Origin of the sequence: Bacillus safensis FO-36b, from assembly GCF_000691165.1 — a bacterium.
In the GTDB taxonomy this organism is placed as follows: Bacteria; Bacillota; Bacilli; order Bacillales; family Bacillaceae; genus Bacillus; species Bacillus safensis.
This window is the reverse complement of sequence record NZ_ASJD01000010.1, coordinates 1-100639: the sequence shown is the minus strand read 5'-3', so window position 1 is coordinate 100639 and position 100639 is coordinate 1. Positions and strand designations below refer to the sequence as shown.

Here is a 100639-nt window from a genome sequence, read left to right as displayed (position 1 = left end):
TTTCAATCCACGCACTCATGTAGAGTGCGACCAGATCGCTCAATTAGGGGAAAATGGCTGGCGAATTTCAATCCACGCACTCATGTAGAGTGCGACTGCGATTTCTGCCCTAATTATAACATTTTTTAGGGAATGATAGCCAAAACCCTTAATTTTCTATATGGAATTTTGTTTTCACCTCTAAATAATATACATTTTTTCTCAGTTTTGTCGAATAAAAAGGTGCGAATGCCTCAGGAATTTTATGTTCACCTCACATTCGCACCGAATCTCTCTTAATCCTATTTAATTAAAAACTATTATTGATGATAATCATACTTATTTCGCTGTTTCATCAACAGCTTTGAATTCATTAATAAAATGGGTGAGACAGAGTTATGTTTTTCACACCTATTTCAAGCGCAATGTCAATAAATCTTTCAAGCTACCTACTGACAAGAATTTTATTCCTCACATTCATATAGAGTGCGACAAATATAAGACCTGTAATTAATACGGCTACTGTATTTCAATCCACGCACTCATATAGAGTGCGACGAGGATACGCCTATGCAGGTACAGGAAACATAATGATTTCAATCCACGCACTCATGTAGAGTGCGACGAGGATACGCCTATGCAGGTACAGGAAACATAATGATTTCAATCCACGCACTCATGTAGAGTGCGACTGCGATTTCTGCCCTAATTGTAACATTTTTTAGGAAATGATAGGTAAAATCCTCAACTTTCAATAAAGAATTTTGTTTTCTCCTTCATGAAATATACATTTTTTCTCATTTTTGTCGAATAAAAAGGTGCGAATGCCTCAGGAATTTTATGTTCACCTCACATTCGCACCGAATCTCTCTTAATCCTATTTAATTAAAAACTATTACTGATGATAATCATACTTATTTCGCTGCTTCATCAACATCTTTGAATTCATTAATAAAATGGCTGAGACAGAGTTATGTTTTTCACACCTATTTCAAGCGCAATGTCAATAAATCTTTCAAGCTACCTACTGACAAGAATTTTATTCCTCACATTCATATAGAGTGCGACAAATATAAGACCTGTAATTAATACGGCTACTGTATTTCAATCCACGCACTCATATAGAGTGCGACGAGGATACGCCTATGCAGGATCGGGCAATATTATATTTCAATCCACGCACTCATGTAGAGTGCGACGAGGATACGCCTATGCAGGTACAGGAAACATAATGATTTCAATCCACGCACTCATGTAGAGTGCGACTAAAGCAAAACAGACTAGAAGTGTTGCTTTCAAATTTCAATCCACGCACTCATGTAGAGTGCGACTGCGATTTCTGCCCTAATTGTAACATTTTTTAGGAAATGATAGGTAAAATCCTCAACTTTCAATAAAGAATTTTGTTTTCTCCTTCATGAAATATACATTTTTACCCAGTTTTGTCGAATAAAAAGGTGCGAATGTTCCAGGGATTTTATGTTCACCTGACATTCGCACCATCAGTTCCTCTTACAACTTCGTCATATATTCCACAATAAACTCCCAAAATCCAGGTCCTTCTTGGTAAATCAGCCGGTCTATTTTTTCGATGAGTTTGATATAGAGTTCTTGTTCGAGGTCTTCTCTTTCTTGATATGCCGTGTTTTGTAGTTTCTTTTTGATCATGGGTGTGAAGGTTTCAATGAGTTCTTCCATTTCTCCATTGGTCATTTTGTCTTCGTGCACGGACATCTCCCCCTGTTTCTTCTTTTAGTTTGTTGAGCGCTTTTTTGTGTATGTTTGAGATGTTTTGTCTTGTTTCGCCTAACTGATCGGCTATTTCCTTCATTGTCTGTCCTTCGACATAAATTTGTGTTAAGACCATTTTTTGTTTGTCTGTCAGCTGATGGTAGGCCTTGTACAATGTTTGATCTTGCAGGTGCTCTCCTAGGTCTTGCTGGTTGAAGAGCACGGCTTCATACGTATCTGTTTGAACAGGGTCTTTCACTTCTTGCGTATCAGGATGATCGAGTATGAGCGGAAAACGCTGCTGCTTCTTTTTCACTCGTTTGTCAAAGTCGACTGAAAAGATGCGGATCATTGTGGAGATATACTTGATGATGCGGATTTTCTAATAGAACTGTTTGAACTCGGAATCTAGTTTTTTGGCATTTTCCTCGTTTGGCTCTTCCATGACTTGCCGGAGCAGCTGCTCGTTTTTCGGGTTGCTTAAAAACTGCTGAATGAGCGGGTGATCAATGATCTCTTTCCATTTTGCTTTCAATAACAGCCGATAATCCATGTGCATCCTCCCCTTTGTTCCCTCTACTAGCATTAAGTGGACAAAAGTTAAAAAAAGTAAACTTCGTGAAACGGGTCTAATGGTTCATTTTATCCCCCTCTACTTTCCTTTTTCTCCTTTCATACCACTTATATAGAAGACGAGCATCCACTGGGAGGTGAGACAAATGGAGACCTTTTTTTCAGAGGAATGGCTGAAGCAGCTCGGTCAGGCTGGCTTCCCTGCCATTTTGACGGTGTACTTGCTGACACGCTTTGAACGAAAATTTGATGAATTAAGCAAGCTCATCCAACGATTAGTCGCTGCTCAAAAAAATGATGAATCAGATTGACATCTGCTTGATTCGTTTCACCTTATGAAAACGAGGGCGAAATGAAAGGCCTTTTGTCACCTCACACAATACGATGTTGAAAGGGGATTTTATCATGAGTGAAAAGCAAAATGGTGTACCACAGCCGATTCGAGGAGAAAAAGGAGCAACGGTCAAAATTCCACGTAATCTCGAGCGGGACAGACAAAATCCAGATATGCTCACGCCGCCAGAAACCGATCATGGAACGGTCTCCAATCTGAAATATTCTTTTTCTGATACACACAACCGTTTAGAAAAAGGCGGCTACGCCCGCGAGGTAACAGTCCGCGAACTGCCGATCTCTAAAAGTCTTGCATCTGTCAATATGCGGCTAAAGCCTGGTGCGATTCGCGAGCTGCACTGGCATAAGGAAGCGGAATGGGCGTACATGATTTATGGGGAAGCCCGGATCACATCGGTTGATGCAGAGGGGCGCAATTTTACAGAGGATGTGACTGAGGGTGATTTGTGGTACTTCCCTTCTGGCCTGCCGCACTCTATCCAAGCACTTGAACCGGGAGCTGAATTCTTGCTTGTATTTGATGATGGGTCATTCTCAGAAAATAGTACGTTCCAAGTAACTGATTGGCTTGCCCACACGCCAGAGGAAGTCGTGCTTAAGAACTTCGGTATGACAAAAGAGCAGTTTGACAAGCTGCCAGAGAAAGAAAAGTATATTTTCCAAAAAGGAATTCCTGGTTCCCTTGAATGTGACAAGGTGAAAACAGAGCAAGGGGAAGTCCCGAATTCATTTAAATATGAGCTGTTAAAACAGGAGCCGATTACGTCAAGCGGCGGACAAGTGTGGATTGCGGACTCTACCAATTTCAAAGCGTCTAAAACGATTGCATCCGCTCTTGTGAAAGTTGATCCAGGTGCTATCCGAGAGCTGCACTGGCATCCAAATACGGATGAATGGCAATATTTTATTTCTGGAAAAGCACGAATGACGGTCTTTGCTTCTGATGGACATGCGAGAACCTTCAACTATCAGGCGGGAGACGTTGGCTATGTGCCATTTGCGATGGGGCATTATGTAGAAAATACAGGAGACGAACCGCTTTATTTCTTAGAAATCTTTAAGAGCGATCATTATGCAGACATTTCACTCAATCAGTGGCTTGCGGTCACACCGAAACAGCTTGTTTTGGATCATTTAGATCAAGGCGAAGATTTCTTAAAACTGCTTGATACTGAAAAACACCCTGTGATCGCTGCGCCTAAAAAAGAGGATTAACGTATGACTTCCTGCAAAAAGGCTGTCCTTTTTGCAGGTATCTTCATGTAAAGGAGTGTTGTTTACCCATGCAGCAATCTGTTCACGCTTTATGGCAAGGGCTGAAATGGCTCATGGCGGCGTCGGCTGTCTGTTACATATTTTTGTTGTTTTGTGTGCTGTTCTTTCATTTGACGGGTGCTTTTTATCATTCGATTTTATCGCTGCTTCTGTTTATGGGCATCTATGTTGTACTTGGTATCTCTTTTGAACATCTGGAACACGTGCTCATGCGGTTTGTTCGTAAGTGCCGGTCCAAAAAACGATCCATCGTTTTCTATGCCGTTTTACTTCACCTTTTGTTTATTTGGGGTGCTGTCTATGTATCAGACGAATTGGTTGACGGCATTTTGCTGACTACTTCTGAAGAAATTCTATTTGCGCTTAGTCTTTGGCTATTTCATTTTTTGTTTGATTATGCGACGTTTTCGTTTGATAAGGAAGCTTCGTGAGGCGCTATCGTCTTTTTGTGGAGAGCGCTTGTTTGACCTGCTCCATATGATGGAGATCATGCTTAATCAAACCTTGAAAATAACTTGATAACGTCAGCTCGGTTTGACCGATCAGAAAGGGTGTAGTCCAGCGAGATGCTTCGATTTTCTTCATTTCTTGAAGCAATTTTGTTCTAACAGCAATAAATCGCCCAATCGTCTCGCTTCTCTCTTCCTTTCTTGCTCTTTCGGCTGACTGCTGATTCATTTCATGCACATCAGGTGCCTGAGGTAACGCTTTATTGTTCCAAAATTCCTTTAGGCGATCGTGTAAAATAAATTCATCCCATGGAACGAAATGTGCGATGATCTCAGCAATACTCCACTTTCCATCAGCAATAGTGCGGCGCCATTCTTCGTCTGTTACATCCGCTAGTGACAGTACCCATTCAAGGGTGTGTTCGTAGTGTTTTATCACGGTGTCTTTGTTCATATTTTGTTATCCCCTTCATGTTTTCAAAAGAAATTGGTTAGTTTCATTCTTGCGAAATCATTTATAACATATTATCATATACTTTAATTACCAAATGAAAAGGGGGAATTGTCATACGCTGTCCTACATGAAAAAGCCTATTTTTTGTACTAAAATAAACCGACCGGTCTGTTTATATGGAAGGAGGAAAAATGATGAAATCTCAAAATGTGATCATTATTGGCAGTGGTGTAGCAGGATTGGCTACTTCTTTATTTTTAAAAAAGGCTGGAATGGAAAGTACGATTTATGAAAGCAGGTCAGATGAAGAATTAGAAACAGGCGCAGGTTTTTTACTGTCTCCAAATGGGGTAAAGATTTTGGATGAAATCGGGTGTAAAAATGAAGTGATAGCAAATGCAGCAGTGATAAAGAGGATCCAGCAAATAAACAGTGAAAATGAAGTGGAAGCAATCTTTAACAATCATAGCGAAAAATATCATCATGCCCCTTTGATCAACGTCATGAGAGCACAAATCATAACCATCCTTTTAAAGGAAGTTGAGCGACAAGGAATCGAAGTGAAATACAACAAAAAGTTAACCTCGATCAAACAGCAGCCTCATTCCGTTCAGGTTCTTTTTGAAGATGAAACTGTGATAACAGGTGATATTGTAATAGGAGCAGATGGGACTTTTTCGAAAACAAGAGAAGCGGTTGCATTTAATGCTAAATTAGACTATAGCGGTTTTTGGGGACTTCAAGGGGTATCCTATGTGAAGGATTTTGTCTTAGAGGAGGCAACGAGTTATTTTTACAATGATGAACACTTTCAATTCATTTTTGGAAAAGCGCATCCGACAAATCAATTGAATATTTTATGGCAGGCTTTCTCGCAACGTCCTGAAAAATTACCTGCAAAACATTTTGAGAAAGCCAGCAAAGAAACCATTCGACAGTTATTATATCAACAAATGGAAGGCTGGAATATTCCGAAGCACCTTTTTGACATGATCGATCATACAGAGATGTTTTTCCCAAGAAGTATTTATGAAATCAAGGACCTCTCTGTGTGGTCAAAAGGACGTGTTGTTCTTGTAGGTGATGCTGTACATACGGCTAATCCTTTTGTTGGTCAAGGAGCATCATATAGTCTAGAAGATGCGATGGTCATAGCAAAGATGCTGAGGGATCATGATTATCGAGATGCGTTCTATTATTATGAACAGGATCGAAGAACGAGGACAGAAGAGTTAAATGCGTTATTTCAGCATATGAATATTCAACACGATATTGATCGAAAGATGAACGAATACCATATTAAATGGGAAGAAGAAACATATGTATGAGATGAAAGATAAAAAAACACCACTTATGATGAAAAGTGGTGTTTCTTGTGTTTTCTTCGTGCATATAAGATCGCACCAATCAAACTGACGAGTGAAATCAACGCGAGAATTCTGATATAAGGCGGATAGTAGGTTAACACAATCTCGTTTTTGCCTTTTTCTATTGGAAAACCGATAAAGGCGTAATTGGCTTGTTCAATATCGGTCTGCTTTCCGTTCACCGTGAGCTCCCAGCCTTTTTCATATGGTACTGGCAGAACCATATAATCATTGCCACGTTTGTTATCATATGAAATCGTAAAGCGGTTGTTTTCGAGCTTTACCTGCTGGCTGCCATGATCCTGTTTTTCTTTTTCATATGCCTTTTCTAGGATGCGGTAAGGCTCTTGATACAGCCTCAGTTGATTGAGTTCATACGTCCCTTTTGGTACTCGAATGGAAAGGATTTTTTCCGCAGGGACTCGAATCGTCACTTCATTGACACCTGTTTTGTAGATGGATGTATTGCTTTTTCGTGAGGTGACGTAGTGATCAACAGATAACTGAAATCCTTCGTTACGGTCTGTCCGCTTCACATAAAAGCTCACATACACATCCCCAGCGCGGGCCATATCATCTGGCAGCGTGATATTCAGGCCGCCTGTTTCTCCGTATACATCAAGCACGCCATGTTCGTATATGGCTTGTATCGTATGAATATTTGTATCCTTGACTCGATCTGGCGCGTGCTCAATTTCAGCGTTTCCTTTTTTGTCTAAAACCACACCTTGCAGCATCGCATGCTCCCTATCAAGTGCTGAGGCATCCTTTAAGGATTCTTCTGAATAAACGGTGCTTGTTGTTCTTGCAAATGGCAGCGGCCGTGTATTTTCATACACTTTATAATGCTCGCTTTCCAATATAGGCTTAAAATAAGCTGGCGGTGAGTAAGGCATCGCGCTCGTTCTCATATAATACTTTCCATAGGTCAGGCTGTATAAATTCGCCCTGTCCCCCATTGTTGCATAACGGCTGACACTTTCCCGTCCCATATCGATTTGCAGGTCATTCCAGTAGAAATTGAGTAAATGCTGATTCAATATACTTGAATACGCACTCATGCCTTGAAAGCCTTCAAATAACGGGGTGTTGTTGCGCACGCCGTTCATCCAGTCAATCCGGGCAAGCGGATCTTTTGAAGAGCGGCTTTGAATCTGCTGAATGAGCTTCATTTGCTCATGTCCAGCATAAGCCTCACTATTCAGATACGTATCTGATACGCTCTTAATATTGCTTCTTTCAGATAAGTAGCCCTGCTGATACACGCCTGCTGTCAGTAAGCTGACAACGATGAGCACAGCTGAAAAGAGACGAAGGTGCTGGCGTTTTTCCGCATGAGTCACAAGGAAAAACAAGCTGATCACAAGCAGTCCTATGCCTGTAAATACAACAACATCCATATTTCCCTTTGCTCGTTCTGATAAGATGACTGCGAGAAGAAACACGATCCAAGCGCCTAATACCGCACGCTTTTTCCACTTCCACTCGATTTGCGAGAAATGCTTGATGGTGATGGCTGCGACCGCTCCAACTGTAAAGGCAAGAATGTACTCAAATCTGTACTGCGGTGCTGAGAAACCATTAAACACGCTCGCCATCTTTGGACTGTAGTGAAAAACAATGAGCAGAACGCTGATCGATATAAACATGAAAAACCACCTGTTCCGATAAAGCGGAACGAGGAACATACAAATGAGAAAAATCACAGGTAATAAATACACCCTGCTTGTAAACAGCAGATGATCATGCAGATCAAACCAAGGTATGGATTGATCATATGGCGGCCTTATATTATTAAGAAAGCCATAGACAGACGGGACAAAAAAGGCGGCACTGATTCCAAAGGATAACAGCGTAGAGACCGCCAGCGTCCAGAACACCTTCCACCCGTTCTCCTCACTTCGAAGCTTGATGATATATCTGAAGACAAGATAGATCGCTAAAAAGATAAAATGAATATAAGCAAAGTAAAAATTGTTGATAAGCATCAGGCTGCACGCCGCAATAAACCAAGCCGGCTTACCTGTTTTGAAAATCCGTTCAACCCCAAGTACAAGCAGCGGGAGCCACATCATACTGTCGGTGAAAAACTCCCAAAATGTTTGATGCCGAAAATACACAATAGACAATCCGTAAATTGCGGCTCCTGTTAATGCGCTCAGCCTATGCTGAACCATTGAAAGAAGCACACGGTAAGCGATGAAAAGAATAAGCGTCAGCTTGATCACACTCAGCCAAATGACGGCATTTGCCCAGAAATGAATGTCCGTTGACTGGATGAAATGAAGCGCATTCATCAGCCAGACGACAGCGACTGTGACCATAAAGACAGTCGACGTTGTGAAATAATAACCTAATTGCGTATATGTACCGCCGCCTAGACCGAATTGATAGGAATAAAAGAAGTTCCCTTTGACGTATTCATCGTAAAGCAGCTTTTTAAATGGGAGCATTTGTGAGATTCCGTCTCCATCTCCTGTCATATACCGGCCTTGCGTATATTCATATAAGAAAAAGGAGTGTCCTAATAAAGCGAGAATGAGGCACATTCCTATCATTATCCATCTACGTTTCATCATCTAAATCCTTTCCACAAAAGATCCACTTTTCTTTGAAACAAAACAACCCAGCAAGCGATTCGTGCTTGCCGGTTATTTGACTCCACGTTATTTAAATAACTGTGTTAACACTCGGTCTTGTTCCTTTGAGCTTGTCTCTTGTTCCATCACATTTGATTCCTGGATTAAATAATGCGGCCTCTTTTTCGTTTCATAATAGATACGGCCAATATATTCTCCAATCACACCTAGACTCAAAAGCTGGACACCTCCGAGGAACAGCACAGCCGATATTAAAGTAAAATAACCCGGCACCATAATGCCCGTTCTGACGATTTGAATAAAGGTGGCCACGATGTAAATCAATGAGAGAAATAAGATCAGTATGCCAGTATAAAAACAAATTCGCAGCGGGCGGTTGTTAAAGGAAATGACGCCATCTATGCCATAGTTAAATAATTTCTTCAGTGACCATTTTGTATCACCATGCTGTCTTTCTACATTTTCATAATAGATGACCTTTTCTTCAAACCCAATCCAGCAAAAAAGCCCTTTCGAAAAACGATTCCCCTCTTTCAGCTGAAGCAATGCATCGATGGCTTGGCGTGAAATTAAACGGAAATCCCCGACGCCATCACGCAAGTCCACTTCTACTACCTTGTTCATCACCTTATAGTACATGGATGACAGGTAAGAGCGCAGCTTGCTGTCACCTTTACGATTCCGTTTGGCAATGACTTGATGATAGCCTTCTTCATATCCCCTGACAAAGTCCTGAATTAAATACGTCGGGTGCTGCAGATCGGCGTCCATAATAATCGCAGCTGCTCCTTTTGCATGTTCAAGACCTGCCAAAATAGCGGCTTCCTTTCCAAAGTTACGCGAAAAGGAAATATATTTAACCTTTGCACTTTTTCGAGAGAGCTCTCTCATGTATTGAAGCGTGTTGTCTTTGCTTCCATCATTCACAAAGATGATTTCAAAGTCATAATGAAAATCGCGAAACTCTTCCTCGAGTGCCTCAAAGATTCGTCTGATGTTTTCACCTTCATTGTAAGAAGGAATTATAACAGAGAGCAGTTCCCGTTCCATATCGCACCTTCTCTTCACTTTTTTCACATAGTCTGATATGTTCATTATTCCTTTTTTGTCAGAAAACGAAACCCTTTTTTATTATCCATAAATTACATGTCTCTTTAATCGTTTCATTATATCAGAGTTTTATTTCCATTGATTTTCAGCAGGATGAATTTAATGTAATTTTAAGTTTAATCATTGTAAAAAGCCTGTAATTTTGATCACAGACTGGGTATTGTTTCATAAAATTGTTTGTTCATTTATATATTTTCCTATTTATTGAAAAAGATGAATGGAAGTGAAAGGGCAGCCTTTTTAGTGAAGCAGCCCTCGATTGTTTTGTTGCAGATGCTCGTTTGCCTTTGATTGTTTATTTTGAAATAAATGCAGCTGCGCTCCGTAGCTCTCGATCCACTCTTGGACAATTCGTTCTGTTGTTTCCTGTCCTTTATACTTACGGCCAGCCTTTGCATAGGTCGTTTCAAAATCACTCCAAAGCAGCTCTACCCATGTACGTGCTTCGTCATATGTCAGCATATTGTTTTTTTCCATAAGTTGTTCTGTTAGTCGCTCAAAGTATTGTTCCATGCCTGTTCCTCCTTCATCTAGCAGAAAGTGCCTTTTTAAAAAAACTTCTTTTTTCATATACTACCCTTACGTCTTCAAAAGACGCAAATGATTTGTATTGTTTGGAGGGAATCGGTATGCGTAATAAAGCAAAAGGCTTTCCAAATCAGGTAAATCACAAGTTTGAAGGCGAACCAGGCGCTACAGATGCTTATGCGTCTAAACGGCCGAATGGTGAAACAAATACACGTCCACAGGAACGTATGAGGGCATCAGGGAAACGCTAATTTTTCCAAAGGGAGTGCTTGAGATATGAGTTCAAATGGGAAATCGTATATGGCAGACTTTGTTCAATTAAGGACAACCGCTTACCCTCAACCATGGGCAAATGCAAAGCATTCTGCCTCTCAGGTCAATGGAGAAACGCAGCAAACGCAGCACGACATCGTACTTCAGAACAACGTCCGTAAACAGCGTTCGAAGTAAAGAAAAGGACTGATCCTAAGATCAGTCCTTTTGCGTCAGCATTGAAATCGGCAGAGCATCTTCTTTATTTGGAGCCGATACTCTGTATCCCCACGCAAAAACGCCATTTAGATATTCTACATAAAACTCTTCGTCTGTGTCTTTGATTTGATAAGTCGTTTTCGTTTGAATCAAGGCTGGATCTAATAAATAGGCTTTCGCCATATCGATTTTCCGTTCTAAAACTGCGTATTCATTCACAATGCCAAGCTGCTCAGCCTTTCGTGCTTTTTCAGAAAGGGCGGCAATCTCCTGCTTCAATTCATATTCTGTCATCTCACTATAGCGTTTTTCCATCTGTCATTCCCCTTTGTCTAAAACGTGATCAATTGTATCGAGATCAAAGCCTTTTCTGAATAAAAATTGCTTCACTTTCATCTTCTTTTCAAATGATCCGTCATATCCTACCTTGCGTTTTGCCTTCTCCAGCATATAAAGGAGGGCTTCTTCTTCCTTTTCCTCTTCTTGTCCATCATAGGCTTCTTGAAGGGCTTTATCAATGATCTCAAACGAAAATCCCTTTCGCTGCAGCTGCAGCTTGATGCGCTGCTCGATCTCTTTTGCAGAACGATTTTTTTCTTTTTTGACAAGCTTGAGAACCTGCTTTACGGCTTCCTCCAGCTGTAAATCATCAGGGTATTGAGACAGCGCCTGTTCAATCGTGTCATCGTCTATCCCCTTGAGCTTCAATTCTTTTTTTAGGACGGACGGTCCTTTGCTGTTCGTTTTCCGGTGGGTGCTGACATAGGCTTCTGCAAATTCAAGATCATTTACATACTTATAATGCTTTAATTTGTGTATAATTTCACTAATAGCAGGTGCAGGGATTTCTTTTTTCGTTAAATAATCGGTGACTTCTTTCACTGATCTCATGCGGTAGGATAAATAATCAACGGCCTGCTGAAATCCTTTTTTCACTGAATCACCGAATTGAATCTCAATGATATCTGCTTCGTCAAGCTCTTTTCCTTTTTTCAAATCGTGCTGGACGAGCACATCTAAATCAACGCTAAAGGCGTACTTTTCATCAAGAAAGATGTTGACCCGCTCGGTATTGTTTTTCTGAGCAGAAATTTTTGTAATATAAGGCATCCTGTGATCACTCCTTTTCCAAAACAGTCAGGATGTTTCTTCTGATTCAAAATCGTGAAAGATATAGGTATGTATATGAGAGGAGAGATGTCAATTGAATATCGCCATTACCGGAGGAACCGGTTTTATCGGCCAGCATGTCACAAAAGTGCTCGCTGCTGAGGGACATCATCTATATATTTTAACAAGAAATCCAAAGGAATCCGAACAAAATCATTTACATTATGTGCAGTGGCTGACCGAAGGTGCTGCGCCTGAGCATGAATTGCCTGCCATCGATGTATGGATTAACCTTGCTGGAAAATCCATTTTTACACGCTGGACAGACAAGGCAAAAGAAGACATCCTCTCCAGCCGTCTCAAATCAACACAAGAGGTAAAACGCATTATAGAAGCGCAGGAAACAAAACCATCTGTACTGATTCAAGCAAGTGCTGTCGGGATTTATGGCACTTCTCAAACAGGAGATTTTACGGAGGAATCACCTCCTGCGGATTCTGATTTCTTAAGTCATACATCATGGCTTTGGGAGGCTGAGGGACAAAAGATTGAAGCCCTCGGCATTCGTACGGTCTACACACGCTTTGGCGTCGTGTTGGGCGAAAAAGGCACACTGCCGCTGATGACACTTCCTTACAAGCTGTTTGCCGGCGGGACAATTGGCTCTGGCTCGCAATGGGTTTCATGGGTTCATGTTGAGGATGTGGCACATCTCATTGCTTATGCGATTCATCATGACGACCTGTCAGGTCCGCTCAATGCGACATCACCGAATCCTGTTCAAATGAAACAGCTTGGACAAACCATTGCTACTGCCCTACGCCGCCCCCATTGGCTGAAGGTGCCATCTTTTGTGATCAAAACGGCACTTGGTGAAATGTCATTACTTGTTTTAGAAGGCCAGCGTGCTCTGCCAAAAAAAGCACTGCTCTCTTCTTATGACTTTTTGCACCCTGAACTAAAAGAAGCGATTTTGCATTCTGGGGAATAAATGTTGTCAAAAACACCCATCCTATTAAAAATGAGATGAGGGGGCGATTTTGATGAAGAAAAAAGAACACCAGCCAACTTCGAAGCTGAAGAAAACCCAGGAAGTCCTGTATCAGCAGGAATTCAAAAAAGCGGAAAGAGCAGCAGAAAAAAGAAACAAATAAGGCGGATATTCCCCTCCAACAAGCACATAACTAAAGTGATCTTGTAAAGGAGGGAAAGGCTTTGAAAAAAGAACAACACAAAAAATCCAACCACGAGCTCGCGGCACAAGAGACGGATGGCGAATATGTTGAATTTTCCAAAGAACTTGCAGATCCGAATGACGTAAAAGCAATGGCACGTATGAAAGCAGCCGATCAGCGCGCCAAAAAACAATAAGTAAAAAAGCAGACCTTATTCAGCGGTCTGCTTTTCTTTTATTTGATTTCAGTAAGAAGACTTGATGCTTTCTGGCGTGATTTTTCCTCAGGCACCTCTTCTGGATAACCTATATGAAGGATCGCAGCAAACCGTTCATTTTCCTTTAATCCCATGTCTTGTTGAAAGCCTTTGTCGTATAAAATACGTCCGCTCTTCCATACCATACCGATCCCTTGATCCCACGCAAGCAGCTGAAGATTTTGAATGAGCGCGCTGACAGCGGCAAAATCATCATTTCTCACAACAGGGTTCTCGTCTTCTTTTAGCACGACAAGTAAAAGCGCCGGAACCTTAGAAAAGTAATCTCTGTATTGATTGATTTTTTCTTCTTTTGCATCTGGGTTGTTGCGCTGAAAGAAAGCAATGAAGCGCTCTACAAAAGCCGCTTTGGCTTCATCCGCCACCGCATATAAAAAGCGCCACGGCTCCGTGATTTTATGATTAGGTGCATAGACTGCATCCTCTAATAGCGGCTGAAGCTGCTCAATCGTCACCGGTGTGTCTTTGAATTTTCGAATCGATCGTCTATATCTGACAGCGTCTCGAACCGTTAACGCTTCTGTTTGTTGTTTCATTTCTGGCATAAATGTCATCCTTTCAATCAACTTAATTGAAATTGATTCTCATTCACATTATAAACGTCATCGTGTGCAGTTGCAAATCAAGTATCTCTTCTCCCCGTCTGCTAAATAGTTGTTTGACTTTTTCAAGTAATGTTACAATCATATTACGTTTTAAACAAATTTTGAGAAAAAAGCCAAGATGATGAAATGATTTTCAAGTATTCCCATTTTGTCTGATCTTGTTTTTTTGTCAAAAGGCTTTCAACCATGATTGGAAGGGAGGCTTCTGGATGGAATGAAAATCAATATTGGACAAATCATTAAACTCTACCGTTATAAACAAAATATGACCCAATCTGAATTGGCAGAAGGAATTTGTTCTGTCTCTCATTTAAGTAAAATTGAAAATGGCTCAAAGGAGGCCAATCAAGATACGATCAATCTGCTGCTTGAACGGCTTGGCATCAGCCAAGAAAAGCTGTCACAAAAGGCGCGTCATCTGCTGTCACTTTTGGATGAGTTTCAAATGAATATGTATTTCTATGCTCTCGATCAGGCTGAACAAAATGCAGAAATGATCATTCAGCACGAGGAGCAGTTCTTTTCGCTCGATTTAGGCATTCAGTATCATTTGTCCTTATTTCAATTTTATTTACTAACGGATAAACAGCCGCTTGCCTTAAAAACACACCGCGTGCTCAAAAAATTCGAAAAAACCTTTATTGAAACGGAAAAAGAAATTTTTGAATATCTTGACGGCATTCATCAAATTAAAATTGGTCAGCTTGAAGATGGACTGAAAAAGCTTGAAAGCTGCTTTTCCTACGCTTCAGTTGAACAAAGTGATTTGTATTATCACTATGCAAAAGCACTTGGAAACTTGGGACAGCTGGGTGATGCGCTTGAAGCGACACATCAAGCGATGGATTTATATAGACAAAAGAACAATTTCAAGCGGATTATTCACTGTACACTTATTCACGGCGTGATCTCACTTGAACTAAAAGCCTATCAAACTGCGAAGAAATATATAAAGGAAGTGATTTTGCACACGTCCCTTCACCCTGATGCCTTTATTAAAATGTCCGCTTATTTTTATTACGGGGTGCTCTTAAAACGTGAAGGTGATTTCTCTTCAGCTGTGCCTTATTTACTAGATTCACTCAATTACTTTAATCAAGAACAGATAGAAGATCGTTACTGTGAAACGCTATATGAAATTGCGACACTATATGCTGAATATGACCGCAAAAAAGCACTTCCCTACATACACGAGCTGTTAAAACAGCCTCGTATTCAGCCAAACTGTTTATATATGATCAAAATCTATAAATTGATGATTGAGGAAAACCCTCTTGATTTGAAAACCTATTTGGTCGAAGCAGCCCTTCCTTACTTTGAACACAATGAGCTGCACAGTGAATATTTGTTTGCTCTTAGAACCTTACTTACCTATGCAGGTGCTGAGCTTGATGAGCAGACGTATCAGTCCTATACAAAAAAGCTTCTTGATCATTTAGCGGGATATCTTCCCTATTACAAAAAAGCATGACCTTCTGCCGATCGAAGGTCATGCTTTTTCTATTTATTAAATGGTCTCTTGTTGATCTGTGTCATGATGGTTCACCGGTTTGACAGAATGAATATACCGTCTTTTTGCAAAGAAATCGTACGCATGCTGTCCAAAGCCAAGCCAAATACTGAGCAAGATGAATGGGACCGTTCCCCATAAAGCAGGGATATGGCAGGCCATACGCAGCCAAGTATAAATCCCTGAATTCTTTTGATTTTTGGCTAGGGAAATAGACACGATTCGTTTTTCCGCCTTCTCTTCACTGATTTTATTCAGCCTGAGCAGCTGCGAGTGTCTAAAGGATTCAAAGTGAATCCGATTTTTCCAATCGAGTGATCTTAATAAATCAATCATTTTTGCACATGCAGGACTTTGTCCGTCATAAAACACAAGCAGCCTCAGTGATTTAATGGAACGCTGTTCTCTTTTTTTCGATTCAGCGAGCTTCTTTTTTTCTTGATCGAGATAAATGATTTTTTTCATAAATTGATCGCCTGTCCTTTTCCGTCATTTTTTTAGTTCGTTCAAAGGAGATTACAACTAGATTACTATAGTTGCTGGGCCTCTTGTATTGGGAAAAAGCCAACCGTTGTGCGTTATATGAGCCTTTGGATAAGGGCAAAATCATTGATTTCATGGCATATATGAGGTTTTTCAACTAAAAGTGGTTGGGAAAATCGTGGTGCTTTGCGGTTTTCTGCGGTATTTGATAGAATTCTGCGGTTTTCTACATCTTTATGCGGTGGTTTTGTAGGTAAAACGCAAAAACAAGATAAAAAAAGACTACTTCCCATTGCGGCGAAGTAGTCTTTTGGTTTATATTTTTGCCAAAACTTCTACTATTTCTTTCTCAATATCTTTCCATAAGTAACGGTCGGTCGTATAGTGATGTGCGGCTTCTTTCGCAAATACTTGAAAAGCTTCTTCAAAATCAGGTGCATCTTTGTCCGGTTTTTTCTCATCGACAAAGCGCTGTGCTTCTGCTGAGCGAGGTCCCCATTTGCCCACTTCATTCCCGTCCTGATCAATGATGACGATAATCGGAATCGATCTTGCGGTCCCGTTCGTTAAATACTGATCCATCAGGTCTAGATTCTCATCCCGAATGAAATAGCGCACATCAATGAGTGCTTCATTTGCAATACGCATGAAAATCGGAACATTGACCATCGCATCTCCGCACCAATCCGCTGTGATGACAAGCGCTCGGAGCTTTTTCTTTTGCAGCTTTTGAAGCAGCTCTTTTTCTTTTTGATGAATTGCATACTGGTTGTACACCGTGAGCAGATTTTCCCGGTTTTTCTCCATGTTGTGTACATATGTACGTTCAGCTAATCCCTTTGTAAACCATTCATTTAATGTCATATGAACATCCCCCTTACCCTTCAACTTTACCACTTTTGCTATTCTTTTGTCTAAAAAAACCTTCACCTAGTGAAAGGTAAAGGTCTTTTGGTTTATGGACGCCGCTTTCGATTTGGGTCCATCCCGATCAGCTTGGTGACTAGCACCATTGTGACAGGCAGTGACGTATTCTTTTTATATGCTAAATATTTCCCGCGCCATTCAGGCTTATATTTCTGTTTAAATGACCGTAAACCGCTGAAGCTGTACATGTATCTGACATTGTTGAAAATAACACTCGCCAAACGCTCCGTGAGAAAGGACTGATGGAACGTCCCCACATTCGATAAAGGTGCCATTCCCATGTTAAACGATTTGTAGCCTCTTTCTTTCGCCCATTGAAACAGGTGGATAAACAGCGCATCCATCATCCCGTTCGGTGCATCATGCATATGACGCATTAAATCGATGGAAATCTCCCCTTCTTGATACATCGGCATCAATGATACAAAGGAAATGATCTGCCCTTGCTCATCCTTTAGAATCGCAATCGGTGCTTTTTGAAGATAGTCTTCTTGAAAATAACCGAGCGAAAATCCTTTTTCTTTTTTCTTTCCGAGCCAGCTGTCAGAGATCTGTTTTAAGGTGGAGATCAACTCATTTGAAAAGGGAGGTTCCAGCATTTCAAAGGTGTAGCCTTCTCGTTCAAATTTATTCGCCACAGCTCGTAAATTTGATTTTTTCTTACCTGACAGAGTAAACGTTTCTAAATCGACCATGGCTTCTTCCCCAAGCTTAAAGAAGTGAAAGCCTAAGTCATGATAAAGAGCCATCCCTTCTCGTTCTACTTGATAAAAAGCGACGCGGTAGCCGGCTTTTTCTGTCTCCTGTAAAAACTCTTCAAGTACAAGCGGATAAGACGCCTCACGTCCAGATGGATCTCCGAGCACAATGACGCAGCGGCCAATTCGCCCAAACTGAAGCATTGCTTCTCCATCACTTGAGAAAAATAGTTTTTTGTCGCCTAAAAAGCCAAGATGACTGAGGGCATTTCCGCCCTTTTCTTCTAAAAACGTTTTTAATTTTTCATCATCTGCTTTTTCTCCAATCGGAAAGGCTTTCTTATTAAAAATCAATTTACTAATGAAGAAGAAAAGCGGTACACCGATGAGAGCGATCATGCTTGTCATCGTGATATGCCGTTCATTATGCACCAAGTAATCCTTACTCAAGAAATGCCCGATTTTTGTCCAAATAAAGTTGCCAATCACATTATAGTTAAAGAGCACGAATAAATAACCAGCGGCAGCCGTCACAAACTGATTTAAGGAGTAAGGTGCCTGCTGCTTCACAAATTGATTTCGAAGAGAGAAAAACACAGCCATGATGACTGGCAAAATAAAGATCAGACTGAGGTTAAACCCCTTTAACAAAGTAAACACAAAACCGCCTGCTAAGGAGATCATTGTCAGCACGTACGATCTTTTCGTTCTTTTATACACTTCAATGGACAAAATCATCAGAATGATTCCGAACATTAAAGAAAGACCATTAAATCCTGATAACAGAAAGCGCGGAATGCTGGTAATCACACCTAATCGATCAACTGGAAGCACAACAGATGCCATGATAAGCAAGCCGCTTCCAAAGGTTAAAATCGATAAAGATCCGTACAATAAACGGATTAATAAAGCACGGTGCAAAACAATTAAAACGTTCGTTGTTTCAATGGCAGGTGCCATTTTCGGATTGCCTTCAAGACGTCTAAGCGTCGTTCCCGTTAAATCGTAAGCAGCTAGACAAAGCCCTAAAATAAACGGGAAAATCGAGTACACGAAACGGTACAAGACGAGCGCCGTCAGCACCATCTCTTTATCAAAACCAATGTATTGCATGCTCAGTAAAAAGATAAGGTCAAACGAACCAAAGCCGCCCGGAACCATACTGATTAAACCGCCGATTGACGCAATCGCAAATACACCTAATACAATTCGGACATCGACATTCATCCCCATAGAGACAACAGCCATGTACATGACAAGTCCAGCTGCCAGCCATTCTAAAAACGATGCCCCGATATAAGCGTAAATTGGATGCTTCAGTCCATTTTCACCGCTCTCAATCGAGCTTTTTCGAATGGATGCCATGACGATATATATCGGTACAATACAGGCAAAGATAATGACAAATGCCCATAGCCACGGCTCCTGGCTGATAATACTTTCAACTGGAAGCACCCTGACCAAGATCAAATCACTGAAAATAGATAAGCCCAAAAGGACAGAGGAAGTCAAAAGGGCAATGCCTTTCAGCAATTTTTTCGTATCTGTTATGTACTCCTTATAGAGAAGCGTTCTAAGCCCTGCTCCTGATAGACCGCCAAATCCAAGAACACTGTTAAAGGAGTTCGCAATCCATGAAATGCGTATCGTTTTCCAGCCGCTGATCGGCATATTCAGGCTTTTTCGTAAAATAAAATCATATAAGGACATCGATAAAACCGCGACAAGTCCAAGAAAGACAAGAATAAACAAGTCCATTCGGTTCAAGCTGTCAATAATATAAAACGTCTTTTTAATGGAAAGTCCGCTCAGCTCCTGCTTTGCAACGAAGATTAAGACAAGGATAATGACGATCGGAAAAAGCATTTTTAAGATGGTCATACCCGTTTTTTTGTTCCACATGTTTTTCCCAACTTTCTAGGTTGCTTCATTATTTCAACTGAACATTATTATACAACAAATACCACTTGATTCATGCAGTTTAACATTTAAAAGCTTGACGAACCTTTCAATTAGAAGTAAAAATCAGTAATATAAAGAAAAAGAGCCGCTTAAAGGAAGTGAACAAGCGTGGAATATAATATTCATGACACCACCGTATTAAAAGAAGAGATTCTATCTCCAGAAGAAAAAAAGACATGGGTTCTTTATATGAAAGTGCTCACAGCTGCAGGTCTTGGAGATGTTTCTGAATGGATGAAGCTTGATATGAGTATGCCTCAAATGAAGGTGCTCATGCTGCTCAATAACCATGGCTCTCTCAAAGTATCCGAAATCGCTGAAAAAATGGGCGCTTCTTTGTCCAATATGACAGGCCTGCTTGACCGGTTAGAACAATCTAACTTTGTCGTGCGAAAGCACTCTGAGCGTGACCGGAGAATCATTGTCGTAGAGCTGACAGAGGAAGCGAAAAATATTTTCAGAAGTATTTATCAAAAAGGACACGAAAAAATCAAAAATTCCCTGCAGCGGCTCAATGACGAGGAAAAAGAAAAAGTCAATGAAGGCCTTGCTATCTTAGAAAAAGCACTGCGTCCTGAACGCGGCTAAATATGAAAAGGAAAAAAGACGGTCACTTGAGGTCCGTCTTTTTTATTTCTTCTACTTGTTTATCTGAGAGGACGAAATTTTTTTGAAGAACTTCCCTGTCATCCCATAAAAGATAGGCTAAGCCAATGATGAGAAAAAAGATGCTAATCCACGTACCGCCAGGAAGCAGCTGTTCAAGTTCCTCAATCGTTCTTTCTGAGCCTAAGCTGTTACTATAACGTATCTCAAAAAGAACATATTTCGCTATATAAAACAATCCCGCCATACAGATAAACATGGCGCCGACAATTCTTCTACCAGACATGCGTTTACTCCTTTAATTCCACTGATTTCTTTTGATTAATTCCGTGATATGGGCAAGGTGATGCTTTGAATGCCAGACATACATTCCTGCTGCATTATATAAGGACACCGTTTGTTGATCGGCAGGGTGATAATAAGAAGCGTTGAAGTCATCCTCTGACATTCCCCGCAGTAAAGACACCCACCTGCGATGCAGACTGCTGATCAAAGGCAGGGATAAACTAATGGGCGCCTTGCTGTCAGGAAGTGAGGCAAATCCCTCCTGATCATATGGACGTATGTCCGGTGTATCTTCTGTCAAAGCAAGTTTGAATCGTAAGTATGCATTCAGATGGCTGTCTGCTACGTGGTGAATGAGCTGACGAACAGTCCATCCTCCCGGCCGATAAGGTGTATCAAGCTGAGCATCTGTAAGCGGTGCGGTCACCGCTTCATACTCTTCGGGGATTGCAGCCAGCTGATCAATCCATGCTTCAAGCTGTGCTTTCGTTTTTGTTTCAACCGGTTCATATAAGCCAATCGGATATTGTAATGACGTCATACGTTCTCCCCTTTCTCAAATCCTTCAAGTACAAATTTGCCAATCATCTTTCCTTGCTCAAGCGTTTGATGTGCCTGCTTCAAGTTAGCAGCATTGATCGGACTGAGAACCTTTGTTAAAGTATGCGTTATTTTTCCCTGCTCAAATAACTCACCCGCCTCTGTCAAAAGCTCATGCTGTTTGATCATGTCCGCTGTTTCAAACATAGGGCGTGTGAACATGAATTCCCATACAAATGCCGCACTTTTATTTTTGAGTAATTGAATGTCTAGCTTGTGCTGGTTTTCGACAATGGTACAGATCGTTCCTTGCGGTTTGATGGCTTCTGCCATGCCTTTGAAATGTCCATCTGTATCATTTAAGCATAAAATAAAATCCACTTCGCCGATTCCTTTTTCCTCTAGCTGCGCTAAAAGGGGCTGATGATGATCAATGATATGATCGGCACCTAATGACAGACACCACTCTTTTGTTTCTGGTCTTGATGCGGTAGCGATCACAGTTGCCTTCGCTAATTTAGCTAGTTGAATGGCGATAGAACCAACACCGCCTGCACCACCAATGATCAGCAAGGTTGAGCCTTCAGCATTCCGCTTCATATGCATCCGGTCAAATAAAGCCTCATAAGCCGTAATTGTTGTAAGAGGCATTGCGGCTGCTTCTGCAAAGGATAAATTGGCAGGCTTTTTCGCCACAATACGTTCATCCACAAGCTGGTATTCACTATTCGAGCCTTGACGCGTAATATCTCCCGCATAGTATACGTGATCACCTGGCTGAAACAATGTACACGATTCACCCACTTCAACAACCGTACCGCTTGCATCATAGCCTAGTATTTTCAGTTTTTCTTCCTTCTGATCCTTCGGTGATCTCACCTTTGTATCAACTGGATTCACGGACACAGCTTCTACCTTCACCAGTACATCTCTGCCAGACGCTTTAGGCTTTTCGACCTCCTGATCCATCAGGCTTTGCTCATGCTCAATCGGCAAATACTCCAATAGTCCAACTGCTTTCACTCGTTCGCACTCCCCTTCTCCATTCTTTCTTTCCACATTTTATCATAATTTTCTGATGTTTATGGCTGGATCAAACGAATGACGGCACATTTATGACCTTTTCAGGGCGTTTCGCTCCCTCGCCATGTATGAAGGACGTGCCTTTTGCAAAGAAGGAACATAAGTGAACCAGCTGCTCGTTTTAAAAAATAGCTGAACGTAATAAAACTGGACGTGCTGGAGAAAAACAACGGTCAATAGAAAAAGAGTGAATGAGAGTGTAGATAGATCCGCCCTTCCTTGTATCCATTCATTGATCAAAAGAATCACAAAACCGAGGATGATGAGCTGTTCAACTCTTTGCACGAGCTGGCTAAGGAGCTGCCCTCGTTTTAATAAATCACCAGATTGGTGCTTTCTAATTTTTCTCGATTTGTAGAACCAAATGATACTTTCTGCTAAGTTATGAGTTATAAATAGTGCAATAAGCGCTATCGATAAAGGAGATGGGTGATAAAAAATTGGGACTGCAAATGGGATCACAAGAAAATAAATGGCAATCAATGCGTGTCTGACTGATAAAAGAAATAGGTCTTTTTCTATAGATGTTTTCATGTGTTTCACCTCCGTATGTACTACGTTTCAATTGCCAAAATGTTCCCCTTCGCTATCAAAAAAGAATGCCCCAAGAAGGCATCCTTTTCATGAATCAAGCTTAAAAAGCAGCGCTTAGTACGACAGGGCCTTGCGGGAGCTTGTTATCCTTTTTCGGTTCAAGTGTAACAGCCACGGTATCCCATGATTCGCCTGCTTCTTTTTCAGATAACGCATAGGTGACGGTTCCTTCCCCCTTGTTATCTGTTTTAAAGGCACCGGCTGGCACCGGCTGATCTCCTTTAATGAGCCACACTTGATAAACAGCAGATGAATCAAGCTGACCCTTTAATCCGTCTGCACTCACCACAAGTTCTTTTTTACCGTTATGCTCTATTACTGAAAAAGCACCTGTCGTTTTTGGTGATGCGGCCGATGCCAATGATTTTGTGGCAACAACCCTGACAGGTTCTTCCGCCTGTTCTTTTCCATTCGATAAGAAATACACATTTCCAGCTGCTGATATGAGAAGCAGTGCCGCAACGAGCGGTAAGAGCCACTGGTTTCGTTTCTTTTGCAGCGGTTTGATTTCGTTTGGCTCAGGTGCAGCCTTGAGCTCTTTTTTATGGCTGTTCTTTTCTTCGACTGTCTCTTCTTCAAACACCTGGGATAAAATACGGTCTTTCATCCCTGCCGGAGGTGTTTGGTCACCTGCTAGAAATGGAATGTCAGACATGAGCGATGTTAATTCTTCAAGCTCTTCTTTGCAAGCTGAGCAGTGCTTGATGTGCTCTTCAAATTGCGTTTTTTCTTCTCCTTGTAAATGCCCGTTGAAATAATCAATCACTTGATGTTTACACTGAGTCATGCCTCTTCCTCCTTTCCTCCGCGAGACAGTTTCGATCGCAAATGCTTCAATGACAATCGAACCCTTCCTTTTACCGTACCAATAGGGATGCCCAGCTTGTCCGCGATGCTCTTTTGTGTCATCCCTTTAAAATAGACATCTTCTATGATGGTTTGCTGTTCTTTTGACAATGTAGATACTGCTTCACGTATGATTTGTTTTTCCTCGTTCCATTCTACTTCTTTTGATATATCTTCTTGATGATCAGCTAAATATTCAATCTGCTCATCTTCCAAAGCCGTTTCATTCCGGTTCTTTCTTATGAGATCAATGGCCGTGTTGCGTGACATCATAAATAACCACGAGGAGAATTTCCCTTTATCCGTATGATATTCTCCTATGCCGCGCCAGAGCTTGATGAAGACCTCTTGAAGCACTTCCTCCGCGAGCTCACGGTTGCCAGTCATTTTATAAATAAACGAATATAACACACGTTCATAGCGATCGTACAGCACTTCAAGCGAGGGCTTGTGACGATCATATTTGATCTTTTGATACAGCTCAAAATCTTGCAATGTGTCCATGGTCATCTCCTTCCTTTTTCATGAGAAAGAGCATGCGTATTCATCATGAAATCCTTCACGTATTGCTTATCACTCGATTTACTGAAATAAGCCTACCTTGTACTTTACTCTTTTTTCAAGGAGAAAAAAAGAGCGCTGAAAAAGGGAAGTGTGCTCCTCATGAGAATGTACTTACTTTACGACATAACAGACCATTTGGATCACTCGTGGTACAAAAGTCAAGAATCCATGTGTGACCACTCTCTGATCAGCTGATTTTAGCAAACTCTCGTCTCCCTCTCAATTCAATTGAGGTAGAACGCATTCTTTCCTCATGTCATAATAGGGTGTAAATTGGAGAAATTGGAGTGTCCGTATATGATGGTGACGATTGTTCTTTTTTTATTAGCAGGTTTAGCAGAAATTGGCGGCGGCTATTTGGTATGGCTTTGGCTGCGTGAAGCAAAGCCTGTCAGCTTCGGAATCGCCGGCAGCCTCATCTTGGTTGCATATGGCATCATTCCAACCTTCCAGCAGTTCCCGACTTTCGGACGGGTTTATGCTGCCTATGGCGGTGTTTTTGTCATTCTTGCTGTATTCTGGGGCTGGTGGGTCGATCGAAAAACACCTGATCTATATGACTGGATGGGTGCTTTGATTTGTTTGGCTGGAGTCAGTGTGATGTTATTTGCGCCTCGCAGTTAATGGACCCATATAAAAAGTGCTGCCACATGCGATGCGGGCAGCACTTTTGCTATGTTATTTGAATGATTTAACGAGCTCCAGCCGTTTGTAATTCTTTGTTTTTCTCTTTAAAGCGTTCGTTATGAGAGGAAACGTACGCCACTTTTTCAGCTTCTGGTTCGATGTAAAGCTTCGCGCTATTCAGTGCATTGACTCCATCAACAAACGTGCCGGCAATTAAGCGGACCTTGCTTTTATGTGTACACAAGTCGCCTACCGCATAGACCCCCGGTAAATTGGTTTCCATTTTTTCATTGACCTCGATCAGTCCCCATTCACCTTGCTTAAGACCCCATTCCGATAGAACGCTTAAATCGCCTTTCATCCCGTGATTGACGATCACAGCATCTGTTTCGATTCGTTCTTTTTCACCTGTCTCTATGTTTTGAATGGTGACCGCAGCAATTTTGTCGCCTTGACCATGCAGCTCTGTTAGTTCATGCGGGGTTAAAATTCGTTTGCAAGTTGCCTTCATGTTGGCGACGTTTTTCTCATGTCCGCCAAACATGTCTCGGCGATGCACGACGGTGACACTTTCAGCAATCGGTGCAAGAGCATTGGCCCAGTCAACCGCTGAGTCGCCGCCTCCAGAAATCACAACCCGCTTCCCTGCAAATGTCTTAAGCTCCTGGACAGTGTAATAAAGGTTTGTCACTTCATAGCGGTCTGCATCCTCGATTTCAAGTTTCCGCTGAACTGGAATGCCGTGACCCATCGCTAATATGAGGGTCTTTGTCAAATGACGATCACCATTTTCAGCCGTCAGCAGGATATGATTATGTTCATCTCGCTCAAATGACGTGATTTTTTGATTCAGTGCAATCTCTGGTTCAAATGTTTTCGCCTGTGTTTCCAGCTGCTGTATCAGCTGTTCTCCTCTTGTTGGCGGCAAACCGCCGACATCCCAAATGACCTTTTCAGGATAAAGAAGGATTTTCCCGCCAAGGCTTTCGTTGTACTCAAGTACCTTCGTCTTTAAGTCCCGCATCCCACTATAAAAGGCGGTGTACATGCCTGCTGGACCGCCGCCAATAATGGTGACGTCAAACAATTCAAGCTGATCTGTCATTTGAGTCCCTCCAGTTTTCCATCGAATGATCTATTTTTCAGTGATATTGATTCTCATTATCATATGTGTCTATTGTAGTCTACTCTAGTGAAGGGAATCAATAGCTTTCTTCAAAAAAAGAACAGGACGAGCGCTCACTCGTCCTGTCATCCATCACACAATGGTTAAACCAAGGTCTTTTAATTCAAGAGAAACAAGTCTTGCAATCGCATCTGCGCCTTCTTTTGTAAAATGCGTGCGGTCCTCAATTCCTGTTGACAGCATAAAGTAAGAAGTCGTTTTCTCTATACCGGAAATTTGATAAAACTGAAGGCTTGCCGTATTTAAATCAACAAGAAGGACTTCTTCTTCATCAGCTAGTTCTTTCATAGCGGCACAGTAATCAGGAAAATCATTGATAAATTCTCCGTCTTTTTCATGAAAACGGCCGACTGGCGTGAGTAAAAGTGGTGTTGCCCCCTTTGCTCTTGCTCCATGAATATATTGAGACAGGTAGCTTTTATACGTCGTGAAAGGATCTGTATGCCGCTCAGGCTTTTCCTTGGAAGCATCATTGTGCCCCATTTGTGTGAAAAGCCAGTCTCCTGGCTGAATGTCAGCCAATATGTCATCAAGGCGTCCTTCTTCAATGAATGTTTTTGAGCTTCTTCCACCAATGGCACGGTTCTCGACGTTCACCCCTTGCGCTGTATAGCGGTGTAAAAACTCTCCCCATCCTCCTTGAACAGGACGATCTGGATATGATGAAACGGTCGAATCACCAGCTAAATAGATGGTTGTCATGTTCATACGCCTCCCTTTTTCATTGAGCCACTTCACCCGAGCGATACGGGCATCCTAGTGGCTGCTGAAAAGATATGAAACAATCAGCATCGCTATTTCAATTATTCTCTTTTTAATGATCAAAACCCTGCTTACCGGTAGATGTGAATGTGTTAAATATGCGGCGGAAGTTCTATTTTTGATTCCACTGCTTGATGTAACGCCTGAAGCATGTAGCCAATTCCTTTATATGGAGCCAGCGGATAATTTGCTTTTTGATGAGGCTGTAATAAAGGGTGGATCACTTTTCGATATTTCTTTCCACCTAGTACCACCAATTCATCATATGCGAAAAGATTTTTTTGATGAAATTGCTGGCTCAGTTCTTCTCGTGTGATCTGCTTAGCATGGGGTGTACCAAAAGCAACATCATAATTTTCATGTATGATATCATCTGCCTTTAAGAACCCGTGCTTCGCTGATAAGATCATCCAGTCTGAAAAAAAAGTTTGGGCATAGCTTTTCGTACGCTGATGCAGCGGACTTAAATAAACGAGGTTCGCCGGCTGGCTCCCTGCTTCTGGATCGACGTCCCAAATTTTCTTCGCGCCACATGGAATGATACAAACTCGCTTCACTCAGGTTTTCTCCTTCCTTTTTCGATAGATCTGATACACGATACAGCCTAGCGCTGTGCCAAGTGTATTTAAAAGAATATCATCAATATCGCTGCTTCTTGTAATGATACCAGATTGTGAGAACATCCATTGGAGCAATTCGATCATGGTTGACAGGAGAAAGCCACCAAGAACCGCCTTTTGCCAGCGCATGGTTCGAAAGGCTTGATATAGAAAAAAACCGAGTGGTACAAATAACAATATGTTGCCTGCTAAATTTAAAAAGACAAGATTTGGATAGCCGTGATGGTAGGCGTGAAGATTTTGATAAATGGACTGCAAAGGCAAGAGATTAACACTCACCTGATCTCTTGGGGCGGAAAAACGATTTGGAAAGACCGTCAAATATAATAAAACATTCGTATAAATAAACAGACTGGCAAGAACCAATTCTGTCCGCAAATAAATAAAACGATTGTGCTTTTTTGCCTGTCTGTATCTCATATGTAAATAGAGCGGGACGAGCAGGAGAAAATAAGCAATGGAAAACATAGCACTGGATGTCATACAGAAAGCTGCCCCTTTCTCACATGATGATGCTTGACCATATTTACAGCTTATTCAGGCTTGCCCGCATCTATTCATCACTTATTCTCACATTCAATGAAGAGAAAACCATATTGACAAATCGTCATTTTCTCGCTAAACTGAATGACATTCAGTCAGTTAAGGCCGGTGATGATATGTCGAAACGAGAAAAGATTATGCTTGCTGCGATTGACGCGTTTAAAGAAAAAGGAATCGAAAAGACGACCATTTCGGATATTGTGAAAGCAGCAGGAGTAGCGCAAGGAACGTTTTATTTATATTTTCCTTCAAAGCTTTCCGTCATGCCTGCTATCGCTGAACATTTGATCGCACAGATGGTGCCTGCGATCGAAAAGGAATTAACTCAGCATGCAGATGTCCTCGATCAAGCAGATGCGCTTGTTGAATTCATTTTCGCTTTTACAAGGCAATACCGTGATGTCCTTGCCTTGACCTACTCAGGCTTAGCCGCCACCGAGCATTTAAAGGAATGGGAAGATATTTATGAGCCAATTTACAAATGGGTCGCTGCTTTTTTAGAAAAAGCAAAGCTGGACAAAAGGGTCCGTGCGAATTTGAACTGTCAATATGCAGCCAAATTCATTATCGGTTTACTTGAATCTTCTGCTGAGCAAATGTATTTATTTACGGAAACAGATACAGAAGAGGTTCTGATTCAAAAGCGAGAGGTGAAGCAATTTCTTCTTTACGCACTTGGCTTAGAGACACCTTAACTTAGTACAGCACTTGCTGTACGCTCTTTTTTGGTTTCAAAATGACGATTCGTCATTTTTTAAGTTTTAGGAGGAAATACGATGAAAAAAAGCTGGATGTATGTTGCACTCACTTGTTTATTCGAATTACTTTGGGTGTTTGGTTTAAATAGAGCTGATGCTGTGTGGGAGTGGGCGGTCATTATCTGCCTGATCCCGGTTGATTTTTATTTTTTAATGAAGGCCTGCGAGAAGCTGCCGACAGGGACTGTGTACGCCGTGTTTGCCGGAGTTGGAACGATTGGTACGTCATTGATGGATTATGCGCTGTTCGGCGGTTCGTTTTCATTAGAGAAGCTCTTATTTATGGGCATTTTAATTCTCGGAATTATCGGACTGAAAGTGTCTGATGGAGATGCACATGAGCAGAAAGGAGAAGCGGTATAAATGGGCTGGTTTTTTGTACTGTTAGCCTCTGCCTGCGAAATCGGCGGAACCATTGGCCTCAATATGTTTAGTAAGAAAAAGCAATTCACGACAGGCATTTTATTTGTCGGCGGGTTTGCCTTATCCTTTTTGTTTTTATACGCCTCGTTCTCATCCGTTCAAGTATCCGTCGCCTATACGGTCTGGATTGGACTTGGAACGGCGGGCTCTGTCTTGTTTAATATGATTCTATTTAAAGAGCCGAAAAACATGATTCGTATACTCAGCTTGCTGCTGATTGTGATTGGTGTGGTTGGGCTGAAGCTGTTTGCGTAATTGAGTCACAAGAAAGAAAAAGTTTATGATGGTATTAGCCATTACAGTAGCAATAGAAAAAGCAATGGAGTTGATTTTCCATTGCTTTTTAAGTTAATTTATATACTTTTCTTGGTACGCTTTAAATTGTTCTTCGTATTTTTGCAGCTTTGCCCCATCAACTTTTGAATTTAATTTCGGTTTTCGCTTTCCAATCACCATCACATCTTTATCTACAATAGGACTTGATAAAAAGATGTATGGCGCAAAACGATCACACTTCGTATTTGGGAGGGTTACGGATAACCTGGCATATTCTTCTGTCGGGAATTGGTTCGAAATTTCAAGTTCCTTGAGTCCCACTAATTCCGATATCGGCTCTAAAGACTCGTCCTTCACTTTTATATTTGATAAACACAGATATGTTAAATTCTTGAGGTATCTTAAAGGTTGAAGAGTATTTAAGTTTAATGAATTAAAAAGACCGCCTGACAATTCTAACCATTCTAAATCAGTTTTTTTCTGCAAAGGGGCTATGTCATTCAACTTTGAAAAATCTGTTATGGATAAAGTTTTTAAAAAAGTGTTTTTTGATAAATCCCATAAACTTTGTGCCTTTGTATTCCATTCAAGTGCCAATACCTCAACATCTTTAAGAGAACTGATGATTGATAAATCTTCTACTCTCAGTTCACGCATATAGAGCATTTTGGGATTAACTAAGCTCAAGATCGTATTGAATTCCTTTTGGTTCACTTTGTAAATCCACAATTTCGTCAGATTAGAAAAAGATTTCAACCTTTCAATATTTTTTGTTTTTCCTGTGATTAACAACTCAGTGGAATTTTCATCTACATTGGCTAAATCATGAGCAACTTCTGGTCGTTTATCATGATGAAAAATATATTGGGGGTCTTCTTTTAGCATTCTTCTACCTCCACACCTATAATTAGGGAATATCTAAATAAATTTTATCAGTATTTTGGAGTCAACACATTATTATCTTTAGCACTTTCTGATATTTCTTCTGAAGAAACAGGGGAAGGGATAAAAACTAGATGATCTTCTTTGGTCGTCAATCGTGATTATGACCTCTGTTTTCTATCCATTTTATAAAATCTTTATCATCTAAAATATGGAGCAGTCATTGGAGACTATCTGCTAGGCAGCGGACTTCTACCAATTGATATGCTAATTTTAGTAGATAATAAAGTTAGTAAAATGCCTATATATAAATAAAAGAACTCTAATTCTTATCCGAATTAGAGTCCTCATGATATGACTGATTTTATTTTTCTACCTTAAAATCGAACCCGTTCATCAAAGCCTCTTTTTTTATTTCTCGTTTAATGGGTATCTTGCTGCTCAAGCAAGAAATCCATTGCGTAAATCGATTCGCCTTTCTCATCCAATAAAAAGTACACAATCAAAGGCTCTCCAAAAGCTGCTGTCTGCTGCGCGAACAAAACACAGGTGAATTTTTCAATACCAACTGGCAGCTTTCTTTTTAATAAAGGGTGGAGAATAGGCGAAGCCCGAATTGTATCTACATCAACATCCCAACGTTCGTTTTTTAAAGTTGGATAATGCTCTGATAACAATTGGTGTAACATGCTGGTCGTGAGCGCTGCTTTTCCATCGTATCCATCATTTATTATGTTGGTGTTATACATCCGATGGCTGCTCACCCTTTGAAGCGTTGATTCGTATTCCTTTTAAGACAAATCGTTTCTGACCATCAAGTGTACAAGTGATCAATGTCAGTTCATTTTTCCCGCGATCCTTTAGTACATCCACATCCGTCGGTTCAATCGTAGCTGAGCTGACAATTTTATATTCGTATGTTTCAGCTTGATGATGTAAGACGACTTTTTCTCCTTTCGGCACCTCTGGCAGCTGACGGAAAAGACGATCGCCTCTATACCCTCTATGCCCTGCAATCGTGAAATTCCCTTCACCTGGCATTTGATGAGATTTAATTTGAGTCAGTGCTATACCTAAATTTTCTTTTGTTGTAACAGGAAGCACTTTTTCGTTTAAATCAATTGACGGGATCTCTAGCTCCATCACATCTCGCAGGTCTTCTTCTGACACAGTTAGATGTGGGATAGTAGAAAGAGCATCACTGTCATTTTCTTCAATCATCTTTAATGCCTGTTCCATTGCCGCTGTCTCTTGAGAAGTTCGCCACTCATATAGAAAAGGAACGGAGGTGAGCATTAGCCCTGCGACCACCAAAAAGCTGCCTAATAAGGTTCTTTTTTTCATCAATACACTCCTTCCTTTTACTGAATGGTTCTTCTTCTAAGAACAAGGAGAACAGTTCCAGACACTACTAGTAAAATCCCTGCATACATCATATAACGCAGCCATTCTTCTCCAGTCTTTGGCAGCTCACCGTTTGAGTCATGAGGCGGATGCTGATCCCCTTGATCTGAAGCTGGAGGATTCGTGTGATCCTCTTCATTCTTCACTGGTGCATTTTTCACAATCATTGTCTTGATCTCCACTTCGCCCATTTGAATTGTAAAAGCGAGCGGCTTCTTTAAAGCTACATAACCATCTGGTGCTTTCGTCTCTGTGAGTATATATTCTCCAGGTGTAAGCCCTTTGACAATCGCTTCTCCGTCTTTTCCTGTTGTCACAGATTTTATGGTTTTCCCGGCTTTTGTACGAATGTCAAAGGCTGCCCCTTTTAAGGTTCTATCTGTCTGCTGGTCTACCTTTATGATACGCAGACTTCCTAAGATCAAGTGATTCTTCGCTGTTAATTGAAGCGGCTTCTGTTGATTTTTCTCAATTGTGAATAGGATCGGCTGATGATCCAATTGATAGCCATGAGGTGCTTTCGTTTCAACGAATTGATATTGTCCCGGTTTTAAATCGTTGATGTGAAGCTTGCCTTTTTGGTCCGTTACAAGTGATTTCTTCAACGTTTTTCCTTCTTTACTCAGAAGAGCAAACTCTGCATTTTCCAGCGTATGTCCCTCATCATCCACTTTGGTCAGTTCCACTGCTCCCGGCGTCAGCTTGTTAATCATTTCTACTTTTGCTGGTTTGTCTTGACCTAATCGAATCGTAAAGGTGACAGGTGTCTGATCCAATTCATAGCCGGCAATGCTTGCTGTTTCGACAAATCGATAGGTGCCTGGCTTCAGTTGATCGACTGTTAGTTGACCGTTTTTATCTGTCTTTAAGTCTTTCTTTATACGTTGATCGTGCTCATCAAGCAGATCGAAGGTCACTCCATTGAGCAACTGACCATCTTCTCCTTTTTTCTGAAGCTGCACAGCACTTGTCGTCCGAATATTTTCTTTTGTCACTTTCACCAGTTGTTGAGGATTGAAATCAATCTTAAAGTCTACTGGTTCTGCATCAAGTTTATGTCCAAAAGGAGCCTTCGTTTCAACCAATTGGTAAGCGCCTGGTTTCAAATCGTTGACACTGATAATGCCTTTCTCATTGGTTGTTAAACCTGACATCAATTCTTTACCATCGTCATTGAAAAGGGTAAATTCTGCGCCTTTCAGTCTCTCTTTTTCTTCCCCTATTTTGGTGAGTTCTACAGAACCTTTCTTGAGCTGATTGATGGCCTCCACTTGAATCAATTCTTTTTGACCTAATTCAACTTGAAAGGCAAGTGGTTTCTTACTCAATTCATAGCCTTCAAGACTCTTTCTTTCAACAAATTGATAGGTTCCAGGTTTTAAACCTGTGAAGGTGATCTTTCCATCCTGATTGGTTGTAATCCCTTCTCCTCCTGCCACTATCTTTCCTTTGGCATCAGATAGGTCAAAGACAACTCCTTCTAATGATTTCCCATCTTCTCCTTTTTTGTGTAACAGCACTCCGCCTGTAGTGCGGCTATTTTCTTTTGTCACACTGACCAGTTTCTCAGGGTTAAATGGAATAGCAAAAGTGACAGGTGTTTCGTCAAGCTCATGACCGAATGGAGCCTTCGTTTCAACAAACTGATAGGTTCCAGGTTTCAGATCGTTGACGATGATCTTCCCGTTCTGATCAGTGACGAGACCTGTTTTTATCTCTTTTCCATTTGCATCTACAAGCTTAAATTCGGCTCCTTCAAGCACATCATCCTTTTCACCGAGCTTTGTGAGCTGGACAGCTCCAGTTTTAAGATCATTGATCACTTTGATCTCTGCTGGTGTTTTTTGTGCGACTTCGATGGTAAACGGATAAGGTTTATTTTTCTTTTCGTAACCATCAATACTCTCTGTCTCTACGAGCTGATATTTGCCCGGTTTGAGGTTATCGACAAAAAGCTTCCCATCTTCATCTGTTGTCAAATCTTTACGCACAACTTCGTCATTTTGATCCCTGACTTCAAAGCGAACACCTTGAAGTTTCTCGCCATCTTCCCCTTCTTTCATCACTTCTAATGCACTTGTTTCATATAGGTTCTTTTGCGAAATGACGACTGGTTCCTTTGGATCAAGTGGTACTTCAAATTTGATTGGTGTTTCATCTAACACATAACCATCTGGTGCTTTTGTTTCAATGAGCTGATACGTACCCGGTCTTAGTTCGTTTATCGTGATCTTGCCATTTTCTCCTGTGACAAGCGAACCTTTTAACTCATGCCCGTCTTGATCTAATAGCTTGAACTGTGCACCTTCTAGTCTCTCTCCGCCTTCACCTATTTTGCTCAATTCTGCAGAGCCTTTGATGATGTCATTTACGGCGGTTACAGTTGTTGTTTCTGTTTGATTTTCTTTAATGGTGAACGGCCATTTTTGCTGATTTAATTGATAGCCTTTCGGTGAGTTTGTCTCCACAAAATAATAGGAACCTGGCTCAAGATGTTTGAAAAGAATTTCTCCTTTTTCATCCGTTTTCAAATGGGTTTGGACGGTCTCTCCAGATTCATTTTTCAGTTCAAATTCTGCATTCTCTAATGCAGCACCTGTCTCTTTGTCTTTTTTCATTAATTTGACATGCTGGCGTATTTCTTGGTTCTGCACCGTCATGCTATTTCCTGTTTTCGCTTGATCTCCTGATTCGTAAGGCTGATCAATCGTTACATGGATCGGTTCCTTCGTCTTAATATAACCATCAGGTGCTTTCTCTTCTGTCACGATATAGTCACCATACAGAAGACGATCAAATCGAAGAGCTCCTTCTTCATCTGTTGCCTTTGTTCCAATGACGATACCACTCGCAGCATCTGTCAGAGAAAAGCTTGCTCCTTTTAGCGCTTTTCCAGTACTTGCATCTACCTTTTTAATGGTTAAAGCACCAATCGCTCCTGTGCCATCTCCCATGCCAGCTGTGCGTTTGACCACAATTGAGGCTTCGGATTCCTTTTTGATTTCTTTTACATTTTCACCTCTAAACGTTACTTCGTTTTGAAGTGTACTTCCCACTTTATCTAAAATGAGAGATTGGTATTCTAAAATATATGGTCTCGTGATTTCTTCTTTAAATTTAATTTGAAAAGAATCTGGATCGAATTCAAGGTCTAGCTCATAATCCTTCCCTTTTTCCAGCTCTTCTCCTTTTGCCACTTGCCCCTTTTCATCTATTGTCGTCGAATAGAGATGAAATGAGTTTTCTATTATGGCTTGGTTACTGCTTGGATGATCTATGATCGTCGCATCTTGGACGGTTGATTGACCAAAGTTGATATTCAGTTTCCAATCAATGACTTTCCCTTGTTGATTTCCTGATTTGCTCGTGTATTTCCCTCCATTTGGAATGGACACTACAGCATTCACGTCTGATTCTTTTGTCTGTCCATCATAAAGGGTCGCCTTATTATCGTAGGTTTTCTGTACTAAATCCATTCCTTCAACACTTGTTTGATACGTGATTTTGTATGGGGAATCAATGGCTTTTTTGAAAATGACTTCGAAGCCTGTTTCTCCCTTTTCATTTTCAAGGAATTTGATGTCATAATGTTCTTTCGCTAATACCTCTTTTTCTTCTGCTCCATTTTCCCCGCCTTGTAAATCAAGCGAGTAAACGGTGATTGAATCTTTAAGCAAACGCTGATTTCCTTGAATGAAATCCTCGATTTTCGCCTCTTCTAAATGTTTCAAGTTATAGTTCACACCGATATTCCATGTGATCTCTTTTTTCTTTGCATCATAAGTTCCGTTCTTGAATCCATTTGACTGCGTGTATGTGTCAGGCGTGAAGACAGATTGATTTTCCTTCGTCAAATCCTTGCCATCTTCATTTACCCATTCAAGCTTTACGTGATTACGAAGGTTCTTTTGATCCTTATCTGCTCTTTTTTCATAATCAAAAGCCGTTGTATATGTGACGGTATGTTCTGTGTTTATTTCTTTCATAAATTGAATATCAAATCCATTTGCATGTTCAACGATTAGATAGTCTGTGCCTTCTTCAAGCACTGAATTGCCTGTCGTTACTTTTAAACTATCTTTTTGCAGCGTCAATCCTTCGTTTGTAAACGTATCTTTTAATATTAGATTGTTCATCGTTTGTTGATCTTTGTTGAAGGTGATACGCCATGGAATGGTCTTGTTCTTGTAATTCGGTGTTCCATGACTTTTCGTTAGGATTTGCTGGTCAATTCTTTGCTTCCCTTGTTTGCTCTCTTTGCCAGCTGTTACAGTATTGATAATCTCTTCAGCTTCAAAAATCCGCTCGGCTGCTTTCGTTTGATAGGTGATGAGATAAGCTGATTGAATATCTTGATTGAATTGCAAGGTAAACCCGTTTTGTTCATCCTTTTTTTGAGGTTGAACTACATAATTTTCAAACGCTTTAGTCCCTGCTTCGTTGCCATTTTGATCAATTGTGACTTCTTTGACTTGAAATGAATCAGAAATCAGCGCCTGTGTGCCGTTAAAGTAGTCTTCTAACAAAGCGTCCTTTTGAGCCAGCTTTTTTTCGTTATAGTTATATCGAATTTCCCATGTAATTGTTTGTGTGACTGGATCGTAGTGAGCGGCTTTTTTATTTAAAGGACTGCCTCTTGTCACATTCACTGTTCCTTCTGCTGAACTGATCACTTTATCACCAGAAACAAGGGACGCTTTATTACGAAATGCAGATTGATCCTGATTCGTAATATCCGTTTCATACATTAAACGGTAAGCTAGATGAACGTCATCTTTAAATTCAATCGTGAAATCTTGACCATCTGCTGTTTGGCCAATTGTGTAGTGGTTTTCGTCAAGCAGCTGACCAATCGATGTTTCGCCATTTAGCTTTGTATCAATACGATAAAGCTTAATTGAATCTTTTTTCAACGCCTGACCTTCTTGAATCGGATCTAACAGTTTCGCTTGTTTCACATCTTCTAAATCCATATTAAAATCTACTGTCCATTGAATGGTTTCAGCATTGTAAGTTCGATTTGGTTCTCCCTTTTTAGAGACATTTGGGCCATTTGGAATGTATTTAATCGGGATGGATATTTTATCCTTTCCTTCAATCGGGGTAATGACCACTTCTTTTTCTTCAGTAATGACAGTTTTTTTATCTAATTGCGTCCACACTTGAAGTGTTCCATGAATATTTGAATATTGTTTAATAAAATCAGTGAACTCGATGGAGGCATTTCCGCTTTCATCTACAGAAAAATAACCAATGGTTGCCTGATTAAATTTCATCTCAAGACGATCGATTTTTTCATAAATCACTAATTCCTCTGGAACCTTGAAATGGAATTCATCCCCGCCATTATAGCTATGACCGTTCGGGATGGCCCACTCATAGTTAATGGAAATCAGTGAGTTGATATCAGGCTTTTCAACTGAATTTCCTTCCTGATCTTCAAATATTAATTTCGCATCAGTGAGGAGATTTTCTTGTATCAGCATTTGTTTTGAAACACTTTGCAGCCCTGCACGCTTGGACACGCTCACTTTGTTTTTTAGTAATTCATCTTCATCGTTTTGTTTCGTTTGAGCGGCTTCTTGATTGTTAGAAGCTTTATCTTTCTCAGATGAGATTAAGTCATCTTTTGGAAGACTTTCTTCACCCTTATTTTGCTTTGTTTTCTCTTCTTGCTGAGTAGTACTGGTGACATCGATGTCAATTGATCCTTCTAAATTTGGATCGATCTCAACATCTTCTTTAAATGTCACCGTCACTTCATTTTCTTTTGAAACGGTATACTCGCCAACAGTTATGTCACCCACAGTAATGGGTTCCTTCTGCTCCTTCTCTACCTGGATGGCTGAAGGAAGAGTGAGAACATACGGATATTGTTTTTTTAGATCAATTCCTTTTATAGACCAATGTACAGTGGCCTTTCTTACTTGCTGATCTTCCATGCTTGATAACTTATTGCCTTCGCTATCAGCAAACTCAATATCCCCATAAATGTTTTCATGAATTTCTTTTGCTTGTGCCCCTGCTAAAGGCAAGATTCCTAATATACTAGACTGTATGACTAGCACTGTAATGAGTGCCAGCGACAATATTCTTTTCAATACATCCACCCTTTTCTAAAATTAATTTTCAACAACGATAAAAAATCATTCGTATACTGTCAGATCAATCACTCCGCTTCTGATCAATATTTTCTAAAAATTGCACCTTAAGACCCTATGAATAAAATGAGTTGATCAATCATGAGCTTGAAAGGTCATCATGAGTAGTGGTTAGAGTAACTGGATTGGGGTCTATAGAAATGGGGAATAGTGAGAGGATCGTGAAAAGATTAAATGTGAATTTTATATTTATACTGGAATGAACAATAAACGATGTGTACATGCATATATAAGCATGTATTCACATATGGTTCGTTCATATGAAGAAACAAGCATGTATCATATCGTATGTAAGGTGAGTCAGTTCAGCATTATATAAATCGCATTCCTTTCTACTCCCTTTCATATGGTAATCAAAAAGCTGCTGCGTTTTATTCTTACATTTACCGTTTCAACAGCAAAAAAATAAACAAAATGATCCATTTTTATAGGATTCATGGATCACTTATAACCTTTTAAAAGAAAAATATGGAGAATCAACGAATAACATTTGTTTTTGTCTAATTTTTTTCTCTTTTATCATTAAAAGTGAAGACAAAACACTTTAGCCTAAACATTACAATCATTTCATGCTATATTGAGAACAAAACGTTCTTTATGGTGACTTCATCATATAGAGGCAAGCCAAGGGAAGGAGTTAGTTGTTTAATGGAGCTTATTGATAATAAATCAAAGAGATGGATAAACATTTTAAAACTGCTTGTATCAAAAGATAAGTGGTGGAGCCTACAAGAGATATCGAATGAACAAATCGGTTCGGTTCGTGCCATTCAAAGCGATTTAGAACAAATGAAGTCGTTCCAAACAGAGAATGGAGAGCCGTTAATCCACATAAAGCCAAGACAAGGCATATCCATTTGTTATACACAGACGATACGAGTCGACTACTATATCAAAGAAATTCTAAAAGATACGATTGAAATTCGATTGATTGACGGCGTTTTCTTTGAACAAAACAGGTCTTTCTATGAATGGATGGACACGCTGAATATCAGTAGATCAACATTGTATAACACCATTCATAAAATCAATTCGCTCCTTATCTCGTATGACATTGAGTTACGACCAGATAGTATGCAGTTCCATGGAAATGAGAAGGAGATTCGTCAATTTTTTGTGGAATTTTTGTTTGAAGTCTATGGAAGCAGGCTTTGGCCATTCGATGATATTCAAAAGCAAGATGCAGTTGATTTTTTACAAAAACTATTTCAGGTGCTCGAAGTCAATCTACCTGATGTGGCTATAGATAAATTTTGCCTATGGCTCGCCGTTTCCATACACCGAGTGAGGAAAAATTTTTCAATACGACGCAATTATAGGTACTCAATGGATAAGGAAAAACAAACAGCTACAGCTAAAGGTATCTATAATCAAATCAAAAACTTGGAAGAACACGTTTGCCAAATGACAAAGGACACTTTTGGTGTTACGTTGGATCGTCACGAATTTGTCTTTTTACTGTTGATTGAACCAGCTATTGGCCATTATAAATCAATTGAAACTGTCGAAGAAAAATTGACGTTCTTTCAATCGCATACACCACACCTCTTCGAAGCTATTCATTCCTTTATCAATCAATTGGAGTTGATTTTTCATCAAGAGATAGCTAATCGCAAGGTGATGACACTGATTCTTCTCCAATATTATGTGTATTCTAGGGAAATTACCGTAAGAGATGGATTCCTTTTCAAAAAGAAATCGAGGTATTTATCAGAGGTAAAAAAACAGCTTCCTTACTTCTATTCGAGGATTACTCATATCATTCAAGAGTTAAAAACAGACGATATACTTGCTTCTTTTGTGAAAAATGAACGAGAATTGATTCGTATCATTACTTCTAACTGGAGGGGGCTTGTTCATTTGGAAATGGATCGGAGAAACGTGTTGAACATTTTTGTCATTTCAACATTAGGTTATAATCATAGTTTGTTGATTGCAGATTTAATTAAATTAAGATTGCCTCCTCTCATTCATATTTTCACAAGTCCAGAAAATACATTAAATGAACTGACAATGGATCGACTTGGGATTGATATGATTGTGACCGATACTGAGCTTCCTAATCAATTAGGACGGTCTACACTGCTGATCAGCTCTTTTCCAACAAAGAAAGAATTGGACAACTTGCACTCAAGATTGGTTGATATGACAAACTAATATTCACAAGAAAAGCTGCTGAGGAGCTCTCAAGCAGCTTTTTTGCTTCTGTATTAATGAAGCGCTATTTGTTCATTCATCAAATCAATGGCGTAAAGCGATTGCTCATATTCATCTAATAAAAGGTAAACTTTGAGCGGTGCAGCGGTTTGATCTGTCTGCTGCGTGAATAGGACACAAGTGAATTTTTCGATTCCTTCTGGCAGCTTGCTTTTCAGAAAAGGATGAAGAATAGGAGAGATTCGAAGGGTATCAACATCTTTCAGCCAAAGCTCATCTTGTAACGCAGGATAATGGTCAACCAAAAACTGACGAAACACTTCCAATGTACTCAAGGTAGATATCCTCACTTTCTTCTATTTATGGCTTTAAGCTTACCTAAAAACAAACATGTTCAACTCATCCTATGATCTTAGTCCGCCTAGTTTCGCTTACTACTAGAGACATGATTTCATTTTTTCTTCTAAAAGATTTGTAGATCAACTTTACTGCAATGGGTTTTCAATATGTATGACGTTTACTATATGAAATACGAATTCCAACCGATGGACCTATGATCATATTCTTATCTGTTTCTTTCGTGATGAAACGACAACTTCCTTCTACAAAATTCCATTTTTATTCTAAAAAGAGGAAAATAGGCAAAAAAGAACAGCTGCTCACTGTTCTTTTAGAAGTTATGAAAGGTCTGTCAAAGAGAACACTTCACCGCTCACTGCATCAACGCCTTCATGACAGTCGAGCTTTCCGCATAAAACATATTGTTTTTGCACATCGTCATAGACGTAGATGGGTGTAAGTTCGAGGCGTTCTCTCAATGTTTCAAAGGCTTCTTTCTGAGATATGGTGATTTCACTAGCTGTCTGAGATGGATTGAGTATCCCGCATACTTGAAACATCTCTTTTTTATCTATGTAATTAATGGCTTCAAAAGTGCTGGCATCAATGAAGACCTTGATCTTATCCATAAAACCACAGCCTTCTTGCTCATTCGTTTTTAATATCGCTTGGATGTAGCCATGATCACGGTGGAGTGTTTTTAGCACCCACTTCCCTGTATCCTTTGAATATTTTTGCGCCAAAAAGGTTCGAACCGCTTTGATACACGCAGCTTGCTCTTCTTTTGAGATTGGGAAGGTATCTGGTGAAGGCTCCAGTGACAAGGCTTGTTCAGCAGTAATGTCCTCGTTTATATCGATTTCCTTTTTTTCAAAGCCTTTGTTTAACGGTTCATTCCACTCCATGACCTGATGCACGTGTATACAATGCGTTTCTTCACGTCCAATTTCAAACGGTATCGTTCCTGTTCCATCGTTCTTGACATAAATTTCTTCTAACGCATATATAGGGCGGATTCGATTCTGCTCGAAGAATGGCCAATCAAACCGCTGCACTTGCTGCTGAGCTAAATCCTCGATCCTATCAATGGAAAGCACATATTCTTCAGTTTTTAGTCGTTTTTTTGCCATAAATGGCCCTCGATGTATATAGTGAATGAGCTGCCCATGTTCATCCCATTTCACTTCGATTCTGCCTGAAGGCGTCACTTTCACACCATCTATTGCTTCTTCGAAAAAAAGTTCTCCTTTCTCCTTTTGATGCATGTGAAAATGCTCACCATAGACCAATCCTGTTTCTTGTTCGATCCATTGAATGACATGAGCTGGATAAGGCCTCTTAAATGTGACACCATTCTTCGCGAAGGTTTTGTCCATGACAAAAATGACCGTTTCAATCTGGCCTGTATTTAAGTTCACGTCAATCACAGCTGTGCCGTCCGGGTTTAGATCATCGTCCTCGAGTTCAGCTTCATGAGAGGGAAACCATTCCATATTCAATGTATAAACCGTTTCATTGAACATATTGACGTAGCGATGAAAACTGTGTCTTTTTAAATAGTAAAGATCTAAACCAAATTTCGCCTTTGTCTGATCGATCAGTTGTTGAATGTTTGCATTCATTTGTTTCACCTCAACATTCTGTTTTATGGAAGAAAAAAGATGACGATAAATCCGAATATGACAATCACTGATAATAATCCTAAAGCCATTGCCATCATGTTTGATTCCTTTGTAAAGCCTTTTAATCCATGCGCTTCCGTCGATCGGTCGATTTTTCTAAAGCGAAAGAGCATGCTTATATTGATAATGGCTAGAGCCATAACAAATAAGAAAATGAGAAACTTAGGTTCTATATGAAAAAATGGATCTTGCATCGTTTGAAAACTAAATGACTGGAAGAACATTAGTCCGCTCAATATCAATTTCCAAATGTTTTCCACTCTTTGTTCTTTCTCCCACTCTTTTCCCAATTTCTCTTTTTCATAAATGGCTACCTGCTCAAATATGGGAATGATAGACTTTGTTGATCCTTTTTTGATCAAGCCGTAAATGCCTTGAAGGAGCATGAAGATTCCTAAACAAAGAAAGAAATATGTAAATTGAATCTCAACTTTTTGAATCAAAACAAAAAAAATCAAGATCATCATGCCAAATAGCAAATTAGAGGTAACTACTTGTTTAGTCCTCATTTTTTTCAGTGCAGCTTGTTCCATGTAATACTCCTCTCCGTTTTAAATGTTTCTGTTGAACGCTCTATCTTTATTACGATTTTACCGAAAAAATGTTTCAATATTTTCCCTTTCCATTGCAGATTCCGTTTTTCTGCGGATCTTAAATTCTTTCATAAATAAAAAATAAGAATTAAACATTCATTTCCCATCAGTTCAACGAATGTCTAATTCTTAGAAAACCTACATTTACTTAATTAATTCTATTGTTTTAAATAAAATATCTCGTCATTTCACTTGGGCTGTATTCAATTTGATACGCAGGAGATAATTCACGTTTCACTTCTTTCGTGATACGCTCTCCTTCTTGATTGAACTTCCTTTCCATGTCTACGCCATTTGGCAGCAAATCATCGGTTTCTTCGTCAAACCAGCGACCATACTGTATATTCCAATTCCAAATCTTTGAGAAAAGGGTATCGCTTACTGGTACATCATCTCTTTCTAAATGACATTGACAATGCCCGCAATGAAAGGGTTCACTACCGTAATCTCCTTCAATTTTCACAAAAGGATGATCCACAAACTCTCGACAGCACACCCACTTTTTGAAGTTCTGTCCAAACTCTGTCAGTTTAATCGAGTAATAACGCATGGAAGTTCGTTTTCCTTTCATGTCAAAAATCCCTTGATCAATTAATATCTTAAGTCGATACTCAATAAAATCATCCCCGATATACTGATCTAAATGACCAATGACTTCCCCTATCAGGCGTGGAGTTACGATGTACTCCTCTTCTGGCGCGGACTGATGAAGCCGCTTAGCCATTTTCACTAAATAAGCATCAAATTCATCTTCTGGTACGCTGATCGTTTGTCCTTTTTGCCATATCCGCAGCGTATGATTTTCTTTAACAAATGAAAGCCATTCGTTTTGTAATCTTTCTCTTTCTTCTTTTGTCACTGTGTGAATAAGCTCTTTACTCTCGTACAAAATTTTAAATTTTCCAGATGCAATTTCTCCGGAATGTCGAATATCCATTCTTCTTGTATTTGTATTGAACAGCTGATCAAATGCTGTCGTTATATTGATTACAGACAATTCAACCCTTTTTTCTTTTAATAAATAGACGGCATATCGCAAGCCAATTTGCTCATGGGCATTACTGCCTGTCCAGATGAGAATACGACTGCCTGCTTTTATCTCCTTTATTTGTTGAAGCATTTTATGCTGATCGTTGACCAAGTCATCAAAATAGCCAAATTCATTTGACATCACATTACGCAGCCATTCTATACGGTTCGCTTGTCCTTTATGTTCGTGTAAATGTAGAAGTGGTCCAATCGAATAAATATCATCAAAAGCGATGATATCATCTATTTGATCTTGCTTCATTTCACGTACTGCTTGTTTTAAACTACCGGCAGCTGCCGCCCCAAATATGATATGTATCATCATCCGTCTCCCTTTATCTTACAGTTTATTTCATCTTCACCTATTCATGGTTCTTACGTCAATTCTATTGAGTCAATTTCATTCAAAAGTATGAGGATGAGATAATAAGATATAAAAAAATGCAGAATCGAGGAGACAATTATTTCTAGACTTTTTATTTAAGCAGAAAAAATGCCTGCTTAGTTGCATAGAAGAGTGAACGAGACCGTTCGTTCAAAACACTCAGTCAAGTTAAAATCATAAATGCCAGTTAGCGAGAACAGCATATTAAGCAAACTTCGTCTAAACAAAATTCAGAGAACACTCTATACCATGAATACCAATCCGCTGTGTCCAATAAGTGCGTTTACAAATGGTAAAAGGTAAGGGAGCGTTCCCTTACCTTATTTCATGATTATATGGTATTGCCTTTTTGAGTTTATACTAGTAATAAACGTATTGGATAATTCACTTTGTAGCCAATTTCCGCTTACGAGCACAATTTTATCACGATTGTTAAATAATTTTTCACGCATCTTTAAAAAAAGCTCTTTATCACTGAATTTCAACAATAACTTATATTTTTCATCTTTCCTTGGTGTACATAACGTTATAGTTTGGTTATTGGTATCATAAAAGTATCCGGATACTTTCGCTTCAATAAGTTTATATCCAAAGATTCCTTTTGGATACATATATAAACTTCTATCATCTAAAAGCATGCGCCCAATTTGTAACCCGTTATATGTATCGGAGCATTTATGTGCTTTACACATGTCATAGATTTGACGTATTGTTCTTAGTACTGTTTTGTTCGGTGTTCCAGCTTTATGTAAATTCGTTTTTTTAGATTTCTTAATTTGTTTAGTCGGTTCCAATAGAGCCTGCATAGCTTTTTCAAAATCAAAAGAAGTTTCGTCGTGCCTTTCTGAATTAAAATTATTTGAAACACGAAAAGAGCACCCTTCTATATGGCCGTGTTCTTTATGAGTAGCTCTGAAATAGGCTGATGATGAGCCATCTATGCCGCAAATAAACATGTATGCTTCACAAATAGGATTAGGACAATAAAATCTAGTAGATTTATCTTCTTTATTTACGTTATTTGCATATAATACATTTTTTCTTTCTTCATCTCTAAAAACATAATTTGCCACATTATCACCTCTCGAACATTTTAAATAGTATAACATGAACAATTTAATCTATAAAAATCTCTATGAATACAAAGGAAATTCAACGATTTTAAAAGAAATGGACTAAGGTTTTAGTCTTGACTTAACCACAAGTGTTCCATATAAAGAAGCTATCTCAATCGAATTCTCAAGGTTTTTACGGTCTACGGAATTGAAAATATATAAATTCTTTACCATCCGTATACATTTTCACATAGTCTTGTACGCACAATTCTTTATAATTGATGCAACATTGGCTCAAACTGTTCCACAATTCGAGCTTTTTCTGGTGAAGATACCATTGTATATACCTTTGCATCAATCCATTTTGCCAACTGAATAGTGACATTCCCTGCACCACCGTGAATTAAAATCTAGTATCTCCCTGCATTTATTCTGCTAAAGCACTACTCGTATCTTTAACAAAACTTGCAAAACCGTATTATATACTTCATCACCAACTTCAAAATCAGTAACTCCTTCTCCGATTTTTGTAATAATACCAGCTACATCGCCATGTAAAACAGCTGGAAATTCAGAGAGCAAATTTAGCACAAACTCCACGGCGTATTGTTTTATCAAAGGGATTTAAACTTGCAGCCTTTACCTGAATTAAAACATGCATGGGTTTCACTTCAGGAATAGGAATCTCTTCTAATTGAAAAACAGGTGCGTCTCCAAAGAACAAATAACTTGTACCTTCAAATAAATCATTTCTTAATGATTCAACATAATAAATATACAATTTTAAATTATATAACTATTTATACTAAATATATTATTGCAATAACCTACTTGGTAATTCAATAAGCTAAGCTACAAAATTATTTATAAATATAAGTATCTATTATGCACTTCCTCTCTGACTAATTATTTATAATGACTAATAAAACTGCTGCCGGAACATACATCATTTAAATGCCAAAAACAATTCTTCATATCACCATTTCCTTGAGCTAAAATATGGACAATAGATTTGTTTGTATTTTTTGAATAGTTTGTCTATTATCCCATAGTAATTTGCAAAATGTCATCAAGTTGATGCTGTCCCAAAGTGAAGGTAAAAAGAGCCTAGGAATGTATCTCCTCGACTCTTATAATCAAACATATTCTGTTTTTATACACAATAGATAAAAGTAAAACTATATTACCTACCTTGCTCCATCACCTTCAAACTCTTCTGCTGAGAGATTCTGTCAAACGCCACCATCAAGATGGTCATGAGTAAAGCGAGAAGAACCGTTCCAGCACTAATCCAGCTCAGGTGCAATATAGATGTCCTGCTCAATACAAGCCCTCCTAACCCCGAGCCTAAAGCAAATCCGAATTGAATAAATGATGTATTGACACTTAATGCGATATCAGGAGATTTGGGTACAAGTGTGACGAGATACAGCTGCTGAGCTGGCGATGTGCTCCATGTAGCAATCATCCATATCATGATCACCACCACCATGACCACGAGATTCCCTGTCACAAATGCCAGCAGCATAAGCATGATGATTTGTAGAATAATTCCGGAGAAAATCGTGAATGTTGGGCCTTTTTTATCTGCTGCAACCCCTCCAAGACTGGAGCCCAAAAAGCTGCATATTCCCGCTAGTAATAAAATGCCGCTGATTTCTGTTATGCTAAGGTTTGCTGATTCTTGCAGGAAGGGCGTTAAATAGGTAAATAAAGTGGAATATCCGCCTACATAAAAGAGTGTAACTGCCACCGCAAGCAAAATTCTCTTATCTTTTAATATCGATAATTGCATACCTAGCGTCACCGGTTCTTGTTCTTTCATAGAAGGGATGCGCCTATACACAACAATCAGCGGAATGAGCGTGATCAATCCAATAGCTGCGAATAATGCTTTCCATCCAATCATGCTGCTTAGAAATGTCCCGATTGGAACACCTAAAACTAAGGAGCTGCTTAATCCCATTAAAATGATGCCAATCGCTGTTCCTCTTTTTTCTCGTTCGACAAGGCGAGTAGCCACAGCCATTGCCACCACAATGGCCGTCCCCCCACTAATTCCTTGTAAAACCCTAGTCATCAGCACCATTTCAAACGAATGGCTGACACTTGTGATGATATTACTTAAAGTAAAAATGATCAGCATCCATGATAATATTTTTCTGCGGTCGATATTGATGGTCAGTGCAATGACAATCGGCGCGCCGATTGCTGCTGAGAGCGCTAATGATGTGACCAATAAACCAGCAGCTGACGTCGTGACCTGTAAATCATCTGCGACCATTTGGATAATGCCTGTAATGATATATTCGATTGTTCCGATTAAAAAGGCTGCTAAAGCAAGTAAATAGACAACGGCTTTATTTTTCATAATCGCTTTTCTCCTTTGGACAATGTAGACGATTTATACTTGAATGGGAATTTGAATTTCAATGAGTCTTCCTTCTTCATTTTCAGCCAACGGGTAATAAATCTCTCGGCCCGGCTGATCTTCTTTCACGCGGTATCCGTTATGTTCGATCCATGTCGCCAGGTCAACACAAGCAGTTTGTGCAAATGGAGAATCTGAATGAAATAAGAGCGTCGCCATGGTTTCTTCAGCTGGTAATGTGCGTATTGTGATGCCCTGAGGCAGAGAGCCTCTTATCGCTTTCGCGGAATACCCAACCTCAAATTCGAACTCACTTTCTTTAGCAATTGATTCCCTCCACAGCACGATTTGCGGCTCAGAGTTCAATTCTTGCGGATGTAACAAATGATGAAACGTTTGAAAGAAGGAAGGGATTTCGTCAACAGTTCCGTTGGATTGAAAAGACATGAAACGTTTGCTTTCAACCGATTTGATGATAACCTCCTGCTCTTTTTCCACACACCCCTCTCGTTTGATGAGGTGCATCCGCTCCTTAATACGCGCTAATTTCTGCTGTTCTCTCTCGATCAATTGCTGAATCTCACTCTCTTTCAAGAGAAACATGCCCTGAATCTGCTCAACAGAAATATCTTCACGAAGAAGCTGACCCATTTGCTTTAACGTAAAACCTAATTCCTTGTATATAAAAATTCGATTGACCTCAAGCAGCTGCTCAGCTGAATAATACCGATAACCAGAATCTTGATCGATCTGTTTAGGCTTTAATAAATCGATTTGGTCATAATACCTTAAGGTTTTGACAGGGACTTTACTTAACATAGAAAAATCGCCAATCTTGAACATCCTGATCTCCTCCGTTTTGTTGATCTGATCAAAGTATAAACCTTTCAGTAAAGGGGAAAGTCAACAGAAGAATTTAATATTCATTCGTATTATCATTAGATTAAGTTGAAGAATGCAGACTCCAACTTCGCATTCATTATCTATTAAGCATTCAGTCACCATGAAATAACTGCTGTTACGCAAAAAAACCTAGATTTCTTAAAATCTAGGTTTTGCTAATTTTTTGATTCTGATTACATGCACACAATTCGAGTTACTTTGTAAATTTACATCTATTATCGATTAAAGTTTTTCTAACAATCCCATCTGTTCAACAATCTTTATATCATTCATAAATCGTTGTAAACTTACTTTATGCTCTTTTTTTGTAAATCTGTTGAATAACCTAAGCATATATTAAAAATACTATCTAACCTTTCTCCATTTCCACTATAAAAATAATTCGTCAATACTCCATTATTTTCACTTGCAAGAACCACAACTGTAGCCATCTCTAATACATATTCTATATCTTCTTTAGAAATCGTTCGATCTTTTTTCTTAGCACTCATGAATTCATGACTATGAATAGAACGAATCCTACCTTCAAGTAAATTGAGTATAGACTTCTTATAAATGACATACACACTGTGAATATGACTTTTATCAGGACAATAGGGATCTTGTAAAATGAACTTTATACGTTCATCTTCTTTTTCAATTTTTATTGCATCAAGTTCATATAATAAAATTTGATCAATTTCTTCTATTTTCATAGGAGGAAAAGTATCGGCTACATCGGTTTTATTTTTCATTTGATCACTCCAACAATTGAAATAAACCGCCCACCGCTCTTACTCCAAACAATCCAATCTTTCAAGACACTTCAACATGTTTCCACTTTTAAAGAAATTGAATATGGCTCCCTCACTAAATCGCTCAGCTCTCACAACCCCCATGATGAGTGCAAGAACACACTGCGCATTTAAATGTGAGAGGTCCCCATTCTCGATACCGTTCAATCCACCTTCAATGCCATTTTCTTTGAGGATTTCTCTGTAGCGGATAAGCTCCAGCTCTTGATGTTGTTCCGCAAAGGTATAGACACCTTCGATAAAGTGACGGACCGTTTCGGAATAATTCACAAATGGCATCTGGATTGGGCGTTCAGCTGTTCCATCATTTTCTTGATCGATCACCCATTCTCCGATATGGTCCTCGCGGAGCATCGGTATGTATTTTGTTAGACTCTCGAATTGGCTCATTTCCATCCTCCTCTACCTCATTCATATGGTTTACTCTGATCGACACCTATGAATCAGTATATAAAAAAATCCGTGATCATCCTACCAGCTAGACACCAGTATTCAAATCACGGACAGTTTTATTTACTTCACTTTTTTACACTCTTACCATTGATACAACGGTCTCCACATGCGCCGTATGCGGAAACATATCAACTGGCTGCATGTATTCGATTTTGTAGTCTTTTGACATGTATTCAAGGTCTTTTGCTAGTGTGGATGGGTTGCAAGAGACGTAGACAAAGCGTTTTGGTTTGACTTGTTTGACGGTGTCTAAGAAGGTGCGCTCGCAGCCTGTTCTTGGCGGGTCGACGACGATGACGTCAGGGCGGAAGCCTTCTTTGACCCATTTTGGCAGCCAATGTTCAGCTGTTCCTGTTACATAGGTCGCGTTTTTCATGCCGTGTTTTTTGGCATTTTTCTTGGCATCATCAATCGATTCTTTGATGACATCCATTCCTCGTACTTCTTTGGCGCCATCTGAGAGCCACATCCCAATGGTCCCAACACCGCAATACGCATCGACAACCTTTTCTTTGCCTGTCAGTTTGGCCGCTTTTTTCGCTTCATCGTAAAGCTTTAGCGTCTGCTTCGGATTCAATTGGAAGAAAGCACGTGCACTCAATTCAAATGAGACGTCTCCTAAAAATTCTTGAATGACCATATTGCCAGCTAGGTGAGATGTTTTATGGCCGAAGATGACCGACGTTTTTTCACCATTAATATTGTGCATAATGGACGTCACTTCAGGCAGACGTTTTTGAATGGCTTCGGCTATTTCTTTTTTCTTTGGAAATTCAGGTTTTGATGTGACAAGAACGACCTGCACTTCCCCTGTTTCAAAACCGACACGCACGACAATCGAGCGTACGTCGCCTTTTCTTGTCCGTTCATTGTAGACCGATACGCCGAATTTCTCTAAAATTTTGCGGACAACGCCTGTTGTTTTGTTCGTTTTTGGATGCTGTACGATACATTCCTTGATCGGTACAAGCTTATGGGAATTTAGTCCATAAAGTCCTGCAATGATGTCTCCGCTATGAGAACGTCCTACTTGGAACTGACTTTTGTTTCGGTAGTGCCACGGATCTTCCATGCCGATCGTTGGCCGAATATCAAGCTTTTCAACCGATAGCTTTGTATGACGCTCCATTGATTGAATGACAATATCACGCTTTTCATTTAGCTGCTGCTCATACGCCAAATGCTGAAGCTGACAGCCACCGCACTGTTCGTATACTGGGCAAGGCGGTTTGACTCGATGCTCGGAGCGCTTTCGCACTTTTCTCACTGTGCCTTCTGCATATTTTGCTTGGACATTCGTTGCTTCAACCACCACTTCCTCACCTGGAAGCGCGCCTGGGACAAAGACCACTTGCTTTTTAAAATAACCGACCCCTTCACCATTAATGCCAAGGCGTTTAATGGTAAGCGGGAACTGCTGTCCCTTTTGCAAAAGGGCACCTTGCTGTTTTTCTTTCACTTTATTCTCTCCGTTCTATTTGAACCCTTAATAGGTTGTCTTCATTTTATTCCATCTCATTAGTATACCACGTCTTAGACAAAGAGAGAAAATGCCTTTCATTTATTTATCTGTCTCAATGCTTCTCCATAAATATAAAGAAGCGTAGCTTAAATATGGGGTCCATTCCTTGCTTAGCGCTGCCATTTCATCTTTTGTCGGTTTTTCAGGCAGGTTAAAATGACGTTTCATTGCGTTTTGAATGCCGATATCTGCCATCGGAAAAAGATTTGGTCTTCCAAGCCCATTCATGAGCACATTTTGAACCGTCCAAGGGCCAATCCCTCTAATCGGAAGCAGACGCTCTTCTACCTCCAGATCAGATAAATCGTGTAATTCCTCTAAACAAAGTGAGCCGCTGACAATTCGTTTCGATACATCGATGACATATTCTGCTTTTCGCTGACTAAATTGAAGCTTTCTCAAATCATCTGTTTCAAGAGAGGCAATGGTTTCTGGTAAAGGATCAAACCATACACCTTCTATTTGCTCGCCGTACGTATGGACAAATCGTTTCGTGAGCTCGTAAGCAAACGAAAGATTAAGCTGCTGATGAATGATGCATTTCATTAAACAATGATATAAATGAAAATCCAGCATGAGCGGCGTTCCAATATGCTGCTCAAAAATGGGCGCTAGATTGGTTTGAGAAAAATGGTCTTGAATCATGTGTAATTGATGCTCCATGCCAAATATCCGTTTCACCTCAGAAAGAAGGGGTTCCTCTGGGCCGTTTGATCGCACACGGAACATAGGCGCATCTTTTGTTCCAGTAGCTTGAACGATGACCACGTACGGTTTTTGCTCTAATCTGATCGGCACTTTGATTTCTCTTTGACTCAAATCAACTGCTTTTAATGGATCACTTGATAAGCGTCTAAGCACTTGATCGAAATGATACGGCGGCTCTACCGCAAGCTGTTTTTCCCACATACATGTCCTCTTCCTTTCTGCAAACATACGCAGATGTGATTGTTTCATTTTGCATGAATGATTCTCTAGATTGAATACTTTTAAACATAAAGAGTACAAGAATTTATCAGTTATATCTTCCTTATTTGTGGTCATTCTCCTTTTGGATAGATCAAAGTTTTTAGTCGAATTCAGCTAAAATTCGACAGCATCCTTCAACATTTTAGGCTCATTTTCCTTAAATTAGAAATAGAACCTCTGGGTGATATCTTCCATTCAAAAAATATTTGTATAATTATGACATATCAAGGAGGTGAACAAAGAAATTAGCGGATTAGGCAATCATTTGTTTTATCTTGCAGGAACATATTTACCTCATTGATGACCGGCTTCACTTAGTTTCACATTTTACAAAAAAGAAGACCCAAAATTTAAAAACAAAGGAGATCCGACCAATGAAAAAAACAATTCTTTCTGTTGCCCTTGCCACTGCTGTTTCTTCGACACTGCCAGTATTCGCTGACGCTGCTGAGCCAAAAACTTCAGCACCTGTTTCTACTACACTTCAGCAAACTGTCTTAAACAAAGCTGCTGAAGGTAAGGCATCTACAACTGCAGGAAACGTTAATATTAACTTTGATGTACTTGGTATTGCAAATGCATTAATCAATGCTGCAAATGCTAACACAAACCGTGAAGGCTTTGTCAAAGGATTAATGGAGTCTGCTTTCTATGCTGCCGGCGCAAAATACAATGTCATGGTATTTAACTTAAGTCAAGGTTATGAGACTCGTTTCAACGGCGTCAAAACGTTTGCTACTGTGAAATACGGAAGTATTACGTACGGAGTCTGGGTATTTGAAAATGGATCTTTCACAAACAAAGGTGACGGCGGCTACATCAACTGGGCATTTAGAGGCTGGTTCGACCGTAATGGTGGTTTCGTCAACTTCCGTCGCCCTTAATTCTCGGTTTTATCCATCAATCATACACGCACATTGAACCGATCTCAAAAATGAGATCGGCTTTTTTTATGAAGAAAACGTATAAGTTCACCGGCGCTGCTTCATGATATAATGCAAGTCTGGAGGGGTGCACATGCTGAGAAAACTTGCAGTGACAAAAAACGGCGACTTGATTGAACATGCAACATTGCAGCAGCTTTCAAGCCCCGATATCGCCTGGTATTGGATTGATTTTCATGCGCCAACGGAAAAGGAAGCAGCGCTTTTAAAGGAATATTTTCATTTCCATCCACTCGCGATTGAAGATTGTTTTCATTATTTACAGCGGCCCAAGCTTGATTTTTATGAAGGATATTTGTTTTTCGTGCTGCATGCCCTTAATCAAAAAACGCTTCGTTCTGAGGAAGTCGATCTGTTTGTTGGTGAAAACTATATCGTGACCTTTCATTTGAAAGAAGCGCCGTACGTTGAACGTGTGATTCGAAAGCTTAAAGGGTCTGATAAAGCGAGAAACAGCGGACCTGAGCATATTGCCTACATGCTGATTGATGAGCTTGTTGATGATTATTTCCCTATTATTTATCAAATTGAAGACAGGCTGAATGAAATTGAAGATGAAGAAGGGCATAAAACGTATGGCACGCTGATGAACGAAGTATTTGGGATTCGATCCGATTTGCTCAAACTGCGAAGAACGATTATCCCGATGAGGGACCTTTTATATCGTATTGTGAACACGAATATGATGAAAAGCGATCCAAACCGCCATGCTTATTTTAATGATATTTATGATCATCTTTTGAAACTCACAGAGATCGTTGAGTCAAACCGTGATATGACAGCCGATTTACGAGACAGCTATCAGACGCTGAATTCCAACCGGATGAATGCGATCATGATGACATTGACCATTGTATCGACCATTTTTATTCCGCTAACCTTTATTGTTGGGGTGTACGGAATGAACTTTGACAACATGCCTGAATTACACTGGAAATATGGCTATTTTGGCGTGCTGATTTTTATGGGTCTCCTCGTCTCGGGGATGCTTTTGTGGTTTAAACATAAAGGGTGGTTTAGGATTTTTAAATAGTGTTTGACTCTTTTTTCACCTCATCATCCTCTTTAGTTTCAGCGTAAAATCAGAGAGGGAAAATCAAAAAGCCTGCAGGTCTTCTGCAGGCTTCTTTCTATAGCTGTGGCAGATGCCATACTTTTTCAAGCATGAGATCGTCTAGACTTTTAAAGGAATATCCTTGTTTTTTCAGAGCGGTGATGGCATCATCCAGCGCTTCTGCATTGTCTCTTGAGACGGTATGAAGTAAGTAAATGGCACCTGGGTGTGCCTGCTTCATCATTTGATCGTATGCATACTGTTTTCCTTTTTGATGATGGATATGCCAGTCCACAAACGCCACTGACCAGAAAATGGTTTGGTAGCCGAGCTGTTTTGTTTCTTTTAATACCCTTTCACTGAACACACCGCGCGGCGGACGAAGATAGAGGTTATCCTGTTTTCCTGTGATTTTGTACACATCTTCATTGACACGGTCCAGTTCTTCTTTGATTTCTTTTGTACTCTTTGTTGTTAAATCAGGATGGTGATAAGAATGGTTGCCAATGATATGACCTTCCTCTGCCATACGTTTGACAAGCCCCGGCTGGTCCTTTACAAAATGACCTGTCACAAAAAAGGTGCCTGGTACTTGATGTTTTTTCAGCACGTCTAAGATCTTGGGTGTGTACCCATTTTCATAGCCATTGTCAAAGGTAAAATAAATCTCTTTCTTTTTCGTGTTGCCTAAATAGAACGCATCATACTTTTTTAAGAGTGCCGTCAATTCTTTGCCCGCATCCGGCGGCCTGTGCTCTTTACTTTTCGCAAATCCCCAGTTAATGGGCTTATTAGACACGGCTTCCGCTTCTGAGAGAGGCATGGAAACAAAAAGCGCACATAAACAGATCAGCATGAATTTTTTCATTTACGTCACTTCCCGGTTTTTCTTCTATTGTGCAGAATAAGACCGAGACTCATACACCGATTCACCTGCCAATTTAAAGAAAAAAGCCCGCACCGCGCGAGCTATTCTTCCTTCCAATCATTTTTAAACCGTTCATATTTCGCTTCTAGGTCGTCAATCATCTGGATCAGTCTGTCTATATCCTCAACGTCTGTTGATTCAGGATCTAATGAATCAATCACATTCATAAACATATCTAATCGGTTCTTTAAATAATCAACCTGCTGCTCTTTGCTGTCTGCTGCCTTACCCATCGATACACTCCCTTTAGCGTTTGTTTATAGCTTATCTTTTTTTCCCTTGCAAATCAATTGTGTCCCTCTTGCGTATAACCGTGATGAGGCTTAAAATTAACTGTTGGCGGGTCTACGTTTGCCCGAATGAAAAGGAGATAGATACCATGAACCAAAAAACAGCACTTCGTCCGATCACACCTGCATACGACCCTTGGGAAGCCTATCTCGATGTGCAGGATTACGGAGAAATGAAGCTGACTAATATTGAATTTACGACAACAACGCTGTGTAACATGAGATGTGAGCATTGTGCGGTCGGCTATACCTTACAGCCTAAAGACCCGAATGCGCTACCGATAGATTTACTGCTTCGCCGTTTAGATGAAGTTCCGCTCCTGCGCTCACTCAGTATTACAGGCGGAGAGCCCATGCTTTCTCTTAAATCTGTACGGGAATATGTCGTCCCTTTATTAAAGTATGCCCATGAACGCGGCGTCCGTACACAGATCAATTCAAATTTAACCCTTGATTTGGCGCGGTATGAAGAAATTATTCCTTACTTAGATGTCCTTCACATTTCACATAACTGGGGCACTGTCGAAGAGTTTGCAACGGTCGGTTTTGCCATGATGGATCGAAAACCAACCTTTGAGCAGCGCGAGAAATTATTTAACCGCATGATTGAAAATAGTCAGGCACTTGTCAAAGCGGGCGTAACCGTATCCGCTGAAACCATGCTGAATAAGCGCACGCTTCCATATATCGAACACATCCACCGGCAAATCGTCGAGGAAATGAAATGCCAGCGCCACGAAGTTCACCCGATGTACCCAAGTGATTTCGCCAGCGCCCTTGAATCATTGACGCTTCCGCAAATGCGGGATGCGATTCATCAGCTGCTTGATATTCGTGATCAAAACACCTGGATGCTGTTTGGCACCCTGCCGTTTTATTCATGCAGCACAGATGAAGAAGACCAGCGACTCCTCAACCGATTGCGCCAGGAGAAAAATGTCACGGTACGAAATGACCCTGATGGACGCTCACGGTTGAATGTGAATATTTTTGATGGGAATATTATTGTGACAGACTTTGGCGATACTCCGCCGCTTGGAAACATTGCAACTGATACATTGCAATCAGCCTATACACGCTGGATGAACACAAAATTAGCAAAAGAACTGAATTGTCATTGCCCAAGCGTGCAGTGCCTCGGTCCGAATGTTTTAGTGAAAAACAGCTATTATCAAGATGTTGATTTTACTTCTCGTACAGCCAGGGGGTAACCGGTAGATGGACGATACATTTCTGACAGTGGTCAAAAACAAATACATTGAAATTCTCCTTGTTGGACTCATTCTTTGGCTTGCTGTCTTTATGATTAACAAAGCCCTTCAAATTTTCTTTAAACGAACTGAGTTTATAGAGGACAAGAAGAAGAAAACGATCGAGAGCTTGGTCAAATCGGTCACGCAATACACCGCTTCGATTTGCTTTGTGCTCTATGTCATTTCTCTGTTCTTTCATGACTTTGGGAAAATCCTTGCGGGTGCTGGTGTTGCTGGGATCGTCATCGGTTTTGGCGCCCAGACGCTGATTCGTGATATTTTAGCAGGCGTTTTTCTTATCTATGAACGTCAGATTCATAAAGGGGATTATGTGACGGTGAATAACCTCTTTAATGGAACCATTGAAGAGATTGGTCTCCGCTCTCTGCAAATTAGAGAATGGAGCGGCAAGCTGTTAACCATTTCTAACGGAGATATCCGTCAAATCCAAAACTATAACATGCACTACATGCGGATTACGGAATCTGTGTTAATTAGCGCGAATCAAAACCCAGATATCGCCTTTCAAGCACTTGAAACAGCATGTGACAATTTAAATCAAATGCATCATGATTTTCTTAAAAAAGACGAATTTCAAAACGCCATTGAACCCTTTCAAGTTCATGGAATTATGGGTCTGAATAAGCTGAATCGCGGGATTGAAATCACAGTAAAGGGAATGGTCGAAGACGAAAAATACTTCGACGCCGCCCTCGCTGTGCGAAAAGAAATGATCAAACAACTTCATCAGCATGATGTCAAATTGCTTGAGGATCTCGCTTATCCCCAGCCTGCAAAATAACCTCATATATGATGGGGTTATTTTTTTATTTGTTTTTGTTAACCAGTTAATTATAATGTTATTTAGTTAATCAGTTAACAAAAGAGAGGATGTATGAAATGACAAAAACAGAAGCAATTTCTTTCATCAAGGAGATGTATCAAGAGGTGTTAACCAAGTTCGATGTAAAAAAGGTGGAGACTTATTTTTCACCTGACTATCAGCAAGTGACCGATGGGAAGGTTTCCACGCTTGATGAATTTAAAAAGCATCTATCCACATTAAAAGAAATGACAACACAGCTTGTGATCCCCACCTTTCATGATGTGTTATTTGATGAAGAAACGCAGCAGGCGTGTTTTCGTTACACGGTACATGTTGAACTCGCAAGCGGAGACGGGGGTTTAATAGATGTCACAGCTCTTTTCACCTTATTAGATGGCAGGATCATTCGATGTGACGAGCTGACTCGGGCTCACGAAAAACATGAAATGCTTGAAACGCTTGGGCACATTTGCTAACAATTTTCTTCACTTCAGCCCTCTAACTTCTATCCTCTTGACTGATTCATGTATAATAGATAGCAGAATGATTTCATGCAGCATGGGGACCCTCATACTGTGTATTTTCTAAGTGAAAGAGAGTGAATAAGATGGGTCGTAAGTGGAACAACATTAAAGAAAAGAAAGCATCAAAGGATGCCAGTACAAGTCGTATTTACGCAAAATTCGGGCGTGAAATCTATGTGGCTGCCAAACAAGGTGAGCCAAACCCAGAATCAAACCAAGCACTTCGTTTTGTCCTAGAACGTGCAAAAACATATAGTGTCCCAAAACATATTGTGGACCGTGCCATTGAAAAAGCCAAAGGCGGTGCGGAAGAGAACTTCGATGAGCTGCGCTACGAAGGATTTGGTCCAAACGGATCAATGGTCATCGTTGATGCCCTCACCAATAACGTGAACCGTACAGCTTCAGATGTTCGAGCAGCATTTGGGAAAAACGGTGGAAACATGGGCGTAAGCGGCTCTGTTGCCTACATGTTTGACGAAACAGCTGTCATCGGTGTCGAAGGGAAAAGCGAAGAAGAAACGCTTGAGCTTTTAATGGAAGCAGACATTGATGTACGTGACATCATGGAAGAAGATGAAACGGTGATTGTGTACGCTGAACCAGATCAATTCCATCAAGTACAAGAAGCATTCAAACAAGCCGGCGTAGAAGAATTCACTGTCGCTGAAATCACAATGCTCCCGCAAAACGAAGTGACATTAGATGATGAATCGAAAGCACAATTTGAAAAGCTGATCGATGTATTAGAAGAGCTTGAAGACGTGCAGCAGGTTTATCATAATGTGGATTTAGGGGAATAAACTTAAGCCATAGTAGTCGTTGAGTTCATTCAACTTCTACTATGGCTTTTTTTCTCAAAAAAATGTAATATATGTATAAAGATGTTAATGTCTACAATTTTCAAGGAGATGAGTTTCATCTTTAAAACATGGTGGTTTTCTTATTATGGATTTATGATCATCCCTTATTTTGGCCTATGTCTTATTTTCAACAACTTACCGATATTGACTAAAGTTATCTTCTTTCTTTTTATCATTTGGTATTTATATAACGCCTTTGACTTTTACAAGAATGAACTAAAAAGAAAAAAAGAGAAAACCTCTTAGAAAAAAACAGTCATCTCCTCTTTTGATAAGAGGAGATGACTGTTTTAATTCATCCCTTGAAACCCAAACGTCAAGTGATCCTGAACAGGAATCCAAGCGCCGATTCCTTGTGAGGTCACGTTTTTTACGACGAGTTTTCGTTTATTTCCTTTTAGCACAAGGTACACTTCTCCGTATGTGACCTTACCTTTTTCGTTAATCGCTGGTGCATAGGCATGAAGCGATGCTGCTTTTTTCGGAGAGACGTGGTATGACTGATCTCGTTTTGTTCCTGCACCAATCACGGTGTCAAAAGCGAGGGGCAGCTTTGTTTTTTGAATCGCTTTTTGCATCATCAATGTTTTCACATCTTCTGGGTTCGGCACTTTTGCTGTGAGCCCGCCGCTTACTTTCACCTGCTGCTTTTGAACGTATTTTCCAATGGCTGTTTTATTGCCGCCTCTGTTATCAATGTGATTCGTATTCACTTTTTTGTATTCCCAGTTGGCGACCGTTTCGTTTGAATCGTAGCTCAGCGCCCATCTCCCGAGGAAAATGGTCGCACGGTATCCAACAGCTAATGGCGTCCCTGAAATGCTGGATTCATTCAGCATTTTAATCAAATGAGTATTCTCAATCGGTACACTTGTTGTTTTGAACAATTCAGCCGTCAGCTCGCTCGGCTGGAGCAGCGGCTGATCCTGTGACGCGTTTGGATACGTATTCTCCTTGGAGATACTGGCGACAGAGGATGGCACTTTAAATGGCTTTGCCGCCTCCGCTGAAAAGCTGTATAGAAAACTTAAGGATAAGAGAACAACAAACATGATGCGGAGCATCTTTTTCATATCATCACTCTTTCTCATTCATTTTTCCATAGTATTTTCCGCAAAGACGTCCCTTATCCACAAAAGATTATAAAAGGAAAAATCCAATCGCCATAATAAAATAGGCAGCGAGTAATGTGGCGCCTTCAAACCAGTTTGTATCCCCATCATTTGATAAAATCACCGTGAGCAGCACAGAGGATGCCATCGCAATGAGCTCAGGCAAGGAGAAAATGAGCGGCATCTGCTTATCAAAAAATAGCGAGCTGATGACTAGGATTGGCGCGACCATCATGGCAACCTGAAGTGTGGAGCCAAAGGCAATTTCCACTGCTACATCCATTTTGTTTTTATACGCCATGATGACAGCTGAGGCATGTTCTGCGGCGTTGCCGACGATGGCCACAATAATGACACCGATAAACAGCTCACTCCAGCCAAACTGTTCTCCTACCGTATCAAAAGTATGAACAAGACGCTCTGAAATGTACGCAACTGCGATCGTCGAAAGCAGCAAAATGACAGTGGCAAACTTTCCAGACCATTCAGGTGTTTCTTCTTCCGTCTCCGCTTCACCTTGCATACTGTCCTGCTTAGCAACATAGACTCCACGGTGGCTGACCAGTTTGAAATAGAGCGCCGCGACATAAAGCAAAATCATCACAATGCTGATCCCAATGCTTAAAACAAACTGCTTATTCTCTGCCATCTCCATCGAAAACACTTCTGGAATGACAAACGCTACAATGATGGCAAACATGAGCAAGCCTGAATTGTGCCTTGCATCATGGACATTGAACACTTGGCGCTTATATTTTAATCCGCCAACAAAAAAAGACAGCCCCGCCACAAGCAGTAAATTTCCGATGACTGATCCAGTTAATGAAGCAAGTACGATGGCCGTCAGTCCTTGCTTCAAGGCAAAAAACGATATGATTAATTCCACTGCATTTCCGAATGTGGCGTTTAAAAGTCCGCCAATTCTAGGTCCCGCAATGATGGCAAGACTTTCTGTGGCTCTTCCCATAAAACTAGCAAGACCAATAATGGCGATACAATAAACGGTAAACATGATGACCTGCGGGAAATGAAGAAAACTGCCAATCACCGATAGCGGAACACCGATTGCGACAATCACAAGAAATAAACGATTCATACAGCCATTCTCCTTTACATGTGTCTGACTGTTATTCTTTCGTGAGTGCCGTCATCGTATACATTTTAGATTCGCGCGTGTGAGAAGGTGATATCAATACTCTCTTTCACGGACTGCACCATAGAGCAGTGCTTCAATGCAAGAGTGATCATTTTATCGATTTGTTCATCAGATGTATTGATGTCTTCAAATAAGATATGTAAATGAATGCAGGAAATTTTGTTTACAGCTCCTGCCCTTGTCGTTTCAGGTGTGATCGTCATCCCTTCATAGGATATTCGCTTTTTACGGCATACATGAATGAGCATTTCTCCAAAGCAGCCTGCAATGGCTGAGGTGAGCAATTGAGATGGGCGGTACCCCAGTTCTTCTGTTCCTGAAATAGGCAGCTGCCTGTCCTCAATAAGTGCGATCCAATGATCCTTTTCGTATGTCAGCTTCATTCCTTTTCCACCTTTCTATTGAAACCCCTCTGGTTCCATTGTACGATGAAAGCATGAAGTTGTAAGGAGCATCTTATGTCGAGAATTCACTTTATGATTTTAATTTTACTGGTATCCGTATCCGGTTTTTCACAGGGTGCATTACTTCCTGTCATTTCCATTATCTTTGAACATGCCGGCACTTCTCCTACGTTAAACGGCCTGCATGCCACAGGCTTATATCTCGGTGTGCTGCTTGCGTCTCCTTTTATGGAAGCACCGCTTCGCCGGTTTGGATTTAAGCCGTTAATCGTCATTGGAGGCGCTGCTGTATTTTTAAGCTTGTTTAGCTTTGTGTTTTTTGAATCTTATGTCGTCTGGTTTTTCCTCCGGCTCATGATCGGGATTGGTGACCATATGCTGCATTTCTCTACACAGACGTGGGTGACCTATGCTTCATCATCAAGAAATCGCGGACGAAATATTTCATTGTATGGATTATCATTTGGACTCGGTTTTGCCGCCGGCCCTTTTTTAACGCCGCTCATTGAGATCAATCCAGCCTTGCCTTTTATTGTTTCTGGTGCCGTTAGTTTATGTATTTGGCTGCTTGTGTTTGTTTTAAAAAATACATATCCAGATACAGGCGAAGTGCAAACGTCAGAGCAGACAAACAGTTTGAAGCGCTTTAAAAAGGCCTTTCAATTTGGCTGGGTCGCCTTTATGATGCCATTTTGCTACGGCTTTTTAGAAACGACGCTTAATAGTAACTTCCCTGTGTATGCACTCAGGAGCGGTGTGACAGTAGATGCAGTTGCGTTTATTTTACCTGCGTTTGCCATTGGGAGCATTGTCTTTCAGCTTCCTCTTGGGATGCTTAGTGACCGGTTTGGCAGGCGCCGCATCATTTTATGTGTGACACTCGCTGGATCATTCTTTTTCCTTTTGGCAGGGATTTTCATTCAATCCGTTTTGGCTGTGGCCATCTGTTTCTTTATCGCTGGAATGGCTGTAGGCTCTACCTTCTCGCTTGGCATCAGTTTTATGACCGACTTATTGCCAAAGCATCTTCTTCCCGCCGGGAATTTGATGTGCGGGATGGCGTTTAGTGCAGGCAGTATTCTCGGGCCGGTACTCGGAGGATTCTTTGTGCAAACGTTTGAAGGAATGAATTTACTTTACCTTGTCAGCATCGTCATATTATTTGTGTTTTGCTGCGTTCGATTTGGGAGAACGACGGCAGTGCTGGAGAGTCACTAAAATGGAGGGTCAAAATCGTTGTTTACATATCACATCACAAATGAATTGACTTTGGCATCTCTACAATTAGATGATGCGGACTCACTATTTAGCCTTATTCAAAAGAATAAGGCCCATTTAGGGGAGTGGCTGCCTTGGGTTCATCACTGCAATAGCATAGAAGCGGTCAAAACGTTTATTCAATCAACTCAAACCACTTACGATGAACAAAAAGGGTTGGAAGCTGGCATTCAGCTGAACGAGCAATTAATCGGTGTGTTCCGTCTGACATTTGATCAACAATTAGGCAATATCGGTTATTGGTTTGATGAAGACGCGCAAGGACAGGGCATTGTGACAACCATCGTCAAAGCTATGACAGAAACCTTTGCTCCTAAAGTCGATGGATTTGAAATTTTTTGCCCTATTGGTCATGTCAGAAGTGAACGTGTAGCGATAAACGCAGGGTTTCAGCATGATCCTCATTACCAGTCAAAACCTGATACAGCTTTTATTCTTAAGCGATATATACGATTGTCGAAATAAAAAACTCCCCTGCATCTATGCAGAGGAGTTTTTTTCATTTAATGATAACCATTTTGCCCGTTTGCACTGCCGCTTGTTTTGTGCTTTGGCTGATGGCCTTTGTTTTGTTTCGTGTTGCTTCCGCCTTTTTTCGATTGTTTGGACATATGTGATTCCCCCATCCATCAAGATTGAACATGTTCGTTCTTCTTTAGGATGCCCGGATTTCTTCACACCTTGCCTGGTACGATTTTACGCTTATGTAAAAGCGCATTGAGCTCGCCGCCAAGAATGATCATGATGCCGGTTAAATAAAACCAGATCATTAAAATAATAATTCCCCCAATACTTCCGTACATCGCACTGTAATTAGCAAACTCGCCTACGTAAAATGAGAACAGCATGCTCACCAAAATCCATCCAATCGAGGCAAAAATAGCGCCTGGCAGAACAAATTTCAATTTCAATCTAATGTTTGGGGCGAAATAGTACAAGGCTGTAAACACAATCAATAAAATCAGCGGGCTAATGATCCACCTCATGGCCGTCCACATGGTGAGAAAGGCATCTGACTGCCCGACTAATTCAGCGAGAAATAAGCCAAGTTCTTTTCCAAAGACAGGCAGCATTAAGGCAAAAATAATCGTAAGAACCATCGCTATCGTTAAGATGATGGATGTCAAACGTACGAGAATGAAAGAACGATTTTCCTCAACTTCGTAAGCATGGTTAAATGCTCTGACGACGGCATTAATCCCGTTAGATGCAGACCAAAGGGCGGCAATAATCCCGAATGACAGCAATCCGCCGTTACGGCTGTTCAGTGTCTCTTCGGCAATGGATTCAATCATCGAAAGCGCTCCTTCTGGCGCATAACCAGAGATGACGCTTAGGACATCCTTCGACGTCAGCGGCAAATATCCAACGAGCGTCAGCACGAAGATGAGAAACGGAAATAATGAAAGCAAAAAGAAGTAAGCAAGCTCAGCAGATTTTGCCGGTCCTTCATGCAGCAAAAAGCGTTCAATTAACGCTTTAATAAAACCCATACGCCTCATCTCCAATGATCAATCTTTCTATTTCGATCGAAAGTGATCCTTTGTTTCTTCAATAATCTCTAATACTTTTGGGGTTGTTTCCTTTAACTGATTGACTTGTTCATTTAAAAATGACAAATCATCTGAGACTGTTCGCATCAGCTGCTTCGTTTCTTCCATTTTTTCTTTCATGCAAGCAGAAATTCTGGCTGGCTCCTGACGGTATTCCGCCAGCTTTTCCTGACAGTCATCCCATTTGTCTTTAAGCGCGATTCTCGTTGGCCGATGAAATAATGTCAGCAGTGCGCCGCAAACTGCTCCTATCACAGCTCCTCGAAGCATGATTTGATTTTTTTCTTCCATCTCGTCTGATCTCCTTTCAGTTAAAGGTGTTTCTCTTTTTTTACATACGTCAAAAAACGATCAATTCCTTTTTCAATTAAATCATGTACTTCCTCAAAGTTTCCAGTGTAATAAGGGTCTGGCACATCATCTCGATCGTCGTCTTCAACAAAGTCAAGAAGACGGCCAATAAAGTGATGTTTCCCATAGCCGGCTATACTGCGAAGTGCCCCAACATTTTCAGCATCCATCGCAATGATATAGTCGTATGCTGTGATGTCCTCATCTATGATTTGTCTTGCGGACATTCCTTCATAGCTGATCCCTTTTTCATCAAGCAGCTTTCGTGTTCCTTCATGCGGAGGGCTGCCTTGATGCCAGCCGCCAATGCCTGCTGAATCAATGACAAAGTGCTCGCTTAGCCCCTCATCTTCTACTCGTTTTCTAAACATGGCCTCTGCCATCGGTGATCTGCAAATATTGCCAAGACATACGAATAATACATGAATCATCCTTCATTCTCCTCCTATCTTTTCCCTAAGAACTGCTTTCGGAAACCTTTTCTCTATCATATCAAGCCCTTTTTCTTTTGAAAACTTTGCAAGAAAAACTCCCATCGGCATTGACACATTATACAAAAAAAGGTGACACTTTAGGAGAAATAAACAAATAAAGGGGGATACATATGGGATGGGTAGAACAGATTGTCAGCAGTATCAATGATGTATTATGGGGACCGCCGCTTTTGTTTTTGATCGTGGGGACAGGGATTTACCTTACCTTTCGCGTGCTCTTCATTCAAATTAGGCTGCTCCCCTATTCGCTTAAGCTGGCATTTTCAAAGCAAGATAAGACATCAGAAGGTGATATTTCTCACTTCCAAGCATTAATGACAGCCCTTGCTGCAACGGTTGGAACGGGAAATATTGTAGGGGTCGCCTCTGCTGTCATTGCCGGCGGACCAGGCGCTGTGTTTTGGATGTGGTTTGCAGCGTTCTTTGGAATGGCGACAAAATATGCTGAAGCTGTTCTCGCAGTGAAATACCGTGTCAAAAATGAAAAAGGGGAAATGTCTGGCGGGCCGATGTACTATTTGGAGCATGGCTTGAAGCAAAAATGGCTAGGGGTGCTGTTTGCTATTTTTGGCGCTACGGCTGCCTTTGGGATTGGGAATCTCGTGCAGTCAAATTCGATTTCTGGTGTCATGAATTCAACCTTTCAAATTCCAACATGGATCACCGGCATTATTATTACGGCCTTTACTGCCCTCGTGATTTTAGGCGGGATTAAAAGCATTGGCCGTGTGACGGCTATTTTTGTACCGGTCATGGCTTTATTCTACGTCATTTGCGGACTGATCATTCTTGTCATGAATGCGGATCTTGTCCCAAGTGCCGTCGGGCTCATTTTTACGGATGCATTTACAGGTCAAGCCGTTGCAGGCGGTGCAATCGGTACCGTAATCCGCTGGGGTGTGGCGAGAGGGGTATTTTCCAATGAAGCGGGTCTCGGTTCTGCACCAATCGCTGCAGCTGCTGCCAAAACAGATATGCCTGCTCGTCAAGCGCTTGTGTCAATGACGCAAGTCTTTATTGATACGATGATTGTTTGTTCCATTACAGGGATCACAATTGTCATGGCCGATATGTACGTCACAGAAAAAAGTGATGCACTCACCTCGTTATCCTTTGCTCATTTCCTTGGTCCAATCGGCTCAATCATTGTTGCAATCGGCTTACTTTTATTCGCCTATTCCACCATTATTGGCTGGTCCTATTATGGCGAAAAATGCTTTACATATTTGGCGAAAGATTCATATGTGATGTATTATCGTGTTGTGTTTGTTATTGCTGTCTTTTTCGGTGCCGTGTTTAAGAATGATTTCGTCTGGGGCGTGGCTGATATGCTAAACGGACTGATGGCTGTTCCTAACTTAATCGGCCTCATCGGTTTATCTGGGGTTGTCGTGTTTGAATCTAAACGAATCATTGATAAGATCAAGCAGGAGAAAAAGGAGAAAAACATCTCGGTGTCGTCTTAATAGCCCTTTTATTCTTTTGCATTTCTGTTAAAATAGACATATTATTCAACACATATGCAGGAAAGGACGTGCCGCCCTTGTCAGAGCAAAAAGCGGCTGAAGTCAATCAGCTGATTGAAGACATTTCGCAAAAGTTAAATATGCTGAACATTGGAGTCATCAAAGCCGAGGACTTCAGTCCAGACAAGTACGAAGATATTGAATTTCTACACCAAATGGTGATGAAAAAATCTTCATTCAGCCCAAGTGAAATGCAAGCCATCGCAAGCGAGCTAAAAAACTTAAGAAAATAATCGTGCAAAGGAAACTGGATTGCGGTTTACGCCGCTTTCTTCCATCCATGCGCAGAAAAAGCCAGCACCCCGCAAGGTGCTGGCTTTGTTTATCCTGTCAAAACTGCTTATTTTGCGAGCAGTTTTAATGATTCACGGTTAAATGCTGGAATGTCATCAGGTGTACGGCTTGTCACAAGCTGATCCTGACAAACGACAACTTCTTCATCTTTGAATTTTGCGCCTGCGTTTTCCATATCTACTTGAATGGATGTATAGCCAGTCGCGCCTCTGCCTTCCAGCGTCTTCGCTGTAATGAGCAATTGCGGTCCGTGACAAATCGCAAATACTGGTTTTTTCTCGTCCATAAATGCTCTTGTGAATTGGACATAGCGATCATCTGCACGCAGAATGTCTGGGGAGAACCCGCCAGGAATCAGAAGTGCATCGAAGTCTTCAGGCTTCACGTTATCAATGGACGCATCCACTCTCACTTCTGCTTCTCCTTGCTTCCCTTTCACTGTTTTTCCTTTTTCGTTTTCAATCACTGTGACCTCATGGCCTGCATCTTTAAAGGCTTTTGCAGGCTCGGTGAATTCAACATCCTCAAAGTAATCTGTTAATACAACTGCAATTTTCTTACCCATGTAGAAACCCTCCTGCTTGATTATCGTTACACTACACACTATACCCGGGTACATTGAAATCAAACATCCTATCCCGATCAGAAAACCCCTTATGATGAAAATAAGCATTTAGACTTATTTATATTCCCTCAACAAGGTAATTCGTATGATTTATGTTATCTTTACAATAATCTGCAAAAAATAACTACAAAAGTTAACGAAACATTTCTACAATAGGTATTGTGGTCAAAAAAATTTGAAAGGCGGAGATCAGGTGAAGAAGCAAGCACATAGGTCTAAACGAAGGAAAAACCTGTCTATTCTGCTCACTTCCATTATGATGATTAGTCTCATTCTCCCAGCAGTACCTACTCATGCAGCAATAGAAAACGGCGATGCCGTAAAAGTCAGCATCTTAGCCACAACGGATGTTCATGCGAACATGATGAATTATGATTATTACAGTGACAAAGAAACAAATGAGTTTGGCTTAGCAAAAACAGCCGAGCTGATTGAAAAGCACCGGTCACAAAATCCAAATACACTCCTTGTTGATAACGGAGACCTGATTCAAGGAACCCCTCTTGGAGAATACGTTTACAAAAATGAGAAAGACAGTATCATCAATCAAACAAAGGTTCACCCCATTATTCATACACTCAACAAACTAAAATACGATGCAGGAACACTTGGCAATCATGAATTTAACTACGGATTATCATTTCTTGATGGTACCATTGCCGGCGCTAACTTCCCGATTGTCAATGCGAACGTCAAAAAGTTAAATGGAGAACACCGTTTTACGCCTTATGTGATCCAAGATAAAACCTTTAAAGATGCAAACGGAGCTTCACAAACTGTAAAAGTCGGTTACATAGGATTCGTTCCACCGCAAATTATGACGTGGGATAAGAAACATTTAGATGGACAAGTTCAAGTGCAGGATATCGTCGAATCTGCCAATGAAACCATTCCTGAAATGAAGGAAAAAGGGGCAGATATCATCGTCGCTCTTGCCCATACAGGAATTGAAAAAACCGCTTCGCCTAAAGGGTCAGAAAATATGATCTTTGATCTTGCCACGAAAACAAAAGGCATCGATGCGATCGTGTCCGGCCACCAGCACGGCACATTCCCAAGCGCTGAATATAGCGGCGTCGACAAATTCGATGTCTCAAAAGGAACCATCAACGGTATTCCAGTCGTCATGTCAAAAAACTGGGGAAGCTACCTCGGAGTCATTGATTTAACATTAGAGCCTGACGGCAGCAAATGGAAGGTCACAGACGGAACAGGAAAGATTGAACCTGTTGCAGGAGTCACTTCTCAAAACAGCACTGTGAAAGATGCCATTCAAACAACGCATCAAAACACACTTGATTATGTGAGAAAACCTGTCGGTAAAACAGAAGCAGACATTAACAGCTTTTTTGCTCAAGTGATGGATGACCCTTCTATTCAAATTGTGACAGATGCACAAAAATGGTATGCACAAGAAAAAATGAAGGATACCGCGTACAAAAACTTACCGATTTTATCTGCAGGCGCCCCGTTTAAAGCCGGCGGTCGAAACGGTGTGAATTATTATACGAATATCGCAAAAGGTGATTTAGCGATTAAAAATATCGGCGATCTCTACCTTTACGATAACACCGTGCAGATTGTTAAACTCAAAGGCAGTGAAGTAAAAGACTGGCTCGAGATGTCTGCCGGACAGTTTAATCAAATCAAACCAAACGAATCAAATGAACAGCCTATTTTAAACGAAGAATACCGCTCGTATAACTTTGATGTGATCGATGGTATCACCTATCAAGTCGATGTGACGCAGCCTGCTAAGTACAGTACAACAGGCACCCTTGTCAATGCAAATGCAAACCGCATTAAAAACCTGTCCTACAACGGGAAACCAGTCTCTGACAATCAAGAATTTTTAGTCGTGACGAACAACTATCGAGCTTCTGGCGGCGGAGGCTTCCCGCATCTGACGCAAGATAAAGTGGTGCTTGCCTCAGCTGATGAGAACCGCCAAGTACTGATGGATTATATTATCGAACAAAAAACCATCAACCCAAGTGCGGATCAAAACTGGTCCATTGCACCAATCAAAGGCGCAACAGTCACATTCGAATCTTCTCTTATGGCTAAGCCGTTTGCTGAAAAATCAAGCAGCATAGACTTTGTTCGTAACGCCAGCACAGATGGTCTTGGCGTGTACAAGCTAGCCTTTAAAGAGGATGGCACAACAGAACCGCCTGCATCAGACAACTGGAATTTAACGGTGATGCATACAAACGATACACATGCCCACCTTGATGATGCAGCAAGACGTGCAACAAAGATTAAAGAAGTTCGAGCCGAAAGCAAAAACAACATTTTATTAGATGCTGGAGACGTCTTCTCTGGTGACCTATATTTCACAAAATGGCAAGGACTTGCCGACCTAAAACTAATGAACTTAATGAAATATGATGCCATGACGTTTGGTAATCATGAATTTGACAAAGGTCCTTCTGTTCTTCGTCAATTCCTGACGGGTGATGCTTCAGATGTAGATGCGAAAAACCGTCACCAATTTGAAAAGCCTGCATTCCCAATTGTGTCATCAAACGTTGATGTCTCTAAGGAAAAACAATTGAGCGGCTTAGTGAAAAAGCCAGCGACATTTAAAGCTGGTGAGAAAAAAGAAGCTGGGATATACCCATACATCCTGCTTGATGTAAACGGTGAAAAGGTGGCTGTATTCGGCTTAACCACTGAAGACACGGCCATTACATCCAGCAGCGGTCCCAACATTCAATTCAAGGATGCATACAAGAAAGCAAAAGAAACAGTTAACACGATTCAAACAGAAGAAAAAATCAACAAAATCATTGCTTTAACACACATTGGCTATAACCGTGACCTTGAGCTTGCTCAAAAAGTAGATGGTATTGATTTAATCATTGGCGGTCACACGCACACCCTTGTTGAAAAATTAAAGGTCGTCAATAAGAAAGAACCAACGATTGTCGCACAGGTAAAAGACTACGGACAATTTTTAGGAAAAGTAGACGTGGCCTTTAATCAAAAAGGAGTCGTACAGCCAAAGGAATCTTCTTTTGATCTCATCACCATCGATGACTCTGTCAAAGAAGATGCTGATGCAAAAGCGATCCTCGATCAGTACAAGGCAGATATTCAAGATTTAAAAACGGAAAAAGTCGGGTCTGCTGATGTCCTCTTAGATGGACAACGCGAGCATGTCCGTGCAAAGGAAACGAACCTTGGGAACTTTATTGCTGACGGCATGCTGAAGAAAGCGCAAGAATCTGCTGGTGCTGATCTTGCCATCACAAACGGCGGCGGAATTCGAGGCAGCATTGAAAAAGGAGATATCACTTTAGGTGATATTTTAACGGTCATGCCATTTGGAAACACACTCTATGTCGCAGATCTAAAAGGCAGCCAAATTAAGAAAGCACTCGAACAAGGGCTTTCAGGCATTGAGGAAGGCGGCGGCGCATTCCCTCATGTAGCCGGCATTGAATATACGTTTACACTGAGTAAACCAGCTGGCAGCAGACTCATTGATGTCAAACTGAAAGACGAAAACGGCAAACTAACAGACATTGATGATAAGAAAACATACCGCGTGGCAACAAACGCATTTGTTGGCACAGGCGGAGATGGCTACAGTGTCTTTACAGAAGCCTCTCACGGCGAAGACTTAGGCTATGTTGACTATGAAATCTTCAAAGAGCAAATTGAACAGGCAGACGGCGGGCATATTTCTCCTGTCATCGATCACAGGGTGAAAGAAGTGTTCCTTCCGCGTGCGAAAGGAAAAGGCACCTATGACATTCAAGATGATGAGAAATTCCAAACGTATGTGCAGCATACAAACAAAGCATTGCTCTATTTAGACAAAGCGAGCGAAGCGAAAAACGTTCAATTGTCTCTATCAAAAGCGCAGGTAGCCGAGCTGAAGAAAAGAGAGCAAGATCCAAACGTCACCATCTATCATGACAAAGTGGGACTCGCATTACCGCTCTCTAACTTGTCCGAGAAAAGCGCAGATATATGGATGACAAAGACGGATAAGGTGAAAAATGCATTAACGGATACGTATGATTTCCAAATCAAACAAGATCAGAAAAAGGTTTCTACCTTTAAAGATTCTGTCACACTATCCTTTACATTAGATGAGCCTCAAAAGGCGAAGAAACCTGGTGTATATTATGTAGACCGCAAGAAAAACCGTTATGCAAAAACAAGTAACGGATCGTTCGAAAATGGTGTCGTATCAGGTCAAACTGAACACTTCAGCGAATATACCGTACTCAACCAAAGCGGGGCAGCTGGAACAACGCCAGATCAAACTGGCGGAGACGGCGGTACATCAGCGCCAGGCGGAGGTACAGGTACAGATCCAAACCAAGATGGAACCGGACTCCCAGGCGGCACACTCCCGAATACAGCAACAATGATGTATACAGCTGTATTGATTGGCGTACTCATGCTTGCCTCAGGCGGTATCCTATATTACTACCAGCGCAAGCGTACAAGAAAAAATGTATCATCCTAAAAGAAAAGGACAGAGCCTATGCTCTGTCTTTTCTCATCTCAATCTTGGGATAAATAAATCCAATTGCGTTTATCAAATTGTTTCACCTCATCTGATCCTATATGACGCAGCATTCTATTGAAGAACGTGATGTCATCTTCATCATCGACGGCATATAAATCCTCTTGAACATAATTTCTTATAATAAAATTCGTTAAGTTTGTATTATTCACAAAGTCTGCAAAATAATCTTCTACAAGAGTTAAATCCTCTTCACTTAATTTTTCATCATTGATAATGGAAATATGAAAAACATTCAAATACGCTTGTATATCTTCTTCATCCATATAACATAAAGGTTCCAGCTTTCTGTCTTCTGCCGTAAACGGTTTTCGCGTATCTTCAATGATGACATAACATAAAATCTGCTGATCTTTCATCACACTGAATATTTCTAAATCTCTTAATTTTAATGGTCTATTTACTCTCATCATCTTTCCCCCAGAAAGTAGTGATCTATTCGTCATCTACTTTTCCCATAACCTGAAAAGGACAGAGCCTAGGCTCTGTCCATTTTTTCTCTTCTAGCAAAATCGACGAATCTGAAGCGGTCTAATCGGTGACGGCTTTCTGTGTATTGAAATAGACTCGTATCCTCTAAGAACACATAATTCTTTACCACAACGACATGGTCAAATCCCTTCAAATCAAGGTACTTGGCGTCCTCTTCTGTACATGGCTCTACCACAAATTCTTTTTGAGCATAGCTGATCGATACACCGAGTTCTCCCTCAATATACTCGTAGATTGATCCTTCGCATATGTCTTTAGACAATACTTCGACATGCTTTTGCAAAAAGTAGTCCTTGTCTAAAATCACCTCTTCCCCGCTAATATTGCGAGATCGAATGACTTTCCAGACGTCTGTCTGTTCATCAATTTTCAGCTGAGACTGAATATACTGATCCGGTTTGATTAAACCAAATTCATGAACTGTTGTGACCGTCTTTCGGCCAAGCGTTTGGGAAAGCTCTTTAAAGCTGACAAGACCTGATACAGGAAACTGCATTTTCTCCCGATTCAGCAATACAGAGCCTTTCCCGCGGATTTTTTGAATATAGCCATTTTGCACAAGAATATTTAATGCCTTTCTCACCGTCTCCCGGGACGTGTCGTACATGATAGAAAGTTCATGCTCTGATGGAAGGATGCCTTTATCCTGCCATTCACCTTGCTCAATTCGTCTTGCGAGCTGATCATAAATCACTCGAAACTTATTCTCTTTCATTTTCCCTCCGCCCCATTTTCTAGCGTTTGGTTAAATGATAAACGATTGACTCATATGGGCGCAACGTAAATCCCTTGATATGTGCCGGCACATCCTCATAATTGGATAACAGGACTTGCCCCTCCATCTCATCTACAGCCTGCACAAGCTCATCAGGAAGCGTAAAGTCCGCCTCCCCTGCATAAAAGTGGTTGATCACGAGGAGCTTCTCATTCTTGCTTTCTCTAACATAAGCAAAAATCTTTGGATCTTCTGCTAAAAGTAAGGAGAAGCTGCCATATGTGATCACATCAAGTTCTTTACGCAGTCTGCAAAGGGCTTGGTAATGATAGAAAATGGACGTCCGGTCTTTTAACGCAGCTTCGACCGAAATGTCGTTATCGGCTGGCTCAATCCAAGGCGTTCCTGTTGTGAAGCCTGCATTCTTCTCTGAGGTCCACTGCATTGGAGTTCTCGCATTATCTCTTGACTTGACCTGTAAAATGGCGAGTGCTTCTTCCTTTGATTTTCCCTTTTCAAGCATGACTTCGTACATATTGAGTGATTCGATATCACGGTAAGACGAAATGTCCTCAAAGCGAGGATTCTTCATGCCAATTTCCTCACCTTGATAAATATAAGGAGTCCCCTGCATCAGATGAATCGTGGTCGCCAGCATCTTCGCTGATTGCTGATGATACGTGTCATCATCACCATATCTTGAGACGATACGCGGCTGATCATGATTGCACCAGAACAGCGCATTCCAGCCGCCGCCCTCATGCATTTTCGTCTGCCATTCAGACAGAATCGACTTTAATTCTTGAAAATCAAATGGTGCGATCGCCCACTTTTCGCCGTTTGGATAATCCACCTTTAAATGATGGAAGTTAAACGTCATATCCAGCTCCTGCCGATCAGGTCTTGTATACCGAATGCAGTCTGCGATATTCGTTGAAGACATTTCTCCAACTGTCATGCTATCGTATTTCGAAAAAACCTCCTGGTTCATTTCATGCAGAAATTCATGAATTCTCGGCCCGTCCGTATAGTACATGCGGCCGTCGCCTTGCACAGATTGTCCGGCATCATCTAAGAAGCGCTGATCCTTTGAAATGTTGTTGATGACATCCAGCCTGAACCCATCAATTCCTTTTTCAAACCAAAAGTGCATGATGTCATATACTTTCCTGCGCACCTCATCCTTCTCCCAATTGAGATCCGCCTGAGTGACATCATATAAATGGAGATAATAATCTCCTGTTACTTCGTCTAGCTCCCAGGCTGGGCCGCCAAATTTCGACTGCCAATCATTCGGAGGAGATCCGTCCGCTTTTGGCTCCTTCCAAATATAATAATCTCGGTAAGGGTTATCCTTTGACTCACGCGAGGCTTGAAACCACTCATGGAAAATGGATGTATGGTTAACGGCTAGATCCATGATGACTCGTATTCCTCTCTCATGCGCTTCCTTCAGCATGCGTTCAAAATCTGTCATTGTGCCGTACATGTCATGGATTTTTGTATAATCACTAATATCATAGCCGTTGTCATGCTGCGGGGACTCATACATTGGCGTGAGCCAAATACAATCCGCCCCAAGCTCTTTGATGTAATCAAGCTTTTTCGTCACGCCATTGATATCCCCTGTACCAGAGCCCGTTGTATCTAAAAAGCTCTTCGGATAAATTTGATAGACCACCGCTTTTTTCCACCATGGTTCATTTGATTGCTGATTCAATTTCCTTCACCACCACTAGTTAAGTTCTTCTGAAAAATCCTTCTTCTTTTTTAGTTTTGCATATAAAAGAGTACCGATGAATGGGAGGATGAGTACAATCACCATTCCAATTGCAAATGCCCCCCAATATTTCGGGATAATGGAGAAGATTCCTGGAATGCCTCCAACACCAACTGAGCTTGCCAGCACCCCTTGAGAGGCGATAAACATACCGGCTAATCCTGAGCTGATCAGTGCAAAAATAAATGGGAATCGATAACGCAGGTTGACCCCAAACATCGCCGGTTCGGTAATTCCTAAATAAGCAGAAATACTTGATGTCAGCGAAAGTCCTTTTTGTTTTTCATCTTTTAAGACAAACATCATTGCCAGTGCAGCTGATCCTTGTGCGATATTGGACAGTGCAAGCATTGGCCATAGGAACGTGCCGTGCAGCTTTGAGTTAATCAATTGAATATCCACAGCGAGGAACGTATGGTGCATTCCTGTAATGACTAATGCTGCATACAGTCCGCCGTATAATAGACCGCCAAGTGCTGCGAATTGCTGGAATACAGCTACAAGTCCAGATGTTAAAACATTACCGATTGCAAAGGTAACAGGTCCAATGACGATAAATGACAAAAATCCAATGACTAATAACGTAATCGGTGCAACAACTAAAAGCTGAATACTTTCAGGTGTCCGTTTTGTAATAAATAATTCGAGCTTTGCAAGTAAATAAGAGGCAACGAGTATCGGAAGAACCTGTCCTTGATAGCCTACCTTCTGCACTTCAAGTCCAAACAAGTTCCAAACAGGAATGTCACCGGTCTTCTCAGCCGCTCCATAGCCCCATGCGTTTAACAAGTCTGGATGTACAAGCATTAGTCCAAGGACCATTCCTAAAAGCGGATTCCCCCCAAACCGCTTCACAGCTGACCAGCCAATTAATGCTGGCAGGAAGGTGAAGGCAGTGCCTGCAATTAAGTTGATCATATTCGCTAAGTCAGCCCATGCCGGATACACATCTACTATCGATTTTTGATCAAAGAAAATATCAGGGGCTGTTAAAATATTGTTAATCCCCATTAATAAACCGGCTGTGACGATGGCAGGAAGAATCGGTATAAAGATATCCGCAAGCGTTTTCACAGCACGCTGCAATGGATTTAGTTTTTGATCAGAGGCACGCTTGACGTCCTCTTTTGTGGCTTCCCCAATCCCCGTCTGTTTCACCATTTCGGCATATACTCGATTGACGATCCCTTGACCGATCACCACTTGGTATTGACCGTTCGCTGAGAAAGATCCCTTCACTTCATCAATTTGTTCAAGTGCTTTCTCATCCACCCTGCCTTCATCTTTCAGCACAAAGCGCAGTCTTGTTACACAATGTGTCGCTTGATCAATATTTTCTTTGCCGCCGATGGCTTTCACAATCTGATCTGCTGCTGCCTGATAATCAGCCATACTATCCCCTCCGAGATCGTTTTTTTATATAAGAAAAAAGAACCAAAAAACTTGTATATACATGTTTGATTCTTATTTTATATTTGTATATACATGTAGTCAACAACAAAATGTAGCGCTTACATAAAAAAAGCCCCCTCAATGTGCTCAGGGAGAGGCAGCGTGTCATCATCTTTTTTTATGCTCCGTTAATTTCTCGTAGACCTTATTTTTATAAAAGGAGGAAGCTGGACGGGCAAAAGTTTGGCGCTTAGATGTAAGTTCATCCAGACGTTTTTGTTTTTCTTCACATATGAGAGACAGCTTTTTTCTCTCCTCTCCGTCTATACTGGAGTGAAGCAGCTCTTTGACAGTCATGAGTTCTTTTTTCAGCGCTGTTTCTTCCCCAGCAAATCCGGCATTTTTCATGATGCGGTAGCCCATTCTAAGTTCTTCTGGTACATGAGCAGCATCATCTTTTGGCAGAGGCTTCCCAAAGCCAGATAATCCTTCAAAAGCCCCGTTATCCATCGCTTTTTTGATCCGTTCTTCTGATAATCTCTGCGCAAAATCCATAGCGTTTCTCCTTTCGCCGCAAGTATTTGATTAAGCATAGCAAAAAAGCTGGCTCTCTCACAAGAGCCAGCTTCAGCATCTAGACAACCCCTCGCATTCGGTGTCTATCCTGCGTTCAGGTGCTCGTCCCTTCTTCGCTGAAAAGAGAAAAAGGGCTAAAATATTTTAGCCCTTTCTCGTTATTTATTGTCGACTTTGAAGGTTGAGACCATTTGTGCTAAGTCATCCGACATATCAGAGAGCTGTTCAATCGCACTTGAAATTTGCTGCATACCAGCACTTTGCTGTTCTGTTGCTGCCGCTACTTCTTGAGAGCTGGCTGCATGTTCTTCCGATACAACAGAAATTTGCTCAATCGATGTAGAAATCGTTTGATATGCTTTCTCAACTTGCTTAATAGAAGCAAGCAAATTGTTCGTTCTTCTTGAAAACTGGGACACACCGTCGTAAATCAAAGCGAAGTTTTGTGACGTGCCTTCCATTTGCTCACGTCCTTCTTCCACTGCTTTACTGCTTTCCTCTACGCTTTCAAGAACGCGCTGACTGTTTTCCTGTGTACCGATGACAAGGTCTGAAACGGTTTTAGCCGCATCCGCTGATTGCTCAGCTAACTTGCGCACCTCATCTGCCACAACAGCAAAGCCTTTTCCTTCTTCTCCAACACGTGCCGCTTCAATGGAAGCATTCAGTGCAAGCAGATTCGTTTGTGCTGAAATGTCTGTAATAATCGAGATGACACTTTCAATCTCCGTTGAATGAGATTGTAATTCTTCTGCTGCCTGCTTTGAGTTGGTCATCTTGTCATGTAGCATATTCAGATGATCAAGCACATGGTTCACTAATTTTTGACCAGATTCTGACTGCTCTTGTACGTTAGATGAAACAGATTTCATTTCATCAACTTCTTTTGTGACACCTTCGATTTGCGTATCGATCTCAGCAACGGATGTCGTACAATCCGTAATATTTGCGACAGAATCATTGATTCCTTCACTCATATTCGTCATGGCTTCTGATACTTGCTGCGCACTTTGACTCGATTCGTTCGTCACCGTACGAAGCTGTGAAGACATTTTCGACACTTCACTAGATGAGTGTGAGATTTTCGAAATGAGCTCTTTGATCCGCCCCTGCATCTTTTGGAAGGATGCGGCAAGCTGGCCGATCTCGTCTTTACTTTCAACTTCTACCATTCCAGTTAAATCACCGTCAGCAATTCGGTTCGCTGATTCCATCAATGAACGTGCTGGTTTCGCAATTCTTCTTCCCATGATAAAGGAGAAGAGCAATCCACCGATGAGCACAATAGCAGATGCCACTGTGATATAGATCGTCAGCTTCTGCGTTGTTTGAGGCACGACAGACGCATCTAAATCAATGCCTAAAATCCCTGTCAGTTCACCGCCTGAATCCTTGATTGGCAAAAAGACTGATTTATGTGTACCAAATGAATCTTTGTAAATATCACTTTTGACCATTTTATCTTCAGAAAGAGCTTGTTTCATCTCATCTGAGAATGCATAATCCTGGTCAAAATCATTGTCTTCTCCAGTTAATACGATAATTCTTTCTTTACCGCCTTTATTAGATAACACGTATAAGTTCTCAAGCGTATGATCTTTTTGAAGCTCTGTGAATTTCGTTTTAATCTCGGCATAAATGGGGTCATCCTTCCCGCTAATGCTGAGCACGTTTCCATCGATGTTATCGATTTCTTTTTTGGCAGTATCAATATCTGTTGTTAATCGATAATCAAATTGCTTTAATAACTGGGATGATAAATCCTGGCTCACTAGATAAAAGGTTAGAACGAATAATGCAACGGTTGCGAGTAATGTTACGGTAACGACTGACATGATTTTAGAGGATATCGTGTATCCTCCAAATTTCCTTTGTTTCGCCATTTTTTCCTACATCTCCACTCTCAGATTTGATTTAAGCATGTACATTTTCAAATTGTCCACAAACAGATGCAATCACATCTTTTAAATAAGATACGATATGAGGGATATGCTCTGGTAACGTATAAGGTGAGATGACAAAAAACTTACTAACACTTAGATAGAATTCTTGGCCTTCTTTCGAGTTGACAAGTAAAAACTTCGTTGTATCGCCAAAGAACATCTCATCTCTTTTCTCTCCAAGCTTTTCAAACAGCATTTTGTTCAATTCATTGTTCCGCTCAATTTCGATTGAAGTCGCTTCGCCAGAAATCTCTTCTTGAAAACGCGGTGAGCCGTCTAGGTAAATTCTAAATAATGTAGCCATTCCGACGTTGTCATCATTCACGACTTCTGCTTGCGGAATTTCCCGACTAAGTGCTTCTCTGAAGGCAAGGTTCACTTCTAAGAATTGACCAAGCAAGCGCTGATAGCCTTCAATCCCAAACGTTAACAGCACACTCAGCATACTGATCGAGCTTCCCATTCTTGAGCATTCCAGTGTATAACCCGTATGGTATTCCCCGTAGCCTCTATGGCCAACATATGGTGTCTCCTGTTCTTCCAGGTCCAAACGCTTTAAGTCAGCAGCGTTTTTCACTAGGAATAAACTGGATGTGTAAGGTGTTTGGCCAAGCTTTTGAAAATCAAAGCACATCGAGTCTGCAAGAGACAGATGCTGGAATTTCGCTTTGATTTCTTTTAGCATACGAAGAACACCGTCTGAGAATTGCAGCGGGTTTTCCGATACATCATACTCATTAAAGAAAGCAAAGAATCCACCCAGCGCCGAATCTGCATGAATATGCGGCACCTTCAGATCATACTTTTCAGCAATCGTTTCTGCTGTTTCACGTACCCCTTTTACATCATCAATTGCAATGGCATCTGTTGTTCCGGTTGTTGCAACAATATAAACGGGAATCCCGCCACCCTGTGCAACACGTTCCATTTGACAACGCAAATCTTCCATATCCATTGAATGATCTTTATTCGTCTTAATTCTGATTAAGTTGTTTGTGCCAAGTCCTGTTGCTTCCATTGACTTAAATAGGCTGTAATGTGCAGCATCAGAACAAAACGCATAAAGATTTTGCGGAACTCCTTTTCGCAGTGACTCCGGCGCAGCTTTTGCGATCGCTAAACGAAGTCCTGAAAAAATCGCTCCTTGACCTCCCCATGTTGTGTATCCCCCGCTCACATTTGGATCATATCCGATGAGCTTAGACATCATTGAGACCACTCTGACCTCAGCTTCCGCACCTGCTGGTCCATAAACATCCCATAGGTTGTTTCCGTTTACCAGCATCGCTGTCAGCATGCCTAAAATTCCTGGTGTACTTGCCATTGGCAAAATGTTCGTGAAGAAATACTTGGTGTGGTATGGATGGTTATGTAAAAGCTTCAGTAATTCTTCATTCACAAGTTCCGCTTGCTGGCCGTTCATCGGAATTTGACTTGTTTCAGTGAGCTTTTTGTAAAAGTCCTCCCCACGATTCTTTTCACCTTTAAGGTGTGCACGGTTGGGATCTTTCAGGTCATCGAACCCTGAAATGATCTGCTCCATCAATTTGATGAGTTCTTTACGCTCTCCTGCATTTCCGTCCTCACTCGGAAACCAGTTCTGAACGAGGTTCTCTGCTCGTACAGTCATATACTATCAATCCTTTCAATGGAAGATTTCCTGTCACTGTCTATATCGACCCCAATTCAGAAGTTTATAGTCTCAATATGTTCACTTAAGTATATTTAGATAATTTGTTCACTTATTAAAATAAATAAAACCCTTAAAAAACACATGAAAACCATTATTTTCGTGAAACACAAAAATATATTGATATATTGTTCGAGAGGGATTTTTATCCATCGCTTTGTTCCATTCCATGGCTCATTTTTTTTGCTTAACCTGCATAAACATTAAGAAACAATGGAAATACTCTCTAAATGACCATTGTAGAAATCAAATTAATTCTTTAGACTTGTGTCTTTTTACCTGTTTTATTGATATAGCAACTGGAAAATTACTGAATTTTCTGTCAATAATAGGTCGATTTTCATAAAAAGTTTTTCGATGGGCGAATATTTTCATTTTCTCTCCTTTTATTGCTCGGACAGGCTTCCAAAGGCTCTTCACTGGTTATGACTTTTCTATTTGTGCATTTCGTGGTATATTCTAATGGTTCGTTTTCTTTCGTTCCGCCTCTTCCGTTTAACGGAGAAAAGGAGTGTTTATATGAAAACATTTATTCAAAAAAGAGGTCTCGGCTTCTTTCTGATTGCAGCCGTCTTACTATGGCTCAAAACGTATTCAGCGTATTTAATCGAATTTAAACTTGGTATATCAAATGTGCTTCAGCATATTTTGCTTTTCGTGAATCCTATTAGCTCCAGCTTGTTCTTTCTTGGCTTTGCTTTATTGTTCAAGAAAAAATGGCAGCCTGCCGCTATCATTGTGATTCACTTTTTCATGTCTTTTTTACTATACGCAAACATCGTGTACTATCGATTCTTCAATGACTTTATCACGCTGCCTACAGTGATGCAGGCAGGAACGAATGGCGGACAATTAGGTGATAGTGCATTTTCACTCATGCGTTGGACTGATGTGTTTTACTTTATTGATACAATCATTTTGATCGTACTTGCAGTCCGCATGAAAAGGCAGCAGCAAACAAGTACAGCCACTGTACCTGTTCAAAAGTCAAAATCGTTTAGACTCGTCCTTGTGTCCTCTGTTGTGATCTTTGTTTTAAACTTAGTGGCTGCAGAGATCGATCGTCCAGAGCTTTTATCAAGATCGTTCGACCGCAATTATTTAGTTAAATATTTAGGCGCTTATAACTTTACTGTGTTTGATGCCATTCAAAATGTAAAATCAAACAGCCAGCGTGCTCTGGCAAATTCAAATGACGTGACAGATGTAGAGAACTATTTAAAAGCGAACAGCGCTGATCCTAACCCTGCTTATTACGGGAAAGCGAAAGGCATGAACGTCATTACAATTTCTCTTGAATCTCTGCAAAACTTTGTCATTGATTATAAGGTCAATGGAAAAGAAGTAACGCCATTCCTTAATTCATTGGCACACGACAATAAAACGTTTTACTTTGATAACTTCTTCCATCAAACAGGACAGGGAAAAACGTCTGATGCTGAATTTATGATGGATACTGGGTTATTCCCATTATCACAGGGCTCTGTTTTTATTAACAAGGCGCAAAACACATATCAAGCACTTCCTGGTATTTTGAAGAAGGATCAATATACGTCAGCAGAATTCCATGGAAATACGAAAACCTTCTGGAACCGTAATGAAATGTTTAAATCCTTTGGATATGACAGATTTTACGATTCTGAGTACTACGATATGAACGAGCAGGATACGAAGAACTATGGACTGAAAGACAAACCGTTCTTCAAAGAATCGATGCCAATTCTTAAAAACATGAAGCAGCCGTTTTATTCGAAATTCATTACCTTATCGAACCATTTCCCATTTGGAATGGATGAAGGTGATACTGATTTCGAGCCTGGTGATTTCGGTGACTCTGTCGTCGATAACTACTTCCAATCGGCTCATTATTTAGATGAAGCGATTGAACAGTTCTTCAACGATTTGAAAAAGTCAGGTCTCTATGACAATACCGTCGTTATTATGTACGGAGATCATTACGGTATTTCTGAAAACCATAATGAAGCGATGGAAAAAGTGACAGGGCAAAAAATTGGAGATTATGAAAATGCGCAGCTCATGCGTGTGCCGCTCTTTATCCATGTTCCTGGCGTAAAAGGCGGACAGATTCATAAATACTCTGGTGAAGTCGATGTCGCACCAACTCTTCTGCACCTGCTTGGCGATGATACGAAGAACTATTTAATGTCTGGTTCTGATATCTTATCGAAGAACTTTAAAGAGCTTGTGCCATTTAGAAACGGTGACTTCGTGTCTAAGGACTACACGAAAGTAGGCAATAACTATTACAGCAACAAAACAGGCGAGAAAATCGAGCCAACTGACAAGGCATCGCAAGAAAATGAAACGGTGAAAAAGATGCTGGAGACATCTGATAAGATTGTCACCGAAGATTTACTCCGTTTCTACAAGCCTAAAGGCTTTACACCGATTGACCGCAACGATTATGACTATACAAAGAAAGTACAGGATGAAAAGGATTCCTCTTCCGCCAAAGATGAATCCAACTCTTCTTCAAAATAACGTTCTCATGCTAAGAACCAGCCGATCCTTGATCAGCTGGTTCTTTTCACGTTTGATCATGATGGCCCCGGGTATAGGAGAAGAAGGAGGGATTTATCATGAAGAAAACAGCAGCTTTTGTCGTAACTGCCTCACTTGCTTCATCGGCCCTATTCGGTTTCAGCCCTGCGGTCTCAGCACACGCCATGATTAAACCAGCAGCAGAGCAATCCGTTCCTCAAGGTCCAAAAGCCGCGCTTAACAGCATTTATAAGCTGGCACATAAAGGACAAATGCCCTACTATGCGAAGGGACTGAAAATAGGCGTTCAAACAAAAAAAGACGTTCATCATCAGCTCGGACATCCATATCCAGAAACAGGTCAAAGCAGCTTTGATTTGTATCATGCTGAAATGGGGAATCCTGGATTTGCTTTTCACTATGATGCGAAAGGCAAAATTGATGAAATCCGTTATTTCGGTACAAATGTAGAAAAAGAAACAAATATCGGCGGTATGACCCCTTCGTTACTAAAGAAACAGCTTGGACCAGCGGATTCAGTGAGTACCATTCCTCAGACAAAAGAGAAAAAATATGTGTATCGAACCGGTGATTATGAACTCGAATTTATCGTAGGCCATGATCCAGATATGAGTCAGCATGAGCTCACCGTCCTGCATATCAACCTCATTAAAGCCGATTCTTAAATAAAAAAGCATCCTGAGCTTGTGCTCAGGATGCTTTTCTTTATTATGATGCCACTTCTAACTGCGGCTTTCTTTTCATTGTTCTTTTGAGGACTGGACCTGCGACATAATCAAGTCCAAATTTGCCTGCATTCCCTTTCGCTGCCATGATAATGATGGCTATGAGCAGAAGCAGCGGGTTCACAGAGACAGTTCCAGCTAGTAAGAAAGAGACATTCATCACGCTTCCAAAAAAGGCTGCCGTTGTTGTAAACAATCCAACAATTAATCCTAGGCCTACTAAGATTTCTCCCCACATGACCATGGCACTGAATAGTCCGGCATTTGGCAAAGCGACATTTTCTAAAAACCATACATAGAACGGATACACTAGATGACCATCTTTGACGACAGGTTCAGATATTGCAAATTGCAAATAGCCTGACGCATCAAATCCACCTGTTAGTTTTCCAATACCAGATGTCAGCCAAGTCCATCCGATATAAAGTCTTGCTGCCAAAAGGATAACGGCTGCCCATACATTCGTTTGTAAGAATTTTGTAAACATGATGATGCCTCCTTTTAAATTATGTGAAATATTTCACATTTTCTTTATGATCTTATTATACTATTCGAAATGTTATTTGTGATCTTTTTCACATATATATTCACAAATTGTTCATGAATATCTAGTTGAGGTAAACTTTTCCCTTGCTAAAACCGTCTAAGTCATTTCAGACAGTAAAAAGGGGTTTAATTTTGTATGAAAACACTATTTCATTTTGCTTATTTACAAGCCATCTCATGTCTATTCCCCGTCATGATCTTTGCGGCGCTTGCCCTATCAAAGACGGTGTCTATTCCTTTTCTTCACCGGTATGATTTCATTCTACTGCTTTGCATCGCAGCTCAGATCCTGATGCTGACGCTGCGGCTGGAGACTTGGGCGGAGCTAAAGGTCATTTGTCTATTTCATCTCATAGGAATCTGTTTAGAAGTGTATAAAGTACATATGGGCTCTTGGTCCTACCCTGAAGAAGCTTATACAAAAATATTTGGGGTTCCACTTTATAGCGGCTTTATGTATGCGAGTGTGGCTAGTTATATTTATCAGGCACTTTCACGACTTCATGTAAAAGTGGCCGACTGGCCTCATCCATTTCTTTCAATTGGCATCAGTTTGTGCATTTATCTCAATTTCTTTACTCATCACTGGCTCTATGATGTCAGGTGGTGGCTGACATGTCTGCTTGTTGTTGTGTTTCGGAAAACGTCAGTTTCGTTTCAGGTTGGTCCATCTTCCTTTCGAATGCCGCTTGTTGTTTCATTTCTCCTGATTGGCTTTTTTATTTGGGTGGCCGAAAATGTCACGACCTTTTTAGGCGCATGGCAATATCCAAATCAGCAGCATGCTTGGTCTCTCGTCCATCTTGGTAAAATCAGTTCGTGGTTTTTACTTGTTGTCATCAGCATTGTACTGGTGATCGAACAGCGTAAACAAAAAAACGTTCAGCCCATTTGACCTGGCTGAACGTTTTTTTTAATCTCGATCGACTTCCTTACGGAGATCATCTGCGACAAATTCTACATTCGTTCCAATGATGATTTGTACGGTTGTTTTTCCAGAAGTCAGGACCCCTTTGGCACCTGCTTTTTTCAATGTACCTTCATTTAATAAATTTGTATCCTCTACTGTTAAGCGAAGACGTGTGGCACAATGATCAATCGTGGTGATATTGTCTTTGCCGCCAAGTCCCTCTACGAGCATACTCGCTCCTCCTGCCGTCACCGTATCATCCGCTGCGATATCTTCCATGTCATCATCTTCCCTGCCTGGTGTTTTCAGCTTTAATAGTTTAATGAGGAAATAGAAAACGACAAAGTACACGACGCCATAAATGATTCCTACTACAAGAAGCAAGATCGGTTTTTGCGCAATTCCGAAGCTTAAGACGTAATCAATCGCACCTGCTGAAAAGGCAAAGCCGCTATGAATCCCAAGAGTGTTTACAATAAAAAGCGAAAGCCCCGTCAAAATAGCATGGACACCATATAAAAGTGGAGATAAAAACATAAAAGAAAATTCAATTGGTTCAGTGATCCCTGTTATAAATGATGTAAGTGCCATCCCAATCATCAGACCAGCTGTTGCTTTTCGCTTCTCAGGTTTTGCAGTTACAACCATGGCTAGACATGCCGCTGGCAGACCAAACATCATCACTGGGAAGAATCCGGTCATAAAGACACCCGCGCTTGGATCTCCTTTAAAGAATCGCGCTAAATCCCCTGTTGCCCCGCTGAATTCCCCGAATTGAAACCAAAATAAGTTATTCAAGACATGGTGAAGTCCTAATGGAATGAGCAATCGGTTAAAGAAACCAAACAGCCCTGCACCTGTTGCACCAAGACTTAAAATCCATTCTCCTAAATCATTGATTACACTTTGAATCGGCGGCCATACATATCCGAAAACGGCTGCTAATAGAATGGTGAAAAGTGCCGTCATAATAGGCACAAGCCGCCTTCCGCTAAAGAAACCTAAGTATTCCGGCAGTTTCGTATCCTTAAATTTATTGTAAACATAACCTGCCAAAAGCCCGCATAAAATACCGCCCAATACCCCCATATTGTTGGTTGAGTTGATCGACGTTGTACCGGCTGACAAAATAAAATAAGAGATCGCTCCTGATAATGCCGCTGCCCCGTTCCCATCCTTTGAAATACCAATCGCTACACCCATTGCAAAAATTAAAGCCAAGTTCGCAAAAATTGCATTCCCTGCCGCATGAATAAACGGGATATTGAATACATCCTCCCGCCCAATGGCCAAAATAATCCCTGCTGCTGGAAGTACAGCGATTGGAAGCATAAATGATTTTCCTAGCTTTTGAAAAAACTGAAACACCATCTGATTTCCCCCCTTTGTCATCATCATGACCAAAATCATTCATGATGTTCATAAAAAATATATCATATGCACGTCTAGTTATCTATACCAATTTGTCCACATCCATTTGAATTCCGCTCTTTACTCTTTTTGCGTAAAATGTGGTAAGCTATTGAATAGAATGAAGATATAGAAAGCGGGAATGAACAGTGATTGTCAAACATGATCATGAGTTAGAAGCCTTAAAAAAAGTCGGCCGAATTGTCGCTTTGGCAAGAGAAGAAATGAAAAGCCAAGCGAAACCAGGCATGTCTACAAAAGAATTAGATTTGATTGGGAAAAAAATATTAGAAGAGCACGGTGCCAATTCAGCACCTGAAAAGGAATATGACTTTCCTGGTACCACTTGTATCAGCGTAAACGATGAAGTTGCACACGGTATCCCTAGTGAAAAAACCATTTTACAAGAGGGAGACCTCGTGAACATTGATATCTCAGCAGAGCTTGACGGATATTATTCCGATACAGGTATTTCATTCGTTTTAGGAACAGGTGATGCTCGTCTTGAAGCATTATGTAAGTGTGCGGAGGATGCGTTCCTTGAAGGATTAAAGCATGCAAAAGCCGGTAAAAGACAAAACCAAATTGGCCGCGCGGTCTACAATACAGCGAAAGAACAAGGATTTACTGTCATTAAAAACCTGACAGGACACGGCATTGGGAAGAATCTGCATGAAGCACCCAACCATATTTTGAACTACTATGATCCATTCGATAATGCTTTGTTTAAAAATGGCACAGTCATTGCCTTTGAACCTTTCATTTCAACAAATGCTGAATCGATTTATCAGGCTGATGATGGCTGGACATTTAAAACACCAGATAAAAGTCTAGTGGCACAGATTGAACATACGATTGTGATTACTAAAGACGAACCGATTATTTTAACAAAGCTGTAAGCCAAGCGGGTCCCCTCCTTCACTGGAGGGGATTTTTTCATGCCCGTTTCACGAATCTGTCACGACTAAACAAAAAAGCCTGTGGTAAAATAGGCAAAGATATGCGAAAGGGGTCTTATTTGATATGTGGTTCATCATCATAGGTGTTATCTTTTTCATCGAAAGTATTATCTTAACGGTTGTAGGGATTAAGAAAAAACAATCCATGATGACCTATCTTGGTGTTATCATCATGATTATGACGGTCGGCATGATCCTCGTTACCCTCAACCCGCCAAATTCATAAATCAATATTTCCAGCATATACATGGATCATAGGCAGATAGAATCAGTTTTCATTTCTTGACACCTGCACGCTTTTCACCTCCTTTTTTGAGATGTTACAATGCAGGCAGTTTCAATTGAAAGGAGTTTTCTATCATGCATTATGGTAGCAAAGGCTGGTATGTCGAAGAATTAAAGAAGCTTGGTGTGACCAAGCATGAAGGAAGAAAGCTTCAAAGCTTAAAAACATATTTCCTTGCAAATCTTCTTGAGCAAAAGAAACGCAGCTCATAAGCTTAGAAAAGCCGCACATCTTAAGCTGATGTACGGCTTTTTTTAAATGTGCTGAATTCGTTTTTCTAAAGACTTCCTGACCACATCTGCTAAGGCATCTACTTCAAGAACGGCTTTCAGTCTCTCTGGACTTGTTTGACGATATTTCACTTCATTGACCTCATGGACCGTAATGTGATGGGACGCTTTTTCTACTAGTACTAGCGATGCATCAGGCGGCACCATGCCTTCTTTCAATACACGTAAATAAAAGCCTGTATACCCTGTTTTTTGCACTTCCTTTACAAGCTTCATGTTGCCATGCTTAAGAGATAATTTCACACAAGGCTGTCTTGGCTGGCTCACCTCAACAAATGCATCTCCAAGCTGAAACACATCGCCAATATGCACATTCGTTTCGACTAGCTGGCGTACTGTTACATTCTCGCCAAAGGCAGCTTCCTGTAATGGAACCCCTAAAAATTGTTCAAAGTGAGCATAATGATCATACGGAAAGACGCAGACGGCTTTATCATAACCCCCATGATGAACCAAATCCCCCTGACCATCTCCTTCAAAATTGACCTGACTTAAATACACAGGCTCATGAATGCGCCTTTTGTTGATGGCTGTTTTGATTTCTTTTCCATTCGCATAGGTAATGATAGGTTGTCCCACTTGGATTCCTTCTATGTCGTATCTCTTTTGTCCCACGATGGCCATCTCCTTTGGTTGTCTACTGGCTTTTATTTTACATCGTTTGACAATCAAATCATAGTCGAGGCGTGAAGATCAGATGCAGGCTATGGTACGATGTGAAAAAAGGAGTGATGATCATGATTCATTATCACGCCATTGTAAAAGGACGTGTGCAAGGAGTCGGCTTTCGTTATTTTGTTCAGGGAGAAGCTGTCAATCGTGGAATGAAAGGCTGGGTACGCAACACAGATGAAGGTCATGTCGAGTTAAAGGTAGAGGGTGAGCAGCAGAAAGTGATTGATTTCTTAGAGACTGTCCGGAAAGGAAGTCCTTTTTCAAAAGTCACCGACATGCAAATGGAGCCGCTCACTGAGCTGGCTCATTATCAGGATTTTCGAATAAGATAATAAAAAAACCTAGCTTTCGCTAGGCTTTTTCTGTCCCGTGATAGGGCTTGTCCTGATAAAAATAGTTTGGTTTCACAATGGTATTGTCGTAATTCTTGTGGAATATGTGGGTAGCAGCTGGTGATACTGGGGGAATCAGCCATGTCCAGTCCCCAGTCAGCTTGCGGTCAGCCTTTTCTTCCTGCTTTTCAAACTGCTTGAATTGATGTGCTGCTGTGTGATGATCAACAATGGTCACCCCTGCTTTGCGATAAGAATGGAGAACCGCCACGTTCAATTCGACAATGGCTTTATCCTTCCAAAGGGACGAATTCTTGGTTGTGTCCAGTCCTAAAAGAGAAGCGATTTTTTTCAGCATATTGTAGCGGTTTTCATCCGCTAGGTTGCGTGCGCCAATTTCTGTGCCCATATACCAGCCATTAAACGGTGCAGCATTGTAATGAATACCGCCAATCTCTAATTTCATATCAGCAATAATCGGAACCGCATACCATTTCAGTCCTAAATCACGGAATTCATCGTATTCAGGATGGGTGATCTCTACCTCTTGGACGATTTCTTTCGGAAGCTCATACAGAACAGGCGGCTGATCTTTTAGCTGAAACATGAGAGGCAGAATATCAAAATGTGTGCCCTCCCCTTTCCAGCCATGTTCTTCACATAATTTTGTTAATTCAAGAGATGCCTCGTCGCCGATGATGCCATATTCAGTTTCATAGCCTGCATAACGAACGAGCTGATGATTATAAATGACGACTTCCTTCTGCCTGTTCTTCTCTGGGGGAAAGACCGTAATGGACGGTTTGATTTTCCCGCCATTTGTCGCATACTCAATATGATGAAAGAGCGCCTCCTTCACCTCATCCTCTGTCTTTACATGCCGGCAGTCATGCACTTGCAGGGTCGACCAAAACAAACGGCCAATGCAGCGGTTACTGTTGCGCCATGCCATTTTCGCCCCGTAAGCTAATTCCTCTAGTGTATGCGTATAAATTCCTTCAGTTTCAATTTCTTTTTTTATTTCATGCAGACGTGCTGCTTTCTCTTCATTTGACTTGTTTAATTCTTCATAGCATACAGAAATAAAAGCTTCTGCTTCAATCCACAACGCTTCTTGATTACTCAAACATACTCGCCTCACTTTAATACGAATATATCCATTGTAGCGGTTTCTATTGATAAATTCACTCGTTTCAAACCATTTTTTATCATATCATCCGACCATTGTCCTTAGACCATAGATGAATCAATACGTTTAAGGGTCTTTTGGAGCCAGCGGACATAGCCTTTTTCTCTTTCAATTGCCCTTGTCAGCACTAAGTAATGCCCAAATTGAGCTGAATGCAGCGATTCAGCAGAAGGGTCTTCCTCTGTCAAAGCGTGCAGCTTTTGTTCCAGCACATCTACTTTCTTGGTGCGCTCTAACAGTTGATAGGCAAACAGGTCAGCCGCTTCTTTTTTGTCCATGGAGGAGATGAAAAAGGTTTTGAGCATGAATTCATCCTTTGTTGTTTCCGGAATCGGATCTTTTGTTTTTAACCACTGACGCAATTCTTCTTTTCCTGCCGCTGTGATTTGATAGACCTTCTTCTCCAGCTTTTTTCCTTGTATGTGAATATCAAATTCAATAAATCCTTCCTCTGTAAGACGCTTCAGCTCAGGGTAAATCTGACTGTGCTTCGCACTCCAAAACTGTCCAAGGGAATCCTTAAAATGTTTTGTGATATCGTATCCCGTCAGCTCATGCTGATCCAGCAAGCCAAGAATGGCATATTTTAGTACTCTCATGATGTGCCTCCAACGCTTATTCTTTGACAATAGTATACCATAGACTTTAAAATAAATATGTAAATCACAACATGTTTGAAAAAACATCATTCTAATGAAAGAAGGAATAAACATGGATCAATTCGTTGGACTTCATATGATTTATACGTATGAAAATGGCTGGGAATATGAGATTTACATTAAAAACGATCACACCATTGATTACCGCATTCATAGCGGAATGGTTGGAGGTCGCTGGGTCCGTGATCAAGAAGTCAATATTGTGAAGCTGACAAAAGGCGTATACAAAGTCTCTTGGACAGAACCAACTGGTACAGACGTCTCTCTGAACTTTATGCCTGAAGAAAAACGCATGCATGGCGTCATCTTCTTCCCAAAATGGGTGCATGAACGTCCAGACATCACCGTCTGCTATCAAAATGACTACATCGATCTCATGAAAGAATCTCGTGAAAAATACGAAACCTATCCAAAATATGTTGTCCCAGAATTTGCGGACATTACGTATATCCATCATGCAGGTGTGAATGACGAAACCATTATCGCAGAAGCACCATATGAAGGCATGACAGATGAAATAAGAGCTGGACGAAAATAAAAAAAGCGGCACGCCTAGTGCCGCTTTTACATTTGATAAAGGGCTATCATTTTAGTCCTTTTTATTGAATGCCTAACGTCTTTTTTGGAAGCATGAAACGATAGACTGGCAGTTCATCACCTGCTTTTGAAGCAATAAACCCTGATGACATATAGCTGTCCTTTGATTCTGGTTCAAGGGCAAGTGAGAGCAAATTGGTTTGCGGCTGTGCCGTGACATATACCTTTGTTCCTTTTGGCAGCTGGCGTTTCTTGTCAACGAGTTTTGTTTCAAGCTGAATATCTGTTTTGCTCTTTTCCTCTCGCTTTGTCACCTGATAGGCTTGTACCGGCACTTTCATGCCAGCCGGCAATGTGACACTTTTTAATCCTAATGTTCTGAGTTTCCTTTCTACTCCTTCATGCCCCGGAAGAATGAGATAAGCTGTCGGCCGTTCTCTTGTTAAGACGGGAACAGCATCGCTCGCACTGTGAAAGCGTACAGGAACTTGAGTCGTTTGTCCCTTCTCAATATCAACCATTTCCAGCGAGTCATTGACAGATGCTTTGAAATCATCTTGAATGACCACCTGATCATCATCATTTGACTGCAGTCCTTTTTTGACCAGCTTCAGCCGCTCCGTCACCATTTGCTGCTTCACCTGTTTGGCATGTTTCACTGTAGTTTCAATGGTTTTTTCATGAGTAGCTACTTGTGCAGCGACGCGGCGGGCAAAATCCTCTCTTCCAATCCCAATCCCTCTGCTTTCTACAAGAAATGACAGGGCTGGCGAAAGTGCAAGGGCATTACGACCAATTCGCGCATCCGTTCCACCTTCATAGATGTCGATCTTTCCATCCTTTCCTCTTGTGTTTGTATAATACAAATCGTTAGAAAACCCTTTATTTGTCAGCGCTTCACGAACTCCGTTTACATACAACTCATTTGATGTCAGCCGGATGCTTTCTGGAATATTTAGATTCTTCCCTGAAAGAATAAGCAAATCATGATATTTGAGAGCGCCTGATGAACCGATATTTTCAAACTGCTTTTGACCCACATCGTATTCATGGGCATCAATGACCACTTCTGGCGCATACCGATTAAATTCTTGATGCAGGGCTGTCAGTTCTGGAGATTCTAATGTCATATGATCACGGTTTCCGTCTAATCCGTTTGCCAGTCTGCGGTCAAACGCATAAGAACCATCAGGATTTATTCTTGGGACAATGATGATATTGACATGATTGAGTATACGCTCTCCTTCTTCACCTGCTAATCGTTTTGCAATGACGAGAGCAGATTCACCGGAGGCTGGTTCATTTCCGTGTATTTGTGCTTGGAGCCAGATGGTTGGCTTTTTTGAAAGTGGCGTGATGGAGCGATCCTTTGTAAAGTACAGAGCCGGAATGGATCTGCCTTCAATGGATGTTCCAATCTTTCTCTGCGTGGCGTAAGGACTTTTGCGGACAATGTCTCGTAAGAAAGTTTGTAGCTCTTCTTGGGTCGTAAATGCTTCTCCTTTTTTCTGAAAGGCAGGGGTATCAAACGTCTCGTCAGGCTCAGGGTATAGCTTTTTCACTGAAGCCGGCTGTTCATAACTCTTTCCATAATAAGGGGTTTCTGCATGAGCTGAAGCTGGGCTCACCATCGACAAACTGCCTGCTAAGAGGCATGCAGCAGCAAAAAGAATCGTGCCTTTTCGTTTGGACATGCTATCCTCTCCCTTCGTTGATTTGCATTATAAAGAAAAAAACAGCAAAAGTGTCAGTATTTTTCAAAAATAAATCTTTTGGAGGAACAGGCTTGTCTTTGTCTAGGGCAAATGAATGGAGCCTGGTCGGCAATATGACCTAAAAAAAGTGCCTGCCCGCAGCAGACACTTTTTTATTTACCAGATGGAAATGGCCCCAATGAGAACCGCCATGACGGTCATAGCGACGACTGCCAGCACAGCCCATTTCATCCCAAATTTCTGATGCTGATCCAGTGATACGCCAACAAGTCCAACAAGTAAATGAGTCGATGGAACAAGTGGACTTAACATATGAATCGGCTGACCAATAATAGAGGCTCTGGCAATCTCAATTTTATCGACACCATATGCTGCCGCTGTTTCTGATAGGATCGGCAGTACGCCGTAAAAGTATGCATCATTCGGCATAAAGAAAGTAAAGATCCCGCTTGTTAATGCGACAATGACTGGAATAAAGCCGCCCAGCTGCTCTGGAATTGCAGATACAATCGAAATCGCCATTTCATCGACCATTTTCGTTCCAGTTAGAATACCTGTAAAAACACCTGCCGCAAAAATCATCGAAGCAATGGCTAAAACGTTTGTTGAGTGAGCCGCAATTCGCTCACGCTGCTGGTCCAAGTTCGGATAGTTCACGATAATCGCCACACAGAAAGCAAGAACAAATAGAACAGTTAAGCTGACTTTACCTGATACAAGCAGCAGCACCAATAACAAAGTCAGCGCCAGGTTAAACCACCAAAGCTTCGGCCGTTTGATGTCATCTTGCAGTGCCGCTGCCATTTCATTTGCATGAATCGGCTGGTCAAGTTCAATCACACCAAGGCGTTTTCTTTCGGCTTTTCCAAGAAAATAAGCAACAATAATCATACTGAGAACCCCTGCACCAATGACTGGAATCATTGGTCCAAATAAAAGTGAAGGATCGACGCCAAGTGCACTCGCCGCTCTAGGTGTAGCTCCTCCCCATGGAATTGTATTCATAATTCCCATGCCGACCCCGGCAATACCCGCTAAAATAATTGGACGGATGCCAAGCAGCGTAAATAGTGGAAGCATCGCTGTTGTTGTAATCATATACGTTGTCGTTCCATCACCATCAAGTGCAACAAGCATCGTCAAGACAGCTGTTCCGACAACGATTTTTAATGGATCGCCTTTAACGATTTTTAAAATTTTCGCCACCATTGGGTCAAATAAACCCGCATCAATCATAATGCCAAAGTACAAAATCGCAAACATGATCATGACTGCTGTTGGTGCGACTTGCTGCACACCTTTAACAATCATGTCTGAAATTTCAGTAAAATGAAAACCTGCAATAAGAGCAAATGCAATTGGTGTTAACACCAATGCCGTTAAAACAGACATACGTTTCGTCATAATCAAAACCATAAATACAATCATCATAAGAAATCCTAAGATTGCTAACATATTGTTCACCCCTTATGTTGTATACGCTTTCATTAATGTGTTGGTATCCCATTTCCAACCCTTTTTGTCATCATATCTGAGGTGAGAATTGAAGTAAATATTATGAATTTTAATTCTTTTTCGGTCGATAAATGCTTTTTGTTCATTTTGTTCAAACATTGGGCTTTTTAATTCCATGAAAAAAACAAAGGGTTTATTTAAGCCCTTTGTCTTCTTTTCAGTGTGATAGAAAACCTTTGCAGTCTAGGAAGGATGAGTACTGGAGCGGAGCGAATATGAGATTCGTGAGCACCAGCACACAGAACCGGCACCGAATGCAAGGGTTTGTCTACACGCTGGAAGCGGTCTCACTCGATCGCTTGTTCTCCTTGTATCAATTGCTCATATTGCCTTAATTGATCTTCCATAAAGACCTTTGCCTCTTTGCTGTTCATATAACGACTTGTCCAGCCCTTTTGCTTTAATCGCTTTTTCCAGGACTTCGTTTTCGTCATTTTTTGAAGAAGCTGATCCCATTCACGAACCTCATGCTGACTCATTTGTTTTGGGCCCATCACACCGCGCCAATGGGAAAAGATGAGCGGAATGCCCTGCTCTTTCCATGTCGGCACATCTTCAAATCCATCTAAGCGCTGGCTGGTTGTCGTCGCTACGAGCTTCAGCCTCTTTTTTTCATAATCATGACGAACCTCTGTAATGGTAGTCGTTGCTGCATCCACCTCATGGTCGATGAGCGCCTGAAATAAATCATCTGCACTGTCAAATTTCAAAAATTGAATGCGATATGGATCAATTCCTGCCATTTCTGCTGCCCGGGCGAATGAGATTTGATCATCATTTCCAAAATCAGGGGCAAATCCAATTTTTAAGGAATCTGGTTTTTTCTTAAGTGCGTGTAACAGCTCCTTCCCATTTGAAAAAGGAGAATCCACTGGGACTGCGACGACCTGCCACTCTTCTGCAAGGATTGCCAGCGGTGTCACATCATTCATCGTCACGTTACTGCTGCCAAGCAAATTACGGCTTAACAATAAGCTTGAATTTAAACTGATATAGTTGGCTTCTCGCTCCATCATGTATGTCCATCCTTTATCCACCGTTCCGCCTCTTTGATAAAGAATGTTCACAGGCCGGTTCACCAGCTTCTCTTGTTCAAGCACTGATTTCATCACCTGAGCCGTTTGGTCAAATCCCCCCTCTGGTACACCCGACACCACAATATATAAGGAGCTTTGCTGCAGGAAAGAATCACCGGCCTTTTTTTCATTAAAGGTGAGCGTCATACAAAGGCAGAGCACGATCACAAAAAGTATTCCTTTTTTCATCTTTTATGACTCCGCTTGTTTGGCAGGGTAATATTTACGTTCAGGTCTGCCAATGATTCCGTATGCAAGCTCTGCCCGGCATTCCCCTGTTGTCACGAGATACTCTACGTACCGTCTCGCCGTTGTACGTGATGCGCCCATCTTTTCCCCGAGTTCTTCTGCTGTAATTCCGCTATTCTCTGATGCCATCAATGTTTTCACTTTATCCAAGGTCAGTGAATTGATGCCTGTAGGAAGATCTCTGTCATCCCTTTGTTTTGGCTCTTCCTGCATCTGCCCAAAAAACAGATCGATCATCGTTTGATTGACTTCATCCTTTGAATTGATGATGTCTTTCTTCTCTTTATATTCAGTTAAAACTTGTGCAAACTTTTGTGCGGTCACCGGTTTGATTAAATAATGAACCACTCCGTAATGAAGCGCATCTCTTAAAAGCGTCGTTTCCGTTGCAGCCGTGATAATGATCACATCTACTTCAGGATAGCGTTCTCTTAAAAGCGGCAGCAGGTTTGTGCCGAGCTCATCAGGCATATAGACATCAAGCAAGATGAGATCCACTTGTTCCCTCTGGAGCGCCTCCCACATATCCTTTGCACTCTTTGCCTTTCCAGCGACCTTAAATCCTTCTATCTTTTGTATATAAGATTCATGAATGGCAGCGATTCGAAAATCATCCTCCGCAATGAGTACCTTAATCACCATCTATTCCCCCTTTGTGCCTTTCGGTATGTATACAGTGAAGATGGCACCGCCTTCTTTTTGGTTCGCAACTTCAATCCAGCCCCCAAGCTCGTCCAACACTTCTTTCACATTTGCAAGCCCATAGCCTCGTCCTTCTCCCTTTGACGAATGGCCTCTTGTGAAAATCTGTGACAGCTCCTCTTCATTCACTCCATCACCTGAATCTGACACTTCTATGATAATATCAAACCCAATATCTGTGATGAACAGGTCTACCTCGCGCTTCTCCTTATTTAATACAGCTTCAAAAGCATTATCTACGAGATTGCCAATGATGGTGATAAAGTGAGATAGGCTTAAATGAGCTGGGAGCGGCTCTAGTGAGCTATTTTCATCAATGTGGAAATGGACTTTTTTCTCAGATGCTTTCCCTAACTTGCCAAGTAAGATGGCTTGTATTTTAGGAGAACGAATCTGCTTCATGAGTAAATCGTGCTGACGGTTTTGCAGATGATATTCTTCTTTAATTAAGTCGATGGCTTCATCGAATTGCTTCAGCTCAAGCAGGCCTAAGATGGCGTACAGCTTATTTGAGAATTCGTGCGTTTGTGCCCTCAGGTCTTCTGAATATTGACTGACCTCTGTTAATGTATCCAGCAGCTTCGTCAGCTCTGTTTTCTCCCTGAAGCTCACAATCCCTCCGAATACTCGATTCTCCTGCATTACTTTTTTCACATTTAAGACATAGGTTTTATCATTGACGACGGTTTCGATGTTAGGTTCAATCGTCTCTGACTTTAAATAGAGAAGAAGTTTGGCATTTGGCAAGACTTGATCAATATGAAGGGGCAGCTCTGATGAGACGCGCAGCATGTGCTCAGCGGATGTATTCATCATTGTAATCGCGCCTTTCTGGTCAAACGCAATGATCCCTTCTTTTATAGCGAGCAGCATCGCTTCTCTTTCTCGATACAACGAAGCTATTTCATGCGGCTCAAGCCCTAATGTATCTTTGCGAATACTCTTCGTTAAAAAAATCGCACCGAATATGCCCGGCAAGAGCACAAGAAGGGCAATATAGCTAAGCTTCAATAGCTGATGAGCTGTTGCTTGATCGATTTCTTTTTTTAAAAATTCGACGGTGACTGTGCCGATAATTTCTTCATGCCCTTCTGTTTCTTTCATAATGGGTGCACTGCCTCTGACAACGGTTTCACCATTAGAATCATCAGTTGATATGGAAGTTCCTCCAAATAAGAGGGTACTTCTTCCTTCCGATACACTGATGGTCTTTCCTACGTCCTCATGATTCGTATGAACAAGGACCTTTCCTTTTCGATTGGTAATGAAGATGGCATGTGCTCTTACTTGCTCCTTCATTTGCTCAAGCACTGCCTGTTCTTCATTTTGGGACGCTGATAGAGCCACCGATGCTTTAATGGGCGGCATATATGATATTGTTCTAGCGGTCTGCACCGCCAGCTGTTCAGCTTGTCCCTGCCTTTCTGATGTCTGCAGAAAACCAAAACAAATGGTTAATAACGCAATGACAACAAGCAAAAGCCCGATAATTAACCCCAAAATTTTCGTTTGTAAAGTGACTTTCCTTTTGCCCATCCTCACCGCTACAACCCCTAATTCAGTAGATTCACCCGAATAGACTCTATGAAAATGATATCATTTTTTCTGACTAAGTTAAGAGAAAATTCTTTCAAACAAAAAAGACGACTCAAAATCGAGTCGTCCCTGTATGCCTATTACGTGATCGATAAACCAGCACTCGCATAGCCTGCTACAGTATTCACTAAGGATAGACCTGTAGCTGATGCGGAGAATACAACAAGCAATCGTGTTTCCGGTGTGACTGGTACATTTAGACCAGTCGCAATACCGTTTGCAATCGCACCCAGCGTTAAAACACCGGTTAAAGCTGGTGCTAATGTGACACTCGCTACTTGAGTGAAACTGTTATTTGGTGTCGGTGAAGCGAATAGACTAGCCGTTACGGTAATACTCGTGCCGACTAAAGAAAGAGCTGCTGTTGTGCTGAAATAGCCTGCAAATGACGTGATCGTCCCAGCTCTCGGAACTGAGAACGCCATGTTGAGTAAAGTGCCTGCAGCGCCTGTTAAATCAATTACTCCGCCTAAAATACTGACACCTGTCGCTGAGTTACCAAATCCGATCAAGCTGGATGTTCCAACAAGACCGCCTGCAATTGTTGTCAGGACAGCAGGTGTACCTGATGCAAACGGAATGATCGCACTCGATCCTGTCACTCCTGTTGGACCGGTGGCTCCTGTGGCTCCTGTACCTGTGACTCCGGTGGCTCCTGTTGCACCGGTTACACCCGTTGCTCCAGTTAAACCTGTAATACCCGTTACACCGGTCACTCCTGTTGCTCCGGTTGCTCCGGTAACGCCTGTAACTCCCGTAGCTCCGGTTAATCCAGTTGCACCGGTCGCTCCAGTCACTCCTGTAACTCCCGTAGCTCCGGTTAATCCAGTTGCACCGGTTGCTCCGGTAACCCCTGTAACTCCCGTAGCTCCGGTTAATCCAGTTGCACCGGTCGCTCCAGTCACTCCTGTAACTCCCGTAGCTCCGGTTAATCCAGTTGCACCGGTCGCTCCAGTCACTCCTGTAACTCCCGTAGCTCCGGTTAATCCAGTTGCACCGGTCGCTCCAGTCACTCCTGTAACTCCCGTAGCTCCGGTTAATCCAGTTGCACCGGTCGCTCCAGTCACTCCTGTAACTCCCGTAGCTCCGGTTAATCCAGTTGCACCGGTCGCTCCAGTCACTCCTGTAACTCCCGTAGCTCCGGTTAATCCAGTTGCACCGGTCGCTCCAGTCACTCCTGTAACTCCCGTAGCTCCGGTTAATCCAGTTGCACCGGTCGCTCCAGTCACTCCTGTAACTCCCGTAGCTCCGGTTAATCCAGTTGCACCGGTTGCTCCGGTAACCCCTGCGGCTGCTAATAACGTATAATCTGGTGACGTATCTGGTGTGCCTGTTGGCGGTGCCGTATTCACGATATAGGTTCCCCCTTCATACGTGACCCCTTGGCCTACTGGATATGTCGTTGCTGCCGCTGGATCAAACGCTGTGACGCCGGCTAAGCCGATTCCCGTCGCTCCTGTGATCCCTGTTGCACCTGTTGCGCCCGTATCACCAGTTACCCCAGTTGCACCTGTGACACCGGTGGCTCCGGTTGGACCAATTTCTCCTGTTGCTCCTGTAACGCCAGTAACTCCGGTTGGACCAATTTCCCCCGTTGCTCCCGTGACGCCAGTGACTCCGGTTGGGCCAATTTCTCCTGTTGCTCCTGTTGCTCCCGTCGCTCCTGTACCGGTTGCACCTGTAACGCCAGTCGCGCCTGCGGCTGCTAATAACGTATAATCTGGTGACGTATCTGGTGTGCCTGTTGGCGGTGCCGTATTCACGATATAGGTTCCACCTTCATACGTGATCACTTGACCTACTGGATATGTCGGTGCTGCCGCTGGATCAAACGCTGTGACGCCGGCTAAGCCGATTCCCGTCGCTCCTGTGATCCCTGTTGCACCTGTTGCGCCCGTATCACCAGTTACCCCAGTTGCACCTGTGACACCGGTGGCTCCGGTTGGACCAATTTCTCCTGTTGCTCCTGTAACGCCAGTAACTCCGGTTGGACCAATTTCCCCCGTTGCTCCCGTGACGCCAGTGACTCCGGTTGGGCCAATTTCTCCTGTTGCTCCTGTTGCTCCCGTCGCTCCTGTACCGGTTG

The 100639-nt window shown here is 41.2% G+C and carries 99 protein-coding genes and 1 pseudogene; 35 read left to right on the top strand and 65 right to left on the bottom strand.

From position 1 onward, the window contains the following. Positions 1 to 1491: 1491 nt before the first annotated feature. Entirely contained in the window at positions 1492 to 1713 is a 222-nt protein-coding gene (gene rsoA, locus BA81_RS16500; RefSeq protein WP_029707333.1) for a sigma-O factor regulator RsoA, read from the bottom strand. Next, positions 1661 to 2263: pseudogene (locus BA81_RS16495) on the bottom strand (sigma-70 family RNA polymerase sigma factor). Before BA81_RS16495 ends, rsoA begins: the two are co-directional and overlap by 53 nt. A 166-nt stretch (positions 2264 to 2429) precedes the next feature. On the opposite strand from BA81_RS16495, the gene BA81_RS19455 reads away from it, so the two are divergent. The 3 genes from BA81_RS19455 to BA81_RS16485 all read left to right on the top strand — a co-directional run bounded on the left by BA81_RS19455 (position 2430) and on the right by BA81_RS16485 (position 4343). After that, positions 2430 to 2594 carry a YvrJ family protein gene (locus tag BA81_RS19455; RefSeq protein ID WP_073204399.1) on the top strand — a complete coding sequence of 55 codons (165 nt, stop codon included), beginning with the start codon at positions 2430 to 2432 and terminating at the stop codon, positions 2592 to 2594. 94 nt (positions 2595 to 2688) lie between these two features. Further along, positions 2689 to 3852, top strand: coding sequence for an oxalate decarboxylase family bicupin (locus BA81_RS16490; protein ID WP_034283761.1), 1164 nt, complete (start codon positions 2689 to 2691; stop codon positions 3850 to 3852). A 68-nt stretch (positions 3853 to 3920) separates the two neighbouring features. Further along, a complete protein-coding gene (locus BA81_RS16485; RefSeq protein WP_034283760.1) occupies positions 3921 to 4343 on the top strand; it encodes a regulatory YrvL family protein in 423 nt (140 codons plus the stop codon). Between the two features lie 4 nt (positions 4344 to 4347). Here BA81_RS16485 and BA81_RS16480 read toward each other — a convergent pair whose 3' ends face one another. Further along, positions 4348 to 4815, bottom strand: coding sequence for a DinB family protein (locus BA81_RS16480; protein ID WP_034283759.1), 468 nt, complete (start codon positions 4813 to 4815; stop codon positions 4348 to 4350). Between the two features lie 194 nt (positions 4816 to 5009). Between BA81_RS16480 and BA81_RS16475 the strand changes: the two genes are divergently transcribed. Further along, positions 5010 to 6143: an FAD-dependent oxidoreductase gene (locus BA81_RS16475; RefSeq protein WP_034283758.1), complete on the top strand. Its 1134-nt coding sequence runs from the start codon at positions 5010 to 5012 to the stop codon at positions 6141 to 6143. A gap of 23 nt (positions 6144 to 6166) precedes the next feature. Here the strand turns inward: BA81_RS16475 and BA81_RS16470 are convergent, their stop codons facing one another. The 3 genes from BA81_RS16470 to BA81_RS16460 all read right to left on the bottom strand — a co-directional run bounded on the left by BA81_RS16470 (position 6167) and on the right by BA81_RS16460 (position 10405). Next, a complete protein-coding gene (locus tag BA81_RS16470; RefSeq protein ID WP_034283757.1) occupies positions 6167 to 8761 on the bottom strand; it encodes a YfhO family protein in 2595 nt (864 codons plus the stop codon). Between the two features lie 87 nt (positions 8762 to 8848). Then, positions 8849 to 9832, bottom strand: a complete 984-nt coding sequence (locus tag BA81_RS16465) for a glycosyltransferase family 2 protein (protein ID WP_024425218.1) — start codon at positions 9830 to 9832, stop codon at positions 8849 to 8851. 300 nt (positions 9833 to 10132) lie between these two features. Continuing rightward, positions 10133 to 10405 (bottom strand): YfhJ family protein, encoded by a 273-nt coding sequence (locus tag BA81_RS16460; protein ID WP_024425219.1) that lies wholly within the window; start codon positions 10403 to 10405, stop codon positions 10133 to 10135. 116 nt (positions 10406 to 10521) lie between these two features. Here BA81_RS16460 and BA81_RS16455 point away from each other — a divergent pair, with 116 nt between their 5' ends. Further along, positions 10522 to 10671 carry a small, acid-soluble spore protein K gene (locus BA81_RS16455; RefSeq protein ID WP_003217849.1) on the top strand — a complete coding sequence of 50 codons (150 nt, stop codon included), beginning with the start codon at positions 10522 to 10524 and terminating at the stop codon, positions 10669 to 10671. A 25-nt stretch (positions 10672 to 10696) separates the two neighbouring features. Continuing rightward, positions 10697 to 10870 carry a YpzG family protein gene (locus tag BA81_RS19450; RefSeq protein ID WP_008360604.1) on the top strand — a complete coding sequence of 58 codons (174 nt, stop codon included), beginning with the start codon at positions 10697 to 10699 and terminating at the stop codon, positions 10868 to 10870. A gap of 21 nt (positions 10871 to 10891) precedes the next feature. On the opposite strand, the gene BA81_RS16450 is transcribed toward BA81_RS19450, so the two are convergent. Beyond that, a complete protein-coding gene (locus BA81_RS16450; RefSeq protein WP_025093475.1) occupies positions 10892 to 11206 on the bottom strand; it encodes a YfhH family protein in 315 nt (104 codons plus the stop codon). Positions 11207 to 11209: 3 nt separating this feature from the next. Continuing rightward, a complete protein-coding gene (recX, locus tag BA81_RS16445) occupies positions 11210 to 12001 on the bottom strand; it encodes a recombination regulator RecX (protein ID WP_024425808.1) in 792 nt (263 codons plus the stop codon). 94 nt (positions 12002 to 12095) lie between these two features. Here recX and BA81_RS16440 point away from each other — a divergent pair, with 94 nt between their 5' ends. From BA81_RS16440 to BA81_RS16435, 3 genes are all read left to right on the top strand, one after another. Further along, complete coding sequence (locus tag BA81_RS16440) at positions 12096 to 12992, top strand: TIGR01777 family oxidoreductase (protein ID WP_034283755.1); 897 nt, start codon at positions 12096 to 12098, stop codon at positions 12990 to 12992. A 52-nt stretch (positions 12993 to 13044) separates the two neighbouring features. Next, on the top strand, positions 13045 to 13155 hold the full coding sequence (locus BA81_RS19445) for a YfhE family protein (protein WP_017358836.1): 111 nt from the start codon (positions 13045 to 13047) through the stop codon (positions 13153 to 13155). Positions 13156 to 13216: 61 nt separating this feature from the next. After that, positions 13217 to 13372 (top strand): YfhD family protein, encoded by a 156-nt coding sequence (locus BA81_RS16435; protein ID WP_024425810.1) that lies wholly within the window; start codon positions 13217 to 13219, stop codon positions 13370 to 13372. A gap of 38 nt (positions 13373 to 13410) precedes the next feature. Here the strand turns inward: BA81_RS16435 and BA81_RS16430 are convergent, their stop codons facing one another. Continuing rightward, positions 13411 to 13998 carry a nitroreductase family protein gene (locus tag BA81_RS16430; protein WP_034283754.1) on the bottom strand — a complete coding sequence of 196 codons (588 nt, stop codon included), beginning with the start codon at positions 13996 to 13998 and terminating at the stop codon, positions 13411 to 13413. Positions 13999 to 14272: 274 nt separating this feature from the next. Here BA81_RS16430 and BA81_RS16425 point away from each other — a divergent pair, with 274 nt between their 5' ends. Next, positions 14273 to 15529 carry a transcriptional regulator gene (locus BA81_RS16425; RefSeq protein ID WP_034283753.1) on the top strand — a complete coding sequence of 419 codons (1257 nt, stop codon included), beginning with the start codon at positions 14273 to 14275 and terminating at the stop codon, positions 15527 to 15529. A 36-nt stretch (positions 15530 to 15565) separates the two neighbouring features. Here BA81_RS16425 and BA81_RS16420 read toward each other — a convergent pair whose 3' ends face one another. From BA81_RS16420 to mprF, 3 genes are all read right to left on the bottom strand, one after another. Further along, the gene (locus BA81_RS16420) at positions 15566 to 16033 is read right to left on the bottom strand and encodes a thiol-disulfide oxidoreductase DCC family protein (RefSeq protein WP_034283752.1); all 468 of its coding nucleotides are present in this window, start codon (positions 16031 to 16033) and stop codon (positions 15566 to 15568) included. 333 nt (positions 16034 to 16366) lie between these two features. Next, complete coding sequence (locus BA81_RS16415) at positions 16367 to 16915, bottom strand: thioredoxin family protein (protein ID WP_034283751.1); 549 nt, start codon at positions 16913 to 16915, stop codon at positions 16367 to 16369. 92 nt (positions 16916 to 17007) lie between these two features. After that, positions 17008 to 19578, bottom strand: coding sequence for a bifunctional lysylphosphatidylglycerol flippase/synthetase MprF (gene mprF / locus BA81_RS16410; protein ID WP_034283750.1), 2571 nt, complete (start codon positions 19576 to 19578; stop codon positions 17008 to 17010). Between the two features lie 168 nt (positions 19579 to 19746). On the opposite strand from mprF, the gene BA81_RS16405 reads away from it, so the two are divergent. After that, positions 19747 to 20226: a MarR family transcriptional regulator gene (locus BA81_RS16405; protein ID WP_024425228.1), complete on the top strand. Its 480-nt coding sequence runs from the start codon at positions 19747 to 19749 to the stop codon at positions 20224 to 20226. A gap of 22 nt (positions 20227 to 20248) precedes the next feature. Here the strand turns inward: BA81_RS16405 and BA81_RS16400 are convergent, their stop codons facing one another. The 6 genes from BA81_RS16400 to BA81_RS16375 form a co-directional block, all read right to left on the bottom strand. Next, the gene (locus BA81_RS16400; protein WP_034283749.1) at positions 20249 to 20530 is read right to left on the bottom strand and encodes a hypothetical protein; all 282 of its coding nucleotides are present in this window, start codon (positions 20528 to 20530) and stop codon (positions 20249 to 20251) included. A 12-nt stretch (positions 20531 to 20542) separates the two neighbouring features. Next, positions 20543 to 21070, bottom strand: coding sequence for a YfiT family bacillithiol transferase (locus BA81_RS16395; RefSeq protein WP_034283748.1), 528 nt, complete (start codon positions 21068 to 21070; stop codon positions 20543 to 20545). Next, entirely contained in the window at positions 21067 to 22092 is a 1026-nt protein-coding gene (locus BA81_RS16390) for a zinc-binding alcohol dehydrogenase family protein (RefSeq protein WP_034283747.1), read from the bottom strand. The genes BA81_RS16395 and BA81_RS16390 overlap by 4 nt, the downstream gene beginning before the upstream one ends. Positions 22093 to 22182: 90 nt before the next feature. Further along, the gene (locus BA81_RS16385) at positions 22183 to 22686 is read right to left on the bottom strand and encodes a hypothetical protein (protein ID WP_034283746.1); all 504 of its coding nucleotides are present in this window, start codon (positions 22684 to 22686) and stop codon (positions 22183 to 22185) included. Between the two features lie 100 nt (positions 22687 to 22786). Next, positions 22787 to 23533 (bottom strand): anti-sigma factor, encoded by a 747-nt coding sequence (locus BA81_RS16380; protein ID WP_034283745.1) that lies wholly within the window; start codon positions 23531 to 23533, stop codon positions 22787 to 22789. Next, the gene (locus BA81_RS16375; RefSeq protein WP_034283744.1) at positions 23530 to 24096 is read right to left on the bottom strand and encodes an RNA polymerase sigma factor; all 567 of its coding nucleotides are present in this window, start codon (positions 24094 to 24096) and stop codon (positions 23530 to 23532) included. Before BA81_RS16375 ends, BA81_RS16380 begins: the two co-directional genes overlap by 4 nt. 357 nt (positions 24097 to 24453) lie before the next feature. On the opposite strand from BA81_RS16375, the gene BA81_RS16370 reads away from it, so the two are divergent. Beyond that, positions 24454 to 24780: a YnfA family protein gene (locus BA81_RS16370; RefSeq protein WP_034283743.1), complete on the top strand. Its 327-nt coding sequence runs from the start codon at positions 24454 to 24456 to the stop codon at positions 24778 to 24780. A gap of 67 nt (positions 24781 to 24847) precedes the next feature. Here BA81_RS16370 and BA81_RS16365 read toward each other — a convergent pair whose 3' ends face one another. The 4 genes from BA81_RS16365 to BA81_RS16350 form a co-directional block, all read right to left on the bottom strand. Beyond that, entirely contained in the window at positions 24848 to 25888 is a 1041-nt protein-coding gene (locus BA81_RS16365; RefSeq protein WP_034283741.1) for an NAD(P)/FAD-dependent oxidoreductase, read from the bottom strand. Positions 25889 to 26041: 153 nt separating this feature from the next. Further along, positions 26042 to 26671, bottom strand: a complete 630-nt coding sequence (locus tag BA81_RS16360) for a rhamnogalacturonan acetylesterase (protein ID WP_025093483.1) — start codon at positions 26669 to 26671, stop codon at positions 26042 to 26044. Positions 26672 to 26823: 152 nt separating this feature from the next. Continuing rightward, complete coding sequence (locus tag BA81_RS16355) at positions 26824 to 27288, bottom strand: DUF6884 domain-containing protein (RefSeq protein ID WP_034283739.1); 465 nt, start codon at positions 27286 to 27288, stop codon at positions 26824 to 26826. Continuing rightward, the gene (locus BA81_RS16350) at positions 27289 to 27834 is read right to left on the bottom strand and encodes a VanZ family protein (protein WP_034283737.1); all 546 of its coding nucleotides are present in this window, start codon (positions 27832 to 27834) and stop codon (positions 27289 to 27291) included. Between the two features lie 176 nt (positions 27835 to 28010). Between BA81_RS16350 and BA81_RS16345 the strand changes: the two genes are divergently transcribed. From BA81_RS16345 to BA81_RS16335, 3 genes are all read left to right on the top strand, one after another. After that, entirely contained in the window at positions 28011 to 28589 is a 579-nt protein-coding gene (locus BA81_RS16345) for a TetR/AcrR family transcriptional regulator (RefSeq protein ID WP_034283762.1), read from the top strand. Between the two features lie 81 nt (positions 28590 to 28670). Then, positions 28671 to 29015, top strand: coding sequence for a DMT family transporter (locus BA81_RS16340; RefSeq protein WP_034283735.1), 345 nt, complete (start codon positions 28671 to 28673; stop codon positions 29013 to 29015). Further along, entirely contained in the window at positions 29016 to 29330 is a 315-nt protein-coding gene (locus BA81_RS16335; protein WP_034283733.1) for a DMT family transporter, read from the top strand. It abuts the gene before it with no gap. A gap of 93 nt (positions 29331 to 29423) precedes the next feature. On the opposite strand, the gene BA81_RS16330 is transcribed toward BA81_RS16335, so the two are convergent. From BA81_RS16330 to BA81_RS16315, 4 genes are all read right to left on the bottom strand, one after another. After that, the gene (locus tag BA81_RS16330; protein WP_034283730.1) at positions 29424 to 30236 is read right to left on the bottom strand and encodes a leucine-rich repeat domain-containing protein; all 813 of its coding nucleotides are present in this window, start codon (positions 30234 to 30236) and stop codon (positions 29424 to 29426) included. 419 nt (positions 30237 to 30655) lie between these two features. Then, complete coding sequence (locus BA81_RS16325; RefSeq protein WP_034283728.1) at positions 30656 to 30982, bottom strand: hypothetical protein; 327 nt, start codon at positions 30980 to 30982, stop codon at positions 30656 to 30658. After that, on the bottom strand, positions 30975 to 31577 hold the full coding sequence (locus BA81_RS16320; protein ID WP_034283726.1) for a class D sortase: 603 nt from the start codon (positions 31575 to 31577) through the stop codon (positions 30975 to 30977). Before BA81_RS16320 ends, BA81_RS16325 begins: the two co-directional genes overlap by 8 nt. Before the next feature lie 17 nt (positions 31578 to 31594). Then, on the bottom strand, positions 31595 to 37747 hold the full coding sequence (locus BA81_RS16315; protein WP_227001706.1) for a SpaA isopeptide-forming pilin-related protein: 6153 nt from the start codon (positions 37745 to 37747) through the stop codon (positions 31595 to 31597). Between the two features lie 699 nt (positions 37748 to 38446). Here BA81_RS16315 and BA81_RS16310 point away from each other — a divergent pair. Next, positions 38447 to 39955 (top strand): AcpB/EbpR/MafR family transcriptional regulator, encoded by a 1509-nt coding sequence (locus BA81_RS16310; protein WP_034283723.1) that lies wholly within the window; start codon positions 38447 to 38449, stop codon positions 39953 to 39955. Positions 39956 to 40008: 53 nt separating this feature from the next. Here the strand turns inward: BA81_RS16310 and BA81_RS16305 are convergent, their stop codons facing one another. The 12 genes from BA81_RS16305 to BA81_RS16250 form a co-directional block, all read right to left on the bottom strand. Beyond that, entirely contained in the window at positions 40009 to 40290 is a 282-nt protein-coding gene (locus BA81_RS16305) for a hypothetical protein (RefSeq protein WP_024425245.1), read from the bottom strand. 342 nt (positions 40291 to 40632) lie between these two features. Continuing rightward, positions 40633 to 41916, bottom strand: a complete 1284-nt coding sequence (locus BA81_RS16300) for a hypothetical protein (RefSeq protein WP_034283721.1) — start codon at positions 41914 to 41916, stop codon at positions 40633 to 40635. Between the two features lie 23 nt (positions 41917 to 41939). Then, complete coding sequence (locus BA81_RS16295) at positions 41940 to 42509, bottom strand: hypothetical protein (protein WP_034283720.1); 570 nt, start codon at positions 42507 to 42509, stop codon at positions 41940 to 41942. A gap of 226 nt (positions 42510 to 42735) precedes the next feature. After that, on the bottom strand, positions 42736 to 43920 hold the full coding sequence (locus BA81_RS16290) for a DUF1835 domain-containing protein (protein ID WP_034283718.1): 1185 nt from the start codon (positions 43918 to 43920) through the stop codon (positions 42736 to 42738). A 383-nt stretch (positions 43921 to 44303) separates the two neighbouring features. After that, positions 44304 to 45056 (bottom strand): hypothetical protein, encoded by a 753-nt coding sequence (locus BA81_RS16285; RefSeq protein WP_034283715.1) that lies wholly within the window; start codon positions 45054 to 45056, stop codon positions 44304 to 44306. A gap of 417 nt (positions 45057 to 45473) precedes the next feature. Further along, positions 45474 to 45629 carry an alcohol dehydrogenase catalytic domain-containing protein gene (locus BA81_RS20220; protein ID WP_411859209.1) on the bottom strand — a complete coding sequence of 52 codons (156 nt, stop codon included), beginning with the start codon at positions 45627 to 45629 and terminating at the stop codon, positions 45474 to 45476. A gap of 592 nt (positions 45630 to 46221) precedes the next feature. Beyond that, positions 46222 to 47409, bottom strand: a complete 1188-nt coding sequence (locus BA81_RS16275) for an MFS transporter (RefSeq protein WP_034283713.1) — start codon at positions 47407 to 47409, stop codon at positions 46222 to 46224. A gap of 33 nt (positions 47410 to 47442) precedes the next feature. Next, on the bottom strand, positions 47443 to 48252 hold the full coding sequence (locus tag BA81_RS16270) for a MerR family transcriptional regulator (protein WP_034283712.1): 810 nt from the start codon (positions 48250 to 48252) through the stop codon (positions 47443 to 47445). Between the two features lie 347 nt (positions 48253 to 48599). After that, positions 48600 to 49046, bottom strand: coding sequence for a hypothetical protein (locus BA81_RS16265; protein ID WP_227001705.1), 447 nt, complete (start codon positions 49044 to 49046; stop codon positions 48600 to 48602). A gap of 39 nt (positions 49047 to 49085) precedes the next feature. Beyond that, positions 49086 to 49496: a DUF6508 domain-containing protein gene (locus tag BA81_RS16260; protein WP_034283711.1), complete on the bottom strand. Its 411-nt coding sequence runs from the start codon at positions 49494 to 49496 to the stop codon at positions 49086 to 49088. Between the two features lie 136 nt (positions 49497 to 49632). Beyond that, positions 49633 to 51018: a 23S rRNA (uracil(1939)-C(5))-methyltransferase RlmD gene (gene rlmD, locus BA81_RS16255; protein ID WP_034283710.1), complete on the bottom strand. Its 1386-nt coding sequence runs from the start codon at positions 51016 to 51018 to the stop codon at positions 49633 to 49635. A gap of 102 nt (positions 51019 to 51120) precedes the next feature. Then, a complete protein-coding gene (locus tag BA81_RS16250) occupies positions 51121 to 51990 on the bottom strand; it encodes a DNA-3-methyladenine glycosylase family protein (protein ID WP_034283708.1) in 870 nt (289 codons plus the stop codon). Positions 51991 to 52424: 434 nt separating this feature from the next. On the opposite strand from BA81_RS16250, the gene BA81_RS16245 reads away from it, so the two are divergent. Both BA81_RS16245 and corA read left to right on the top strand, forming a co-directional pair. Beyond that, the gene (locus BA81_RS16245; RefSeq protein WP_024425256.1) at positions 52425 to 52934 is read left to right on the top strand and encodes a hypothetical protein; all 510 of its coding nucleotides are present in this window, start codon (positions 52425 to 52427) and stop codon (positions 52932 to 52934) included. Positions 52935 to 53067: 133 nt separating this feature from the next. Then, positions 53068 to 54027, top strand: a complete 960-nt coding sequence (corA, locus tag BA81_RS16240; protein ID WP_034283707.1) for a magnesium/cobalt transporter CorA — start codon at positions 53068 to 53070, stop codon at positions 54025 to 54027. Positions 54028 to 54124: 97 nt separating this feature from the next. Here the strand turns inward: corA and pdaA are convergent, their stop codons facing one another. Both pdaA and BA81_RS16230 read right to left on the bottom strand, forming a co-directional pair. Beyond that, on the bottom strand, positions 54125 to 54916 hold the full coding sequence (pdaA, locus tag BA81_RS16235; RefSeq protein WP_034283706.1) for a delta-lactam-biosynthetic de-N-acetylase: 792 nt from the start codon (positions 54914 to 54916) through the stop codon (positions 54125 to 54127). A gap of 101 nt (positions 54917 to 55017) precedes the next feature. Then, on the bottom strand, positions 55018 to 55209 hold the full coding sequence (locus BA81_RS16230) for an SE1561 family protein (RefSeq protein ID WP_012009274.1): 192 nt from the start codon (positions 55207 to 55209) through the stop codon (positions 55018 to 55020). Between the two features lie 146 nt (positions 55210 to 55355). Between BA81_RS16230 and yfkAB the strand changes: the two genes are divergently transcribed. The 4 genes from yfkAB to BA81_RS16210 all read left to right on the top strand — a co-directional run bounded on the left by yfkAB (position 55356) and on the right by BA81_RS16210 (position 58672). Next, entirely contained in the window at positions 55356 to 56477 is a 1122-nt protein-coding gene (yfkAB, locus tag BA81_RS16225; RefSeq protein WP_024425845.1) for a radical SAM/CxCxxxxC motif protein YfkAB, read from the top strand. A 7-nt stretch (positions 56478 to 56484) separates the two neighbouring features. Continuing rightward, complete coding sequence (locus BA81_RS16220; RefSeq protein WP_024425846.1) at positions 56485 to 57321, top strand: mechanosensitive ion channel family protein; 837 nt, start codon at positions 56485 to 56487, stop codon at positions 57319 to 57321. 98 nt (positions 57322 to 57419) lie between these two features. Then, the gene (locus tag BA81_RS16215) at positions 57420 to 57821 is read left to right on the top strand and encodes a nuclear transport factor 2 family protein (RefSeq protein ID WP_034283705.1); all 402 of its coding nucleotides are present in this window, start codon (positions 57420 to 57422) and stop codon (positions 57819 to 57821) included. Positions 57822 to 57952: 131 nt separating this feature from the next. Beyond that, complete coding sequence (locus BA81_RS16210) at positions 57953 to 58672, top strand: YebC/PmpR family DNA-binding transcriptional regulator (RefSeq protein ID WP_034283703.1); 720 nt, start codon at positions 57953 to 57955, stop codon at positions 58670 to 58672. A gap of 350 nt (positions 58673 to 59022) precedes the next feature. On the opposite strand, the gene BA81_RS16205 is transcribed toward BA81_RS16210, so the two are convergent. The 3 genes from BA81_RS16205 to BA81_RS16195 all read right to left on the bottom strand — a co-directional run bounded on the left by BA81_RS16205 (position 59023) and on the right by BA81_RS16195 (position 61383). Then, entirely contained in the window at positions 59023 to 59805 is a 783-nt protein-coding gene (locus tag BA81_RS16205; protein ID WP_034283701.1) for a YfkD famly protein, read from the bottom strand. 67 nt (positions 59806 to 59872) lie between these two features. Beyond that, positions 59873 to 60940: a calcium/proton exchanger gene (cax, locus tag BA81_RS16200; protein ID WP_034283700.1), complete on the bottom strand. Its 1068-nt coding sequence runs from the start codon at positions 60938 to 60940 to the stop codon at positions 59873 to 59875. A gap of 65 nt (positions 60941 to 61005) precedes the next feature. Further along, positions 61006 to 61383, bottom strand: coding sequence for an OsmC family protein (locus BA81_RS16195; protein ID WP_034283699.1), 378 nt, complete (start codon positions 61381 to 61383; stop codon positions 61006 to 61008). A 75-nt stretch (positions 61384 to 61458) separates the two neighbouring features. Here BA81_RS16195 and BA81_RS16190 point away from each other — a divergent pair, with 75 nt between their 5' ends. Together BA81_RS16190 and BA81_RS16185 are read left to right on the top strand one after the other, a co-directional pair. Continuing rightward, on the top strand, positions 61459 to 62622 hold the full coding sequence (locus BA81_RS16190; protein ID WP_034283698.1) for an MFS transporter: 1164 nt from the start codon (positions 61459 to 61461) through the stop codon (positions 62620 to 62622). An 18-nt stretch (positions 62623 to 62640) separates the two neighbouring features. After that, complete coding sequence (locus BA81_RS16185) at positions 62641 to 63147, top strand: GNAT family N-acetyltransferase (protein ID WP_034283697.1); 507 nt, start codon at positions 62641 to 62643, stop codon at positions 63145 to 63147. A 209-nt stretch (positions 63148 to 63356) separates the two neighbouring features. Here the strand turns inward: BA81_RS16185 and BA81_RS16180 are convergent, their stop codons facing one another. From BA81_RS16180 to BA81_RS16170, 3 genes are read right to left on the bottom strand one after another with little or no spacing between them, the layout of a single operon-like run. Continuing rightward, positions 63357 to 64175 carry a YihY/virulence factor BrkB family protein gene (locus BA81_RS16180; protein WP_034283696.1) on the bottom strand — a complete coding sequence of 273 codons (819 nt, stop codon included), beginning with the start codon at positions 64173 to 64175 and terminating at the stop codon, positions 63357 to 63359. 27 nt (positions 64176 to 64202) lie between these two features. Continuing rightward, positions 64203 to 64526, bottom strand: a complete 324-nt coding sequence (locus BA81_RS16175) for a YtxH domain-containing protein (protein ID WP_034283695.1) — start codon at positions 64524 to 64526, stop codon at positions 64203 to 64205. A gap of 20 nt (positions 64527 to 64546) precedes the next feature. After that, positions 64547 to 65017 (bottom strand): low molecular weight protein-tyrosine-phosphatase, encoded by a 471-nt coding sequence (locus BA81_RS16170; protein WP_024425273.1) that lies wholly within the window; start codon positions 65015 to 65017, stop codon positions 64547 to 64549. A gap of 173 nt (positions 65018 to 65190) precedes the next feature. Between BA81_RS16170 and BA81_RS16165 the strand changes: the two genes are divergently transcribed. Together BA81_RS16165 and BA81_RS16160 are read left to right on the top strand one after the other, a co-directional pair. After that, on the top strand, positions 65191 to 66546 hold the full coding sequence (locus tag BA81_RS16165) for an alanine/glycine:cation symporter family protein (RefSeq protein ID WP_034283694.1): 1356 nt from the start codon (positions 65191 to 65193) through the stop codon (positions 66544 to 66546). Between the two features lie 77 nt (positions 66547 to 66623). Then, positions 66624 to 66839, top strand: coding sequence for a DUF1128 domain-containing protein (locus BA81_RS16160; RefSeq protein WP_003214000.1), 216 nt, complete (start codon positions 66624 to 66626; stop codon positions 66837 to 66839). 107 nt (positions 66840 to 66946) lie between these two features. Here BA81_RS16160 and BA81_RS16155 read toward each other — a convergent pair whose 3' ends face one another. Further along, on the bottom strand, positions 66947 to 67465 hold the full coding sequence (locus tag BA81_RS16155) for a type 1 glutamine amidotransferase domain-containing protein (protein ID WP_034283692.1): 519 nt from the start codon (positions 67463 to 67465) through the stop codon (positions 66947 to 66949). 253 nt (positions 67466 to 67718) lie between these two features. Here BA81_RS16155 and BA81_RS16150 point away from each other — a divergent pair, with 253 nt between their 5' ends. Beyond that, positions 67719 to 72011, top strand: a complete 4293-nt coding sequence (locus BA81_RS16150; RefSeq protein WP_034283690.1) for a multifunctional 2',3'-cyclic-nucleotide 2'-phosphodiesterase/3'-nucleotidase/5'-nucleotidase — start codon at positions 67719 to 67721, stop codon at positions 72009 to 72011. Between the two features lie 38 nt (positions 72012 to 72049). Here BA81_RS16150 and BA81_RS16145 read toward each other — a convergent pair whose 3' ends face one another. From BA81_RS16145 to BA81_RS16115, 7 genes are all read right to left on the bottom strand, one after another. After that, on the bottom strand, positions 72050 to 72484 hold the full coding sequence (locus tag BA81_RS16145; RefSeq protein WP_034283689.1) for a hypothetical protein: 435 nt from the start codon (positions 72482 to 72484) through the stop codon (positions 72050 to 72052). Positions 72485 to 72549: 65 nt separating this feature from the next. Continuing rightward, entirely contained in the window at positions 72550 to 73278 is a 729-nt protein-coding gene (gene treR / locus BA81_RS16140) for a trehalose operon repressor (protein ID WP_034283687.1), read from the bottom strand. Positions 73279 to 73297: 19 nt separating this feature from the next. Continuing rightward, positions 73298 to 74998, bottom strand: coding sequence for an alpha,alpha-phosphotrehalase (gene treC, locus BA81_RS16135; RefSeq protein WP_034283686.1), 1701 nt, complete (start codon positions 74996 to 74998; stop codon positions 73298 to 73300). A gap of 15 nt (positions 74999 to 75013) precedes the next feature. After that, positions 75014 to 76450, bottom strand: a complete 1437-nt coding sequence (gene treP, locus BA81_RS16130; protein WP_034283685.1) for a PTS system trehalose-specific EIIBC component — start codon at positions 76448 to 76450, stop codon at positions 75014 to 75016. A gap of 168 nt (positions 76451 to 76618) precedes the next feature. Then, positions 76619 to 77005: a DnaJ family domain-containing protein gene (locus BA81_RS16125; protein WP_034283684.1), complete on the bottom strand. Its 387-nt coding sequence runs from the start codon at positions 77003 to 77005 to the stop codon at positions 76619 to 76621. Between the two features lie 179 nt (positions 77006 to 77184). Next, entirely contained in the window at positions 77185 to 78909 is a 1725-nt protein-coding gene (locus BA81_RS16120) for a methyl-accepting chemotaxis protein (RefSeq protein WP_034283683.1), read from the bottom strand. Positions 78910 to 78940: 31 nt separating this feature from the next. Then, positions 78941 to 80599, bottom strand: coding sequence for a pyridoxal phosphate-dependent decarboxylase family protein (locus tag BA81_RS16115; protein ID WP_034283682.1), 1659 nt, complete (start codon positions 80597 to 80599; stop codon positions 78941 to 78943). 579 nt (positions 80600 to 81178) lie between these two features. Between BA81_RS16115 and ltaS the strand changes: the two genes are divergently transcribed. Together ltaS and BA81_RS16100 are read left to right on the top strand one after the other, a co-directional pair. Then, positions 81179 to 83161 (top strand): lipoteichoic acid synthase, encoded by a 1983-nt coding sequence (gene ltaS / locus BA81_RS16105; protein WP_034283678.1) that lies wholly within the window; start codon positions 81179 to 81181, stop codon positions 83159 to 83161. A 98-nt stretch (positions 83162 to 83259) separates the two neighbouring features. Next, positions 83260 to 83847 (top strand): YjgB family protein, encoded by a 588-nt coding sequence (locus BA81_RS16100; protein WP_034283677.1) that lies wholly within the window; start codon positions 83260 to 83262, stop codon positions 83845 to 83847. A gap of 43 nt (positions 83848 to 83890) precedes the next feature. Here BA81_RS16100 and BA81_RS16095 read toward each other — a convergent pair whose 3' ends face one another. After that, positions 83891 to 84394: a DoxX family protein gene (locus BA81_RS16095; protein ID WP_034283676.1), complete on the bottom strand. Its 504-nt coding sequence runs from the start codon at positions 84392 to 84394 to the stop codon at positions 83891 to 83893. Positions 84395 to 84589: 195 nt separating this feature from the next. Here BA81_RS16095 and BA81_RS16090 point away from each other — a divergent pair, with 195 nt between their 5' ends. Continuing rightward, on the top strand, positions 84590 to 85348 hold the full coding sequence (locus tag BA81_RS16090) for a DUF817 domain-containing protein (protein ID WP_034283674.1): 759 nt from the start codon (positions 84590 to 84592) through the stop codon (positions 85346 to 85348). An 18-nt stretch (positions 85349 to 85366) separates the two neighbouring features. Here BA81_RS16090 and nagE read toward each other — a convergent pair whose 3' ends face one another. Beyond that, positions 85367 to 86734 (bottom strand): N-acetylglucosamine-specific PTS transporter subunit IIBC, encoded by a 1368-nt coding sequence (gene nagE, locus BA81_RS16085; protein WP_034283672.1) that lies wholly within the window; start codon positions 86732 to 86734, stop codon positions 85367 to 85369. Positions 86735 to 86922: 188 nt separating this feature from the next. Here nagE and map point away from each other — a divergent pair, with 188 nt between their 5' ends. The 3 genes from map to BA81_RS19430 all read left to right on the top strand — a co-directional run bounded on the left by map (position 86923) and on the right by BA81_RS19430 (position 88230). Then, the gene (map, locus tag BA81_RS16080; RefSeq protein WP_024424611.1) at positions 86923 to 87672 is read left to right on the top strand and encodes a type I methionyl aminopeptidase; all 750 of its coding nucleotides are present in this window, start codon (positions 86923 to 86925) and stop codon (positions 87670 to 87672) included. A 124-nt stretch (positions 87673 to 87796) separates the two neighbouring features. After that, complete coding sequence (locus BA81_RS19820) at positions 87797 to 87958, top strand: hypothetical protein (protein WP_087976421.1); 162 nt, start codon at positions 87797 to 87799, stop codon at positions 87956 to 87958. Positions 87959 to 88092: 134 nt separating this feature from the next. After that, on the top strand, positions 88093 to 88230 hold the full coding sequence (locus BA81_RS19430; protein WP_064497716.1) for a YflJ family protein: 138 nt from the start codon (positions 88093 to 88095) through the stop codon (positions 88228 to 88230). 42 nt (positions 88231 to 88272) lie between these two features. Here BA81_RS19430 and BA81_RS16075 read toward each other — a convergent pair whose 3' ends face one another. Further along, positions 88273 to 88923 (bottom strand): MOSC domain-containing protein, encoded by a 651-nt coding sequence (locus BA81_RS16075; protein ID WP_034283671.1) that lies wholly within the window; start codon positions 88921 to 88923, stop codon positions 88273 to 88275. Positions 88924 to 89045: 122 nt separating this feature from the next. On the opposite strand from BA81_RS16075, the gene BA81_RS16070 reads away from it, so the two are divergent. Beyond that, positions 89046 to 89315, top strand: a complete 270-nt coding sequence (locus BA81_RS16070; protein WP_034283670.1) for an acylphosphatase — start codon at positions 89046 to 89048, stop codon at positions 89313 to 89315. Between the two features lie 19 nt (positions 89316 to 89334). On the opposite strand, the gene BA81_RS16065 is transcribed toward BA81_RS16070, so the two are convergent. Together BA81_RS16065 and BA81_RS16060 are read right to left on the bottom strand one after the other, a co-directional pair. Next, positions 89335 to 90441 carry a nitric oxide synthase oxygenase gene (locus BA81_RS16065; protein WP_034283669.1) on the bottom strand — a complete coding sequence of 369 codons (1107 nt, stop codon included), beginning with the start codon at positions 90439 to 90441 and terminating at the stop codon, positions 89335 to 89337. Between the two features lie 104 nt (positions 90442 to 90545). After that, positions 90546 to 91103 (bottom strand): PadR family transcriptional regulator, encoded by a 558-nt coding sequence (locus tag BA81_RS16060; RefSeq protein ID WP_034283668.1) that lies wholly within the window; start codon positions 91101 to 91103, stop codon positions 90546 to 90548. Positions 91104 to 91215: 112 nt separating this feature from the next. Here BA81_RS16060 and BA81_RS16055 point away from each other — a divergent pair, with 112 nt between their 5' ends. After that, on the top strand, positions 91216 to 91701 hold the full coding sequence (locus BA81_RS16055; protein WP_008341777.1) for a phenolic acid decarboxylase: 486 nt from the start codon (positions 91216 to 91218) through the stop codon (positions 91699 to 91701). Between the two features lie 61 nt (positions 91702 to 91762). On the opposite strand, the gene BA81_RS16050 is transcribed toward BA81_RS16055, so the two are convergent. From BA81_RS16050 to BA81_RS19015, 6 genes are all read right to left on the bottom strand, one after another. Further along, positions 91763 to 93394 (bottom strand): M14 family metallopeptidase, encoded by a 1632-nt coding sequence (locus tag BA81_RS16050; protein ID WP_034283667.1) that lies wholly within the window; start codon positions 93392 to 93394, stop codon positions 91763 to 91765. Between the two features lie 177 nt (positions 93395 to 93571). Then, a complete protein-coding gene (gene citM / locus BA81_RS16045) occupies positions 93572 to 94870 on the bottom strand; it encodes an Mg(2+)/citrate complex secondary transporter CitM (protein WP_034283666.1) in 1299 nt (432 codons plus the stop codon). 347 nt (positions 94871 to 95217) lie between these two features. Then, positions 95218 to 96195: a tripartite tricarboxylate transporter substrate-binding protein gene (locus BA81_RS16040; RefSeq protein WP_034283665.1), complete on the bottom strand. Its 978-nt coding sequence runs from the start codon at positions 96193 to 96195 to the stop codon at positions 95218 to 95220. Between the two features lie 3 nt (positions 96196 to 96198). Further along, positions 96199 to 96894, bottom strand: a complete 696-nt coding sequence (locus tag BA81_RS16035) for a response regulator (protein ID WP_024424602.1) — start codon at positions 96892 to 96894, stop codon at positions 96199 to 96201. Positions 96895 to 96897: 3 nt separating this feature from the next. After that, complete coding sequence (locus BA81_RS16030; RefSeq protein ID WP_034283664.1) at positions 96898 to 98493, bottom strand: sensor histidine kinase; 1596 nt, start codon at positions 98491 to 98493, stop codon at positions 96898 to 96900. A gap of 140 nt (positions 98494 to 98633) precedes the next feature. After that, positions 98634 to 100639, bottom strand: a 2006-nt coding sequence (locus BA81_RS19015; protein ID WP_051627370.1) for an exosporium glycoprotein BclB-related protein, incomplete at its 5' end; no start/stop codon positions are given.

Bases quoted from the DNA above. Each gene is read 5' to 3' on its own strand.
- BA81_RS16385 (WP_034283746.1), bottom strand. From the start codon at position 22,686: ATGAAAACATCTATAGAAAAAGACCTATTTCTTTTATCAGTCAGACAC.
- BA81_RS16320 (WP_034283726.1), bottom strand. From the start codon at position 31,577: ATGAAAAAAAGAACCTTATTAGGCAGCTTTTTGGTGGTCGCAGGGCTA.
- BA81_RS16300 (WP_034283721.1), bottom strand. From the start codon at position 41,916: ATGAATGCAAACATTCAACAACTGATCGATCAGACAAAGGCGAAATTT.
- BA81_RS16310 (WP_034283723.1), top strand. From the start codon at position 38,447: ATGGAGCTTATTGATAATAAATCAAAGAGATGGATAAACATTTTAAAA.
- BA81_RS16095 (WP_034283676.1), bottom strand. From the start codon at position 84,394: ATGTTTACAAAATTCTTACAAACGAATGTATGGGCAGCCGTTATCCTT.
- ltaS (WP_034283678.1), top strand. From the start codon at position 81,179: ATGAAAACATTTATTCAAAAAAGAGGTCTCGGCTTCTTTCTGATTGCA.
- BA81_RS16270 (WP_034283712.1), bottom strand. From the start codon at position 48,252: ATGTTCAAGATTGGCGATTTTTCTATGTTAAGTAAAGTCCCTGTCAAA.
- corA (WP_034283707.1), top strand. From the start codon at position 53,068: ATGCTGAGAAAACTTGCAGTGACAAAAAACGGCGACTTGATTGAACAT.
- recX (WP_024425808.1), bottom strand. From the start codon at position 12,001: ATGCCTTATATTACAAAAATTTCTGCTCAGAAAAACAATACCGAGCGG.
- BA81_RS16420 (WP_034283752.1), bottom strand. From the start codon at position 16,033: ATGAAAAAAATCATTTATCTCGATCAAGAAAAAAAGAAGCTCGCTGAA.
- BA81_RS19445 (WP_017358836.1), top strand. From the start codon at position 13,045: ATGAAGAAAAAAGAACACCAGCCAACTTCGAAGCTGAAGAAAACCCAG.
- BA81_RS16180 (WP_034283696.1), bottom strand. From the start codon at position 64,175: ATGGGTTTTATTAAAGCGTTAATTGAACGCTTTTTGCTGCATGAAGGA.
- BA81_RS16170 (WP_024425273.1), bottom strand. From the start codon at position 65,017: ATGATTCATGTATTATTCGTATGTCTTGGCAATATTTGCAGATCACCG.
- pdaA (WP_034283706.1), bottom strand. From the start codon at position 54,916: ATGAAAAAATTCATGCTGATCTGTTTATGTGCGCTTTTTGTTTCCATG.
- BA81_RS16145 (WP_034283689.1), bottom strand. From the start codon at position 72,484: ATGATGAGAGTAAATAGACCATTAAAATTAAGAGATTTAGAAATATTC.
- BA81_RS16485 (WP_034283760.1), top strand. From the start codon at position 3,921: ATGCAGCAATCTGTTCACGCTTTATGGCAAGGGCTGAAATGGCTCATG.
- BA81_RS16370 (WP_034283743.1), top strand. From the start codon at position 24,454: ATGATGGTGACGATTGTTCTTTTTTTATTAGCAGGTTTAGCAGAAATT.
- BA81_RS16120 (WP_034283683.1), bottom strand. From the start codon at position 78,909: ATGGCGAAACAAAGGAAATTTGGAGGATACACGATATCCTCTAAAATC.
- BA81_RS16275 (WP_034283713.1), bottom strand. From the start codon at position 47,409: ATGAAAAATAAAGCCGTTGTCTATTTACTTGCTTTAGCAGCCTTTTTA.
- BA81_RS16395 (WP_034283748.1), bottom strand. From the start codon at position 21,070: ATGACGTCATTACAATATCCGATTGGCTTATATGAACCGGTTGAAACA.
- BA81_RS16215 (WP_034283705.1), top strand. From the start codon at position 57,420: ATGACAAAAACAGAAGCAATTTCTTTCATCAAGGAGATGTATCAAGAG.
- BA81_RS16175 (WP_034283695.1), bottom strand. From the start codon at position 64,526: ATGGAAGAAAAAAATCAAATCATGCTTCGAGGAGCTGTGATAGGAGCA.
- BA81_RS16050 (WP_034283667.1), bottom strand. From the start codon at position 93,394: ATGTCCAAACGAAAAGGCACGATTCTTTTTGCTGCTGCATGCCTCTTA.
- BA81_RS16365 (WP_034283741.1), bottom strand. From the start codon at position 25,888: ATGACAGATCAGCTTGAATTGTTTGACGTCACCATTATTGGCGGCGGT.
- BA81_RS16340 (WP_034283735.1), top strand. From the start codon at position 28,671: ATGAAAAAAAGCTGGATGTATGTTGCACTCACTTGTTTATTCGAATTA.
- BA81_RS16260 (WP_034283711.1), bottom strand. From the start codon at position 49,496: ATGAGCCAATTCGAGAGTCTAACAAAATACATACCGATGCTCCGCGAG.
- mprF (WP_034283750.1), bottom strand. From the start codon at position 19,578: ATGTGGAACAAAAAAACGGGTATGACCATCTTAAAAATGCTTTTTCCG.
- treP (WP_034283685.1), bottom strand. From the start codon at position 76,450: ATGGCTGATTATCAGGCAGCAGCAGATCAGATTGTGAAAGCCATCGGC.
- BA81_RS16210 (WP_034283703.1), top strand. From the start codon at position 57,953: ATGGGTCGTAAGTGGAACAACATTAAAGAAAAGAAAGCATCAAAGGAT.
- BA81_RS16430 (WP_034283754.1), bottom strand. From the start codon at position 13,998: ATGCCAGAAATGAAACAACAAACAGAAGCGTTAACGGTTCGAGACGCT.
- BA81_RS16220 (WP_024425846.1), top strand. From the start codon at position 56,485: ATGGACGATACATTTCTGACAGTGGTCAAAAACAAATACATTGAAATT.
- BA81_RS16040 (WP_034283665.1), bottom strand. From the start codon at position 96,195: ATGAAAAAAGGAATACTTTTTGTGATCGTGCTCTGCCTTTGTATGACG.
- BA81_RS16165 (WP_034283694.1), top strand. From the start codon at position 65,191: ATGGGATGGGTAGAACAGATTGTCAGCAGTATCAATGATGTATTATGG.
- BA81_RS16380 (WP_034283745.1), bottom strand. From the start codon at position 23,533: ATGACTCAGTGTAAACATCAAGTGATTGATTATTTCAACGGGCATTTA.
- BA81_RS16400 (WP_034283749.1), bottom strand. From the start codon at position 20,530: ATGTCTGGTAGAAGAATTGTCGGCGCCATGTTTATCTGTATGGCGGGA.
- BA81_RS16125 (WP_034283684.1), bottom strand. From the start codon at position 77,005: ATGGATTTTGCGCAGAGATTATCAGAAGAACGGATCAAAAAAGCGATG.
- BA81_RS16030 (WP_034283664.1), bottom strand. From the start codon at position 98,493: ATGGGCAAAAGGAAAGTCACTTTACAAACGAAAATTTTGGGGTTAATT.
- BA81_RS16060 (WP_034283668.1), bottom strand. From the start codon at position 91,103: ATGAGAGTACTAAAATATGCCATTCTTGGCTTGCTGGATCAGCATGAG.
- BA81_RS16345 (WP_034283762.1), top strand. From the start codon at position 28,011: ATGTCGAAACGAGAAAAGATTATGCTTGCTGCGATTGACGCGTTTAAA.
- BA81_RS16205 (WP_034283701.1), bottom strand. From the start codon at position 59,805: ATGAAAAAGATGCTCCGCATCATGTTTGTTGTTCTCTTATCCTTAAGT.
- BA81_RS16470 (WP_034283757.1), bottom strand. From the start codon at position 8,761: ATGATGAAACGTAGATGGATAATGATAGGAATGTGCCTCATTCTCGCT.
- BA81_RS16055 (WP_008341777.1), top strand. From the start codon at position 91,216: ATGGATCAATTCGTTGGACTTCATATGATTTATACGTATGAAAATGGC.
- rsoA (WP_029707333.1), bottom strand. From the start codon at position 1,713: ATGTCCGTGCACGAAGACAAAATGACCAATGGAGAAATGGAAGAACTC.
- treR (WP_034283687.1), bottom strand. From the start codon at position 73,278: ATGAAAGAGAATAAGTTTCGAGTGATTTATGATCAGCTCGCAAGACGA.
- BA81_RS16475 (WP_034283758.1), top strand. From the start codon at position 5,010: ATGAAATCTCAAAATGTGATCATTATTGGCAGTGGTGTAGCAGGATTG.
- yfkAB (WP_024425845.1), top strand. From the start codon at position 55,356: ATGAACCAAAAAACAGCACTTCGTCCGATCACACCTGCATACGACCCT.
- BA81_RS16100 (WP_034283677.1), top strand. From the start codon at position 83,260: ATGAAGAAAACAGCAGCTTTTGTCGTAACTGCCTCACTTGCTTCATCG.
- BA81_RS16490 (WP_034283761.1), top strand. From the start codon at position 2,689: ATGAGTGAAAAGCAAAATGGTGTACCACAGCCGATTCGAGGAGAAAAA.
- BA81_RS16195 (WP_034283699.1), bottom strand. From the start codon at position 61,383: ATGAAGCTGACATACGAAAAGGATCATTGGATCGCACTTATTGAGGAC.
- BA81_RS16290 (WP_034283718.1), bottom strand. From the start codon at position 43,920: ATGATACATATCATATTTGGGGCGGCAGCTGCCGGTAGTTTAAAACAA.
- citM (WP_034283666.1), bottom strand. From the start codon at position 94,870: ATGTTAGCAATCTTAGGATTTCTTATGATGATTGTATTTATGGTTTTG.
- BA81_RS19430 (WP_064497716.1), top strand. From the start codon at position 88,093: ATGCATTATGGTAGCAAAGGCTGGTATGTCGAAGAATTAAAGAAGCTT.
- BA81_RS16230 (WP_012009274.1), bottom strand. From the start codon at position 55,209: ATGGGTAAGGCAGCAGACAGCAAAGAGCAGCAGGTTGATTATTTAAAG.
- BA81_RS16155 (WP_034283692.1), bottom strand. From the start codon at position 67,465: ATGGGTAAGAAAATTGCAGTTGTATTAACAGATTACTTTGAGGATGTT.
- BA81_RS16425 (WP_034283753.1), top strand. From the start codon at position 14,273: ATGAAAATCAATATTGGACAAATCATTAAACTCTACCGTTATAAACAA.
- BA81_RS16350 (WP_034283737.1), bottom strand. From the start codon at position 27,834: ATGACATCCAGTGCTATGTTTTCCATTGCTTATTTTCTCCTGCTCGTC.
- BA81_RS16455 (WP_003217849.1), top strand. From the start codon at position 10,522: ATGCGTAATAAAGCAAAAGGCTTTCCAAATCAGGTAAATCACAAGTTT.
- BA81_RS16250 (WP_034283708.1), bottom strand. From the start codon at position 51,990: ATGTGGGAAAAACAGCTTGCGGTAGAGCCGCCGTATCATTTCGATCAA.
- BA81_RS19455 (WP_073204399.1), top strand. From the start codon at position 2,430: ATGGAGACCTTTTTTTCAGAGGAATGGCTGAAGCAGCTCGGTCAGGCT.
- BA81_RS16295 (WP_034283720.1), bottom strand. From the start codon at position 42,509: ATGGAACAAGCTGCACTGAAAAAAATGAGGACTAAACAAGTAGTTACC.
- BA81_RS16450 (WP_025093475.1), bottom strand. From the start codon at position 11,206: ATGGAAAAACGCTATAGTGAGATGACAGAATATGAATTGAAGCAGGAG.
- BA81_RS16115 (WP_034283682.1), bottom strand. From the start codon at position 80,599: ATGACTGTACGAGCAGAGAACCTCGTTCAGAACTGGTTTCCGAGTGAG.
- BA81_RS16375 (WP_034283744.1), bottom strand. From the start codon at position 24,096: ATGGACACATTGCAAGATTTTGAGCTGTATCAAAAGATCAAATATGAT.
- BA81_RS16090 (WP_034283674.1), top strand. From the start codon at position 84,590: ATGAAAACACTATTTCATTTTGCTTATTTACAAGCCATCTCATGTCTA.
- BA81_RS16465 (WP_024425218.1), bottom strand. From the start codon at position 9,832: ATGGAACGGGAACTGCTCTCTGTTATAATTCCTTCTTACAATGAAGGT.
- BA81_RS16460 (WP_024425219.1), bottom strand. From the start codon at position 10,405: ATGGAACAATACTTTGAGCGACTAACAGAACAACTTATGGAAAAAAAC.
- BA81_RS16360 (WP_025093483.1), bottom strand. From the start codon at position 26,671: ATGACAACCATCTATTTAGCTGGTGATTCGACCGTTTCATCATATCCA.
- cax (WP_034283700.1), bottom strand. From the start codon at position 60,940: ATGAATCGTTTATTTCTTGTGATTGTCGCAATCGGTGTTCCGCTATCG.
- BA81_RS16415 (WP_034283751.1), bottom strand. From the start codon at position 16,915: ATGACATTAAATGAATGGTTTACAAAGGGATTAGCTGAACGTACATAT.
- BA81_RS16190 (WP_034283698.1), top strand. From the start codon at position 61,459: ATGTCGAGAATTCACTTTATGATTTTAATTTTACTGGTATCCGTATCC.
- BA81_RS19450 (WP_008360604.1), top strand. From the start codon at position 10,697: ATGAGTTCAAATGGGAAATCGTATATGGCAGACTTTGTTCAATTAAGG.
- nagE (WP_034283672.1), bottom strand. From the start codon at position 86,734: ATGGTGTTTCAGTTTTTTCAAAAGCTAGGAAAATCATTTATGCTTCCA.
- BA81_RS16330 (WP_034283730.1), bottom strand. From the start codon at position 30,236: ATGCTAAAAGAAGACCCCCAATATATTTTTCATCATGATAAACGACCA.
- BA81_RS16245 (WP_024425256.1), top strand. From the start codon at position 52,425: ATGAAAAAAACAATTCTTTCTGTTGCCCTTGCCACTGCTGTTTCTTCG.
- BA81_RS19820 (WP_087976421.1), top strand. From the start codon at position 87,797: ATGTGGTTCATCATCATAGGTGTTATCTTTTTCATCGAAAGTATTATC.
- BA81_RS16265 (WP_227001705.1), bottom strand. From the start codon at position 49,046: ATGAAAAATAAAACCGATGTAGCCGATACTTTTCCTCCTATGAAAATA.
- BA81_RS16480 (WP_034283759.1), bottom strand. From the start codon at position 4,815: ATGAACAAAGACACCGTGATAAAACACTACGAACACACCCTTGAATGG.
- BA81_RS16070 (WP_034283670.1), top strand. From the start codon at position 89,046: ATGATTCATTATCACGCCATTGTAAAAGGACGTGTGCAAGGAGTCGGC.
- BA81_RS16325 (WP_034283728.1), bottom strand. From the start codon at position 30,982: ATGTATAACACCAACATAATAAATGATGGATACGATGGAAAAGCAGCG.
- BA81_RS16335 (WP_034283733.1), top strand. From the start codon at position 29,016: ATGGGCTGGTTTTTTGTACTGTTAGCCTCTGCCTGCGAAATCGGCGGA.